Source organism: Pseudomonas sp. BN415 (assembly GCF_029871195.1).
GTDB classification, from domain to species: Bacteria; Pseudomonadota; Gammaproteobacteria; order Pseudomonadales; family Pseudomonadaceae; genus Metapseudomonas; species Metapseudomonas resinovorans.
This window is the reverse complement of the sequence record NZ_SSOK01000010.1, coordinates 115,344-217,214: the sequence shown is the minus strand read 5'-3', so window position 1 is coordinate 217,214 and position 101,871 is coordinate 115,344. Positions and strand designations below refer to the sequence as shown.

The window sequence follows — 101,871 nt, the reverse complement described above, 5'->3', positions numbered from 1 at the left end:
CGTGCCTTCGGCATCCTTGGTCGCGAAGCGAGGAGCCACCAGGCTGGCAAACTTTTCCAGTTCCTCGTTGTTCTGCTCCGGGTCCAGGTGACCCTGACCGAACATCAGGAACAGCTCGTTGAAGCCCAGGCGGTCATGGGCGCGGCCGATCTGATCGGCGATCTCGTCAGCCGAGCCGATCAGCACGTTCGGCATTTTCTGGCCGAACGGGATGAACCACTTGTCCCAGAACCACTTGTGCTCGGCCATCAACTGCTTGGCCTTGTCCTTGTCATCGGTCAGCATCAGGAAACCACCCCAGGCAGCAACATCCTCACGGGCAACCTCCCGCTCGTGCTGGCGTGCGGTATCGGCATAGCGGGTCCACAGGGCATCACAGAAGTCCAGGTCGGAAGCCAGCACGATTGGCTTGCCGCCTTCCCGGGCCCACATGTCGACGGTGCGCATGCTGCCGGCAAAGCCGCCGTAAATTTTCGGGTGGGGACTCTGGTAGCACTTCGGCGCAATGCCGATCTGGCGCACGATGCCATCTGCATCCATGCCCTTGCCCATGCTGGCATAGGCCGGGTGACCGGCAGAGCCGCCATTTGGCGGAAACTCCCAGTGTTTGCCCTTGTGGCTGAACACGTCGTTGGCCCAGGCCTTCTTGATGACCTGCAGCGATTCCTCGAAGACTTCGCGGTTCAGCGCATCTTGCTCGTCGCGGGCCTTGGCGTTGTCCGGCGTAGTGGCGCTGACACCCGGACGCGCAGCATAGGAGTCGACCCAGCGCGCATGGTAGCCACGGGTGAAACCAACCATCAGGCGCCCTTGGAGCATGTGGTCAAGGGTGGCGATTTCTTCAGCGATACGCACCGGGTTATGGGTCGGCAGGGTGTACCCCATGATGCCGGCCTTCATCCGCTTGGAATGCAGGCCCACATAGAGACTGAACATGCCGGGATGGTTGTTGATCTCAAAACCTTCGATCTGCAGGTGATGCTCAGGCTGGCAATAGCCTGCATAACCAAGCTCATCCGCCAGACGAACGTAATCACGCACTTCGGATAGAAAGCGCTGATACAACTCAGGACGCTGCCCAGCCATACCCGCTTCCAGCTCATAACGACGACCGATCACACCTGTTTGCATCAAATGAAACTTCATTGCGTCCCCTCCTGTTCGTTGTGTTATCAAAACTAATCAGCTTCGCTCCGCTTGTCAACACATATGTTGATAGGCTGAACGGAGCAATGAGCGGCAAGCTGAGCCGCCAGCCACGAATCAATAACTCATTGATTTAAATCAAAAAACCCTGGTATCGACGCGACGGACCCGAAGCGGCATAGCGCCCACTTCGAGTCGGCGTGAGCCGCAGGCGCGCGCGGGTCAACCGTTGAAAATAGGATGCGGGATCACTTCAATTTGAGATGGGAGAGCATATGCCCCAACTTGGTTGCCTTGGTTTGCAGGTAATGTGCATTGCAGGGCGTCAGTTCTGACTGCAACTTGACCCTCTCAACAATGTTGATGCCGTCACGCCTCAGGGCCTCCACCTTCCGCGGGTTGTTCGTCATCAGGCGCACAAACTCAATGCCAAAATGACCGAGCATCTGTGCACCAATCAGGTAATTGCGCATGTCAGCTCCGAATCCCAGTTGCTCATTAGCCTCGACAGTGTCTGCCCCCTGATCCTGGAGTTCGTAGGCCCGTAGCTTGTTGATCAAACCAATGCCTCGCCCCTCTTGGCGCAGGTAGAGCAAAATGCCTCGCCCTTCCTCGGCAATCAGTTTCAGCGCGATATTTAACTGCGATCCACAATCGCAGCGCTGACTGAACAGTGCATCTCCGGTCAGACACTCGGAATGCACCCGACACAGGACAGGCTCACCTGAACAGACATCACCCAGTGTAAGGGCAACATGCTCCTTGCCGGTCTCGAGGTCTTCAAACCCGTGAATATCAAAGGTCGCAAAGGGCGTTGGCAGATGCGTGGATACCGCATATTTCAAACTCATATCCTGCTCTCGATCTGTTCAGACATGACCAACGCACAACTTCTTGCACAGCACGACACACATACACCAGCTCGGATTAAATGCTAATTGTTTGAGTCCGGGAACCCAGAACATACGCGAAGAATCAGCGGTAGACGACGTACTCCGAGACCTGCAAGTTGAACCCGGATATCCCGTGATACTTTGCCGGCGACGCCATGAGCCGCATATCCCCCAAGCCGAGATCACGGAGTATCTGCGACCCAACACCAATCATCAGAGGATCACCATCTGCCGATGCTCTAGGCACTTTGGACATGCTACTCAGGGCATCTATCTTGTGTTTCATGTCTGAGGAAGATTCTGCGCCTGCAAGAAGTACCAACACGCCCTTTTTCTCCGCCGCAATTCGCGCAAGGCAGCGCTGGATATTCCAGCCACTACTGCCAGGAATCTGAATGCCGAGCAAATCGCGGAGGCAAACCGACTGCTGCACGCGAACTAGCGTAGCCGAGCCATCCAGTTCGCCCTGGGTCAGAGCCAGGTGGATATCTCCGTTAATACAGTCGCGATAGGAATGCATCATGAATTGACCATGATCGGTCATCACTGACTGCTTATACAGCCGCTCAATGGTCGCTTCATTGACAGCCCGATAATGGATTAGATCGGCAATGGTGCCGATCCTGAGCCCATGCTCCTTGGCAAATTCGATCAATTCAGGCAGGCGCGCCATTGAGCCGTCTTCGTTCATCACTTCACAGATCACCCCGGTTTCATTAAGGCCGGCCAGTCTGGCGAGATCGCAGGAAGCTTCTGTATGCCCAGCGCGAACCAACACACCACCCGGCTCGGCGATCAGTGGGAAAATATGCCCCGGCTGGACAATGTCCTCCGCCCTCGCAGAGTGTGCCGCTGCGGCCTGTACCGTCAGAGCCCGATCCGCGGCGGAGATCCCGGTACTAACCCCCCTTGCCGCCTCAATCGAGGCGGTGAACTTGGTGCCGAACCCTGACCCGTTGTGTTCGACCATCAGCCTCAGCCCCAAGCGTTCGGCCTGGGACTTGCTCATTGGCATGCAAATCAGGCCGCGAGCAAAGCGAGCCATGAAGTTGATGTGCTCAGCCTTCACATGCTGAGCGGCCATGACGAGGTCGCCCTCGTTTTCGCGATCCTCATCGTCAATCAATACGACCATTTTACCGAGGCGGATGTCTTCGATAATGTCTTCAATCTTGTCTAACTGCATAGCTGCACCCTTAATGGCCGTTTGATGGGATTCCCCTTAGCTACAGGTTTTCCCGGCGCGCCGGCAGATCGGCCGCCTGCGGCTCGCCACCCGGCCACCGGACCCGCAGATCTGCGGTGAGTGAGGTCGCAACCTGCTCCCAAGGCCCCATATGTACTGCCAGCATTTCCCTTTTCGAAAAATGCCATTTGCCGTGCAGACGTTGGTATTTGTCGTAATAACGCACGGCCCCAAACAGGCTTTGGCCAGCCATGGCAATTTCGAGATGCGCGCCAACCACTCCCGTTGCGGTGTCATCACCGGTGAAAGTGATCAGGCTATAGTGAGGCGTGTGGATAGTGATGCCCATGTTCGCTCTGGCACTTCGCAGGAAAGCCATGATCGCGGCCCGATCAGTACCGCCGGCGAACCCGCCGGCATGGAATTCTGCTCCAGGCGCAAAGAGCGCCTCCAGGGTAGCGAAGTCATCATCGTCTGTGGCAACGAAGTAGCGGACGGCCAAATCCTGTAGCTCGGCGCGGTCTTCCAGCGCTTTTAGCCTGCGTTCGATATCTGACATATGAATACCCTCTTTCTTGTTTTGAACCATCGTGCGGCCTTTGTCGAAATTAGTCAACACAAGAGTTGATTTGCTCTGTCATCGACCGCCCCCGACTCGATTTCCGGGTAACCGTCCGCGGCCGCCAGCAAGCGACATCGGGGCGAATCATTTCCAGTCTCTGGTTGCAGATCCACGGCAACCAAATCAACAATACAGTTGACTGAAAAGCCTTGCCGGCCCAGATTCGGCGCAGACCATCAACACTAGGAGTGCTTACATGCGGGCAATTATTTGCAGCGAATACGGCCCTGCAGAGGCGCTGACCCAAGGCGAAATGGGCAGCCCGACCATCGGAACCGACGACATTCGCATCAGGGTCTATGGGGCAGCAGTCAATTTCCCAGACAATCTGATCATCCAGGGAAAGTATCAAGCCAAGCCGCCGATGCCCTTTGCCCCAGGCTTTGAGATCGCAGGCGAGGTGATTGAGGTCGGCGCCAATGTCAATGCATTACACCCTGGTGACCGCGTCATGGCTCTGACCCGAGATGGCTACGGCGGATTCGCCGAAGAGGCCGTGGCCCGCGCCGAACTGGCGGTTCCGGTGCCGGAGGGCATGGATTGTGTAACCGCATCAGGCTTTTATTCCTCATACGGCACCAGTTACTACGCTCTGGTTCGCCGCGGCCGGATTCAGGCAAATGAGACTCTCGTTGTGCTCGGCGCCGCGGGCGGCGTGGGCCTTGCCAGTATTGAAATTGCCAAGGCGCTCGGTGCAACAGTCATTGCTGTTGCCAGCTCCAAACACAAGCTGGAAGCTGCCAAGGCACACGGCGCCGACCACCTAATCGATTACAGCAACGAAGACCTGAAGAAGCGGGTACTAGAGCTGACCGACGGCCGAGGGGCGGATATGTGCATGGATACGGTGGGCGGCGAAGCCTTCAATAGCATGTCACGCTGCATGAGCCACGGTGGCAGGCTATTGATTGTCGGCTTCGCCAGCGGACAGATTCCGCAGATACCGGCCAACCTGCTGCTGCTGAAGAACATTCAGGTGGCCGGCATCTTCTGGTGGCCCGCCGTACAACTCGATCCGGCGCAACACCACGCCAGTTTCAGGCACCTGTCGGAGCTTTACAGGGCGGGAAGTCTGAGGCCGCTTATTTCGCGGACGTACCCGCTAGAAAGGACACCGGATGCCCTAAAAATGGCGCTGTCCCGCAATCTGATTGGCAAACTGGTTATCACGCCGACCACCGAACCAGGTAACTAGATCCCCCCAACTCAGCGGGGGGGCTCTGTCGCCATAAGCCTGTATACCGGATCAACCGGGAAGCGATCACCGCGCGTAAATCCATCGAGAGGAATCGGTGCCTCTGCTTCGACCCAGGCTTCCACCTTGTGCCAATCCAACACCACCGTGCGCTCATCAATCTTCCATTCGCCATTGCGCCGGGAGAGACGATCCAGATAACGGGCACCCATTACATCGGCCATCCGTGGACTACCGATTCGCACAAGAGTCGCCATGACCTGCGACTCCGATCGTGCGGAATCTCCATCAACCTCAATCAGCACGTTGGTGATCGAGTGTGTAGTCGCCACGTTAGCGGAGGTTAGGCGTGCGGGTAAAAAACGAGCAAAGTCGCTACCAGCCCCCCGCCAGTAACCATGATCATCGTAGGCGTCGTCATGGTAGACAGAACGGATCAACTCCTCGTCGCAGCGATCCGCACCGCGGCAATAACGGATCAGCACCTCATAGATCGCCTGCTTGTCCAGCAGTACCTGCATGTCTTTGGTCATTACTCTGCCCTTGATGTTGTTATCGCGATCCCGGCCATGGGCCAGGGGTTAAATCGACTCGAACTGGATACAACGGACACGTTCCGTTAGGTCATACAGTGATTCATTCATCGAGCAAATATCAACACATTTGTTGACTTGCAGGGAACAAGAATGCTACTGATGGCCATGGAACAGATGGTGGGGCAAGCCGGGCTGCGCGAGACGCGCTGACAACGATCGGATCCGACAATCCAAGTCACAGGAGTCCAGGATGAACACAGCCAACAACCTACTTGAAGGCAACAAGGAAGTGGTGCGCCATTTCTTGAGCGTTTTCTCCACCGGTGATGTGGCCGGTATTGTCAGCTGCCTGGACGATGACTGTATCTGGTGGATATCCGGCAACGTACCCGGCATTTCTGGCAGCTACAGCAAACTTCAGATGGGAGAACTGCTCGCTGGCGTCGTCAACGTCTACAAGCAAGGCGCTTTGCCGATCACTTCCGGCAGCATGACTGCCGAAGGCAAACGTGTCGCGGTGGAAGCAGAGTCGTGCTCGGAGCTGAAAAACGGACGGGTGTTCAAGAACACCTATCACTTTCTGTTCGAGGTGGATGGTAAGCGCATCACCAATATCCGGGAATACAGTGACACTCTGCACATGTACGAAACCTTCATCGCCGAGTAGATCACACCAGCTTGGCGGGGCGCGGCTGCCCTGCCCAACACAAAACAACAAGAGGACAACAGCGTGGGTCGACTAACAGGCAAAGTGGCGTTGATTACCGGGGCCGCTAGGGGCATGGGCGAGTCCCATGCCAGATGTTTCGTTGCGGAAGGTGCCAAGGTGGTGTTGACCGATCTGTCAGAACAAGCCGGCCAGGCACTGGCTAAGGAGCTTGGCAGTAACGCGTTGTTCTTGAAGCACGACGTCACCTGCGTCAACTCCTGGGCAGAGGTGATGGCCGAGGCCGAATCCGCGTTTGGCCCCCCCACTGTGCTGGTCAACAATGCCGGCATACTTGGCCCGGTAGCCAACACCCTGGCCCTCAGCGAAGCGGATTACCTGAAGGTTTGCAGCATCAACCAGCACTCGGTGTTTCTGGGTATGCGGGCCGTTCTGCCGTCCATGCTCAAGGCCGGCATCGGTTCGATTGTGAACATTTCGTCGATTGCCGGCATGGCCGCAAACTATGGCTTCCCAAACCTGGCCTATGTGGCCAGCAAGTTCGCGGTACGTGGCATGACCAAAGCGACAGCAATTGAATACGGCCCGAAAAACATCCGCGTTAACTCGGTACACCCCGGCTTCATTCAGACGCCGATGATGGTGGAGGCAACCGATGAGAACGGTGGAGATGCGCTGGGCCTGATTCCGTTGGGCCGTATCGCCGACCCCAAAGAGGTCTCCAACCTGGTGCTGTTCCTTGCATCGGACGAGTCCTCCTACATCACAGGCAGTGAACACCTGATTGACGCGGGGATGCTGGCTCAGTAAGTCGCCCGTTATTGCTGAACGAAGATACTTTCACAGCAGCCGTGCTGAGATTTTCTTTGCCAAGCTCGAGACGTCAACAGCCCCTCGCGGGGTACCGACTCGAGCGCGGCGAAGGGTCGTAGCCACGTGACTAGGTCGATGGCTGGCCAGCTGATTGCCCACGCCACCTCCGTCATTGAGCTGCCAGACCTTCGGCTGATTACAAGCGTTGAGACGAAAAATGCGCAAGATGTTATTCAAGGGCGCCGCGGGCATCAGCCTGGCGGCCGATGTCGGCGGCGACCCCGATCGTCAGCCCATCGTGCTGCTGCACGGCGGCGGACAGACTCGTAACTCGTGGAAAAACACGGCGCAGCGCATGGTCGATCGCGGCTATCACACCGTGTCGTTGGACTTGCGCGGCCATGGTGACAGTGGCTGGTCGCACGACCAGGACTACAGCCTGGATGTCTTCGTTGCTGACTTGCATGAGGTTCTGGAGACCCTGCGCCGGCCACCGGTGCTGGTCGGAGCCTCGCTTGGTGGGCTGACTTCACTGCTAGCCATCGGCGAGGCCCGTCAGCCTGCCCAGGGCCTGGTGCTGGTGGACGTGGTGCCGCGGATCGAGGCCGAAGGAGCAGCGGAGATCCTCCAGTTCATGCAGGCTGCCCCGAATGGCTTCACTAGCCTGCAAGAAGCAGCCGATGCGGTTGCAGCCTACCTTCCCCATCGGCAGCGGCCGACCGACTTTGGAGGGCTCAAGCGTAACCTGCGCCTAGGCGCCGATGGCCGCTACCGCTGGCACTACGATCCGGCGTTCACCGCCCCAGACAACCAACGCTCCCGGCACCCCGAGCGTCTAGAAGCTGCTGCATCAAGGGTGGACATACCTACGCTTCTTATCCGTGGCGGTGCCAGCCGGCTGGTCAGTGAAAAAGGGGTAAATCAGCTTCTTGCGCTGATTCCGCACGCTCGGCTGGCCAATGTGGCCGGCGCCGAACATATGGTCGCCGGCGACAGCAACGACGCGTTCAACGATGCCTTGTTCGACTTTCTGAACAGCTCGGTGGAAGCTTAGGGACTATCCGTACTTGATGTTGAAGGTAGGTGCAGCCATTTGAAATCGCGTTGATTTCTACGGCCAAACGGTAGAAGGCAAGGAAGCTATGCTCATGCCTTTCGCAGCGGCTATTGACGCTTCGCATGGGTAGTTAGGGAAACTCACAGACTGAATCATCCCGGGCTGAGTGGGCACTGACTTAAGGTGAATAATGCCCACCACTCGGAGTGTTCATGCCCCAGACCAGACGACGTTTTCCCAACTCTTTCAAACGCGAGGCGATAGACCACGTACTTTGCGGGATGTCGCTTCGTCATGTAGCCCAGGCATTGGGTATTGCTGAAAGCCTGCTAGGCAAATGGAAGAGCCACTACGAACAGCAAGGTGGCGATGCCTTCCTGGGCAACGGCAAGCATCGTGTTGAGAGTGCTGAACTTCTCCGCCTGCGCCAGCAATTGGCCCAGGCCACCATGGTGCGCGAAGTGTTAAAAAACCACCTTCCCGGCACTCCGTAGCCCATTGGATTAGAAGCACGCCCACTACGGTGACTCCACAGGACCGTGGTCGTCTGCTTTCTGGGAGGCTGAGCCCCCGTCAAAATACCTGCCCCAGAGGAAGCTGCAGACCCGCGAGTGGTAGAGCGTTTCGTGACCCCGTTTAGGAAGGTGATCTGATCCGAGCCACCTCCGGAATTTTCGGTGTGGGCGGGTGCACGTGATAAAGCTCATATCAGCGCGCTGCCTGGCGGTCATTCATGATCGCGCAACCGGTACTGATCTTGGCTCGCGGTTTCATGTGGTCGCAAACCTCACTGAACTCACCGAAGTGTCGGTACAAACTATCAGCCCTTCACTGCTGATGTGGACCTGGTTGGCCCAGCTTTGGGACACCACGGTGGCGATGGAGTTGGCCGGCGTATATTGGATTCCGGGCTACGAGATTCTAGCCCGCAGTCGCCACTACCTGCCGATTGCCCCGAATCATCTGGACGCCAGTTCGCCCCGGATCGCACCAACCGGCATTGAGTCTCGAACATGACCTACGTGCGGACAGCCCAAGGAGGCTATATCTGGCGTTGGTCGTGTGCAGTCGTCGATTGGGCGATGCTTCACCGTATGCATCAGCCCCGTACACACTGCGCTGGAGATAGCCCTTGCACGACGCCAGCGACAGGCGGAGGTGCTGCTGCATTCGGCAGCGGCAGCCAATACTGCGCCTACGACTACCAGGCTTTGCCTGGACGACATCGAATCGTGCCCAGCCATTCACACTCGGGGAACTGCCGGCACACTCGGTGAGAGAGCGTTTCTTCCGCTCGCTGAAAGTCGAGGGGAATACTTGATGCGCTATGCCAGCTGCCAGGAGGCAAAGCCCGATCTGTTCTACGACACAATCACCGTCGCCGCAACTCGACACGGGGCTATCTCCGTCTGATGGAGTTTGAGCGGCACTCTGCGAGCAGTAGCTCTCAACTACCTGTCCACTAGCTCCTGGACACACCACATGTCGGGAATAGGCCTACCTATTCATCTTCGATATTGAAGAGTGCCGCCAGAGTGATATCGAGCTTGGCCTTCTGCAAGGCCAAGTCTTGTGCCCCCCCAGCCCCTTCCAGACTGACCGCGTAGGTCAGTGCGCCCAATGCCCCCATCCACAGCAGCTGCGCCGTGTCCTTGGGTGAATACTTTAACTGCCCCTGCGTATGGAAATGGGATAGATCCTCAGCGACCCCTCGCAGGGTATCAGCGACCAGGCTCGGAGGCTCTCCCGCCATGATCTGCTGAATCACAATGCGACACATATTCGGCTCTGAGTAGGCAAACTGCAGGAACGTTGCCCATCCATCGCGTATCCCCTTGAGCGGCCCCTTCTCTTCGATACCGTCGTGATAGGCCTTGGCAACCTGCAGGTAGGTCACGTCAATCGCAGCCTTGTGCAGTCCATGCAGATCACCGTAGTGGTGATACAACGTTGGCGGCGTTACGCCTACCTCCGCACAGATCGCCCGCATGGTTGCACCCTCGCGTCCCTTGGTACTTAACAGGTGCACGGCTGCACGCAGCAAGTCCTGCTTGATATCGCCATTGCTGGAGTCGATACGACCTTTTTTTTCCAGAGGCTGGGCTGTTGTCAATGTAAGTCCTCACTGCCGTGTTCGATCCAGGGCGACCCAAGCCACACGGCTACTCAACGCCCCGGCGGGAAGCCGGTCCGCACAATACCAGCATGATTCACAAGTCAAAACCGTCACCCAACACGCGTGTTGAATATTTTTCACCGCGCATGTTGACCATCAACGCAATCGTCCATATATTCAGTATATCACCGATATACAGCTCAACCTGACCATTTGAGCACAGCGGGAAGGCTTCGCTGGCCCAGCCCCAAAGCACAACAAGAACGAGGTGTAAGAATGCAATATGCAAGAGCAGCTGTGATGGTCGAACAAAATCGGGTCGAGACCTGGAACGTCCCGGTTTTTGATCCTGCACCAGGCGGAGCCCTGGTACGCGTGGTCCTTGGTGGCGTGTGCGGCAGCGATGTGCACATCGTCTCCGGAGAAGCGGGCACTATGCCCTTCCCGATCATTCTCGGCCACGAGGGTGTGGGGCGCATCGAAAAACTCGGGGCCGGCGTCACCACGGACTATGCAGGAGTCCCGGTTAAGCAGGGTGACATGGTGTATTGGGCCCCCATCGCACTGTGCCATCGCTGCCATAGTTGCACCGTTCTGGATGAAACCCCCTGCGACAACTCAACCTTTTTTGAGCATGCGGACAAGCCCAACTGGGGCAGTTATGCAGACTTTGCCTGCCTACCCAACGGCATGGCCTTCTACCGTCTGCCCGATCACGCCCAACCGGAAGCATTGGCCGCACTCGGCTGCGCCTTGCCAACCGTGCTGCGCGGCTATGACCGCTGCGGCCCCGTGGGCCTGGACGATACTGTGGTTGTTCAGGGTGCCGGCCCGGTCGGACTCGCTGCTGTGTTGGTTGCTGCGGCATCTGGTGCCAAGGAAATCATTGCCATCGACCATTCCCCGGTTCGCCTGGAAATGGCACGCAGCCTCGGCGCGACTGAGACCATCTCGCTCAAGGACACCACCCCGGAAGACCGGCTACGCATCGTCGCCGAACGGTTCGGCAAGCGAGGCGCCAGCCTGGTCGTGGAAGCCGCCGGCGCCTTACCGGCCTTCCCTGAAGGCGTGAACCTGACCGGCAACCACGGCCGCTACGTCATTCTCGGCCTGTGGGGCGCGATTGGTACTCAGCCCATCGCTCCCCGCGATCTGACCATCAGGAACATGACGATTGCCGGAGCGACCTTCCCCAAACCCAAGCATTACTACCAGGCCATGCAGCTTGCGGCGCGACTGCAGGACCGCTTCCCGCTGGCCGACCTAATCACGCAGCGCTTTTCCATCAATGATGCCAACAAGGCGCTTGAGCTGGTCAAGACAGGTGCACTGATTAAGCCCGTGATCGATCCGACCCTCTAACCGCCCCTGTTTCTGGAGAACAACAATGAGTACTGAAATCGTACAGAACAATGCCAGTCTTGCGCCCCTGCCACCCCACGTACCTGAGCACCTGGTCTTTGACTTCGACATGTACAACCCGCCGAACATATCGGAAGGCGTGCAGAAAGCCTGGGCAACCCTTCAGGGACCGAATGTACCGGATCTAATTTGGACGCGCTGCAACGGTGGGCACTGGATTGCTACTCGGGGACAATTGATACGCGAAGCCTTTGAAGACTCCGCTAATTTTTCCAGCGAGTGCCCGTTCATTCCCCGCGAAGCGGGCGATGCCTACGATTTCATTCCCACGTCAATGGATCCGCCGCAGCAGCGCCAATTTCGTGCACTGGCCAACCAGGTGGTCGGCATGCCCGTGGTGGATAAGTTGGAAAGCCAGATTCAGGAGCTGGCCTGCTCACTAATCGAAAACATCCGTCTTCAGGGTCACTGCAACTTTACCGAAGATTTTGCCGAACCCTTCCCGATTCGCATCTTCATGCTGCTCGCAGACCTGCCGGACAAGGACATCCCGCACTTGAAATACCTCACGGACCAGATGACCCGCCCGGATGGCAGCATGACCTTCGCAGAGGCCCGGGACGGGCTCTACGAATACCTGATACCGATCATCGAGCAGCGCAGACAGAAGCCGGGAACCGACGCCATCAGCATCGTTGCCAACGGCCAGGTCAATGGGCGGTTGATCACCCCTGACGAGGCCAAGAGAATGTGTGGTCTCCTGCTGGTTGGTGGCTTGGATACCGTAGTCAACTTCCTCAGCTTCAGCATGGAGTTTCTCGCCAAGAGCCCGGAGCACCGCAAAGAGCTGATTGATCATCCAGAGCGCATTCCCGCTGCCACCGAGGAACTGCTCCGCCGCTTTTCGCTGGTTGCTGATGGCCGCATTCTCAAGTCCGACCTTGAGTTCCATGGCGTGCAACTGAAGAAGGGCGACCAGATTCTCTTGCCGCAGATGCTCACCGGCCTGGACGAGCGTGAAAACGCCTGCCCGATGCACGTCGACTTCAGCCGCCAGAAGGTATCGCATACGACCTTTGGTCACGGCAGTCATTTGTGCCTTGGCCAGCATCTTGCCCGCCGCGAAATCGTCACCACCTTAAGGGAATGGCTAGCCCGGATTCCTGACTTTGCCATTGCCCCGGGCGCCCAGGTGCGCCACCAGAGTGGCATTGTCAGCGGCGTGCATGCACTACCGCTGGTCTGGGATCCAGCGACCACTATAGCGGTATAGACACGTGAGGGTGCGTGCAGTGAACGCAAACAAAAATCTGGTCATAGTAGGCGCAGGCCACGCTGGGGTTGAGGTTGCTTTTGGCCTGCGCGCCAACGGCTGGGAAGGCAATATCTTGCTGGTGGGGGATGCAGCAGTTATTCCCCATCATCTACCGCCCTTGTCCAAAGCCTATCTGGCTGGCAAGGCCCCACCGGAAAGCCTGTATCTGAGAGCCCCAGATGCCTACGCGGCGCAGAACATCCAATTGCTCAGTGGCACACAGGTAACAGCAATCAACCGCGACCGACGGCAGGTCAGCCTATCGGATGGCCAAGTACTGGACTACGAGCGGTTGGTGTTGGCTACCGGCGGACGCCCGAGGCTGCTACCGGTCGCAAGTGGCGCAGCTGGCAAGGCGGCCAACTTTCGATACCTGCGCACACTTGAGGATGCCGAGTGCATCCGCCAACAGCTGACTCCCGGCAATCGCCTGGTGGTGATTGGCGGCGGCTATGTCGGCCTTGAGGTGGCTGCGACCGCCGTCAAGGCGAACATGCAAGTCACCCTGCTCGACACGACAGACCGTGTTCTCGCGCGAGTTACCGCTCCACCGGTTTCGGCGTTTTACGAACGCCTGCATCGTGACGCCGGCGTTGACATACGAACCGGCATGCAGGTGTGCGGGTTTGAAATGTCAACCGACCAGCAGAGAGTGACGGCCGTACTGTGTGAGGACGGCACGCGACTGGCAGCAGATCTGGTGGTTGCCGGGATTGGTCTGGTCCCGAACTGTGAGCTGGCCAGTGCGGCCGGGCTCCTGGTAGATAACGGTATCGTGATCAACGAGCAGATGCAGACCTCTGATCCCATGATCATGGCGATCGGCGACTGCGCGCGGTTTCACAGCCAGATCTATGGCCGCTGGGTACGTATCGAGTCGGTGCCCAATGCATTGGAGCAGGCGCGGAAAGTTGCCGCTATTGTCTGCGGCAAGCCAACGCGCAACGAGACTGCCCCGTGGTTCTGGTCCGACCAGTATGAAGTCGGGCTGAAAATGGTTGGGCTGTCCGAGGGATACGATCGGATCATTATCCGGGGCTCTTTGGAGCAGCCCGACTTCAGCGTTTTCTACCTGCAGGGGAACCGAGTGCTGGCGGTTGATACAGTGAACCGTCCGGTGGAATTCAACCTGTCAAAGCAGATCATCACAGATCGACTTCCGGTTGAACCAAACCTACTGAATGACGAAAGCGTGCCGCTGAAAGAAATAATTGCGATAGCCAACGCTGAATTGAATAGTGCCTGAAATTTTCCCGCTATCGGTACCCGCTATAGATCGCTGTTATTGACCAAAAAAGTGAGAATAAAAAATGTCTAAAGTAGTGTATGTGTCACATGATGGAACGCGCCGCGAACTGGATGTTGCCGACGGAGTAAATCTTATGCAGGCTGCAGTCTCCAATGGCATCTACGATATTGTCGGCGATTGCGGCGGCAGTGCCAGTTGCGCAACATGCCATGTGTATGTTGACAATACCTTCATGGACAAGGTGCCGACTCCCACCGAGCGGGAAACAGGAATGCTGAGTTGTGCTGCGGCCGAAGTGAAGCCGAACAGCAGACTTTGCTGCCAGATATTCATGACCTCTGACCTGGACGGTATTGTAGTGAACATACCAGACAAGCAATGGTGATTTGCAGTATTAACGAACAGCGAACAAAGCCTGCCGGACAGACTCTGTCCGGCAGCATTTCCAGATAAGCCCTGATTGCCGCAATTGCAAAGGGTTGCAAGGCCTTGACGTGAACCTTGCGACTGCGGTTCCCCGCCCCCCCACCTGAACACCAGCGCCTGCAAGGCAAAGGCTTTACTCGCTTCAATAAGATCCTATCCATTGTTTGCACGGCAGAGGCCGTCAAGGCGTGCGTTTCATGCTTGAAGGTATTTGCAAGGATGGACCATCAGAAACGTGCAACATAGATGAAAAGTTGCAAACGGGTGGCGCGAGAGTATAGTGCCGACACTGCGCACATAGAAATGTCATAATTTTTCGATGAAATGCTCTCCCTTACTGTCAAAACCACATAACAGTAGATCGAGATACCGACAAAGACATTTCATGAATTTAAGGTTGCCCCGACATCATGACCGGGCTCAGCTCTTGAACCAGGTCTCTTGATGCTGACGTCAGGTCAGGATTTCTGCATTCCAGTAAAAAATATATTGCAAAAAGCATCTGCCACTTCCTTGGCCGAAAACTTGCTTTTTGGGGTGTACCAGCGATACGTCCAGTTCAACATGCCGAAGATAGTGTTGGCTGCCAGGCTAGCGGGAATATCATCCCGGAAGCTACCCTCGGCCACGCCCTGCTTAATCAGAGCTAGCACCGCATGTTCGAAACCCTTGGTTTTTTCGAGCATTTCCTGCGCCCAAGGGGTTTTGGCATCGGCGATCTTGTGCATCTCCTCCTGAATATAGACATACATGTAAGGATAGCTATCGCTGTATGACTGCATCAGCAGTTGTACCAGTTGCCTGAGCTTTTCCCGGGTACCTATATCCTCGCGGGCGAGCATCTGCTCGATATTCTTGGCATTCTGCTCAACACCACCCTTAACCGCATCGCGGAAGAACTCCTCCTTGTTGCCGACGTAATAATAGACGCTGGCCCGATCCATACCAGCATAATTGGCGATGTCGTTGAGAGTAGTTGTCTGATATCCCTTTTCCTTGAAAAGATCAGCAGCAAGACGGATCAACTCATCTCTCTTGGCTTTGTACTTGACTCCCCCGTCATTCAAAGCAGTCTTTCGACGTCGGGATATATTGCTACTAGGAGGTGGCGAATTGGCCATGCTGCAGGTTCTTCCTTAAGTCAAATGTAGTGACCCAGTTTTTGATCACTTTTCAAGCGATGCTAACGGTTATCAACGCGTGCGTAAAGAAGAAGATATTGCGTCCTGACTGCTGCAACCTCACGCTGCGGCACCTGAACAATCTACAGCCGGCACGCACCAGCTTCAAACCTGGCGCGTGCCGGCCTACTTCCAATTCAATGTCGTAGGCAGCCTCAATAGCTGTAAAAGCCTTGGCCGCTCTTGCGCCCCAAATAGCCAGCTTCGACCATCTCACGTAATAGCGGTGCAGGACGGTACTTGGAGTCATTGAAACTGCTGTAAAACACTTCCATCACCGACAACAGGGTATCCAAGCCAATCAGGTCTGCCAGCGCCAGCGGCCCGATGACATGGTTGCAGCCCAGGCGCATGCCCTCATCGATCGCCCTAGCACTGGCGATCCCTTCCTGCAAAACGAATACCGCCTCATTGATCATCGGTACCAGAATCCGATTCACGGCAAAGCCCGCGCTGTTCTTTACCGAGATAGCAGTCTTCCTGATATTTTCTACAAACTGCTCGGCTGCCTGATGGGTGGCATCATCGGTCTGCAGCCCACGAATCAATTCGACCAGCAGCATAACCGGCACTGGGTTGAAAAAGTGCATGCCTATGAAGCGGTTCGGCGCGCTACTTGCCGCCGCCAGTTTGGTGATGGACATGGATGACGTATTGCTGGCAATAATTGCGTCTTTACGTACCGTTTTGTCTAGGGTCTGGATGATGGCCAGCTTGATTTTCTCCACCTCGGAGGCAGCTTCAATCACCAGATCTACATCAGCGAGATCGGCGTAATCGGTAGTGCTCTTGATACGCTGCAGGGCAGATTCGCGATCGGTCGGCGACAGCTTTTCCTTGCGCACTAAGCGCTCAAGGCTACCAGACACAGTATGGAGACCTCGCTCCAGTGACCGCTGATCAATGTCCAGCATGACCACACTCAGCCCCGCAATGGCACACACCTGAGCAATACCGTTACCCATGGTACCGGCTCCGACAACACCAACCTTGTTGATCTGCATAGCTGTCGTCCAACCTCTAAAAAATGCTGTCTATTACACACGCTCAAATATGGCGGCAATACCCTGCCCGCCGCCGATGCACATGGTGACCAGGGCATAACGCCCACCGGTACGTTGCAGCTCATAAATGGCCTTGATGGAAATGATTCCACCGGTAGCACCGACCGGGTGCCCGAGAGAGATACCCGAACCATTGGGGTTCACGATCTCTGGATTCAACCCCAACTCCTTGATCACCGCACAGGCCTGGGCGGCAAAGGCTTCGTTAGCCTCAATCACACTAATCTGGTCGAGCTTGATGCCGGTTTTCTCAAGCACCTGACGAACCGCCGGCACCGGGCCTATCCCCATGTAATCTGGATCGACGCCGGCATGGGCGTAGCCAACTAGACGGGCTAGGGGAGTCAGGCCCAACGTCTCTACTGCCTTGCCCTCCATGAGTACTAATGCTGCGGCACCGTCGTTCAGACTGGAGGCATTTCCTGCGGTAACCGTGCCATTTTCTTTGACAAAAATCGGCTTCATGGCTGACAGTTGCTCGATTGTCACGTCGGCGCGGACATTTTCGTCGCGGCTGAAGTAGCTGGTGCCTTTGCGAGTCTTGAGTTCGACCGGCACAATCTGCTCGTCGAAATAGCCCTTGGAAATTGCACGGGCAGCGCGGCGCTGACTTTCAACCGCGAGTTCATCCTGCGAAGTACGGTCAATGCCATAACGGACAGCCACATTCTCGGCGGTGACCCCCATGTGAATGCGCTTCCAGGGGTCATGCAGAATGCCGTTCATATAATCGATGGCCTCAGCATTGCCGAGCCGCGCCCCCCAGCGCAGATTACCCATGATGAACGGACCGCGGCTCATGCTTTCCGCTCCGGCACCGATGGCAATATCCGTGTCACCTAGCAGAACCGACTGCGCAGCGGATACGATGGCCTGTAGAGCGGAGCCGCACAGACGATTAACGTTGAACGCTGGAGTTTCCTGCGGCACACCGGCATCGATGGCAGCGACTCGGCTCAGGTAGGCGTCCCTGGGCTCGGTGGGAATCACATTCCCCATGACCACGTGCCCGACCTGTCCCGGCTCGATGCCGGCACGCTCAATTGCCGCCTGTACCGCTACGGTAGCCAGAGTGGAAAGCGGAAGATCCTTCAGGGAACCACCAAAGCTGCCAATTGCAGTGCGTGCAGCCCCCACCACAAATACCTGACGCTGTGTCATGTGTAGCCATCCTAATCAGTAAATTGGTAGCGGCCTTGGCGACAGTGCCGCCCCTATACCTTAAAAAAGAAGGGCCTGACTGACATTATCTGCCAGCGGCCCAAAATGGAGCGTTGCCACAAACTAAACCGGAAGCGCGAACTTCAGAGTAATTACCGGAAGTTCGCTTTGCCCCTATATTCAGCCATTCCTGTTCGGTAGCCAGCCGACCTTTCCGCTCTCGGTATTACCGATCCGCGCGTTGAAACTCTCAACCGCCTGCGCCACAACTCCGCCGATATCAAAGCCGGTCATGGAGGTTAAACCTCCGTCAACGGCAATGGACTGGCCGGTGACATGCGCAGAAGCATCGGAGGCAAAGAACAGTACCGCTTCTGCAATATCCTTCGGCTTGCCGGCCCGGCCCAGAGGAATCAGCTTGCCGTAGGGCTCCTCAAGACTTTCAGTGAAGGCCGCGTAATGCTCAGGTGCCACATCGCAAGCGGTACCAATGATTGGCGTGAGAATTAGACCGGGCGCGACCACGTTGGATCTGATTTGCTTGGGCGCCAGTTCATAAGAGGCTGAACGCGCCAGGTGCAGTACTGCGGCCTTAGCTGCATCGTAGGAAACCGATGACCAGCCGGCTTCGATACCGGCAATACTGGAAATTGAAACGATACTACCGCCCTGCCCCTGGGCAATCATCTGACGCGCAGCATACTTGTGACCAAGTGCCGCGGAGCGAAGCAGCAGGGTTACCGTTTTGGTAAAACCGTCCGCATCAAGGTCGATCAGCGCGGTCTGATCGCCAAGGGCACCGGCGTTGTTAATCATGATGTCCAGGCGTCCGAAGCGTTCAACCGCATAGGTAACCAACGCCTCAATCTCAACATCGCTGGTCACATCCGTACGCTTGAAGGCAACCACCTCCGCGCCAAGCTGCGATTCGAGTTCGGCAGCCTGATCATTGATGTCACCGACCACCACCTTCGCACCTTCGGCAACGAAGGTCTCGACAATGCACTTGCCAATACCCCGCGCGCCGCCGGTGACGATAGCTACCTTGCCCTGCAATCTCGACATGCTAACCCCTTCTTATATTTGTGCACTTTAGGAATACTCCTGCATATAACCGTAAAATTTACACAAGAGTTGATTTTCAATTTGAAACTAGCCCTCCAGAGATCGAGCGGATGAACCCAGCCTTAGCGACGCCGCAAGCCTTCCAGCAGCTCTCTAAACTCGCGGGTAGCCATGCAGGCGATGATGGATTGCGCCTCGGCCTCCAGCTGTTGCTCCAGCGGAACTGATGCCGATTGCCAGACCAGACGTTTTGTGCCGGACGCCGCTGTCGGGCTCAGTTCAGCCAGTCGCTCAGCGTATTCACGGGTTTTAGCTTCCAACTCGGCTAGCTCGACCACCCTAGACAACAAGCCGAGTTGACTGGCCCCATCGGCGCTCAACTCCGGCTCGTCCAGAAAAATCTGCAGGGCGCGTCGTGCCCCTAGAGCTTGCACCAGACCGATCGTGCCGCCGCCGTCAGGTGAAACCCCGATCTGCGCATACGCCGGACGAAAACGGGCATTAGAGGCAGCAATGCAGAAGTCCCCCATGAAGGCCATGGAAAAGCCGGCACCGGCGACCGCTCCATGCACACTGGTCAGCACCAGCTTGTCCATGCGCCGCAGCACTAAAAGAAAGCGGTTGAAATGCGCCAGCAACTTACTGATTGGTAGTGCGAGATCGTCGATATGGGAGAGAAACAGATTGACATCACCGCCAGCACAGAACGCCTTACCTGCACCACGAATAACCAGTACCCGGACGCTGTGATTTCGCTCGACAGTCGAGGCCAGCTGCTCAAGGCATACCGCCATATCCACATCTATCGCATTGAATGAGCCAGGACGGTTGAGCGTGATGATGGCGATCGCTCCAGCGATCTCCAAAAGGGCCGGCGCATCAGCTGACTGCGTACTCGTAAGCGTCATATGGCAGCGGAACCTGGGTTGATCAAAGGAAGGCAGGCCCGAGCGCCCGCCCGGCCTGGGGTTAAGTTCAAATCATGGTTACATCACTAACGCCATCAAGTCAACAGCAATGTTGATTTTTTTCGGAAAAATCCAACATGAATGTTGACTGGCACAGTCCTATAGCACCATCCTTGAAAGCGCCGGCGCTGCGCAGCAACCTGGCAGGACAATTTCCGGAACGGTCGGTAGGTTCGGCACGACTCCTTACACAACCTAAGGCTTAGGTACACAGCCCTTCGATCAATAAGACAGAGAACAGGAAGGCAACATGAAACAGCTAGAAGGTAAACGAATCATCGTAACCGGCGGCGCACAGGGCATTGGTGCGTCCGTGGTGCGGGCCTACATTGCCGCGGGTGCAACTGTTGCCTCAATGGATATGAACGACACGCTCGGACAGCAGGTGGTTTCCGAAGCTGGCAAGGCCAATCCCGGCTGCAAATCCCGCTACTACCATTGCAACATTGCCGACCGCCCCGAAGTGGAAAAGGTCTTTGCTGCAGCTGCTGAGGATATGGGCGGCCTGGATGTCATGGTCAATGTGGCTGGGGTGCAACGCCACTCCCCGCCGGACGCCATAGCGGAAGAACTGTACGACATGCTTTTCCGCGTCAATGTACTAGGAACCATCAACACCAATGCCGTTGCCTATCGGCTTATGAAGGGGCAAGGTATCGGCAATATCATCAACTTCGGATCAGAATCGGGACTGACGGGCGAAATTAACAATGCCCTCTATTCTGCCACCAAGGCGGCGGTTCACACTTGGACACGCAATGTCGCCCGCCAATGGGGTCCTGACGGCATCCGCATCAACGCCGTTCTGCCTTATATGGTCACCCCCATGTATGTCGAATTCCGCAATGCACTGTCATCGGAAGATCTAGCTGCCCATGATGCCGCCACCAAGACCGACATACCGCTGGGCGGAAAATTCGGCGATGCCGACAAGGATCTGGCACCGGTAATGGTGTTCCTCGCCAGCGACGCGTCCCACTTCATGACCGGTCAGATGTTCCCGGTGGATGGTGGCCTGATCGCTGTACGCTAGGCGTCCCAAAGGCTCCAGCCATTCGGCTGGAGCCCCCACCTCAGGTTTCAACCACAAACGCGCCCCAGACAGGCTGAAATTTGACAAATCAGAGAGCGGCAGAAAAAGTCAACGCGCGAGTTGACTGTTGTCGATTTACGGCTAATCATTACGACAACGCCAGTCCCCTACACCACCGCTTGTGCTGACTAATGGAGCACACCATGGGAAGTCAACGCGAATCAGCTATACAACGATTTTCCGGAAGCGTCTGCGAGATTGTTGCGGCCGTTCTTTCCCATAAGGGGGAGCTAGCTCTGCTACGTCGCAGCAATCTGGTAACAGGTGATGTCGGGCGCTGGAATTGCATTACCGGGTTTCTCGACCACGATCGCGATCCGCTTTCTCAGGCCCTGACCGAAGTTGAAGAAGAAGCCGGTATCTCAAAGCATCACCTGAAACTGCTCAGTAGCAGCGTGTTGCACCTGCTGGGGCAAGATGGTCGGACGTGGCGCGTTTACGCCTTTCACTTCCACAGCCTGACTCGAACGCTCACGCTTAACTGGGAAAACGACGCCTCAGTCTGGCTGGCGCCGCATGAACTGGGTCAGGTGCCCACCGTCTCCTGGTTCGCACACATCTTGAATGCCTGCGAGCTCAGATCCTCATCAATGACGGCTAACCTAAGCTAAAACTCTCATTTACGTCCCGCCTACTGTCTACCAATCCCCAACAAGGACACTCTGAACATGTTTACTGGGGGACTATTCCTTCGTACATACCGGCTTCCTTGGACTCCCGCTAACTGCTGCTGAAGACAGCGACTCGGCCACCAGCTATGCCGAGGATACCGGCGAAGCCAGCGAGCTTCTGATCAGTACCGCATGGACAGCCTTGCCAACAGCCATATCATCGATAATCGACTATCAATGGCGGCATCCGTTGAGCAGAAAGATCAAAGTCAAGCAGGCATCTACTTAAAAGGTGAACGACTATCTGGCGGTAGTCGGCTACTACTACCCCAAACTGAATACATTGCCCCCCACCGCCGAAAAATCAGCCCTCGCCTGCAACTGCGTGGCAGGCCATGATCTGCGACAACAATATTGCAGGAGATAGGATGGCCCCCTCAGAAAGCTGGCGAAAGAAACCGCAACAGGCGCGCTCAAGGCTGACAGTCGAAGCCATTTTGCACGCTGCAGAAGCACTGTTCGTCACCCATGGTTACGAAGCCACGACGCTGGAGAGAATTGCCGAAAAGGCTGGGGTGGGAATAGGGTCAGTATACGATTACTTTACCAATAAGCATGCCATTGCTCTGACCCTATATGAGCTGACCTCGCAACAAGCTGCACTGGACTCGCGGAAGCTGCTGATTGATCCGGGTATCGAGGATATCGAAACCAATCTGCCCAAGATCATCCGCGGCGTTTATCAATGCTACCGGGATCACCAGTCCATACTGATTGACTTAGTGGATGAGGTCGTTGAGCTGCGGGCGGCAGAAGCCTACTCCTTTGAACGGCTGATTTACCGAGCCAGCTTCATGTACCTGCAGATATACGAGGATCGATTTGCGCAGCATGATCTGCAGTCTGCACATGCTTATCTCATGTTGATGGTCACCAGTACCATAAAGCAGTACATCAAGTCCGCACCGACGCAACTCAGCGAGGAAGACTTTCTCGCACACCTATCCCGAACCATACTAAGCCACCTGCTTGCCGAACCACCTTCTCCTCTCCTATTACGGCACTGAGAATTCGGAGCGCCGATCTCAAGGTACGATATAAACACCTACCAGTATGACTGACGCGGCGGCATATACCCAGCTTCCATACAGCCGCCTCCAGGGTTCGGGAAAATGCCGAGCCTCCATGTAAAACATGATCACCAACTGAGCCTTTACTGCGGCAATCAGTATCACAAGCAATGCCACACCCTTCTGCACGGAACCAATTTCTCCAGAATAGACCGAGACCAAGGTTAGCAGCATTAGACATCCGCACAGAAAAACCGGTGTACGCACCAAACTCGTCACTATGGATTGTCCTTTCATATAAGATACAATAATGGAAAAATAAAAATCCACAACACATCGATAAAATGCCAGAACAACCCAGCATTCTCGATCCCTGATAAATGAACTGCAGGTTGACTATTTTCCTGAAACGCCCGCCGATAGCCATTCAAAAACAACAGGCCTGCCAGAACATGTAGCAGATGCACCATCGTAATGAAAAAATAGAAAGCGATGAACGAGTTATTTATATCAATCGCAACACTCAACTTCTGGTAATACTCAAGCAGTTTGCTCAGGCAGAAAACGCCCCCCAGTGTTATCGCAAATCCAAGCTGCCGTGCAGCTCGTACCGAAAGCGACTGGCGCGCGCTGCAGACAGCCTCGAACACTAGCCATGAACTCAGCAGCAAGATTAGAGTGTTCACCAATCCGAATAGCGGATTCAGTTGTTGCTGTCCCGCGATGTACTGCTCCAGATTGGCCCGCCGCTCCGTCATGAAGGCCAGAAATACCAGCAGAAAAATACCCATGTCCATCAACACGAAAATCCAGATACCTTCAGTACCTGGTGCGGACTTACCTACTTTCATCCGCTCCGGGCTTGCAGCAGTTATTTCTTGCCACTTAGTCATATATAGGCCCACATCGGGTCAGCGAGAGTCCCTCCCACACTGCTTTGCCGCAGAGACGGGGAGGGACAAGACAGTCACACCTCAGTGGGCATAGCTCGAGGCGACTACCGGCATTAGAGTCGAGCCCTTCTTCACTGCCTGGATCATGTAGTAACTAAACGGGGCAAAGAATAGGAACAACCAGGTACCAAAGACGATGTAGAAGTTCCACGTGCCGTTGACGGCAAAGGGGCCAGAGGAGACAAAGGGGATCAGCACCAATGGAATGAAGATGATACCCACCGCGATCGCGCCCCAGCCCGTCCAGCGCGGGAACAGATTCTGGCTCTTGACTAGTACCACGTACAGACCCAGCCCGGTCAGTTGTACCGTCGTGATCATGAAGGTCGTGTCGTAGATGAACCAGGTGAAGACGTGGACGAGCTTAAGCATCTCGGGATTCATTTCGTGTGCGAACATTGCACAAGCCGCCCAGATTGCAGGGCAAAAAGCGAGTACCCAAGCGGTCAGGATGCCACCGCCCAACTCCATATAGCCGAAAAGGCTGAAACTTCCATTTTCATCTCGGAGCATCCAAGCTAGCAAAATGGACCAGGGCAGATAGAGCATACCAAAGACAGCAGACCCGATCATGCCAACTGCGATCATGTTCTGGTACTTTCCGTAATGATTCGCCACCAACTCCTCTCCGGACATACCCATCATATTCGGCGGCGGCAAGTTATTTCCCATGATAGCCCAGAAGACAATGTAGGCAAAAATAAAGAGTGGCCCTATCCATGCAATTGCTAGCTCGACTTTTTTTCTTGTTTCATTATCCACGGCAAAGCACCTCGATTGCGTTTAGTTAAGGTTCTCAAGCCCTAAGCTTGAACTGAAGAGCGCCCCTCAGGATTGACACTAGGGATTGAGTTTTTAACGATCAATACGAATAGGCCTCGGATTCATCTCGGAAATTGCTCGCATTTGGCGCATTACTGGTCACCACGACCGGCATGGTGAAGGAGTCCGGGTGAAGACCGCTTGTGCTGAACCGCTTAGAACAGAGCCCGTTAACCAACTCGGTGGTCAAGCGCTCTCCACAGTTTCACAAGTGATTACATCCTTCAGGCCAGCTAGCTTCAGCCATTCCAGTCACCCCTAATCGGTGGCTATGTATGTGATGCCCCCATCCAGACCTCGTTGGGACGGGTCGGCTCGAAAACCTGCCCCAGCCTGCTCCAGTTAGTTCTCTGCCACCTGTAGCGCGTGTGTCGAATGGATGATTGCCTAGAAGTTGCTCCTTTGCCGGCATCGAAAGCCCAGTTTGCGACGCAGGCGGGTAATACGGTCGTACCCAGCAATAAAGCCGTCTTTCGCCAGCTCCGGCTGTAGGCGACGTGCTTTTTAAGTCTCGCGGGTCTAGGTGTGAGCTACTCGAATCGCCATGCTCAACCGTTCGTTCTCCGGTAACGGCGTTAGCCTGCGTACAAACCGGGTGCAGCCTTCGGGATCGAAGGCTGGCCATTTCACGATCAGCGTTTCTTGCCCGTACGGCCGGTCGTTGGTCACCGTCGCCTGGGGATGGCACTTTGCCCCGACCTTCAATGAAACGAATGCGGGCATGTTGGTGAATGGTTGGTGGCGGTAGAACGATAGCCACTTGCGCACGACATTGGCGTTGATGCCATGGCTCAGGGCAACACTGGCCACCGCGGCACCAGGTTGCAGGCATTCCTTGACGACCTGGGATTTGAACGAAATTAGTTAGGAGTTTCGTTGGCAAATGGCGATCCGCTTGCAGGAGCAAGAATGGTGTCCACTTGAGATAGGTGGGCACCATTACCCTTGACGCAAGGATCAGGAAGGTGTGTTTGCTGCCAGCTTACGTAACTCGCAGCGCAACCATCCCTCATCTATCGAAATCGGTCGAGCGTGACGGTCGCGTCAGGCCACGCTTGACGACGGGAGGGCTTTCGCTCAGCCGTGACCGCCTGCTTCGAAGCAGACTGAAAATCGGTCCCGTTGCTAGCGAAATGACCGGTCACGATGCTTCGAGATTCGCATCCAAAGCTGTAGGTAGCATTGGATCGGATGGCAGAGCGGGAGTGGTTAGCCAAAGCGCCTCTGAAGGTTGTGACAGGTCATGAAGCGCGTATTTCGGGACATTTAATCGCGACAACCAGCAAAAATAGGTATTTACTAAAAACAGTGCGACGCTCTTACTGTTCGCCTAGCAATGTCACCTGCACAACCCAGTGGAGGAATCCGAGAACAACTCTGAACCCGAATCGCCAACTTCATTGAGCAGGAGGCGAGTCATGAATATAAAACGCTGGTCTAAACTTATAACAATCGCAGCTTTCCTAGTTGGCTGTACGACGTCCCAGGACCGCCAGGTGGCCAATATCCCGTTAACTCCCAGCATCCACAATGCTGGACAGATTGGGCAGGCAACCTTGGCATCGGCAGGAAAAGAAACAGCCCTATCAATCTTTATCAGCGGCGTTCCAAGCGACACAACAAGGCCGGTTCACATCTACACTTTTATCTACTCCGGCACTTGTAAGCAACCAGAAAGGACACCAGCATTTGAAATGAACCAGTACGCGCTGGCAGGCAAGGCATACGCCAAACGCGGATGGACCATTTACAGAAGCGCTCCTGTAAAACTAAGCACGCTTCGAACCGGTGGCTATTCGATCGTGCTCCGCGTCGGCCCGGCCGATGGGAATCGGACGATATTCTGTGGAGAAATCACGTAGAGGTCAGTGAGAAGCGGAGGAGATCTCTCCCGGCCGAGTGGTCGCTAGATTAAGGTGGACCTCCGCCTCGCAAGCAGCCTGATGTGGCGCCTCCATCTTGGCGTATTACTTGCTGCGCCTCGACAGTCCTCTCTATCTACGCTGCGCATTCCTTTCTGCTTGGCGGAGTGCAGCCTGCATGGAGCGCAATGATCCAGCCCATGTTCTTGACTCCCTTGTCGCTTCCCTATGCGTCGCTGATGTCCGAGAAAATACCGCAGCAACGTCATATAGCCATCACAACTGAAGCGTCAGACGGCGTGAGAGACTCTCCTGAATCAAAGTCGCCAAATGATGTTGCTCTCGGCGCCACTAACAGACCTGACCCCATTTACAAGCTTCCGAATACTGGCATGCTTACTGACACAAGTCACCACAGTGTGACTTTATTGGACGCCACACTCGCCATATTTCTCGCAGCTAAAATTTACTGCTCAGATAGAGCCATCAAGGAAACCGTCAGGCGCTGCACCAAACGCCGCCCCCGCAGCATCGAGTTTTTACCTTATTGGTCGGAGTGATACCGCCTCATCGATGTGCCTATGCAGGATGAACAGACATGTCAAGGGACCTAATATAAATCCCCCGCTGCATTTACGACTATCTATGGGAATGGTCTGCGCAGGACGCGGCCACGGGCCGACGAAACGGCAGCCCATTTGAACTTTTATTACTTATCTTTTCGCACCAGGTTAGTGCGCGAGAGTTACTTCACGAATGTTAGATATTGCAATCAGCGATCAATATGCGGAGAAACACCACCCATGACAGACATTCCACCGTCGATCGTCTGAGAAGTTCCTGTGGTGAACCACGCTTCGTCGCTGGCGAGATACAGGACCAGATAGGCCACGTCGATAGGCAGACCCATGCGGTCCAGCGGCTGAGCAGCGACCACTTCGGCCATAGCTTGCTTGTCCGGGAATGCGTCATCAACCATATCCGTGTGAATTACCCCGGGATTGACCGAGTTGACGCGGATATTGTCGCCAGCCAACTCAATCGCCGCTGCTCGCGACATTGAATCGAGCGTGCAGCAGAAGCCTGAGGATCTGATCCAGCCTTTTCGCAAGGTCGAACTGGCGCAGGATGGTGGTCTCGTACAGCGCCTCTTCCATCTCCGGATCGCTGTAGCCGAACCAGTTCTGCATCAGATGCACGCGCAACATGGCCATCAACGGGTAGGCCGGACGACCGTCTTCACCCTTCGGGTAAGGCGGCTCGATCAGGGCGATCAAGCCCTTCCACGGCACCGCCTGATCCATCTCGATCAGGAACAGCTCCTTGCGGGTCTGCTTGCGCTTGCCGGCGTACTCGGCGTCAGCGCAGGTCATCTGCTTCATCGGAAAACTCGGGTAACGAGATCGGCGTATTTCACCAGAATCCCTTAAGCTACCTGCTTATCCTTGAGAAACTGGAGAAAGAAATGTCTGTGTTCACTCATGTCACCGTCGGCACCCAAAATGTTGAAAAGGCCCGCGCTTTCTACGACGAGGTGTTGGGGAAAATCGGGCTCAAACGCATCGAAGATTTCGGCGACAAGGGGGCGGGCTGGGGGAAAGAAACGGCGTCGTTCTACGTCCTCAAGCCTATAGATGGCCAACCTGCGTCGGCTGGAAATGGCGCAACCGTGAGTTTTGCGGCCCCGAACCGAGCGGCGGTCAAAGCATTCCATGAAGCCGCACTAGCGCTGGGTGGTAAGGATGAAGGCGCTGTCGGTCGGCGCACCTGGTCACCGACAGCTTTCGCAGGCTATGTGCGTGATCTCGATGGCAACAAGCTAGCCGTATACTCGTTCACTGATGAGTGATAAGGCCGGTGGCTACCGCAACTCGGTAGCCACGTCGCGTATCAATTCCAATGCCTACAAAATAATCACAGCTTCACTAAATATTAAAACTGTAAAACCCACCCTCTTAGCGCAGCCCAACATCGTATCTATCGCACGGAAAATCTATCCACACTAGCCGGCGATTTCGAATCCTCTATTGGGCTGGCCCTGGATGGGAATTTTCCGACTTCGTTGTGCAGCGTCTGATGAACGCTAACTCCGCCACGATGCGTTGCCTGGTCAATGTCTTGATCGACTTTGACCAGGATGGCATCGCTCGGTCGGAAACGTATGTGACCGTCACCTGGTGCGTCGGGATACCAGCCTCGTCACGGTAGATGTAATGGGAGGGCGATTATTGATCGCCTCTCGAAACTGCACTAGTTGCTGCATTCACCACAGCAATCACGTACATTATCTGTAGATTAAGTCATGAGCCCAACCGGGCACCGTCACCTAGGATAATGCGATGAGCAAACTGGCAGAATTCAAGCGTTTGGAAGCCCAACTTGCTGAGCAGCTTGCAGCTTTGGATAGCCTCAAGAACGATGCAGAGCTAAAGCGAGAGATTGAGTTCGAGACCAAACTCAATGCCCTCCTGAAGGAATATGACGTCGGACTAAAGGCTGTAATCAACATCCTTGCCCCGAAGGCTCCTCGCGACTCAGCTTCCCTCCACCAGGACAAACGCCGTCAACGCGTCGTCAAGTCTTACAAGAATCCATACACCAATGAGGTTGTCGAGACGAAAGGCGGCAACCACAAAGTCTTGAATGCCTGGAAGGCAGAATACGGCGCCGACACTGTCAAATCTTGGCTCCAGTGATTCCCGGCCACTGGAGGTCGGTTGCTTCCGAACTCAAGCGGCCCGTCGCTCTCTTCACGGGCACCGGAGTCGGCCTCCTCCACGAAAACATCGCCGGCATTCGGAGTATCTGAGCATCGAGCGCAGCAGCGTCTGCTCGCCGCCGTCCTTACGGGGCGACAAAGCCGAACCGCAGAGGGAGTATCGTGTGCCAAAGACACAAGGGCGCATATGCCCTCTGTGGGGAGGTTCTCGATGAAAATCACCGCGACGCAACCCGTTGAATCGGTCACTGATGTCCTTTGTGACGTTTGTGGCAAAAGCACACGCATTGAAGGGTATGGACTGCAATATGGAACGCTTCTCGCCAGTTGGGGCTATGGTGCGGCCCATGATGGCGAGCGTTATGAGGTCCACCTGTGCGAATCCTGTTTTTTCGGAACGCTTTCAGGCCTCAGACGTGAGCGCATGGTGAACTTCATGTTTAGTGATGAAGACCCAGACCTCAGCAATTTTGGGCGTGTCGCTCGCAATGATTATTTCAATGACGGTGGCGACTCGACCTGATGAAGGGGGTCGCCGCGCGGCGCATTTCGTCCGCGAACCTCGAGCTGTCAGCACTATTGGTCGGCCTGCCCCTCGCCGCTTCCTGGACGTCAGAGTGTGTACCTTAGTACCCTCACATTGGCACGATAAGAATGGCAGTTAATGCCCAATTGGAAGCTCGCCGTAAAAATTATGCTCCGTCTACCAGAACGACCTGCCACGGGCGCACCAACAGCTCCCGACAGGTACTCTCTGCACCGCCGAAGCAAAACCTGACAGGTTGATTAAACGCCGCTGGCGTCGCGTAACCTAGTGCTTGTCCCTGTTCGTTCCAGAGGCCACCAGCCCCCGCCCGCAGTAGCGCGTGACCCGCCACCACATCGTGGGGCGACACCGCGTACAAGGATACTGCAGCGATCCCATCCCCCACCGCCACCCGGGCAAGCCGATAGGCAATGCTCGGCATGGGGTAGAAGGTAGCGGGCGCACAGAGCTCGGCGTTCTGGGTGGGCTGCGCAAGCGCTGCAAAGCTGACGAAGACTTGGCCACCTTCCGCCAGTCCGCCCTTCGCGACATTCGGCGCTATCAACGCGCCATTGCGTAGCAACTGAGGAATCCCCTCAGCCCAAGCAATACAATCCGCCCCGCGCTCCGTCATCGGCGCATAGACGACTCCCAGCACCGGTACACACTCTCGTAGCAAGCCCACGGAAATCGCCGAGCCTAGGTGCCCTTGCAGAAAGTCGCTGGTGCCATCATTGGGATCCACTACCCAGCAATAGTGATGCCCCGTCAGCTGCACACCGGTTTCCTCACCGACAAAGTCGCAGGGGAGCAGCTTGGTCAGTCCCTGGCGCAGCATGACCTCGACCTCGCCATCAATTTCGGCCTTGTCCCCGGCGCCTCTCGGCCCACCAGGTCGCACCACCTCAGCAGCGATCAGGCATCCCGCTTCCCGAACCAGCGCGATTACCGCATCGAGCAGCGCGCGATCGACGCCCTGGCGAGCTAACGCCTCCGGTGACAAAGGGGCAGATCGTGCACGCATACCGGAACCCTCGAAGTGGGTTAGCGAAGGGGCTCGCTGGCAGTCACGCCCGGTCGTTAACGGCGGCCCTAAAACTTAGGATCAGTGATAGACCCCATACTCGATGCGCCCGAGAAAAGTCTCGAGCACTTCCAGGTCCTCTGCATTGGCGAGCATGTCAATTGGACGACGCCGCTCGAGCCCCAGGGCCGGCGTCACCATCCAGCGCTCGGCCTTCTCCCGACTCCCCAGAACCTGCGTAGCGCGCGTCAGTATTTCGGTATACGGCCCATCGAGTATCGATGTCATAGCAAACCTCTCCAATCGGACGATGCCGCGACTCGGTCCCGGCAAGTCAAGCTTAAGCCAGCCTCCCGCCCATGCGCTGGAGCCGCTGCGCATATGCGGCAGTCAGATGTCGAACGGCCTGGAACGAGCCTCCCCTCGCACAGCAAATTCATCCGGCTTCGCCTAGCCGCTCGTGAATGACTCTGCGAGGAGCCGAGAGCATCTCTTAATTGATACCGTTCAACTACCAATTCGCCCGTCTCTGATGCAGGCGCCTAGACGCGACCGTTGGTAGCTCCCGATCCGGCACTCGAGGAAAGAGCGCGTTGGGCGTGCCTAAAGTTCTGGTACCCCGCCTGCTTAGCAGCCTCATCCAGCGCCTGCGCGTGCAGAATTCCCTTGGCTTTCTTGATTGTCTTAGCAAGACGCTTGATCCCGACCAGGGTGGTCGGGTGGATTTGGTCATATGGCAACATTTCGCTTCTCCATCTATCGACAAGGAAAAAGCAATGCCACGCTGAGCCCAGCACATGAGACGAGTCCCGCATTCGCTATTCGCGGCGCAGCTCGCCGAACTGCATCTCCGGCTCAACATAGCGTAACGCGGCCTTGGCATCGCGCCAGCCGACATAACTCATCAGCGCCTTGACGCTCCACTGGTTGCGGCTGGCCCAGGTGGCAAAGCCGCGCCGCAACGAGTGGCTGCTGTAGCGCCCGCCCTCCAAGCCACTGCGGACCATCGCCCGACGGAGGATGCGCGAGATGCTGTAAGCGTGCAGTCCGTTCTCCGCCAAGTTGCCCCAACGGTCCACCGCACGAAACACCGGGCCCTGGTGCAAACTCGATACCGCGAGCCAGTCAAGATAGGCCTCCACCGGACACAGACGTTTCAAGGCCGGCACCGTGAACGACCGTCCAGCATTGTCGCGGTCGCCTTTGCTGCTGGGCAAAAACAAGTCCATCCCCTCCCCTTGTCGCGCCTCAATAAACTCCACGCGCAGCCGGCAGAGGTCATCGCTGCGAAACGCCCGCCAAAACCCCAGCAGGATCAGGGCGCGATCGCGGCGGCAGCTCAGCAGGGCGTGGCGGTCGATCTGTTCCTGCGCCATCAGCCAGTCGATGCAGCGGGCTAACTCGGTCAACTGCAGCGGCTCCGCCTGCCGCTCCAACCGAGGATGCAGGGCCTGAATGCCACGGAGCACCTCGCGCACCTGCGGCGCCTTGGTCGGATCGGGAAAGCCCTAACTGAGGTGCCACTTGGCCAGAGCGGCGAGATTAGCCCGCAAGGTCGAGCTGGCCAGGGTCTCGGCGTAATCCGCCAGGTAGCGGGCAATCGCCTCACTGCTGGCGGGCAAGAAGCCACCCCAGGCTTCCTCGAAATGTGCGAGCGCCTGCTGATAGCGGCGCTCGGTGCTCTCGCGCCGCGCGGCCTGCCGGTAGCGATCGACCTTCTCCGTCACCGCCTCACCCTCCTGCGTACTAGAAAAACTGCCCTTTCCCCCCGCCACCCCCGCTGAGGTTTGAGAATGCCCGCTTCTCAAACGTCAGTTCGTCCGGCCAAATCCCCTAAATTCGAGTGCTGGTACAGCTGTACTTCCATACTCCATGTCACACCACGCAATCGTCGGAGTGACAGCGCCATGGCGCGTAGCGGCATCAACAAGGCGTTAGTGCAGAAGGCCCGAGACGCACTCCTGGCACGCGGGGTGCGTCCCAGCATTGACGCCGTGCGTATCGAACTGGGGAATACGGGGTCGAAAAGCACCATTCAACGCTACCTCAAAGAACTCGATACGCCGCCTGTAGCCAACGGTCCCGGCTTGAGCGAAGAGATCACCAGCTTCATCTCCGGTCTCTCAGACCGACTCCGTCAGGCGGCCGAAACCTCCGTCGCGGCGGAGCGCGAAGCGGTCGCTCGCCAACAGCAGGAATACCGCAGCCATCGGCAGTTCAGTGCCGAGCGGATCGAGCAGTTGCGAGCGGATAACGACCAGTTGCGGCTCCAACTCGACAGCCTGAACACCGACTGCGGCCTCCTGCGCAGCCAGCTCCATAGCAATGAAGTAGATCGCACGCGATTGCTGGAAGCCCAAACCGGCTTGCAGCAGCTTCTGGACGAACGCGCCGCTCAATTGCGCTCGCTGGAAGACAAACATCAGCATGCGCGCGACGCACTGACCCATTTTCGCGAAGCCAGCCAGGTGCAGCGCGCGCAGGAACTGCAGCGCCATGACGGTCAGCTTCAACACTTACAAACTGAAATCCGGACACTTCAGCACACCCTGTCAATTCGATTAGACGAGCTTGCGACGCTGAATCGGGATAACGAGCGGCTGATGGCCGCCAGCAGTGAGCAGGTCAAGCAACAGCGCCTTCTGACCCAGGAACTACAAAAACAACGTGCGACGATCAACACCCTGCAACAAGACTTGATCAACCGGCAGACTGAAAGAGCGGCTTTGGAGGAGCGTCTAATGCAAAAGCAAGCCGAGTTAGCACTAATGCAGCAACACGGTGAACAACAACGTGAACAACTAGTCCAGTTACAAAAGCACGTTCTGAAGCATTCCATTGCGGCGGATAACCCGGCAATCGAAGCCTCTTCAAAATCAACCAAGAGCAGCACCATGGATAGCGGGTGATGCAGGCAACCTCGCAACCATAGTTACCAATGAGTAGCCGCCCTAGACGACTAATATTGAGCTTTCCACAACGCGAAAGTGCTCCAACCTCCAGCGAAGTGACTTTATCTCTTTCTGCCACGCTTCCAGAGCGCATACATGACGACGGATTCGCGCCGCTATCCAATCAGGTTTCTTATGTAGCAGCAGATCGGGAAGCTCTTTGAAGTCATGCGGATGGTTAATTAGCATTGCCATAAATATCGATAGATCCCGCCCTTTATCGTCGAACCACCCTCTACCTGTCAACTCGCCAATGAGTTCTCGGTACTCATTCACACCAGCATGAAAATATTCAAATGAATGCGGCCAGTCCGAATGATTCTTTAGTTCGTAGAGATCTTGCCGCCAAATAAGCGAATCGACTATCTGATAGAGCTCGCCAGCAATATACGACAACGGAGAGGTAACACAGAGCACCTGCAGATACTTAGTAAACAAGAGACTAGCACGCACTCGACTTGCAGTATACCTGGCCGACTTGGTACGAATTATTAGAAAAAGAATACTCAAATAGTTCAACGACACACACCTGGACAACCAGTCAATCCCCTTAGATGTGGCAAGATCCAACTGAAGTTCTTCACCAAGCTCACTAGAGAGCGCTCCCCAAGATTCCCCACCCCGAGCGTTGGCGCACAGAGTCGGCCAAAGAATGTTACTCAACACCTCACGAAGAAGCGGGTAACGGACGGTTAACTCGGCTTGCAAGTGTTCGGAGAGGACTCGTCCTTTGAAAAACAGCCTCCAGTTTTTTTCACTTGGTTCACAGTAGCCCTGCCCACACTGGTGCTCATACCAGCGAGCCAAGGCAGCTCCGCTGTGGTCGACTCCAGCCTGCTCCGCCAAGGTATGGACTAACAGTTTGCCCAGTGTCTGCCGGATCGGCGGATCAAGTTCACGAGGCGTGTAGTAAGGCGCGGTGTACACGGTATGTCCCCCCGGTGCAAAGGATGTAATTCCGTACGTAAGGTTTTAGTACCGTTTGCTGTACACGGTGAGGTCGCCGACGCATGCGCAAACTTTTTACCCCGAGATAGAGCGGTTTCAAGCCCGTAGCAGGGGCTAGCGGGAGTATGAACAGGGGGGGATGCTAGTAGTACGCGGACATCGCTCCGCGGTCCGCAAAGCCGCTTCAGCGGTGATTCTCAGAAAAGGCGACAAATATCTGGGGCCTGCAGAGAGACCCCGCACATAAACCATCTGGATGGCGTAACTCTAGCCAAACACAACCGGTAGATTCGATTCGGAAGGGTGGGTCGCTATGATCTCAATACCGGATGAACTGAAAAGCACACTCTCTTTGTTGCCAGGTCCCAAACTCCGCCGGGGTAAGTACGGCAAGCACGTCACCTTTATTCCTTCACGCAAGAACGGTGGAAACGTCGCCTGTGAGTCGCTTCTCGAAGCCGCGTTTTGCTTGGAGCTTGAGCGCCTCCCGATTATTACCGCCTATCACTCGCAGCCATTTACTCTAGCACTGACCTCCAGCCGGCAACGCTACACACCAGATTTCGTAGCACGGCTTCGTGACAAACGCCTTATCGTTTATGAAATTAAAACTAACTCAGCGCTCAGCGACGCCCCAACGCGCGACCGGCTGAGCTACTTTCAGACCCTCTTTGCCCAATGTGGTTATCCATTGGAGTGCATTGGTGACAGCCAATTTTGGCACCCTGTCAGAACACCTAACTTGCACTTCCTCTATCACAAAAGTTTTGGATCTGATCGGAAATCGGCTTCCCACGTTTCCTCACTCCTTTACGGGTCGCCACACGGAAAATTGACTGTCCATGAACTCCTCGACAACCACGCACCTCCCGAAGACATTGCTTTTGCAGTGTTCTATGGGCTGGTCGTAGCCGACCTTCAGCGCCCTTTTGGCATCCAGACACAGCTTCAGTGCAGAGGCGACAATGCTTAGTGAGAGCGGAGGCGAAAGCAATAGCGACCGCACCAACAGCTTGGAACTCAACGTTGGCGAACGCTACCAGTACCGTATGCAGTTGTTTGAGATCATCGCCATTACCGGAAGACGCATTCAACTCAGAAGCGTCCAGCAACGGAGAAATATTTGCTTCCAAAGCTACGACACACTGGCTTTAGCACACCGGAGAGGATACTTCTTCAAAGTACAAGAAGCGCCCTTATTGGCAGAAGCCAACAAGATCATAGCCGGACTTACAGAAAAAATCAGAGCGCGACTAAATAGACGCTTGGCCTATGTCCGCGGAATTTTGGAAAAACTAACTGGATCTCTACCGAAAGCACGAACCCAAGAACTTGCCTTGGAAATCTGTGCTCAAATCGGTGATACACATCCCCCAAGTTACACCTGCATATACAATTGGATGACAGCCTACCTTCGCTCCGGAGAGAATCCAATAGCGCTGATATCATTGCGGGCGAAGAAAAAGACGTACAGGGTACAAAAACAGCCAGAAGAAATTCAAGACCTCATAAACTACAACATTGAATTACTGTACCACTCCGAGACGCCTTCAACTATCGGCGCAGTAGTTGAAGCGATAACATTCAGTATAGAGGACCTTAACAGTAAACGATCAAGCGCTGACCAGTTAAGGGTACCTAGCGAATCTACGCTTCGCCGAATAATACGTGAACTCGACAAGTACGAAACAGAGTTTTATCAACTTGGTCGTCGCACCGCAATTAAAAACCAAAGTTGGAGTAAGATAATTCGCAGACTGCGCCACTTACTGGAGCGCGTAGAGTGCGACACCCAGGTTCTGGATATTATTGTCGTCAATGCTTATGGGGAAGTCTTGGGAAGGCCTTATTTAACAGTTGCCCTTGACGTCCGTTCGCGCCGCATCATTGGCTGGGACATTTCCCTTAACCCCCCTAGTATCGAGAAAACGATACGCGCAATCAAAATGTCACTTTCTAGCGAGCACGAACGCAATGGCTTGGCTTTGCTCTATGTCACTGACAATGGTCCTGAGTTTGTTGCTAAAAAACTTCGTGATTGCCTGACCTTACTGGGGGCCGAAATCAGGTTCTGCGAACCGGGAGAGCCTAACCAGAAGCCATTCGTCGAGCGGTGGTTTAAGACACTTACGACTGGACTTATCCATCACATGAAGGGAACTACATTCTCTAATATTCAAGAAAGGGGCGAGTATGATTCGGAAGCAGAGGCCATCTTCACCTTGGAACAACTTCGCGCGACCTTCAAAGACTGGCTTGACTCTGTCTACCACAGTGACTTTCATCGTGGCCTGGGCACATCGCCTGATATATTTTGGGAAGCCCATACCGATCCCGCTTTCCCTGCAAAAAGATACTCTAACAAAGATTTAAAAATGCTTTTTCTTAGTAAAAAAGTCGCCACTCCGGTTAATGGCCGCATAGGTTTTGAGAATTTGCAATGGACTGGTCCTGCCGTAGCTTATCTCAGCACATTGAATAGCAAAAAAGACAAACTTACACTTTACTATGACACTAGTGAACTTGGAACCGCCTGGGTGTGCCACCCCGATGCCCCGGACGATATATATAGCATAGATGCTGTAGACCCTGACTACCAGACCGGTTTAACCATGCACATGCACCACTTGGTTATGGCCGAACTCAAAGAGAAGGAACGGACATTTGATTTTAGAGTAGCGAGAGACAATCGTGTACGAATCAATCTCAGGCTAGCTAACTCAAAAGGAAAGCGTGCCCGAAAGAAAAACGCACGTTCAGAAGAATACAATTCATCCAACTCTATCGCTCTCACCTCAGATAATGGATTGGCCAATAAATCAAAAAGCCACTCCAAAATCGATCCCCAGAAACACTTAACCAACAGCCAGGTTCCCGCTGTCGCTCAAGTCATGGAGGTGCACATTGACCATAGACATAGATGAGATAGATAGGAAAGTTGGATTATTTGAGAAGAAGGTTGTCTTCTATCCCAGCTTTCGAACAGCTTACGCGATCCTCGAAAAATCGGTGGAATGTACCCGGCGCCGAGGCACTCCTTCATCCGCCATCCTAATCGGCCCGTCAGGAAGCGGAAAATCAACTCTGCGCGAACTATTTTGCGAGCTATATTCAAAGTCTAAATTAGAAGTGGATCCCGACGGACTATATCAGACACTTCCGGCTCTCCAATGTGAGGTCCCGGCTGAAGCAACCATAAAGTCGTTCGCGAAAGAATTGCTGCTTGGTTTGAATTGTTCTGACCTTCGAGGAGACACCGTAGACTTGGAGTTTCGCATCCTTGAGCTCCTGAAAACCCGCCGAACAGCGTTCATTATTATTGATGAATTTCATTTACTAGCAAGACCAGAGACTATTAAAACAGCTAGCCATGTGACCGACTGGCTTCTCAGCCTGCTCAACAGATCCAAAATCCCCATAATAGTAGTGGGGAAGCCTAACTGTAAGGATGTAATTTACAGAAAGCCTGAACTTGCAAGACGTTACCCATTCGTCGCAGAACTCCAACATCTAAGCTTTGACGAAAATAAAAGCTCTGAATACATAATGACGCTACAGTGTTTGGATCAGGAACTTTACAGCATAGGAGATTTAAGAAAAGGAATCCACTTGACTGACCCAACTATTTCTACGCGCCTCTTTGTAGCAACACAAGGAAATCTTGAGTATTTGAGACTTATACTTTCAAATGCCTTTCAAATATGCCTAGAGCGTGGAGACCGAGCACTTTGCCTTTCTGACTTTATCGATACTTGCGCATTTCTTGATTTAGACCACAGCCTATCAAATGATGATAACCCTTTTGAAGTTAGCCTTACAAAATGTTATTCCATTATTCAAGACAATCTTAAATGAAAGATTTTGCCTTTATTCCACTTCCGTTGCCGGAGGAAAGCCCAACTAGCTTACTGAAGCGTGCGGCAATCAGAAACGGCTATCGCTCCATCGATGAATTTCTTTCATTCTATTTCCAAGATTTGCCTGTCCGAGGCAATTTACTTAGGCAAGACACTATCGTAACTGAACGCCTAACTTATCAAGCAGGAGAGTATGGCGAACTTTTAAAAACCGGCTTCTATAGAGCCACTCACAAGGTCCTAACAAACTCTAATCTACTAATAAATAATATCGAAGTTAAAAAGCGCCTGATCCGATTTAAGGGAGCCGCCATATGTAGCGAATGCTGCGAGGAAGGCTGGGAAAAAAACACAAAAGATTTTTCACTCGCTGAGAATTGCCCTTATCACTCGCGAAAATACCTATTCTCTTGTTCGAAATGCCAACGCAATTTCACATGGCGCAATCAAATAACAACCGAGTGCAAATGCGGCGAACAAATCAAATCACCTCAATGTTCCGAAGCGGAAGTTCGACCGGAAAAACAACTACTTCGATTGCTAAGAAGCAACTCCCAACACGCGTTTGATCTGTTTTCATCCACACTTCAGAGCCTTGGACTAGGAAGCAAAAATAGTAACCCGTTCATAAACAGAAGCATATTTTCCACCGCATTAGCCATAGCTCTGGAGGATATGGACATGATCATTCCTGGTCTTCAGAGGCTATTCAGTAATGAAAGCATCATTGACGAGCGCTTCCTCTCCACTAAGCTAAGCCACCTCACTCCGCCACATATAAAGTCATTCATATTAAACAAACCACCTAGCGCGAGACCAGCCAACCAACATGCTTCAGACCTAACATTCTCGTTAACCACACAACAACTTCTCGCCTATTTAGGTATAAACAACAAACAATGGAATACTATTCGTACTCACAAGCTATTCCCAAAAAAAGAAAAGCGATGCTGCACCTACAGCCAACAAGAAGCAGCAGCAATTAATCAGATTATTGAATTAATCGCCAAGCAGCGCGAATCTGATCGACTGAAGAAAGAAACAAGTATCATCAATCTATCCACCGCCGCTCAACATCTCAAAGTAGACCGACATGTGTTCAGAGAATTGGTAAAATCCGGTTTGCTTGGCAAGAAAATTAGGCAAATTGACGGTTTTTACGCGGTTTCAGCAACTGCCATTGAAAGCTTTAGCTGCAAATACGTCTGCATTCAAACAATTGCTAAAGAAGCATGCTGTTCTCTTAACACTGTTAGAAAAGCAATTAAACAACTCGCCACTCCCACAATTCCGCTGGCGCCCAACTCAAAATTCACCACTGTAATACCTAAAGAGTCCGCCCAACAAGTCATAACCGCAATCCAAGCCCTCCTCCCATCATATAAGCGCGGAGTTCGACATAAGCTTTCCGCTAAGCTCCAAGTCATAGAAAGCGACAAAACAACAAACCACTATAGTACGACTGAAGCCAGCAAATTACTTGATATTGACAGAACAATAATCAGACAACTAGTAAGAAATGGCATACTAAATGCTACTTATAGAACTAAGTTTTCGGAGTACCTGATACCCAAAGATGAAATAGAGAATTTCAATAAGAAATATATGAACGCATCCGAGGTATCTGAAACCCTGCTTCTGCCCCGCAAAAAGACCACAGATATTTTGGCTGCCCACGGGATCACGCCGGTAATTGCCAGATCAGCGGGCAGTTGCGACATAACACTATTTCACAGAAGCGACATACCCATAGAATTAATTAAAAAAACAGAAACCAATACCCAGATTCTCTACAAAGAGCACTCAAGCAACAGACTGATAAAGCTTTCCGAGGCAAGCTCCTTGACAGGAATCACAATTAAAAGCTTGTCTATGATTACGAAAGCCATCGTCCTACCCTTTCGCCCGTTGCACTATCAATCAATAAAAAAACTCTCCTCTATCGAATTTAAAATGGTGCTGGACTACTACAAAAGCACAACTCCAGTATCGGAAATACTGGATAAGTATGGAATACCTCCTCAATCTTTCACCCAGCTTTTTATTCTAAGCAAATATGTTAAGCCTATCAGAATAAATGGAAACTGGTATCTAGATGCTAAAGATAAAGAGAATGTTATTAAGGTCCTAGAAGAATTTTGCACATGCACTCAAGCGGATTTTATGCTGGGTGCCCCTCCAAGATACACAAGAAACCTGATCATAGGCGGAAGGATTCAGCCTGCAACTCCTCCCCGCGGGATTCCAATACATCCCACTCTAATAGAGAGAAATCTGGTAACACACTTTAAAGACAATATTATTAATGAATAAATCTGAAATAAGCGAAATAATTAATTAGAACATCAATACCGATCCCAAACGTACATATTCCACGCGCCATTTCTGGCTACCTCCCCCGTCGCGAACAACCGCTCGACACTATTGCGCTCTATCAGGGCCCGACACAATTATAAGCTTTGATCCCAATCCTCCTGGAAATCTCTGCTTAGTCGCCCCTGATTCAGCTCTAGCTGACAGCAAATTAGGCTCTTTCACTTTTCCTGACAGCTAAATTCAGCCTTGGCTGAAAACCTCCCTCCTAACTCATTGATTTTAATAGCTGTGATTTCACACGCATCTAACAACCTATGGGTCACGTAGTTTTTCAACAAGCACTGAAACTTTTTCACTGCGTGTTGAAATGGCGCACCGAGAAGGTGCGCAGCCGCTGCCTGGGGAGGGCAGCGGCGCAGGCCACCCCGAGGTGGTAGCAGCACGGGCAAGACCATTGAGTCCCAGGGACTCGGGCGTAGGAGTAATCAGAAACTATTGGGGATGGCGCACGGACGCGCCCGCTATCGAGAGATAGCCGGATAAGGAAGGGCGTGAAATACAAGACCCCTCAACCAACCGGTAGCACGGTTGGCGGGGGTCTTTACCGTGCTGGTGGTAGAAGCCTGCCAGTACGGGCCGCGACTGAGATTTGACGTCAATCGCTTTGGCATTTGGGCAAATGCGCCGGGTGATTATGGTCAAGGAACGGGCGGTGTCAACGGCTTCTCGGATGAGAGGTACGCGCCATGAGCGAAACCCCCACTCCACCGTCCGGCTTCAAGGCTGTGTTCTGCATGTCCTTCAAGCACTGGCGGAGCGGTAAAGAGGTGCGTCGTAAAGATGGACGCCCCTTCTGTTTCTTCGTGAAGCAATAGCCCGCTCAGGAGCGGCGCAAGCCGCTCCTGACTCATAGTCACCTGAAAGGACGAATGCATGACTAAGCCAAACTTCGAGAGCGACCAATTACCTAAAGGTATCCAGCGAATCTGGAGCCTGCCCGATTCCACGCTGGGCGCCCATTGGGACTCCATCGTGCTCGACGAAACGCACAAACGCCAACTGTTGTCCCAGGCCGTCGTGAATTTCACGGTCCGGTCCAAAGTGGCTCGAAGTGTTTTGCCCCTGCACGGCGTGATCCTGCTAGTCGGGCCTCCGGGCACAGGCAAGACCACGTTGGCGCGTAGTCTAGCTCACCGGGTCGCTGAGTCTTTTAACTCCAACAAGTTCCGATTGCTGGAGGTCGAGCCACACTCCCTGACCAGCTCGGCTATGGGCAAGACTCAGCGTGCAGTATCCGACTTGTTCGCCCAATCCATTGCCGAGTCGGCGGCCGCTGGTCCAACCATCATCCTGCTCGACGAAGTCGAAACCTTGGCAGCCGACCGCGCCAAGCTCAGCTTAGAAGCGAATCCGGTCGATGTTCACCGGGCGACCGATGCGGTTCTGGTGCAGTTGGACTTGCTGGCAGAGCAGTACCCAAATCTGCTGTTCGTAGCAACCAGTAACTTTCCCCAAGCCGTGGACAGCGCCTTCATGTCCAGGTGCGACCTCATCATGGAAATTCCATTGCCTGGCTCCGAGGCTTGTCGGCAGATTCTGAAAGACTGCCTGAATGGGTTGGCAAAGACCTTCCCAGACGTAGGCAAGCTCATCGAGTCTCCCGAGTTCAACGCCTGCGCCGCCGAGTGCGAAGGCCTTGACGGTCGCGCCATCCGTAAAGTGGTCGCCAACGCGCTGGCGGCAAGTCCTCAGATCGCTATCAATCCGAATGCTGTGTCAATTGGAGACCTACTGCAGGCCATCAAGTACGCCAAGGCACACCGCACTCAAGGAGAGAAGCGCAAATGAGCACCGTCGCCAGCCGTACGTTTCGGAGCTCCCCACATCGCGATGCTAACGCCTCATGGAGCGCCATCGTGGAACTGCTTATCCAGGGCAGGGACGGGGAGGCTCGCCAAGAGTTGCGAGCGGTCAGCGGGATCGCTGCCAGCTTGATAACCGACCAGGCGCCTCGGACCGCCCCCATCATTGTGACCTGCGACGGGCCGCGCACACGCATTTACTGCCTTTATGACGAGGACGCCATTGATGGTGGCGACGCGAATGAGGACACCCTGGGTTTCGACCCTCTGAAAGGCAACTGGGCCATATCACTCCCCTGCCAGAAGGACGATTTGGCATGGGTACAAACAGCGTTGAAGAAGCACAGCAGCCGAATCACTGCCCGAGATCTTTCCCTCGGCATTTCGACTGGCAGCGATACGGACGCCCGGGCGGAGTCGCTCACCTTGGATGTGGGAGGTTTCCTGAAATCATGAGCGCTGTTGCTACCTACTCGTACACCCATTCCGTTACTTATGTGGCTGACAATATCCTCAAGAGCCTGAAAGACATCATCCGGCTCAGCGGGCTTGATCCGTCAAATTTCGTCGAGGGTTGGTCCAGCAACCTGTTAGCTGTCAAAACTTGGCTGGATTCCGGAGACCTGGAGCGGGTTGTTCTCGAAATCTACAACCCGACGACTGACACGCTGATTACCCGTTGGGACATCGACATTGTCTACAGCTGGTCTTCCTCGGGCGATGGCAGTTTCTGGACCGACACGGAGCAGCTGCAGTACGCGATCCGCAAAGCCGGTCTTATGCCGTCCCAAGCCAAGTACCAACTGATGCTCCATACCAAACAGGGGCGTCCGGATGTTCCCGGCTGGAGCAAGGGGAGTTACCGGTCAACTGATGGCATGGTCAAGCAGAGTCTCGGAACGACGGTCGAACACAACGGTTTGGGAGGCCAAGCCGGCTACTGGAGGCAACGCTAATGTTGACCACTGATGAAGCTTTTCGAAAATTCAAATCTCGACTGGAACTGAACGATCGCGAGCAAAAGAACGCCTCCCAACGTCAGAACGAGGTGCGTGACTATCTGGGAACGAAATTCGGTATTGCGCGCAGCTTCCTGACGGGGTCCTACGCGCGCCACACGAAGACTAAACCGCTTAAGGACATTGATATCTTCTTTGTGCTGAAGGAGTCCGAGGAGCACTACCATGGCAAGGCCGCATCGGTAGTGCTGGACGATTTCCATGCTGCCCTAGCCGAGAAGTATGGCAAGGATTCGGTACGCAAGCAGGCTCGTTCGGTCAACGTGGACTTTGGGGTAGTTATCGACGCCGAGGACAACACCGACTACCGGGTTGTCAGCATCGACGCCGTGCCTGCCTTTGATACCGGTAGTGAATACGAAATTCCCGATTCCGCTTCTGGCAAGTGGATCAAGACAGACCCCGAGATACATGCCAGTAAAGCCGTCGCCGCACACCAAGCTTATGGCAGCGAGTGGAAAGGTTTGGTCCGGATGGTCAAGTACTGGAACAACAATCCCAAGCATGGCAGCGACAAGCCCGTGAAACCCTCGTTTCTGATTGAGGTCATGGCGCTGGAGTGCTTATACGGGGGATGGGGCGGTTCGTTTGACCGTGAGATCCAGGCATTTTTCTCGACGCTTGCCGACCGAATCCTTGATACATGGCCTGACCCGGCCGGACTTGGACCGGCCATCAGCAACGACATGGATGACGCGCGCAAGCGGCGTGCGCAAGAGCTTCTGCGCGCAGCGAGCAACGAGGCCTCCATTGCCATCGACCATGCGCGCCGTGGTCGCAACGGTGAGGCCTTGCGCGCCTGGCGCACCCTGTTCGGCCCCAAATTTCCGCTGTCGTAAACGCGCCAGAATCCTGGGAGAACCACATGGCCACGAAGAAAGAGCAAGCTGCCGATACCGCCTGGATGAAGGAGGCGTTTGTCGATGTCCAGGCCGAACTGGCCTTAAAAATCAAGCGAGCCACACAATCCATTGAGCATGCTGGCACTAAGGGTGCAGTTTACGAAGACCATTGGATAGAGGTATTCCGGGCATATTTACCAGACCGCTACGAAGTGGCTACGGGCTTTGTCATCGATAGCCTCGGTAATCGCAGCGAACAGATGGATGTCGTGGTTTTCGATCGGCATTTCACGCCCACGTTGCTTGACCAACAGAAGCACCGCTACATTCCCGCCGAAGCGGTCTATGCAGTGTTTGAATCTAAGCCCCACTTCGACAAGAGCTATCTTGAGTACGCTGGCAACAAGGCGGCCTCCGTACGCAAACTACATCGGACCTCGGTGGCCATAGCGCACGCCGGCGGCACCTACCAACCCAAGGCACTGTTCCCAATTCTGGCGGGGATAGTTGCGCCTAAATCCAGTTGGGTTGACGGTTTGGGCGAATCGTTCCAGAAACACCTGCCAACCAGCGAACTGGAAAGGCTCGATTGCGGATGCGCCTTGGATGACGGTGCATTTGACTTATTCGGGGGGGACTTGAAGACCGTGCCATCGGAAGGGGCCCTAATTTACTTTCTCTTTCGGCTGTTATCCAAACTGCAATCTCTTGGGACGGTACCGGCCATTGATTGGGCCGCCTATGCCACGGTAATAAATAGATAGAAATTTCAGCAATTCAGCGGCTGGCTTCTGCTATCTAGCAATTGACGCACTTTCTTGTTCGTGAGCGCGCCGCGCGAAGGCACAGATATTTTGCTTTGGGCTCCATCAGGTCGCAGTAGCTTTCGCCAATACAGAAACCGGGCCTGCTTGTCGCTAGCGGTAGGGAGATTAGCGACTTCGTGGCGACCATGCGATTGGTAGCCAACACCGAACCAACGCGGAGTGTCAAGTGAGGCGCCATTATGACTGCTATGGATTTCTTTGCGTTCGTAGGCTCAACGATAGCCGCCAGCGCGCTAAGCATTCTCGCGCTTTCCTACCTGTCGAAACGGCTGGTAGATCATCGATTGGCGAAGGACCTGAAAGACTACGATGCCGAGGTCGGCGAGCGCCTCGCTTTGCACAAGGCCGAGTTGGACCGAATTGTTAATGAGGCCAAGGCCGAGAGCGATGCCCGACTCAAGAAAGAGCTAGAGGTGTACCTCGGTGATCAGTCAGCCGAGCGGAACTATCGAGCCGAGGCACGGAAGCGGTTGTATCTCGCAGTGGGTCCACTGCGCTTCCAACTACTGCTAGCAGCAACTGAACTTGCCAATCGAGTCACGCGGATCAGCGATAGTGGTACACACTATGACATGTCTATCCACAGGTACTTTGGGCAAAGCACGGCGTACCGAATACTTCGAGTGCTTGCGATCAGCGAGCTTGTGGAACGACAGATTGCCTTCGCCGACTTCACCGTCGACCCTGCCATGAGGGCCCTGCTCAAGTTTAAACGCCAAGCATTCATGAGCTTATCTAGCGATCGAGTTTCCTTAGGACACCCTCAAGAAGACTGGACCCGCCAACAACAGCATGTGTTCTACGACGTACTGGGTACGATCGCATCAAGGTTGATTACGCACGACAGTCGAGGCGGACCAGACAGGATCCTGACACTCGATGAGTTCTCTGAGATGTTAGAGAAGCCAGATGAAGCCCGTCGACTGGAGCCCATCCCTCGCCTCATTGATGGTTTCTCGGTAACCGAAAGGCCGATACTTTGGCTGCGGCTACTTGCCTTGTCGCAGCTTTGCATGGGCCTGTTGGAAACCCAAGGTGCTGAAATGGGACTCGAGTTTGAGAAACTGGACGTTGACGCGCTGCTGAAAGGAATCAGTGATGATCACATCCGAGACAACTGCGCAGCGTACAGCACAGTCCTACAAGGCTTCCGTACCTCACTGACTTGGCAGCCACCGAATACACCAGTCGCCTGAAACGACCCGCCGATAGTAAAGCTCCTGGCCGAGACAAGCCCCGGCCAGGAATAGAAGTCACGCGCAAGCTAAGTGAAATACTGCTGCCTGGGTCCGGGCCAATCTGCAGCCGAAAAGAAACCGCCTAAATCGCGCTCAGTCATCCGCCTTACTGCTGAAGCTGCAATAAACTGAGCTCCGAGGGCCAACTCGATAATTCCACCAGATCGCTGCCGCGGGCAAAGTGCTCATGATCATTTTTCGAGCGTAGTTGCTTCACTCTTGGTCGACCGTGTCGTAGTCCTCGCGTTCGCAGGAGATCTTGCCGTTGAGTACGTCTCCGTTGGCGGCACACTGTGCCAACTTAACGCTGGGCCGGGCTGTCTGGCATCCCATAATGCGGAAAAGCTGAGCCCGAGCCCGGGATGGATATAGTAGGGAGCAAGCTCCGCAAGCGGGCACAACACAAAGGCATGACGAGAGATATCCGGATGAGGTAATACGAGACGCTCAAATCGGCCAACCAGGTCGCCATAGGTCAGTAGGTCTATATCAAGGCTTATCTGCTCAGTGCTCCTTCCACAGCTCGCCTCGATGTTCTTCAGCCAGTCCACCAAATCCTGCAACCCTAGCGTTGTCACGGCCGAAACCACCAGATTCAGGAATGGTGTCGTGGATGACGCCCCAACAGCAGCGCTTTCATAGATACCTGAGCACCTGATATCGCGCAGCCTCTGGGCCAATAACTGCAGCCCATCACTCAAGTTACGCTCGCGCTGGTGGTTGCTGCCTAGTCCAAGAAAAATGAGAGTGCCTGGCATTGCTAACGCTTCTTGCCGGTCAATTCGCGATCTGAAAGGAGCAGCCCGGCCATGGGCCGCTCCTCTGGCATTGCCATCACAGCACGCCCTGAGCTTCCACACGCCTCCGTGCTGCACTCAGCGTATTGGCCAGCAAGCAAGCTATGGTCATCGGCCCCACGCCACCGGGCACAGGCGTGATTGCCCCGGCACGCTCAACTGCGCTTTCGAAGTGAACGTCGCCCACCAGCCTGGTAGTTCCGTTCTCCTGCTTGATGCGGCTGATACCGACATCGATAACCGTAGCCCCGGGCTTTACCCAATCGCCGGGAATCATCTGGGGAACGCCGGTTGCCACGACCAGAATGTCGGCCTGCCGGCACCTTGCCTCAAGATCTACAGTCTTGCTGTGAGCGATGGTCACGGTGCAGCGTTCCTGCAGCAGCAGCCGTGCCATGGGCTTGCCAACGATATTGGATGCGCCAATCACCAGCGCATTCAGGCCAACTAAAGTGCGATGCACATTCCTCAGCAGGAACATCACACCCGTCGGCGTGCAGGGCACTAGGGCATCCAGCCCGGTTGCCAGGCGACCGGCATTGGTGATGGTGAAGCCATCGACATCCTTCGCCGGGTCAATGCGCTCGATGACCCGGGTGACATCGATGCCCGCGGGCAGGGGCAGCTGCACCAGGATGCCGTCAACGCGGTCATCAAGATTGAGGGTGTCGATCTGTGCGAGTAGACGCTCCTCCGTTGTGTCGGCGGGCATGCGGTACTCGAGCGAGTGCATACCTACCTCTTCCGTCTGCAGCACCTTGTTGCGTACATACACCTCGCTGGCGGGATCGGTCCCCACGAGGATGACTGCCAGGCCGGGCGCGCGGCCGTGTCGAGTAGCGAATGCGCTCACGTCCTGTGCAAGGCGTTCACGCAGTTGCCGGGCTTCGGCTTTTCCGTCGATCAGGAATGCGGACATTGTTTCTCCGGGTCTTACAGATGAAGCAGGCCCTGAGACCCAGGGCCTTGCCGACTCAGCTGCGGCGGTTGTCGGTTTTGTACGGTGCGGGCTGGACAGTGGCGCGGATGGGCAGTTGCGGCTCGCCCGGATTGCCCCAGATAACCGTGACTTCAGTACCTACTTCTGCCTGGGCGATGTCCAGGGTGCATAGCGAGAGCATCTCGCGGAAGAAGTAGCTGTAGCCACGAGAGGTGGAAACGCCGACCGCACGGCCGTTCACCAGCACCTTGTCGGCATACATGAAACCGCGCTGATCCCGGGGCATCTCCATGAAGGCGTAGTGCTCACCCTTCTGGAACAGGGATGCGAATACCTTGAGCACATCATCGGGATTCCACACCAGGGTGCGAATCACCCGGCGTGGGTTGGCCACTTCCTTTTCCAGTGCCTCGCGGCCGATGAAGTCGTGATCGAACTTGATGTTGCGCCCCCAACCGAGCTCCACAGGGCTGCGGTACCAGGCGCTGACATCATCAGCCTCGAAGCTGCCGGCAACGTTGAAGGTCGAGGCGAACGCCGGCAGAGACGCTTCGAATTCGGCGCGATACTCAGCCATGTCCTCGCTGAAGATCGCCGGCAGGTAGTCGGTCACGATAGTGGGGAAACAGGCTTCCAGGTGGTTGATGAAGGCAGCCCGACCACCCAGCTTGCGAATCCCGAACGCTTCGCCGGCTCGCACCACTGCCTCATACACCTCGGCAGCATGTTCGGCAGGTCCTTGCAGCTCCACACCAGGCTCCCCGGACATGCCCTGCCGCAGCGCGTAGACCTCATGCCCGGCAATCTTCACCACTTGCGAGTGCATGAACTTGATGTCCGCCAGGGCCACGCCCGTCAGCTTCTCGATCAACGCGGCAGCCTTGGGCCCAGCGACCTGGAATTTGAACCCTTCGACAACCTCCGAGCTGACGTTGTAATCGCCCTTGCGCAGGTGGAAGTCCATGAGGAAGCCGCCGCGACCGAAGAGCATGAAGTCATCCTCACCCCAGCGACTGAGGATGCCCTCATGGATCACCTTGCCATCGCTATTGCAGTGGGTGACATGCTTGGACTGCATGATGTCGAACTTGGCGAAGCTGTTGATCGAGGTATCGGCGAAGAGCTTCAACACGTCCGGTCCACGGTAACGCCGCTGCCAAAGGAACGACCAATCACCGATGTAGCAGTGGTCCTTCCAGGACATGCTCTCGTCGAGCCAGTCCGTGTACTCGGGCTGCCCCCAGCGGGACGTGAAATAGCCCTCTGGAGTCTTTCTGAAATTCTTGGGGAGCATGTCTTTACCTCGGTTACTTCAACGAATTGTTGTTATGCGTGGCCAGGCGTCAGCCTTCGAACACGATGGTTTTGCGCCCGTTCGGAATGACGCGGTCTTCCAAATAGGCGCGCACTGCCCTGGCCAGGACGCGTCGTTCGATGTCACGCCCCTTACGTACGAGATCTTCCGCGCTATCGCGGTGGGAAATGCGCTCGACGTCCTGCTCGATGATCGGGCCCTCGTCCAGGTCGGCGGTGACGAAGTGCGAGGTCGCGCCAATCAGTTTCACGCCACGCTCATGGGCCTGGTGATAGGGACGCGCGCCCTTGAATCCCGGCAGGAAGCTGTGATGGATGTTGATGCAGCGCCCATCCAGCTTGCGCGAGAGGTCATCTGAGAGGATCTGCATGTAGCGAGCGAGCACCACTAGGTCGGTCCTGGTGGACTCGATCAAGGCAAGCAGTTTCTCCTCCTGCTGGGACTTGTTTTCCCGGGTCACTGGCAGGTAGTGAAACGCTATGCCCTGCAGATCAACCGCGGCGTATCGCTCCTGGGGATGGTTGGCGACAACGGCCGATATCTCCATCGGCAGCTCGCCGATTCGGCTGCGGTAAAGCAGGTCGCGTAGGCAATGGTCATAGCCGGACACGAGCAGCATCACGCGCTTGCGCTGGTCCTGCGGACGCAGCGACCACTCCATGCCGTACCGATGGGCGACATCGGCGAATCCAGCCTTGATGTCCTCGAGTACCAGTTGCGTCGCGCTGTCTATCGCGTCGAACACCACCCGCATGAAGAACTGCTGAGTATCCAGATCATCGAATTGCTGCGCATCGAGGATGTTGCATCCCTGCTCAAAGAGGTAGCTGGAAACATCCTTCACGATTCCGGCGGTATTGCGGCACGACAACAGCAGAATGAATTTGGGGTTGGACACGGCGGTCTCCAATCATCGTTTTTATTGAAGTGAGCTTCAGCGCCGTGGCGCTGAAGTGCGGGCCACTATAAAAACGTGACAAAATGAAAGCCACGAATGGCATCGATTAATCGCATGAACAATATGCATAACTATGAAGTGACCGACTCAGCGTCCCCTCTCATCTGCGGAGAGCGCAGCGCACGCAGCAGAATCGCCGCCAGCAGCACAGGCAGGGCCAACACGAGGAAGTACTGTTCGCGGCTCCATCCCATGTCGATCAGGACGCCCGCCAGGTAGGGGCCAAACACTGCCCCCAAGCGCCCTACTCCCATGGCGATACCCGTGCCACTACCGCGCAGGGTTGCCGGGAATGCCACCGGTACCACCACGTAGAGAGTGGTGACCGCCGAGTAGAGGAAGAAGCCGAGAGTCACAGCGACCACCACCAACAGAGTCAGGTGGTAACCCATGTTGCTGAACAGCAGCATCATGGCGAACAGGGCGACCATGGTGATGGCAGTGAGTCGATGAGCCCCGACTTTCGCCGCTAGCAGGCCGAAGCTCATGCAGCCGAGCATGCCGCCGAAGCTGAGCAGCATTGCACCGGAGATCCCCCCTGAAACGCTCAACCCCGCGTCGGTGAGGATCTTCGGTGTCCAGCTGGAAACGAAGTAGAACGTCATCATGATGCAGAAGTACATGATGCAACTGGCAACGAACGGTCCCTTCAGCGACGCGCTCAGTAAGTCCTTGAGGCGACCATCAGTGATGTTCGGATCACGTGCAGCAGGCAGTGCTGACAGTTCCTGCAGACCAAGGCGCGGCAGTATTCGATTTACCCGGTCCAGCGCGCGGGAAGGACGTTTCTCGATGAGAAAGTCCAGAGACTCAGGGAACAGCCACCAGGCGAAAGGCATCAGGACGATAGCCGCCACACCGCCAAACACGAAGGGCGCCTGCCAACCGTAATGGTTGATCAGTAGCACCGACACCAGGCCACCCAGGGTCGCCCCGAGCGGAACGCCTACCGACATCCCTGCATTGCACAGACTGCGACGACGATCATTGGCGTATTCAGTTATCACGATGTTGATGGTTGCCAACATGGCACCGACACCAATTCCGGTGAACAGCCGGGCGGCAAACATCTCGCTGAAATTGCGCGTGGCAGCCGACATCAGCATCGACATTGCCAGGAGCATGAGACATCCCAATGCGATAGGGCGCCGGCCGATCCGATCGCCCAGGGGCGCCAGGAAGAACGCGCCAATCGCGGTTCCAATCATCCCGGCACTGAACAGCGCGCCTAGCATCGATCCGTTCAGCCCCCAACTCGCTGATAGCGTGGGAGCGACGAAGGCCATGACCAGAACGTCGAAACCGTCGAGAGCCGCCAGGACGACGCAGAAGATGACAAGGCTGATCCTGAATCCGTTCATGTGACCATGCTTGACATGGTCACGTGGGTCTTTGACCGACATATTCGTTACCTTTGTAGTTGTTGTTGGAGGGCTCACCAAAGCTTCCAGCTGTAATCGATGTTCAGCCGGAGGTGGTTCTCATCACGCATCGAAGCGGCATCCGCAAAATCATTGCGGTACATGGAATACCTCGCCCTCAGGTACAGGCCGGCAAGCTGTCCGGACTGGACGACGTAGGAGAGCTCAGCGTGCTTCTCGCTTTCTGTGAGCCCATTGCCGCCGAGGCGCTCGGGCAAGTTGATGTCATGGCCACGCATGTAGCGCAGGGTGGTCTTCAGGCCGGGAATGCCGGATGCGGCGAAGTCGTAGACATACTTGGCCTGCCAGGCCTTCTCGTTGGCGCCGACGAAATCGGAGCTCATCAGGAACTCGCTCAGCACAAGAATCTCGGTGCCTGAGAGATAAGGCATGGCGGTGTCGCCAGTGGCGTGCTGATAGCCGAGGTTGAACAGGTGGGCGCCGGTCTGGTAGCTGAAAGTCGCCGTCATGTTCTTGTAGTCGACCTCTCCCGCCCGGGCGCTGCCATCTTCGGTGCCATAAAATCCACGCAAGTCGGCGGTGAATGTGTCGTTGCCGATGGGCCAACTGCGTTTGAAGTCCAGGTACTCCATGCGATAGAGATCCTTGACGTCGCCGTGATAGGCCCGTGCCAGATAACGGTTCTGCGGGTGATATTCGGCTGCCAGGAAGGTGGCCTGGTTGCTCTGCGCACCACCGTTAAAACGCTGGTTTGGCGCCGCCAGGGATAGCGGCTCGAAATCAGTGGAGTTGCGCTTGGTGGTCTGATCAAACCAGGTACCTCGCAGTGTCAGGTCGTCGAACTCGTTCGAGACCACCGATGCACCCCGGAAGGTCTGTGGGAACAACCTCGATTGGCTGGCATAGACGAAGGGGATGAACACGTCATCCAGACTTCCTGCCTTCAGTTCGGTGCGGGAGTACTTGGCCTTCGCCGTCAATCCGAGCTTGGAGTACTCATCAGCGGCACGACGGTCACTGGTCGATACCGGTAGCAAGTCGGTACCGGTCCTGGAAGGTGAGGAGTCGAGCTTGAAACCGGCCATACCCAACGCGTCCAGGCCCAGTCCCTGGTCACCGTGGGTGAGTCCCGACTTGAATCTGAGAATGAATCCCTGCGCCCACTCCTCAGCCTTGTCTGGATCCCGGGAGCCTTGGTAGTCACGTTCGAGGTAATAGTTTCGGGCAGTCAATGTGGCCTGGCTGTCATCGATCAGGCCGGCGGCGAGGAGGCTTTGGCTGCACAGAGCTGATAGCGCGAATGCGCTGCACGTTTTGGGGTTCATAGGATGACTCTTGTTCTTGTTATCTACTGCGGGAATCGGCGCCGCCGATTCCCATGCGGTGTTTCAAGAATCGATCCTATTGAAATATCCTACTGCACCATAATCACGACAGCGATCACCTCTATGCACAGCATTCATAATGAAAAGAAGCTCGACCTAAATCTGCTGACTGTTTTCGATGCCCTGCTTCGCGAAGGTAGTGTCACTCGGGCCGCCGATAGCCTGGATCTCTCGCAGAGTGCGGTCAGTCATGCGCTCAAGCGATTGCGGGACTTCTTTAGCGATCCGTTGTTCGTGAAAGTCGGCGACGGCATGAAGCCGACGCCCAAAGCCGAACAGCTGGCTGTGTCGATCCTCGGGATCATCAGCACAGTGCAAGACTCGCTGCTCACCCAGACACGCTTCGATCCGAGCACAGCAGTCCGCACGTTCAAGTTCTGCATGACCGATATGGGCGAACTGGTGTTTCTGCCCAGGATGATCCAGGAGTTCAAACGCAGGGCCCCCCACTGCACCATCCAGACCCTGCAAGTCCGCCCCGAAGACATTGCGGCCACCTTGGAGTCAGGCGAGGCCGACCTGGCGATGGGCTCGCAGCTCGCGGTCAACGATGAGTTGTTTCAGCAGAATCTGTTCGTCCATAAGTTCGTGACGATTGTCAGCAGAGAGAACAGCCAGGTCGGGGACTCGATCAGCCTTGAGCAGTTCACGCGCATGAAGCACATCGTGATCAATCTGGGCGGCAAGACCACTCACTACGATAGGGCGTTGGACGAACACGGAATCAAGCGTGACGTGTTCCTGTTGACCCCCCACTATCTGGTCATTCCCATGCTGATCAGAAATGATCCGGAGCTGATTGCGACTGTACCTGGAGAGATCGGCCGCATCTTCGATGATTACGGTTGGGTTCGACGGTTGAAACCACCGGTGGATCTGGCGCCATTCCCCATCTGCCAGTACTGGCACCCGCGCTTTCATCACGACGAAGCGAATCGCTGGCTCAGGCAATTGATGAAGGAAATCTACGATGATTTCCTCCCGGAGTCTGGAAATGCCTGGTGAGTGAACTGCCGGACGGACTCAACCGACGGAGGCCAACCTGCTAGCAAAATAATAACGTGCCGCCTCAGGCCAGCCAGGCATGAGCCAGGTTCACCGGTCAAAGCGGGAATAGTCCCAAAGAGTTACTGAGTGGACACTGATTAAAGACGGATTAGCCGATTCTGTTGACGCCTAGGACTGAATCGCGCAGTGCTTCGTACAAGAGACGTCTAGCCTGACGTGGAGGTACTTACTTATTTCTCTGCCAAACTGATGCAAGCAACCAATCGTTAAACTCTTCAATAGGCATCGGCGCACTTACAAAGTAGCCTTGAATTACATCACACCCTAGCATCGTCAAGTAGTCTTTTTCCGCCTCATTTTCCACCCCTTCCGCGACCACCTCCAAGTTCAAGTGATGAGCCATTTCAATCGTAGATCCGACAATAGCTGCGACCTCAGGCTCATCCAACATACCCCTTACAAAAGACTGATCAATCTTAATTTCATCAACCGGAAGATTCCTCAGGTAACTCAAGCTAGAATAACCAACCCCAAAATCATCAATAGAAAAACCAACTCCCATAGATTTAATTTTATTAATAGCCTCGAGCGCCACCAGAGGGTCTTTCATCATCCCACTTTCAGTCACTTCAAACTTAATCCAACCCCCCTCCCCTCCCCATGTAGCCATCAGGCCCTCTATTTTCCCGACCAAATGTGGATCATATAGATCCTGAGCGGACAAATTAACGGAAAGCGGAAGGTCTATACCTGCTTCGTGCCAAGCGAAACGCTGTCTAAATGCAGTTTCAAGCACCCAATGTGTAAGCGGAGTGATTAAACCAGAAAACTCCGCAAGCGGAACAAATTCACTAGGGGGAACCATTTCCCCCTCTTGGCACCGCCACCGAACAAGAGCTTCTGCTCCGCAAAGCGTCGAGTTTTTCAGCCTAAGCTTCGGTTGACAATAAAGTAACAACTGCCCTTTATTAATAGAATCTCTGAGCTTCGCGGTCAGTCCTAGTCGGCGACTGCATCCTTCATCAAGTCTGCTCGAAAAAACTGCGTAATCTCGCCCAGTGCGTCTAGCTTCACTCATAGCAGAGCGAGCGCGCCTGATCAGCAACTCTGGCTCCGAACCATGCCCAGGATATACTGCGATACCTATAGAAAAACTAGCATACTGTTCATGCGCCGGAATTCCGCCTTGATCCTTAAACAAGGAAACCACTCGCTGAGATTGCCGAGTAGCAACTTCCAAGTCCGCAGAAGGCAAAAGAATAGCAAACTCCGCATCCCCCACCTTAAATACGTCCCCAGACGATCCGAAAGACTCACACAAATGCCGCGCCGCTGCGACAAGCACCTTATCACCCTGCTGAAACCCGAACGTTTCATTGACCTCATTAAGCTGAATAACCTTTATAATTAGCAAAGCAAAAGATTGATACCTCCCCTTGAGACCATCAATTAGTGTCCGTACCGTTTTAAACAATAGTTGCCGATTGGGTAGCTCTGTCAGAGGGTCGTAGAATGCCATGCGCTGAATTATCTCTTCAGCTTCACGTCTGCGAGCCCTCTCGCGGATATGCTCTACACCATAAGCAAGGTCCTCCGCCAATTCCCCCAGCAGAGCAACCTCGGAATCGTTGAACGCATCAGGCTCAGTAGCAGCGATGCTCAAGGCCCCGATCACTGCTGAATCAACACGAATGGGAAAAGAAGTGAGCGAGCCATATCCAAGCCGAATCGCATCCTCCCTCCACGCCCTATGGTCAGGATCGCTCAACAGATTGCGACCAATGCAAGGTGTACCAGTCAGCACAGCAATCGCTGTGGCCCCTCCTTGCTCAGGGAAAGCCCATGACAACCGTAGCGATTCAAAGAACGCTACTTCGTTTTTCTCGTGTGGGAGACCAAGAGAGTAAGCCTGGTTCACGAGCGGCTGGCCTTCGTCATTGCTGGCGTACCAGACACTGGCGTAGCGATATCCGCCTTGCGTTACCACTACGTCACACATTCCTTTCAGAAGCTGCAGCTCATCACTAGAGCGCAAAAGCATACGGTTACCAGCGCTGAGGGTCCTCAGAACGCGATAGAGGCGCTCCAATTCAGTCAGCTTATCGCCCGTTATCTTCAGAGCGGAGCGCTTCACCGCATGTCGGTGTTTCGATGTCTGCGTCATCGCCTTCGCCCGGAGTGGTAGCTCTGTAAGCGTAGTCCCAAGGCTGGATTTATCTGGCCGTCGTACTCGATCTCTACTCGTGGCCGTCATCGCTCGGGCGATTCATCACCGCCTGCACCAGACCCCGGTCCAGGCGATGCGGTTATGGTCCTTGCGCGTCGGCTGCCAGCGCCCCCAACAGGCGCACAGGCACCACGTAGGTTCTCGCCCGGAGTCGCAAATTCTCCCCGGGTGCCATCACCCACTAGACTGGGAAGGGTATCTACCAACTATGTAGAGTAATCAGCGGCAGGGTACGTACCTTGGCCATTCCGCCATTTACCGGTGGTGCTCGCCGAATAGAACGATAACGATCAAGCGAGAACAATCTTATGAACGCCAAGGCAGCTCTTCGTTTTGCACAATGCCTGCCAATGATCGCCATATGCCATACAGCAAATGCAACTGATGTGATGCGCCTTGAGGGCTTCGGACCCATTTCCCGATCCATGGGAGGGACAGCCATGGCGTTTGATATCGGAACAGCAGGCATGATGAGCAACCCAGCCACTCTCTCCTTGGGCGAGGCAGGCAGCCGATTGAGCATTGGCGTCGACCTGCTCCAGCCGGATATCAGCACTCGCAATCTCGATACTGGTGAAACTGCGGAAAGCAAAAATAAGTCAAAGAATCGTGGTCCTTATTATGCGCCGCAGATTGCATACACCTATCGTGGAGACCGTTGGGCGCTTGGTATCGGTACCTTTGCTCAAGGGGGGGTCGGCACCGAGTATGGCAATGATAGTTTCCTGTCAGACGATGGAAATAGTCAGCCCACAGGGCTAGATAGTAGTAGTCGACTGCTTGTCCTCAATATTCCATTAGCTTTCAGCTTCGATGTAACCGACGAGTTGACTGTAGGCGCCAGTCTGGATGCCATGTGGATGGGCATGAACTTGAACATAATGTTTGCGAGGAACCAAGTTGGCGCCCTCATCGGAGACGGTCGCGTTAGCGGTACATTACTTCCAGTTTTAGGTGCATTGCCAGCGCTTGATGGTGCTCATATTAGCTTCAGCCGAGCTGAACCCATCGCCAGCGGTGCCGACGCGTGGGGATACGGTGGGCGTATTGGCCTACTGTGGAGAGCTACCACCTCCACTAATGTCGGACTTGCTTATAACTTCGCCAGCGAAATGGGCGACTTGAAAGGTGACGCGACGGTCACTGCGGTCGATAGTGTCGTAGGGAAAATTTCCCTCCCCGGAAAGATCAAGATTAGAGACTTTCAGATTCCTGCATCATTGAGCCTTGGAGTCGCACACGAAGTGAACGACAGGTGGTTAATCGCCGTCGACGTTTCTCGCGCGTTCTGGAAAGACGTAATGAAAGACATTAACGTCACCTTCAACAGCGATAGTGGTGGCGACCTAAACCTAAAGTTTCCGCAGAACTATCATAACCAGACCATTGTTGCCCTGGGGACAAGCTACCGAATCGACAACTGGACTCTACGATTAGGGTATAGGCATGCAACAGAAGCTGCCCCTAGCAACCTACTGTTTGCAAGCTTACCGGTAACTCCTACCAGACATGCATCGGCAGGTATTTCGTATGACCTGGGATACGGCTCCATTGACCTCGCGTACTCTCATGCATTCACAGAAACTACTACCAATCGTTCCCTACCCAATGCCCCAGTGCCGATTCGTAATAGCCACGCCCAAGATAATTTAGTTCTTTCGTATACCCATCGCTTCTGAAGCATACGGTTGTTCGGCTTCTTGTTGTAGCGCCAAAAACCGATAGTTCGCTGAAGCACATCGTGATCAATCTGGGCGGCAAGACCACTCACGACGATGGAGCGCTGGACGAACACTGAATCAAGCGTGACGGGCGAATGCACCAAGCCTCGGAAGAATTTCGGCTATGTGGGCAGAACGTCAAAGTCGGAGGACACACGGCCAATCGACTTGATTCTGTCCACGAGTGCCTCTGCAGAATGGACTGCCGAGCTCGCCATGATCTCTTCGTGTGCGAAACCGACGGGCAAAGCACTCTCACCCTCACTGCTTGAAATACCAAAAGTAATCAGGTTTCCGTCGAAATATGGGCCACTGATCAGACTGTACCCCGGCACATACCGCCGCACCTTTCCGATCATGCGCTGTACCGAGTCAACAATATCGTCTCGCCTCGGTTCGCTTTCGACGATGCAGCTGATGACAGCGCTAGATCCCAGATTGGGTTTGACTATCGCGTGCACCTTCCCGTGTTTGGCACCGCCCACACGAATCAAGGCCCCGATGGTTGCTTGAGCAAGTGCTTCCGTGTTTTCGCATGTCATGGATGCCGGGGCGACGTTTATGACGACCTCCGCGTAATCCACATCCTGTACCTGGGAGATCGCACTGACGATGGGAACAGCTGCCTGGCCGGTGGCCGTGGCCAATTGAAGGTGCTGCACTCCGTTCGCGATCAACTTCGGGAGATTCAATGCTGGAACGCAATGTACTCCATCGCCGGTAGACGCCAGACCAACCGTGATCACCCCCAAGGCATTGAGGCTACGGGAGGCCTCATCCTGCCCAACACCTTGGGCAGCGTTGAATGCGATCTGCACACCATCTTCGACGACATGAGGCAGAAAACCGCGCACGCCTTGATGGGTGACCTTGAGCCCCAAGCCTTTAGCTTCGGTGAGGTACTGGGATTGAGGATCCACCCCCACCAACCAGACGGGCTCCAGCAGGGGGCTGCGCCGCAGTCTGTAGATCAGATCCATTCCAATGCTGCTAAAACCGATCACCGCGCACTTCACTTTCTCATTCATGATCCAAGTCCCACTTGAGTAGCTACCTGGCCAATTGCTTGGCTATAGCATTGGTGCCGGCAAGCCTGCGAAGGGTCAGAAGTTGGCAGGGAATCGATTAAGTCGTTCGACCTGCTTCGCGCGCTCAACGTCGTTTGTGATCACTTCGTTTGTGATCCCCCTAGGCTCACCCGCACTCCGTGCTCCCGTGACAGTTGGAAAAGTGGTCTCTCGTTCACGCGCGCGGACCACTGCTTTTCTGATTTTCCCCAATACGGTGAGGCGTAGATCGCTCTCCGCCACGATGCAACACGCCAGGGCAACTCCGTCGAGCTGTTCCGCAGCGCTGACATGTTGTCGGCTCATCTGTCGGGTATGGTAGTGGCCTTGAAGGACCCGCACTTTGCACACACCACAACCACCGCCACGACAGCCTGCGGGAATTCCCTTGCGGCCCAGGCGCGTCATTCCGCAGAGAACGCTTTCCCGATCGGTGCAGGAAAAGCGGTCTCCCGTATCCACGATCAAGACTTCATGCCCCATGAGCAAGCTCCCCGGCCGCGCGAATGGCTAATTCGTCAGCTCTCAACAGACTTGCCGGAACACCTGCAATCGACCAATCCTCGGGGGCAATACGTTGGCATCGACCCCGCACGACATCCCGTCGTACCGCCAGGTGTTTGACCAACAGCTCAGTGAAGCCTTCCGCCAACTGATGGCGCTGCTCGACAGGGCGGCCATCGAGAACGAAGAAGTCAAAGAATGGTGCGTGCATACCAGTTGCCGCGCATAGAGACCCGGCCACGGCAAAATGGCGCGAGTCGTGCCATGTGATGAATGCACGTACACGCTCGACGGGAGACTGCAGAACCTTGGCGTAGAGCTGAGAGGCTTCAACGAGCAAGAGCTCGCATTGTTCGCCGGTAATTTCGCCGGCTAGCAGATGGAAATTCACGATGGGCATGACTTTTCTCCTTGTTGTTATCTATGCCAGGCGGCGCAACCGATGTGGAAAAGGAAACTAGGGCAGTCCTCGTCGGCGACCTGAGTCAAGCATCAAGGCAGAGCCCGACATTGCAGTGGCTTCTGGAGCCAGCAGCATGCTGATAGCCCAGGCCACCTGCTCGGGCGTGGTCAAAGCGCCAAGGGACGATTCCGCGCGTATTTCCTCCAGCACAGCATCAACGCTCACGCCTCGCTGGGCCGCACGGTCTGCCGCGACGCGATACAGCCGCTCTGTATTCGCTGGTCCTGGGGCAACCAGATGGGAGGTAATGCCGCGCGGGCCATAAGCCAGGCTGAGTTGCCGGTTGAGATTGGCAAGGGCTGCATTGGCGACGCCTGCCGCCGCCGCATAGGCACTGGGCTCGAAGCCATAGTGCCCACCAATGGCGACCAGGCGTGAACCTGGTTGCAGAAAGTCGTCCACTGCTCGCACCAGGCGCAACATGCCACCAACCTTGATGTTAACGGCGGAGTTCAACGCGCTTATGGAGGCATCCAGCACTCCGCCGGCAACTGCCACGCCAGGGCCATGGACGATCATGCGGACGGGGCGGTTCAGGGTAGTTCGAATGAATTCGATTGCAGTGTCGTCTCCGATATCAGCTTCACAAGGTCTGACCTGTGGATATCGATCCGCTAGCGAATTGAGGCTTTCGCTGCTGCGAGCCACGGCGATGATATCGAGGCCACTGGCACATAGCCTTGAGACGATGGCTTGTCCGAAAGCACCTGTGGCGCCGACGATTACCGCGACTTCATTGGTCGAATTCATGAGCACTCCGCTACTCGAGAAAACGCCGAGCAGATACTTCTGCTCGGCGGACGCATCAGGCGCTCTTGAGCAAGCCACGCTCCTTGGCCATCGTCATCGCAGTATCGAGGATCATGTCTTCCTGACCACCGATCATCTTCTTGCGGCCAAGCTCAACCAGAATGTCGCGCGCCGAAACGCCGAAGCGTTCTGCCGCTCGTTTCGCATGCAGCAGGAAGGTCGAATACACGCCGGCGTAACCCAGCGTCAGAGACTCGCGATCAACACGCACCAGGTGATCCATCATGGGAACGATGATGTCCTCGGCCACATCCATCAGCTTGAACAGGTCCACGCCGGTGTCGATGCCCATGCGCTCGCAAACAGCGGCGAATACCTCAAGAGGAGTGTTGCCAGCCCCTGCTCCCAGCCCAGCTACCGAACCGTCGATCCGGGTGGCGCCAGCTTCGATGGCTGCAATGGAATTCGCGACGCCCATGCCCAGGTTGTGGTGCCCGTGGAACCCGATCTCGGTTTCGGGATTGAGCACATCACGAAGAGCCTCGACCCGTGCCTTGACGTCCTCCGGCAGCATGTATCCGGCCGAGTCGGTGACGTAAACGGTCTGCGCCCCATAGGACTCCATCAATTTCCCCTGCTGGGCGATGCCTGCAGGATCGTTGAGGTGGGCCATCATCAGGAATCCGGTAGTGTCCATTCCCAGCTTTCGAGCGAAGGCGATGTGCTGCGGAGAGGTGTCTGCCTCGGTGCAATGAGTGGCCACGTGAACGCTGCGTGCGCCGCAATCATAGGCGGACTCGAGTTCCTTCATCGTGCCAAGGCCAGGGATCAGCAGTACCGAGACTTTCGCCTGGGTCATTCGAGATGCGACAGCGCTGATGTATTCCTCATTGCTGTGCAGGGCGAAGCCATGCTGCAGGGAGTTTCCTCCCAGACCTCCGCCGTGGGTCACCTGGATGTACGGAACGCCGGCGTCATCCATTGCAGTGGCGACCTTGATCATCTGGTCGACGCTGATCTGCTCGCGCTTGGCATGCATGCCGTCACGCAGGCACATGTCGTGGAGAATGACCTTGCGGCCTTTGAGGCTGATGGGCTGACTCATTATGCGACCTCCACAGTGGGCAACTGGAGCTTTCCGGCAAGGATTTCTTCGGCGAACATTTCCGCTGTGCGTGTCGCAGCTGCGGTCATGATGTCGAGGTTTCCAGCGTAAGTCGGCAGGTAGTCACCAAGCCCTGCAACCTCAAGGAACACTGAGACCTTGTTGCCATCGAAGAGCGGGCCGTTGACCAGCCGGTATCCCGGAACATACTTCTGCACCTCGCCGATCATCTGCAGAATCGACGCGGTCACACGCTCCTGGTCAGGCTCATCGTCGGTCAGGCAGTAGATCGTGTTGCGCATGATCAACGGCGGCTCAGCCGGGTTGATGATGGCCAGGGCCTTGCCCTTGCGCGCACCACCGACTGCCTCGATGGCGCTGGAGGTGGTGTAGGTGAACTCATCCAGGTTCGCGCGGGTACCTGGCCCCACAGATTTGGACGACAGGCTAGCGACGATCTCCGCATAACCCACGCTCTGGATACGTGAAACGGCATTGACGATAGGAATGGTTGCCTGGCCGGCACACGAAATCATGTTGACGTTCGTTACCTGTTTCTCGGTGTGCTCGCTCAGGTTCACCGGGGGCACGCACAGCGGACCGATAGCAGCCGGCGTCAGGTCGATCATCAGAACACCCAGCGCATTGAGCTTGCGGCTGTTCTCGGCGTGCACATAGGCACTGGTAGCGTCGAAGGCGATCTGGATATTGTCCTCCAGAACGTGGGGCAGCAGACCGTCGACACCTTCCGAGGTAGTCTTCAAACCCATGTCTCGAGCTCGTTTCAGACCTTCCGACTCCGGGTCGATACCTACCATCCAGACCGGCTCAAGCACCGGGCTGCGCATGATCTTGTAGATCAAATCGGTGCCGATGTTGCCCGAGCCGATCAGAGCACAACGGATCTTCTTCATTTCGCCTGCCCCTGCAGCGCATCGCGCTGCATCTTGTTCAAACCAGCGACATAGAACTCGTCGTGGCGGTGTTCAGTAATCAGGATCCGGACCGTGTCCGGGCTGCATGGAAGGCTCTCGCTAACAGCCTTGGTCACGGCTGCAGCGACGCGGCTTTTCTGCTCGGCGGTGCGCCCCTCGACGAGGTGCATTTCGATAATGGGCATGACTTCTCCTGGAGGCCTTACTCGATAAAACGCATGGAAACGCTGCCCAGTTCCTGGAAGCGTGCAATGACGCTGTCGCCGGGCTTCACTGCAACGGCTTCGGTGATTCCGCCACTCATCACAAAGCTGCCGGCTGGCAGCCTCTCTCCCAGCTCGGAAAGAATGTTGACCAGCATCGCCACCGCCTCAGCCGGATGCCCAAGCACTGCTGCACTGGCTCCCATGCCGACGATTTCGCCGTTCTTCTCCATCACCACGCCCAGCGTGCGCAGGTCCAGGTCATCGACCTTGCGGGCACGACCGCCGCCGACAAAACGGGCGGAAGAACCGTTGTCAGCGATCACACTGGGAAGATCGAATTTGAAGCCGGAGAAGCGTGAATCAATGATTTCCACAGCAGGCAGCACATAGTCAGTGGCAGCCAGCACATCGGCGACAGTGCAGTTCGGGCCTTCAAGTTCTTCCTTGAGGACAAAGGCCACCTCGCACTCCACACGGGGATGGACCAGGTCGGATGTCTTGATCTGCGAGTTCTCCGGACGCGCCATGCGGTCGGTCAGAAAACCAATGGAGGGCACGTTAACGCCCATCTGCCGCATCTTGGCCCTGGAGGTCAGTCCTGCCTTCCAGCCTACGAGACGATGCCCCTTTGCCTTGAACCGGCGCAGCAACTCCAACTGAACGGCGTAGCCGTCAGCAATCGACATCTGGGGGTATTCATCAGTCAATTTGCGAATCGAATAGGCGTGCGTCTGCGCCCCCTCGACGCGTTCACAAAGACGCACGATGTCCTCGCGGGACAAAGTCAGTTGTGCGCTCATACTGCACTCCTCCCGGTAAACTTCGCCCTGCAGCTGCCGAGACCACCAACGGTACATACCAGCTCGTCACCGTCGGCGATGGGTACCAGGGCAGATTGCGAGCCCGAAAGAATCACCTCTCCCGCTTTGAACGGAATCCCCAGCTCTCCCAAGGTGTTGGCCAACCAGGCGACCGCATTGGCTGGAGACCCTTGCACGGCAGCACCAACGCCGGTGGAGAACAGCTCGCCGTTCTTCTCCAGCACCATGCCGGCCAATGTCAGGTCGATCTCACGCGGATCGCCTCTGTCACTCCCCAGCACGTACACGCCACAGGAAGCGTTGTCCGCGACGGTGTCCTGGATCTTGATCTGCCAATCCGTGATGCGCGAATCGACAATCTCGAAGCACGGCACAACGTAATCAGTCGCACGGATCACATCCATTGCGGTGATCCCCGGCCCAACCAGGTCATGCTTAAGAACGAAAGCGAGTTCGGCCTCGGCCTTCGGTTGGATAAGGGTACCGAGGTCAATCTCATCACCCTCCTGGTACACCATGCCGGAGGTGAGGATGCCGAAGTCCGGTTGAAACACACCGAGGAAGTCTTGAACGGGCTTGCTGGTGACCCCGATTTTCTTGCCCACCACGGTCTCGCCAGCGGCAAGTCGGCGCGCAACGTAACGCTGCTGAATGCGGTAAGCATCCTCGATGGTTATCTCGGGCTCACGCTGCAGTAGTGGTGGAACAGTGCGACGAGAGACGAACGCTTCGTAGAGCTCGTCGCCGTATTGCTCAATCTTGTTGTTATTCATGGCTCTCTCACATGACAGCGGGATGCGGACGCCGCATAAAGCGGCGCCGGAAAGGGCGACTTAAAGCTTCACGCAGACGTTGCGTGTCTCGGTGTAAAACTCCAGGGAGTGGACGCCGCCTTCGCGACCGATTCCCGACTGCTTGGAACCGCCGAATGCAGTGCGCAGATCGCGGAGGAACCAGCTGTTGATCCAGGTGATCCCCACATCGATGCGCGCAGCCATGCGATGGGCGCGGGATAGGTCGCTCGTCCAGATGGTGGTAGACAGGCCGTATTCATTGTCATTGGCCAGCGACACCACCTCGTTCTCACTGTCGAACGGGCGAATGTGGCAGCAGGGGCCGAAGATCTCCTCGCGCACTACCGCGGCGTTGTCCGGCAGCCCCGTCCAGATAGTGGGCTGTACCCACGAGCCCGCGGCCAACTCACCGGGCATATCAGGCACGCCACCGCCAGTTACCACCGTGGCCCCCTCCTCCACCGCCTTGCGGTAGTAGGAAAGCACCTTGCTGCGGTGCTCCTGGCTGATCAACGGACCATAGGTCGTGGTGTGATCTTCAGGCCGACCGTATTTCACGCCCTCTGCCTTAACCTTCAGTGCCTGAACGAAGCGCTCAAAAATCGGACGCTCGACGTAAACACGTTCGGTACCCAGGCAGACCTGCCCGGAATTGAGGAAGGACGAGCGAAAAATCCCATCCACCGCCGCATCGAAATCGGCATCGGCGAATACGATTCCTGCGTTCTTCCCACCCAACTCGAATGACACATCTCGCATGCCTTCGGCAGCCGCCTTCATGATTGCCGTGCCTGTGCGCGTTTCACCGGTAAAGGTGATGGCGTCGATGCCTGGATGCTGAGTAATGAACTCTCCCGCGGAATCCGGACCGAAGCCGTGCAATACGTTGTACACCCCCTTGGGGATGCCTACGGTGTTCATCACTTCACCGAGAAGAGTTGCTGTGAGCGGAGATTCTTCGGAAGGCTTGACCAGCACGGTATTACCGCATGCCAGCGCCGGGCCGACCTTCCAGGTCATCAGCAGGAAGGGCGCGTTCCATGGGCAAATCACACCAATTACCCCCTTCGGAACACGCATGGAGTAGTTGAGCGCGCCGCGACCATCCGGGGTATCCATCCGGAAAGACTCACTGGCGACATTCTTGATTACATCGGCGAAAACCTTGAAGTTGGCTGCACCGCGAGGAATGAAAGCATGCCGCATGACATGTGCCGGCTGCCCGGTGTCAGCCATTTCAGCCTCGACAAAGTCATCGAAGCGGCGGGTGATCTCGTTAGCCACGGCGTGCAGCATGTCGACACGCTGCTCGGTAGTCAGGCCGCCCCATTCGCCATGCAAGGCACTGCGTGCAGACCTTACGGCGCTATCCACTTCCGCACGCCCCGCTTCGGAAATCGAAGCGATCACACGGTTGTCTACCGGCGAACGCTTGTCGAAGCGTTTGCCGCTGGCAGCGGCGACGTATTCGCCCGCGATGAAGTTGTCGATATTGCGCATGATCGCTCCGCACTCTTGTTCTTAGGTGGTCAGCCGGAAGGGCGAACCAGACTGTTTACTGAGTCTAGGGAGCAGATTCGATACCGACTAATACTTTATTCGTTCCTCGCCAATACCAATCTGGTATCCCTCTGGACAGCCAACAACCTTGCGGCAAGGCGCCTTCAAGCAGCAAAAGGAATGGGTCAGAGATGGTGTGCGTATTTCTGGAAGAGAATCGCAGCGGAGTCGGTTGTCCTGGGCTCCTCGCCACGCGGATCCCGCATGCAAGACATCGCAGAGCGCAATTCTCCGCGACGGTTCACGCTTAGTTGAGTACTGGCCGCCCCTCACTCCAAGACACTTCGTTCAGAGCTCAAACAACGGAGTATCTAGACGGCCAGTAGTGAGAAAAAACGCTGCGCTAGGCAGCGAGCGGTATCGCCCTCCCGCTCGATACCCGAGAGGTCAGACGCGCTCGAATATCACCGCGATGCCCTGCCCCCCCCCGATACACATGGTCGCCAAGCCATAGCGCCCCTGAGTACGGTGCAATTCATGAATCAACTTCGTGGCTATGATCGCCCCGGTCGCCCCTATGGGATGACCAAGCGCGATTCCAGAGCCGTTGGGATTCACCTTGGCGGGATCCAGCTGCAGCTCATTCATCACCGCACAGGCCTGGGATGCAAAGGCCACGTTGGCTTCGATCACGTCCAGATCATCAATATCGAGACCAGCACGCTTGAGCGCTAGGCGCGTTGCCGGAACAGGCCCGAGCCCCATAAGCTCAGGCTCCACACCGGCGTGAGCGTACGCGACGATACGAGCCAGCGGCTTAAGCCCCTGATCGCCGACAGCTTGAACGCTAGCCAACAACAATGCCGCAGCGCCGTCATTGAGCCCCGACGCATTACCGGCGGTGACGGTACCGTCAGACTTGAACGCGGCTTTCATTTTCGCCAGTTGCTCCACAGTGGATGCACGCGGGTGTTCATCCACGCTGAAAAGCTCCACACCTTTGCGAGTACGCAATTCAACCGGGATGATCTGGCTTACAAATCGCCCTTCCATAATGGCCAGCGAAGCACGGCGCTGTTCTTCCACCGCGAACTCATCCTGAGTCTCGCGACTGATACCGCTGTGTGCAGCAACGTTCTCCGCAGTGATGCCCATATGAATACTGTGGAAGGGGTCATGCAGAACGCCGAGCACGCAGTCCAGGGCCTGCATATTGCCCATTCGCCCGCCCCATCTGGCCGCCGGCATCATGTATGGCCCCCTGCTCATGGATTCTGCGCCAGCGCCAATGGCCATCTCCACATCCCCCAGCATCACAGCCTGTGCGGCAGAGACAATGGCCTGCAGGCCCGAGCCGCAAAGGCGATTGACGTTGAAGGCCGAAGCCTCCTTGGGAATTCCAGCATTCATCGCAGCAACTCGGGACAGGTAGGCGTCGCGCGGCAGCGTAGGGATGACGTTTCCCATAACCACATGACCGATAGCTGCCGGATCAACCCCGGAACGCTCGATCACTCCTTTGATGGGTGTAGTAGCCAAGTCGGCCAGCTCCACATCCTTGAGGGCGCCACCGAAGGTACCAATAGCTGTACGTGCCGCTTCGATGACGAAGACATCCTGGGAACTCATGGGAACTCCTGCTGAGCAAATAGTAGGGAGGGTTTCGGCCTCGCTCGCGCTAGCGAACACGCCGTTCAAAATTCGTGTCGTATTCGTCGGTGAAGGGCATCGGCATCACCGGTCGCTGATCGATTTCACCCAGAAGCTCGCACCACTGGGAGAGAATTTCTCCGCGCGCGGCGTCATCCAGATAGGGCACGTGATAGGCAAAGAATGGATCGAGCACTTCGAAGCCGGTATAGCCCAGTGTCCCTTTCAGCAGCGGCCGAAACAGAGCATGCAGGTCGTCGTGTATGCCTTCAGCGGAGAACATGCCCTCGCGCCCTCCGAGGGTCGCGCAAACCAACGCACGCTTTCCGCGCATACCTCCTAGGTCGAAGATGCGTCGACCACCGTAGAACACCCCGGAGACAAACACCCGGTCGATCCAACCTTTGAGGATGGCTGGCATCGCATACCAGTAGACGGGGAAGCAGAGAACCAACAAGTCGCAATGCTTGATCTTGTCGATTTCCCTCTGGATATCATCACGAAGGGTTTCGCTCTTGACTCCGTTGCGTTGCTCCAGGGCGTACACCAGGTAGTCAGGATTGGCGCGCTCGTTAAAGTCCGCACCGCTGGCAACAGGATCGAACCCCATCGCGTAAAGGTCAGAAACTTCGACCGCTGCTCCGAGGTTTCGGAAATGCTCGACTGCGGCCTGGAAGAGCGCTGAGGTAAAGGAGGCAGGCTCCGGATGGGCATGCACGATCAAGACATTCATGGAGGCACCTCACTTGGCAGGGCGCCAGAGTAAGGGTGCGCATTTTGCTCGCACAGTGGCAAAAATGACTCCAACTATGCGAGTTCCGACAAGCGAGCAATTTAGCCGCCCAGCCTGAATTTCCGCCGATAGGCTGCCGGGGTGAGTCCAATGCGCTCGCGAAACAGCCTGACGAACGAGCTGCTGTCCAGATACCCGACCGCCTGCGCAATGCCCTCGATGCGCTGATTACCGGTCTCCAACATGGTTCGCGCTGCCTCGATGCGCAAGTTCTGTAGGTAGGCCAGAGGAGTCTGCTCAAGCGCCAGATGGAATCTACGGATAAGCGTGCGCTCGCTTACCGCCAGACGCTTCGCAAGATCTGTCAGGCGAATGGGGTCGGCGAGGTGGCGCTCGAGATAATCCTGCGCCTGCTGCACCACGGCATCGCTGTGCGAACGATGCGCCAACAACGGAAGGTAAGGCGTTTGAAGCGTCTGGCTGACATCGATCAGCAAGCTCTTGGCGCACTGCGCTGCCAGTGCTGCACCTGAATGGCGCTCGATGGTCTGGATCGACTGCAAGTGATAGGAAGACAGTGCTCCGGCGCAGAACAGTCGGTCCGACTGAGTCAGTATCGGCGCCATCTGGAGATCCACAGCGGGAAACCAGGCGCGGAACTGCTCCTCCAGCCACCAGGTGGTTGTTGCGACGCGACCATCAAGCAGTCCGGTATTGGCCAGGACGAATGTTCCAGTGCAGGTGGCAATGAGCTCAGCCCCCACCTCCCACTGCCGGCAGAGCCATTCGCAATGCAGCGACTGTTGATCAAGGAATTGCCTGAAGGAGTGATAGCCCAGATAGTGACAGGCAGGAATGTAGACAATATCGAAGTGTTCACCCGGCTCAGGCTGCCGAGCCTGGAGCGGTAATCCGTTACTCGTCGTGATACCACCAGCCTTCGGCGCGAGGAATGACCAGGTGTAACGCTGCGCTGAGTTCTGAGCGGCAAGATGCGCGTTGGCGACTTGCAACACATCGGCAAAGCCGCCCACGCTGGAGGCGTAGCAGTTGTCGTATAGGAAAATCGCCGCGACAGGCATACCGTCGGTTTCCGCATATAAAGTGGCTTTTTTTACACTACAGCCATTCAGTCGGGCTTCATAGACTGCGCCTTTGTCCGACAAAACGGATCCACAACCAGAGGTGCGCACCATGCAACACGTCCCCCTTACCGACCTCAAGTCCCTGCTGGCAGGTCAGCTCGGCTGCATCGAGCATGAGGCAGGGTTGCAGCCAGTTCGCTTCGATCCGGCTACTGGCTTCATGCTCGACCCGCTCAACGGCTTTACCGCAGCGATGACTTCGGGAGTGCGCCTTCGCCTTAACACCAATAGCCGCAATGTGCGACTGAGGACCTTGCAGACCCAGGCTTACTTGAGCGAACCGGAACAGTGGAAACGCAACTTCGAGGTTCGCGTCAACAACGAGGTGTTTGCGCAAGCGGCAGCTGCAGGTGGTGCGTTTCTCACACCAGGCCAGGCCCCGCAGGGTGATCCGCATGCCGTGCTGAGCGTTGACGATCTGCCCGCAGGCGAGAAAACGGTGGAAATCTGGTTCCCACAATCCACCGTGCAAATCATCCAATCGCTTGAGGTGGATGCCGGCGCAAGCTGGAGCGCAGCGCCTGACGGCCGCCCGCAGGTACTGTTCCATGGCAGCTCAATTACCCATGGCATGGAAGCAGACAGCGGCACTGGCAGTTGGCCATCAGTCGCCTCGGCCTTCGCCGATGTGAGCATGCTCAACATGGGCTGGGCGGGATCCTGCCTGATCAGCAGCCTGGCAGCTCTGACCATCGCCAAGCAGGACATCAATGCCCTGGTCTTGGAACTAGGTATCAACATCTGGGACGGCGGCGCCATGAATCCGCGCACCCTGGCAGACTCCACCCATTCCATGCTGGCCTTGATTCGTGACGCGAAGCCCGAACTCCCAATCGTTCTCGTATCTCCCATCGCATCACCTTCCCGCGAAGCAGCTGGCGAGAACGGAGGCATGACTCTGGAGGAAATTCGCCAGGTCCTGGAAGGCGTAGTCGAATCTCATCGCAACCAGAACGACCAGCAGCTGCACTACATCAACGGATTGGACCTGTTTAGCACAGCCGATAGCGCACTGCTGGTAGACGGCCTGCACCCGAGTGCAGATGGCTACCGCCTGATTGGCGAGCGCTTCAATCGTTTGGCAATGGGCTTTCTGCTGAAACGCTGAATCGTGAAAACCGGCCTGAGGTAACGCCTCGGGCTGGTTACTGCCCCCCCAAGCTGCCCCACTCCCCACGCCACGATGCCTCGCCCCACCATCCCAAAAGGTTGGTGCGTCACCATTCCCACGCTCGCTACCTTGGCCACAGGTGCTCTTACGACACCACAAGCCAGACCAAACAAAAACAACGCTGCTCTACAGCGCCCTGGTAGGAGATAGCCATGTTTCTCAAAAACTGCTGGTACTGCGCAGGCTGGGATTACCAGATATCGCAAGGGAAGACTTCCATCGTCGCCCGGAAAATCGCCGGAGAGCGCGTCGTTCTGTACCGCAAGCTAAATGGCGATGTCGTTGCTCTCGAAGACCGCTGCCCACATCGCCAGGCGGCCCTTTCGATGGGCGCCAAAGAAGGTGACGACCTGCGGTGCATGTACCACGGCATCAAGTTCGGCGCCGATGGCAAGTGCAACGAAATCCCCGGCCAGGACAACATCCCCGAACGCGCCTGCGTGCGAGCCTTCCCTGTAGTGGAGAAGGACAACTGGATCTGGGTATGGATGGGTGACCCGGAAAAGGCTGATCCCGCATTGATCTGCAACTCCGTCGGCCCAGGCAACCCAGACTACATAGTACGCCCGAGCTACATCCAGGTTGATGCGGACTATCGCATGGAGAACGCCAACCTGGCGGACCTGTCGCATAGCTCATTCACGCACGACAATACCATTGCCATGGGTTGGGCACAGGCTCTTGCCAGACCCGAGCACAAAATCCTGCCTCGCGGGATCAAGACCGACTATTGGGTACGTAACGTACCGGTTCCAAAGTTCGTCGCTCACCTGTTCCCGCCGGGATTCACATGCGATGCGCACTTCGACATCACTCAGACCGTCCCGTGCAACTGGATCCTGCACTTCCGCGTATTTACTGCAGGCACCGCCACTGAAGGCGAGTCCAATGGCGAGCTGGTACTGGACTCCTGGAGCTGCCAAGCCATTACGCCTCGTGACGCAGACTCGGTGGATTACTACTTCTCCTGGGGTGTGAGCAAGGCCACCGAACGCCCGGGGTTAGCCGATCTACTCAAGGAAGGCATCGACGCCGCCTTCTTTGAAGACAAGGTGATGCTCGAAGGCCAGCGTATTCGCATGCAGGAAAAGCCTGACTTCAAGACCTTCGACATCGCGGCCGATGCTGGCCCCGGCAAAATGCTCTGGGTGCTGGACAAGCTGATCAGGGAAGAACGCATGCAAGAAGAAGCACTTATTGCATCGTCCCTCTGACGTCCGTGGCCGCGAGCGCTGTGCCCGCGACGACACCTTACGGAAAGGCTGCCGAAATGAGCGAAAAAATCTCCCTGAAAGTCACCGACGTACGCTGCGAAGCACGTGACGTCATGCTCCTGGAACTACGTAATCCCGCTGGCAAGGATCTGCCCCCCTTCGAGGCTGGTTCGCACCTTGAGGTCTATCTGCCGGGCAACCTGATTCGCCACTACTCACTCTGCAATGATCCAACTGAGCGGGATCGCTACTGCATTGGCGTAGGTTTGGCCAAAGACAGCCGCGGCGGCTCCCGACTGATCCACCAGTCGATCCGCGTTGGTGTAACGCTGCAGACCAGCGCGCCTCGAAACAACTTCCCCTTCAAGGAAGAGGCAGACGAGTTTGTCTTCATTGCTGGCGGTATTGGTATTACGCCAATCATGGCGATGATCCATACCTGTATTCGCCTGGGCAAGAAATGGCAGCTGTTCTACTGCGCGAGGAATCGCCAGCGCATGGCGTTCTATGAAGACCTTATGACGCTGGCACCGGAGCGATGCCACCTGCATTTTGATGACGAACAGCAAGACTTCTTCAATCCATCACAGGCGCTGGTCGGCATCAGTCCAACAGCCCACATCTACTGCTGCGGCCCTGACCCACTTATGAAATCAGTCGAGGCCTCGGCGACCGGACGCGAGCCAGCAACCCTGCACTTCGAGTGGTTTACGGCAGCAGAGATCGATACCACCGGGGACAAGCCATTCACCGTTGTATTGCGCTCGGGGAAATCTCTCGAAGTACCAGCCGGACGCAGCATTCTCGAAGAGCTCGAGGCATGTGGTGAAGGCGTGCCTTATTCGTGCCGCGAGGGCCTGTGCGCCACATGCAAGACGGGCCTGCTGGATGGTATTCCCGAGCACCGTGACAACGTGCTCTCAGCTGCCGAACGCGCGGCGAACAAGCACATCATCATCTGTGTATCCCGCGCAATGTCAGACACGTTGTACCTCGATCTTTGAACACGCTGTGCCGCATGCGGAAAAGGCCGCGGCACAAGGAAAACCGCCAAGAGCAGCCCCTTGGGGCGACTAAAGAGGGCGAGCCCCAGACATACCAAATAGGTATGAGGCAGACGAAAACAAGGTATTAGACGGTATTTACAACGGTAGTTAGGGTATCCACTGACTGCCAAATGGAGCTAGCCGACATACAGACTGGAGCAGCATCGCCGCGCTCCATGACCTGTGTAAGTGGTACCTCCAGTACATGACCCAGACGTGTTTAGCCACCGTCGGGTCGAACAGCTAGGCCAGAAGACGGGCCCAGGCCCGGGGGCAACAGCCAGCCCTCTCTAGAACAAACACAATCAGGAGCGAAACATGGCAATGACAGGCGTTCTGCGCCCCGGGCACGTTCAACTACGTGTCATGGACCTTGAGGCGGGCGTACACCACTACCGCGATGTTCTCGGCATGCTAGAGACCGGGCGGGATTCCCAGGGTCGCATCTATCTCAAATGCCGCGACGAGTTTGATCATCACAGCGTGATACTGCGTGAGGCCGATCGCGCAGGCATGGATTTCGTCGGCTTCAAGGTGCTGAATGTCGCTACCCTGAATGACCTTGAAGGCAAGCTGCAGGCCTACGGGGTAGACACGCATCGCATCGCCGCCGGCGACCTGCTAGAGACCGGTGAACGCGTACGCTTCACCACCCCCAGTGGTCACGAAGTCGAGTTGTATGCCGAGAAGACTTTCGTCGGCAATGGGTGCGGTGAGCTCAATCCGACTCCGTGGGACCCTACGGCTACTCACGGCATCTCACCACTGCGGATGGACCATCTGCTGCTGTACGGACCGAACGTACCAGAGACGCTCAAGCTGTTCATCGAGGTGCTCGGGTTCACGCTGGTCGAGCGCGTACTTGGCCCAGATGGCAAGACCAACATCATTGGGTTCCTCAGCTGCTCGATCAAATCCCATGACATCGCCTTCGGTCATTACGAGGAGCCGGGGAAGCTCCACCATGTGTCTTTCCTGATGGAAAGCTGGGAACAGGTATTGCGCGCCGGCGACATCATGGCGATGAACAACGTGCCTGTGGACATCGGACCAACCCGACATGGCGTGACTCGTGGCAGGACCATTTATGCATGGGATCCGTCCGGCAATCGCTTCGAGACTTTCAAGGAAGATCGCCAGCCCTATCCGGACCATCCACCGCTGACCTGGACTTTCGACGGTATCGGTGATGGCGGCGGTCTCGACTACGTACAGCGCAAGCTTCACGAAACCTTTCTCACCGTGGTGACCTGATTGTTGCCTCTCCATGACCACCAACAAGGTCTCGGAGAGCAAACCAGCAGTGCTCCTTTCACGGGCGTCTACCTTATCGAGCGTGAAAAACCGAGACGCCCTTTTTTATCAGCGTGGCCGGTGGGCGGAGTGCCGATCAGCCAGTTCCATCAATGCTCTGGGGCATTGAGCCTTACATGCTTACAGGCACCGAGCCCCTGACTAACTCCGTTGGTACACATCACCCCGAGCGCAACAAAGCAGGACCAATTTAGATCGGTCTCGGAGTCAACGATGGTCGTCAATCCCAAGCCCAATGATCCCTTGTACGTCTCGCAAGCCCTCATCTCCCATCAGGGTGCCCTCAAAGCCATTGAGGCCGCGGTCCACCACGCAGAACTACTGGCCATAAAGATAGTGGTCGCCGTGGTCGATTCCCAAGGCGCACTCACCGGCTTCGCCAGGATGCCAGGGGCGTTTCTGATCTCCCATGAAATGGCCATCAAGAAAGCCCGCAGCGTAGCAGGCTGCGGCATTACAGCGGCTGAGCTCGAGCAAGTCCTGGAAGCCTCCGGCCAGCGCGTACGTGATGGTCTGCTATCGCACTGCGACCTGACCTTGGTGAGAGGTGGTCTGCCGATACGTATCGACGGTCAATTGATTGGTGCTGTCGCAGTATCCGGTGGCAGTGAATCCGAAGACGAAGCCTGCGCCCGGGCCGCACTCGTCGCCCTGGGCGTGTGTTGAGTTTGTTCAGGTCTGACCAGGGCGGATATCCGGACAAAGTCACCCCCCATCCCGACCAACAAGAGAACTTGCCAGAAATGACAATGACAAACGAGACTCATCCACCTCGCCAGGAACCGCGCCTGTACCACGACCTGATGAGCCCAGCGGAAGTACTTGCCATCCGGGCAGAAGTGCGCGCGTTCTGCGAAAAGCATGTGGCACCTGTTGCCTGGCAAATCGGCCACCGCGAAGAAGCTGTCGAGGCTTTCCCTTTCGACCTCTTCGAGACAATGGCTGTAGCCGGCCTTTTTCGCATTCCCTTCTCTGCTGAAATCGGCGGACGCGGCCTGGCAAGTCCGGCCGCAGCAACCGCTGTTGTTATCGAGGAGCTGAGTTATTTCAGCAATAGCGTCGCGGCGATCTACGATGTGCACTGCATTCTCGCCGGCCACGCGCTCGAATGGGCCAACCCCGCACTCCAAAAGCGCTACCTGACCCCGTTACTGGAAGGTCGAAAGATCGGCAGCTTTGCCACCAGCGAACCGGAGGCTAGCACTGACTTGTCGGTAGAGGCCTTGGTGACCCATGCGACCTTCCACGACGACCACATTGAGATCAATGGACACAAGCGCTGGATCACGAACTCGCCAGTAGCCAGCTTCGTCGTGCTGTTGTGCCGCGATGGCGAGCGAATGACCGAAGTGGTTGTCGACCTCGACCTGCCAGGCGTCACTGTCGGTGCGCCTGACAAAAAACTCGGAAACCATGGGCAACTGACCGCCGATATCCAGTTCGACAAGGTCCGAGTCCCGCTAGACAACGTTGTGGGCAAGCGTGGCGACGGACTGAAGATCGCGCTGCAAGTGCTGACTTACGGACGCATTGGCATCGCCGCCAGTGGTGTAGGCATGGCGCAGAGCGTTTTCGACCATAGCGTTGCCCGCCTGCAGAAAAGACGAGCCTTCGGCAAGGCTTTGGCCCAGTTCCAGCACTGGCAATTCCGCCTGGCCGAACGAGCTACCGAAATCGAAAACGCACGCAACCTGTACCTCAAAGCCGCGTTGCGAATGGATGGGGGGGAGCAGTTCCCCGAGCCGGAAGCAGCCATGGCCAAATGGTACGGGACCAACCTGGCCAGCGAATTCGCCCGCGAAGGTGTTCAGATTTTCGGCGGCTACGGTTTCACCAAGGAGCTGGCCTTCGATGGGTCGCACTACCATGTGGAAGAGGTGTATCGCGACAGCAAGATCGCGGAGATCTACGAAGGCACTAACGAGGTACAGAAGTGGGTGATCGCTCGGAATATCTTCGGCAAAGATTTCACCGGTTGATACCTGACTCGAATAGCTAAGGGACTACCGGCTGAGCACTGCGCCGTGTATTGGCCGGTATTCTCATTCCAGCAGCAACGCCCCCACCCTCCCTGTCGGGCATAACCATTGTTCGTCGCTCAGGGGCCGCACGCTCAAGGGCCTTGAGCATCGCGGGCGGCTATGTGATAAACGACGCACTCGCTGCCGATTTCGGCAGTTTCTAACAACAATGGTTTCCGTGATGGGTATTCCACTCAACGCCGGAGCCTGAGCAGCGTTCAGTTCGATCATGCCCAGTGGACAGTCGATGAACGGCCCAACCCCGTGGCCGATTCTGCCAACAAAATTCACGCCGCCAACGCAAGCCGGTGGGCTGATCGAGCGAGAGGTCTTGCTGGATCAGATTGAACGAAGTCTCGACAAATCACTGTTGTTAATCTGCGCGCCCGCAGGATATGGCAAGAGCAGTCTGATGACTGCGCTGTTCCGTCGCCTGCAGCAAAGGCACCTGCTAGCGACCTGGCTGGGCCTCGACGGCTACGACAACGATGTTGTGCGCTTCTCGTCCCTGCTCCTATCCGCGCTTGACGGCCACAGTGCAATCAACGCCTCCGGTTCGCACCATGGCCTTGGATCCGGTCCAAGCACTCCCTACCTGGCAGCAGAAATCCTCGAACGTGTCATGCAGTTACCAGACCGTGTGTATCTGTTCCTGGATGACTTCCATCTGATCACCGACACTCGAGTGCTGGAGTTGATCAGCCTGCTTCTAACCAGCTCAGTGCATAACCTGCATCTGGTGGTTTCCTCGCGCGAGTTGCCGCGGTTGCCCCTACCCCGGCTACGCGCCCTCGGTCAATTGCATGAGATCGATAGCGCGGCGATTTCATTTTCCGAGAAAGAAGCTCGCCAGTTCATGGCCGGGTTCCATATCCCGGAGCTGTCCGAAACGCAGCTAATTACGTTACTGGGGAAAACAGAAGGCTGGCCGGCAAGCCTGCGCATGGCCTCGATTGCCTTGGAGTCCGGAGTAGATGTCGACACTTTTCTCCAGCGGTTCTCCGGCGCAGATAGAGACATCGCAGCCTTCCTGGTGGAAGAGGTACTTGCCGAGCAATCTCAAGAGATCGAGCAATTTCTCCTTGCGACCTCGTTACTCAAATCATTCAACGCCGAGCTTGCAAACGAGGTTCTCGGTATTAGCAGCGCAAGAGACTTGATCGATCAGATAGAGGTGAAGCATCTATTCCTTCTTGGGCTTGATCGGGAGCGCAACTGGTACCGTTATCACCATCTGTTCGCCGACCTGTTGCGCCGCATTCTGATGGACCGATCTCCGCGCTTGGCGCAGCAATACCACCGTCGTGCAGGTCAATGGCTGGCTGGCCACGGGCGGGAGCTTGAAGCCATCGAGCATGCGTTCATCCTGGACGATCAGGAATGGGCCGGCACGTTGCTGGACCGTATAAGTCCAGCGCTTTTCAGCAGCGGACAAACCACCACGCTGCAGGCGTTGGCCGACCAGCTCGATCCCAATGTGATGCAGCGCCTTCCTCGCCTGCAACTGGAGCTGGTATGGGACAACATCATTCGCTGGCGATTCTTCGAGGCCCGCCGCCTGCTCTTCGAGACCCAGCAACTTCTCGACCCAGATATTGTTGAGGGCAGCAGCGCCGCTCAGGAGCAAGAGCTGCTCCGTGTGACCCTGGAGCATCGCGACTGCATGCTCCAAACCTTTACCGACCAACTACACCCGGCCGAGCGCGCCATCACTAATTGGCTGCAGGCCTATCAGCACAGCGACGGTTTCATGCTGGCCTCAGCAAGAGTTGCCTGGATGATGTGCCGTCGTGATAGCTATCAGAGTCTCGTGTCCGAGCTGGAGGTGGATGAGCTACGTCGGCAATTCCTCAAGGTAGGTGCCGGCTACGGCACAGTCTTCCTGGACGTTGTCGCCGGCTGCGTCTTCGCATCGCGCGGCCAGGTTGCCATCGCGGAGCGCCTGCTCCTTTCCGCCCACGCGACGGCAATCCGTATCCAGGGACGGGACTCCTCGCTTGCGTCCATGGCCGCAGCGCCATTGGTTCAGCTCTGGTATGAAACGGATCGCCTTGGCGAAGCCCGCAGGCTATTGACCGAGATTTCCAACAGTAGCTTGGACTTCGGCATCGTCGACTCCATCATTTCCCGAGTGATTACCGGCGCGCTTCTGACAAGGCTGGACGCAGGTTACACGGTGGCACACGAGCAACTCGATGCAGCCCATCAATTTGCCATGCGTTTCCGGCTGCCGCGTTTACGCGCTCGGGTGCTGGCGGCCCAAGTGCAGCTTTACGTTGAACAGGGTCAGGTGGTGCAGGCCGAGCGGTTGCTTGAACGCGACCCGGATTTCACCGCTCTCAAATCCTTATTCCCTGAGAAGGGGGCAGACAGCAGCCGAGAGAACTTCGCGATGGCATTCGCCCGCGTAAGCCTTGAAAACGGCCATTATGCCAATGCGATACGCGTGCTGCGGCGCTGGGCGAACCTGCTGCAGGAGCGCCAGTACTATCGACACTTCGTGCGCGTCTCCCTGCTGCTGGCTCGTCTGCTGTTCCGCTCTGGCGATAACCTGGCTGCCCGTCGCGCCTTGATCGAGGCTCTGAGCCGTTCCGAAGGACAGTTTGTTCGTATTTTTGTCGACGAGGGCGAAGAGCTACGTGGGCTACTGCTTCAGCTGAAACAATCAACAGCAGCTGATATCCCTCTGGCATGGACCGGCTATCTAGACAAACTGCTTGCGGCCTTCGGCCAACGCCCTGAAGTACCCCGTGTAACTGAGCTGGTCTCCACCGATGCCAGCGCCGAGCTCCTGTCCGAGCGCGAATTGGCGATCATTCGTCTAACGGCCCAAAACCTCGCCGCCAAGGAAGTAGCTCAAGCGTTGGGGCTGACGGAGAACACTATTAAATGGTACTGGCAGCGCATCTTTGAAAAGCTTGGAGTACGAAAGCGAAAACTGGCGGTACGTGCCGCCAGAGAGCGCGGATTGATTCATTAATAAACGAGGGTCACCCCACGTGGCTGTAATGCGGAGCTAGGTGCTGGTGCAATTCGCTCAAGTCTAGGGACTGATCGATGCCGGGGCACAGGTGATTGGCCGGGACGTGATCGTCCAATTGAACGTGTAGAGCAAGGGGGCCTGAGCGGCCTACTGCTGGTATCGCCGCAAGCCACCCATCAGCCACTGACTCAGTCGTCAGTCAGCGCTCAGAATCGGTTGAAGATATCACCCACGTTGACCGGCACCGTCACATGAGCTGCGGCATCAGCCTTCCGTGCCTGCTGGCTCCCATTGACGACCGCGCAGGCCGCACCGACTACCGCAGCAATGAACAGGCAAGCCAATAGACGCATAGTCATCTCTCACATTCTGCACACGGCCGGCTGCAGTGTTCTTGTTTGCCTCAAGTATTGGAGAGACAGCGCCTGACTTGTTGGCTTTTACTGTCATGTTTTTATCGATTCCCGCCTGAGAAGCCTTATGTGCGATCCCCGCAGATCCACAGCTGCCTTGACTTTGCTTTGCGCGAACAGCGGTGGTACGCCCGCGAAGAGAGAGGCTGGTGGCCGAGTCATTCGAAAACTAGCCCCCACCAGTGAGTGCGGGCAGGTCAGGCCGGGTTGGCCAGCCCTCTTCTACTCGGACAAAGGACATAGGTTCACCACAGCAGGGTGAACCATCGTCGACTCAGGGTGAGGGCAGATCAAACTGAATCGACACGGCTTTCCTGGCCACACTCCGATCACTGGATCGACCTCGATCGTTCCCTAGACATCAGTCCAAGTTAGGCTTCCCCATTCGCTTCGCACGGATGGCCTCCTGATAGTCCTTTGCAAGCGCTTCGCGCTCGGCTGCCATGCATGAAGACATGGAGGTAGTGCTGGAATGGGCATCCACCGCCTCGCCGCAAGTCTTGCAGACAAACCCAAGCTCCAAACGGTGGTCATGGTCTTTGTGATGAAGCACCAGTGGCGGCTCATCGTCTTCCCAAGGGCCATTCCACTTATCCCCCCACTGCTTCAGAGCAACCAGAACTGGCCACAGCTCTCGGCCTTTGCCGGTTGGTCGATATTCGTAGCGGGCCGGTGATTGCTGATATGCAACGCGCTTAAGCACCCCCACCTCGACCAGATCGCCCAGCCTTAGCGTCAAGGACCGGGGCGACATTCCAGTTTGAGCCTGCAGGCCGTCAAACCGCGTGTTCGCCAGGAACACCTCTCGCAAAATTACGAACGACCATGCATCCGTGAGCTCGGCGCTGGACCGGGCAATGGAGCAGTACCTATCCGCCAGCGTGCTTCTCTTCATGCGTTTTCCTGAGGGGTGCCGTTTACTTTTAATACTATAAAAAATATAGTCACGAAAATCAATCAGCTTCGGCTCTCGTAATGCCTGGACTCCCAGGACACCAACGTGAGTGGAGATTGACCGGCAGCAACGGTCCAGTGCCGCTTGGCACTACATCGCTGCAGGACCAGAGAGGGGATGTAATCGGCATTGCGAGCGCAAGAGCGAGAAGCAGTTGCCGGCCGTGTCCAGTGATCAGCGGAAATTGGAGTCCGTGAAATGAATGTCACAGAGAGCAAGTCCGTACCGTCTTCAAGAATCCTGATCGAAGCGGAAGACTTCGATAACTACGGCGGCTGGGTCCTCGACTCCCAGTTTGAAACGGTAATGGGATCCCCATACCTTCTCGCCCACGGCTTGGGACGCCCCGTCGCCGATGCGACGACGGTGATCGACGTCGCCCACGCTGGCGATTACGACGTATGGGTTCGTGCGAAGGACTGGGTGCCTTCACACCATCCTGGCCGCTTCACCCTGTCGATCAACGGCAGGACGCTCGAAACGGAGTTCGGTGCAAACGGGCAGGACTGGTCGTGGCAATGTGCAGGTAAGGTCTCGCTACCTCAGGGCCGGACAACGCTGGCCCTACATGACCTCACGGGTTTCGACGGACGATGCGATGCGATTTACCTCTGCACGGACAGCGAAGCGCCCCCCAACCAGGTGAACGAAGCCAGCGCTGCGTGGCGGAAAGAGTTGCGCGGGTTGCCTGTTCAGCCGGTTGATGCAGGACGCTACGATGTTGTGGTCGTTGGAGGCGGCATCTCTGGTTGCGCAGCCGCGCTGACCGCAGCCCGTCTGGGCCAGAAGGTCGCCCTGATCCATGACCGCCCTGTTCTCGGCGGCAACGCGAGCAATGAAATCGGTTTGATGCCGAGGGGCTCGCAAGGTGCACTGCTCAAGGAGCTGGCACAACGTTCCTCGAATGGCGATTTGGCAGCCTTGTCGTTGCTTGAGGCAGAGCCAACGGCGACCGTTTTCCTTGAGAATCGGATCGTCAGCGCAACGAAGGAAGGCTCCAGAGTTGTAGCGGTACAAACCGTCCAGGCTCGCGGCGGAGTCGAGCGTGAAATCAAGGGCTCCGTATTCATAGACACCACTGGCACGGCAATTCTCGGCGTCTTCGTGGGAGCCGAGACACTGTTCGGTCGAGAAGCCCGCTCCGAGTTCGATGAGTCCTACGCTCCCGATGTCGGCGATGACATGCACCACGGGAATACGGTGTTCTTCCGCACTCGGATGGCTGACCACCCGATCTCGTTTCCCGAGGTGCCTTGGGCGACCGAAGTCTCGAAGGATTACGCCAACTTGAGCGGGCAGTTGCTTGAGCCTGGCGTGGAGAACGGTGCCGGCCCGCAGGCTGGAGGCAACCCGAGCACGCCCGAATTCAGATTCGGCAGTAAAGCCGATGTGTTCCCCGCGACTCATTTCTGGGAATACGGTCAGTGGCACGATCCCTATACCGAAGGCGAGCTCATTCGTGACTACCTGATGCGGGCGCTCTACGGAACATTCTCCAACGTCAAGCGCCTTGAGCCGGAAAACTACGCAAACCTCGAGCTTGAATGGATGGCTTATGTGGCTGCCCAGGGCGAGTTTCGCCGATACCGCGGTGACTACATCCTCACGGAGAATGACCTGCGGAACCATACGAAATTCTCTGACGCGCTGGTTCCCAACGATGGCGCATTCTGCATCCACTGCGCGTGGGGACCTGGAGAGGGGAAATACGATTTCCGTCTCAAGGATTGGATCTGGGATATGCGCGACCGGCAGGCCTACGAAATTCCTTTCCGAAGCCTCTACTCCGCCAACATCGACAACCTGATGATGGCCGGCAAGCACATCAGCGTCACTCACGTGGCGGGCTCCTCCACGAAGACGATGGGTAACGGCTCGCAACACGGTATAGCCGTCGCAGCTGCCGCATTCCTGTGCAACAAGTACAGCTCATCACCTCGCGGCCTCTACGAGAATCATCTCGGTGAGCTGAAGGGTCTTGTTGCAGAACTCACGGCCTGCGATCACGAACATCCCTCCAAGTGATTTTCAGCAGCCTGCGACCGCAGTGCCTCCCGGCATTGCGGTCGCAGAGTGGACACAGCGTTCAACCTGCCAATCAGAAATGGTGTGGGTTGGAGAAGGTAACCCTCCGTAAAATTTGAGAGGACGTAACTCATGTCTCAAGACACCTATTCAAAGAACAACACAGCTCTACTGCTGATCGATCCGTACAACGACTTTCTAGCGGAGGGAGGAAAGGTTTGGCCTCTTATTCGCGAGGTGGCTGAAGAGGTCGGCCTTCTCAACAACCTTCGCCTGCTGGACAAGGCCGCTCGCGACGCAGGTTTGCAAGTCGTGATCGTGCCTCATCGCCGCTGGCAAGCTGGCGACTATGAGTGCTGGTGCCACCCGAATCCGACTCAACAGATGATGATGAAACGCCCCATATTTGCGAAAGGCGAATGGGGTGGTGATTGGCATCCCGATTTTGCGCCCAAGGATGGAGACATCGTTGTGCAGGAGCACTGGGCGCAGAGCGGCTTCGCCAATACCGATCTCGACTTCCAACTCAAGCAGCGCGGCATCACGAAAGTGATAGTCGTCGGCCTTCTCGCCAACACCTGCGTCGAGTCGACTGCGCGGTTCGCAATGGAGTTGGGCTATCACGTGACGCTCGTCCGGGATGCCACTGCCGCATTCAAACGCGAAATGATGTTTGCCGCACATGAACTGAACGGGCCGACTTATGTGCACGCGATTCTGAAAACCAGCGAAGTAGTGGAAGCGATTTCACGAGCCTGAGCACTAGCCCCACCAGTCGCTGAATCAGCTTGTCTTGGGCTTTGACCCGGTTCGCCGGGTCTTTTTTTGGGGGAAACGAACACAGTCCGTCGAAGCCCCCGAGCCCGAGCCCGAGCCCGAGCACATGAGTCAACGCCGCGCTTTCCCATGGTCAATACCCGCGCTCGGATCACCATTGAAAATACTGGCAACAACCTGCGATTTCATATGAGGGGGGCCAGTGAGCGCGACCAAAGAACAACTCGTCTGGATGTACCGCCAAATGGTACTGATCCGGCACTACGAAGACGCCATCGCAATGGTGTATTTCGAAGGCAAGCTGCCGCCCAAGATCCAGAAGGGCCTGGCCTTTGATATCGGCGCCGGCACGCTACCCGGCGAGATGCATTTGTCTGCTGGACAGGAAGCCGCCGCCGTAGGGATATGCGCACATCTGCGGCAGAACGATTCGGTGTGGGGCACCCACCGCTCGCATCATTTCGCCATTGCCAAAGGCGTTCCACTCGATCGCATGACCGCCGAAATCTTCGGCAAAGTTGAAGGTCTGTGCCGTGGCAAGGGTGGGCACATGCACCTCTATGACCCGGAGAATCACTTTGCCAGCAACGGAATTGTCGGCGCGGGAATCCCTCATGCTTGCGGTGCGGCATGGGCTGCGCAGTACCGACAGACTGGCGCAGTGGCGATTGCCGAATTCGGCGAAGGAGCAACCAACCAAGGCGCTTTCCACGAGGCACTGAACTTGGCCAGCCTGTGGAAGCTGCCGGTCATCTTCGTTTGCCAGGACAACAACTACGGCATCTCGGTCAGCAAGAAAGCATCGACGTCGGTGGCCAACATCGCCGACCGGGCCGCTGCCTACAACATGCCCGGAACAACGGTGGAGGAGAATGATGCATCCCACATGTTCGCTGCCGCTGGCCCAGCGATTGATCGTGCCCGTGCAGGTGATGGCCCCTCACTGATCGAGGTGAAAGTCGACCGTTACTACGGACATTTCCAGGGTGACCCGGAAACCTACCGGCCGAAGGGTGAAGTCAAAGCACTGAAGGCCAACGATCCGATCCTCCGGCTAGAACGCCAGCTGCTCGATAGCCAGCAGCTCAGTGGTGACGACGTCACCGCCATCCGTACAGACGCCAAGGCTCAGGTGGATGCCGCGATCGCCTTTGCCCGTGCTGGCAACTACCCCGATCCCACCGAAGTAGCACGACACGTATTCGCCGTGTGAGTCCCAAGTCCAAGGAATGATCAACCATGCAAGCAAGCGACACTCGGCACCTGCCCTTCTACAAGGCCATGGTCGAAGCGATTCAAGGAGAGATGGCCCGTGATTCCTCGGTCGTCTGCCTCGGTGAAGACGTAGGCGCCATGGGCGGCGTATTCCAGGCAACCGTCGGCCTGCACAAGGAATTCGGCGGCACCCGCGTTCGCGACACGCCCATATCCGAGACAGCCATCATGGGCATGGCACTCGGTGCTGCAGCCGAAGGATTACGCCCCATCGCCGAGCTGATGTTCGTCGACTTCATGGGGGTCTGCTTTGACCAGATCCTGAACAACATCGCCAAGACCCACTACATGTCCGGTGGTGCAGTAAAGCTGCCGTTGGTGATCACCGCATCTACCGGTGGTGGCATCTGTGATGCGGCACAGCATGCACAAACGCTTCACGGCTTCTTCGCTCATACCCCGGGCCTGAAGGTGGTGATTCCTTCCAACCCATACGATGCGAAGGGCCTGATGATCAGCGCCATTCGTGACGACAACCCGGTGGTCTACCTGTTTCACCGCGGCCTCCTGGGGTTGCCCGTAATGAACTTCGTGGATGCCTCATTCGCCACCGATGTACCAGCGGAGGATTACTGCATTCCCCTTGGCCAGGCGCGTGTGGTACTTGAAGGCAGTAGCGTGACGATCGTCGCCCTCGCGCAGATGGTGCCCAAGGCGTTGCTCGCCGCGCGCACCCTCGCCTCCCGGGGCATTGATGTGGAGATCATCGATCCGCGCACCCTGGTTCCGTTCGACACCGAGGCCGTGCTGCGATCAGTGGCCAAGACCGGGCGTCTGCTGGTCCTGGACGAGGACTATCTCAGCTTCGGCGTTACCGGCGAGATCATTACCCGCGTGGTCGAGCAGATGCCGCGCATCCGCCTGAAAGCGCCACCCCGTCGGTTGGCGGTGGCTGACATGCCCATCCCGTTCAGCAAGACCCTGGAGCCCGTGGCAATCCCTCAAGTGGATGCGATTGTCGAGGCCGTAGGCGCCCTGATGGAACTTTCATTGTAAGGACTGACGAATGATCACGATTGAACTGCAGGAAGAGGCTTGGGACGACGTCGAAGACGGCACCGAAGCGCTGCTGGATGAATGGCTGGTACAACCTGGCAGCAGGGTGCGGGCGGGGGATGTGATCGCCATAGTGGTCGTCGCCAAGACCAGCTTTGAACTGGTGGCTCCTGTTGATGGCGTGGTATGCAATCTATTGGTCGAGTTCCAGGACACTATCGCCCGCGGTCAGGCGCTGGCCGAACTCGAACCAGAGGCATGAGCGCGATGGCCCAACAGCAAGACGCACCCGACCGCCGCATCGTTCCGCTGAGCGGTTTGCGAGGCATCATCGCCCGCGCCATGAGCCGAGCGTGGCAAGCGCCACAAGTCACCCTGGGACTCGAGTTCGAAGTGGGGCCGTTGCTCGCACGAGTCAGACAATTGGGTGGGCAGGGTGGAAAAGTCACGCCTACGGCCCTGGTTCTGACGGCACTAGCGCGAACACTCCCCAAACACCCTCGCATGAATGCGCTGCTTACCGAACAGGGAATCGAAGAGGTAAGGGACGTGCACCTTGCGGTCGCGGTGGACACAGCCAACGGACTGCTGACTCCGGTAATCCGTGACGCCCACGACAAGGGAGCACTGGAAATCGCTGCCGAGCTTTCGATCCTCGCTGTCCAGGCACGAGCGGGCAAACTGCCACCCGCGGCGTACCAGCGCGGCACCTTTACGTTCAGCAATCTGGGTGGGGCGGGTATCGATTGGGTCACGCCGGTGCTCAATCCTCCCCAGGTAGGAATTCTTGGCATGGGCCGCTGCCGCGAGGCGGTGGTAGTACGTGACGGCACCCCGGTCGCAGCCCAGGTCAGTACCCTGACCCTGGTGTTTGACCATCGCGCCATTGATGGCATGCCGGCAAGTCTGTTTCTTCGGGATCTGGCAGCATGCTTGACCGCTGCCGACTTCTAATTCCCAGCGTTGCCGAATCCGCCCACGAGGAGCTGCGCTGGATCGAGGCTGGCATCCGCGGCGGTATCAGCACCCCGCAATGGCAACTGGTTCGCTATCGTGCGCCTGCACTGATCTACGGTCGCAGCAGTCCAGTGATGGCCGATGTCGAGAGACGCGCGCGGTTGATTGGCTGCGAAGTGATTCAGCGCCGCACCGGCGGCGGCGCGGTGTTCGCCGGCCCTTGGATGCTCGGCTGCAACATACTGCTGCCCGCCACCCACCCCTGGAGCCAGGGCAGCCACATCGTTGCCTTTCGCGAGTTCGGTGAGTTGTGGATGCGCAGCTTGGCTGCCCTTGGCGTGTCATCCTCGATGGCCGAGAGCAGGCATTTCCAGGAGCGGGATGTAGCCGTGCGCAGTGCCCTCCTGCAGTGGTCCTGCTTCGCCGGTTTGTCACATGGTGAAGGGCTCGATAACCAAGGTAGGAAACTGTTGGGCCTAGCTCAGGCCAGAAGCCGCTGGGGAAGCCTGCTGAGCGCCGGTCTGCTGCTTTCCTCGGCGCCTTGGGAGGCTATGGAGTTTCTCCACCATGGCCAGGTAATTGAACGATCGCGCATGCACGCCATGGCGTCGGATGGAATAGGTCCGCAGGCCAATGCCGCCGATGTCGAGCAGCAGTTGTCTCAGCGCATACCCAGTGCTCTAGTGGGCTGAGCGCACACAGCTATTGGCTTTGGGCCTGAAACTGCGGATCGCCTGCCAATGCAGGCGTCACTGACTGCTGCTGACGACGGCGATAGTTACCAGGCGTATAGCCGGTCCAACGCTTGAAGGCGCGCTGAAAGGCGCTTTGCTCAGAGAAGCCCAGCAGAAAAGCGATTTCCACCAAGTCCAGTGTATGGTTATCGAGGTAGGCCAGCGCCATATCCCGACGCAATTGATCCACCAGGCCCTGAAACCCAATCTCGTGCTTGGCAAGGCGCGTGCGTAACGCACCGCGCGTCATGCCCAACTCCTGAGCGATTTCATCCAAACCTGGGACTCCGCTCCGTAAATTAGCGACCACCGCCCGGCGACAAGCGCTCAGCCAATCCGGATCGCGTGAGCTCTCCAGCCGCTGCAGCAACTGCTCGCACAGAACCTTGATGGTGGCATGCACTCGCGGGTCGCCTTGGGGTAATTGTCGCTGCCAGATCTCCGAGCTGAACACCACGGTCAGCACCGGCGCATCGAACACCGGCGGACAACCAAACACCTCTTCATATCCGCGAAGATCCTGAGGTGCCGGGTGTGGCAACTCCACTCGCAGTGGGTGCACATCTGGCTGCGCGGTGAGCAAACGGGTCATTGCCACCCAACTGGCGGCAACCAGGTCATCGAGAAAACGCTGAGCAGGATTGCCCGACTCCAGGTGACAGCGCCAGTACATGACGTTCTGATCGTCGTGATTGACCATCTCGTTGTGCCCAAGGTCCATGGCCAGGGACGAGAATCGCTTGAATGCCGCCAGCGCCTCGGCAGCTGTCTTGCAACTGGTTAGCACGAAACCGTAGGGGCCGAGGTAACCGGGCTTCATCGATAACCCCAGCCTGAGGCCGAGGTCTGGTTGAGCGAAGTGCTCCGAGGCGTATGTGCACATCGCCAGGAAGTCGTCCCCGGCAATGCGTGCATCGGGTTGCTCCAGCAACTCCTCCGACAATCCACGAAGGGCGAGCAATTGCTCCACCGGCAGGCCGTGTGCCTCGCAGAAATCACCGAGTAGGCGCAGGTATGAACTCGCAACTGTGCACCGCGCGGCATCGATGCTCATGTCTAAAGCGTTCATGGCGCTCACCGATGACCTCCTACTTTTTTGTAGGTATCTAACACCACACGCAGGGTGAAAGCGACTATCGAAGATGATTCCAAGGATGAATGGAAAGCGCTCTCGCCCACCTGTGGCGACGGCCACAGCGCCTGGGTCAATCGCAAGTAGATTCACTGTCAATACGAGGTCGCGGGCCTGGGAAAAGAATGCCCCCTCAGGCTCATCCAATGGCCTGTGAACGGCGAGCCACGCTGAGATCAGCAGGCCAGTGCTCACTGACCAGCCTGTGCTCGAAGACCCGGACCCGCGATCAAGGCGTACTCATGGATATTCGAAACAGCCTGCCCGATGGCAACTGGCAACTGACTGAACAACGCACCACCCTGAACGAACCCGAACACTACTCCGCCAAGCTGCAAGCTATTCTCGCCGGGCTTCGCAAGACCTCCAATGCCGAGCGCAACCTCAATGTGTTCCTTCTCTTCGCCAAGCTCGGCGATGTGCTCGGCCATTACCTGCCGTTTTTCACCACCCTGTTGTTCGCCGGCAGGATTTCCCGCGTAGACAAGGAGAAGATCATTCTGCGAGTCGCTTGGCGAGTGGGTTGTGCGTACGAATGGATCCACCACACCAAGCTTGCACAACTACTGCGCATCGACGTCGACGAGGTCAGCTCATTGGCCGTCGAACATTCGGAGAGCTGGTCTCCGCGAGTCGCGGCCTATGTTCGCGCTACCGACGAGTTGCTCACCAGCAAAACGCTGACCACCGAGGCCTGGAACGACTTGCGCGTGCACCTGAGCGATGAACAGATCATCGAATTCTGCTTCCTGGTCGGGCACTACGTGATGGTGGCGATGACCATCAATGCCAGCGGCATCCCCGTAGAGCCGCAATATCTGCAAAGCCACTGAACGACCCAGGCCCCTCGCAACACGACGGTCAATGACCATGTGTTGGCGGTCAATACACCCTGAGCATCACAAACAAGAATGCGAACCTGCTCGGGCGCTCTGAATGCCCGTCCGTGACCATTCAACGAGGATCTCTGCTTGAACACCAGCGACTGGAAAACCTGCCAACTGGACATCTCCGACCTCGATTTCGAGGGAGACAACCTGCGTGAGCGCTGGGCAGATCTGCACAGCGGCAACCATGAGCCCTGGCCTGAAGACCAACAACTACAGAATGCATGGCGCCTCTATCACTACGGGCGTTTCGCTGAGGCTGTGGATGCAGCTCTCGGTCTTGGCGACGCCGGCGTGGTGGTCGCCAGCTTCGCCGCCACCATGCAAGCCCAATACGTTGAGCAGGATCCGACGCGACGCGCCGAATTGTTCAAGCAAGTCATGGCATGGAGTTACGAAGCTCTGTGCCGCGGCAATGTTTCAGCCAACCTGCACTACATGTATGCCGTAGCACTGGGTCGCTACAGCCAGCTGATCTCAGTGATGGAAGCCTTGGCCCAAGGCTACGCCAGCGTCATCAAGACACAGGTAGAGAAGGCCCTGGAACTCGACCCACAACACGCCGAAGCCTTGGCCACCTTCGCCGGCTGGCACGCCTCTGTGAGCGAGCAGGCCGGCGAGTTGATGGCGAAGATGCTTTACGGCGCCTCGCAAGAGGCGGCTGAAGAGCTGTACCAGAAGGCATTGCATTCAGCACCGCAGTCCGTGATCCCGCTCATCGAGATGGCCTGGGGCCTTGAAACCATGTTCGGCAAGTCGAGCAACGAGGACGCTCTGCAATGCCTGGATAAGGCGTTGAGCCTGCCCACCCTGGATGCAATGCAGCGCCTCGACCAACAACGAGCACGCACACAGCAAGCTCGCCTCAATGCGTTAACCCAGGACCAATAGGGAGCAAGCAACATGTACTCACTCGAGGGACAACATGTGGTGATCATCGGTGGTGGTTCCGGCATGGGCCTTGCCACCGCGATTCATGCCCATAAATTGGGGGCGAAGGTGACCATCGCGTCGCGCAACATCACCAAGCTCGAGGCCGCACGTGCACAGGTGGGCGACCGCTGTGTAGCCGTGCAGGTCGACGGGAGCGATGAGGCCTCAATGAAGCAGCTGTTCGAGGTGGTCGGCCCTATTGACCATATTTTCCTGACCGCTGGCGCCCATCCGCGTGTGCCAGTTCGTGATGCGGTGTTCGAGGACGTACGGCCCGGTATCGACACACGCTTCTGGTCGTGCTTCTTCGCCTGCAAGTATGGCCAGCTGCAGTTGCGTCGCGATGGTTCGATCACCTTCATTTCCGGGGTAGGCGTTTTCAAACCGGGAATTTCCGGCGAGAGCATTGCGGTAGCAGGCGCCGGCGCGGTGGATGCCTTCGCTCGCTCCATGGCACTGGAGCTACGCCCAATCAGAGTCAATGCCCTGTCCCCGGGCGCTACCGATACCGAGTTCTCACGCAAGCTCGTGGGTGAGCACTTTGCGGCAGTTGCCGAGCAATGGGCGGCAAAACTGCCCGTTGGACGCGTGGGCAGGACCGATGACATGGCTCACGCCGCCATCTTCCTTATGACCAACGGGTACGTCACCGGCACCACCCTGCACGTAGAGGGCGGTTACCGGCTGGTCTGATCCGCGTACCAGACTGACCAGCGAAGCGTCTCTCTGGTCAGTCTGTTTCTCTTAAATCACAAGGAGGCAGGGCATGTCGTCATTCACTATTTCCGGCACTCACCATACAAGCTTCACGGTCTCCAACCTGGAGCGCACCTTGACGTTCTTTCGCGAAGGACTGGGATTGAGCCATTCGCAGCCATCGCCTCGTTGCCTCGTGCACATTGCCGGGATTACCGGTGTGGAAGGCGCGGATGTGCGTGTGGCCTTCGTGAAATGTCCGGGTGGGCACGAAATCGAACTGTTTGAATACGTTGGCCCCAGCGAACGCTCAGCAGTCTTGCCAAGACCTTGTGATGTCGGCTTTGCACATATCTGCTTTCTGGTCGACAACGTCGACGCTGCGGTGAAGAGAGCGGCGCAGTTTGGTGTGAAGCCAGCAGGGATAATCTCTAACCCACAAAGCGGCCCCGCCCCCGGAGCTCGTAGTGTTTATCTACGAGATCCGGACGGCATCACCTTAGAACTAGTGCAGCTACCGGAGAACTTCGTCAGCCGAATGGATTGATCGTCAGCGGTAGAATACCGCCGCTCCCGCAGCAGACGGGCGCCAGCGGTATGTCCCTACGGGAACCACAGACATCCTCGCCCATCAGTGCTCCTGGGTGGAGCGCAGTTGTATCCGATAGCGACTGGGAGTGGTTCCAGACCACTCCCTGAACGCTTTGACAAAATTGGACGCCTCCGTAAAACCCGACCGCTGTGCTACCAATCCGATTGGCAGATCAGTGCTGCGCAGTAACTGGCTGGCCATATCGAACTTGACCTCCTTGAGCAACTGACGGTAGTGCACGTCCAAATCCTCGAGGCGACGATTGAGGGTACGAGTGGACATGTTGAAATGACTGGCCACCTCGTCAGCCGTCGGAGGCGCATCCAAAAGATTGCGCAAATGGCTACGGATACGCTCCGGCAAGGAAGTAGGTGTGAGACTGCGCTGACAGGCTCGCTCGCACTCTTCGAGCGCAAGCTTCAGGTAGGTTGGGCATGCACCCTTTAGCGGAATTAGGGTTACCTCGCGGGCTACCAGAATCTGGCTGTATTTTTGGGAAAAGCGAACCTTGTCGCCGAACAGCTCATAGAAGGCGCTGCTGTCGTCAGGTTCCGGGTAATCGAACTCCACCTGAAAATCGACCTCGGACAAGGGCATTTCCAGGCTACGCGCTAGATTGCAAGCCAGTGAGGCCAACCAGGACTCTTGATTGAAATGGTAATTGCCCCCTAGCGGGATCAGCTTGTTGGCGATCATAGCTACGTGAGTAGCATGGTCAACCTTGCGGATATTGAAGGCACTTCCCAGGATTTTCTGGTAGCGCTTTGTGATCTGATAGGCCGTCTCCATGTTGGGAGCACAGGACAATGCAACTCCCAGTTCGGCCATATGGGCGAATCGTATACGCTGCCCGAACAGCAGTCCCAATCTCGGGTTTCCAGTCAAGCGCAAGCCCCGGGAAATGATGGTCGCCAGTTGCTGATAGCTGAACAGATGCTGGGGTTGGGAGAAGTGTTCCAAAACGACACCGGTATCCTCGAACAGCTCATGAGCATTCAAGCCATGCTCAAGCAGTAACTGCACCAACAGCGCTGGCAAATGAGGCGTCACCATTGGCGTAGTCATGGAGATATGAGCTTCAGACTTGGTGCTGTTCGGATCCATGGCGAGGCCCTTTTTTCCATACGTTAACCATTGCCCCTGTATCCAGCAACGCTGGAGCATGACTGCATAGGTAAGTGTGATACGACAACGTAGGTAGGCTTGAATCTGCTCAGGGAAGACGGCTGGAGGGCTAGGACTGCATTCATCTCGCGAGCTCACATAGCCGCCGATTTATCAGCGCCTGGCTCGCCGACTTGTAGCTCTCATGAGTCGGCGGACAGGCATTTAGCAGGAGCCTGGAGCTCTAAAAACGCCTCAGCGCAACAGGTGGGAACCGCCGTCGACCATGAACTCGGAGCCGGTAATGTAACCCGCTTCATCTGAGGCAAGGAAAACGATGAGTGCTGCCGCATCATCCGGAGTACCAGCCTGGCCAAGTGGAATGCTGGAGGCATAGCGTTGAATGGAAGAGGTACTGACCACATCCGCCGTCTCCTGAAGCTGCCGGGCGATGTTGGCGATCATTTGCGTGGCAATGACGCCAGGATGCACAGAGTTGCAACGTACCTTCGCCCCTTGGCTTCCAGCCAGAGCGACAGACTTGGTCAATTGCGTTACCGCCCCCTTGCTCGCCCCGTAGGCAACGCTGTACAGCGTTGGGTAATACGACGCCAACGAGGAGATGTTGACGATCGAACCGCTGCCTTGCTGCTTCATCACGGGCATTACTTCACGACAACCAAGGAAGGTGCCATCTAGGTTGATATGCATCACTCGCCGCCAGTCCTCCAGCGAAGTGGTCTCCAGCCCCCCTGCGGTCACCTTCCCCTCAATCCCAGCCGCGTTCACCAATACATCCAACCTGCCATGGCGTTGAGCGATTGACGCCACCACCTGTTGCCACTGGCTTTCACTTGATACGTCCAGCTGCATGTACTCGATGTCACTCTGCAGCACCGTCCCTGGTGTCGTGTTGATATCGGTTGCGATCACCGTTGCGCCACGCTTCGCCAGCATGTTCGCCGTCGCTGCACCAATCCCACCGGCACCTCCGGTAATCAACGCGACCTTACCGCCAAATGAGCTCATTGCTGTTTCCTTTTCCTGCTTGGACCAACCAGCAGCGACCTCTTCGATCGCTGCCTGGCAATGGCTAGCCGAGTTGCAACACGATCTTGCCGAAGTGTTGATTACGATCCATTCGCTCCAGCGCTTGCTTGAAATCATCGAAGGCGAAGGCTGTATCGACGGGTACCTGCAATGCCTTGGAGGCGATGGCCTTGCCGAGCGAGGCCTTGGCTGCCTGGATGACCTGGACGATTTCGATTGGGTTGCGCGTACGGAACGAAGCACCGATGTAGGTCAGACGCTTCATGTTGTGCAGATCGAAATCGAAGTGTCCGGACTCGCCTGCCAGACGCCCAATATTGACAATGCGCCCCGCCACCCTGGTTGCTCGCATGGTGTCGTTGATCACGTCGCCGGCGACATGGTCGATCACCAAATCGACCCCCTTTCCATCGGTGGCGTCCAGCACTGCCTGAACCCAGCCGGTATCACGAGAGTTGAGTGCCAGGTCCGCACCAAACTCGGTAAGACGTGCACAGCGCTCATCATTGGTGGAGGTGCCGATTACCAGGCCGGCACCCAACTGCTTGGCCACCTGCATCCCCATCAAGCCAACTGCTGTGCTGGCTCCCTGGATCAGCACGCTTTGACCCTCTTTGAGCTGTCCATTGGTGGCAAGAGCGTCGTGCATGGTCTGTATCGCCACGGGCAAGGTGGTGGCTTCGGTATAGGTCATTCCTTCCGGAATCGGATACATGACCCATTCGAAACCCAGGGTGTATTCGGCGAAGGCTCCCATACCTGCCGACATTACCCGGTCACCGACCTTCCACTGCTTAACACCAGCACCCAGCTCCACCACCTCGCCGGCCCACTCCATGCCCATCGGCTGGTTGGCTTGGGCGCTCTGGAAGCCATGGGTTGCCCCCTTGAGCATCAGTAGATCGGCGCGATTCAAGGAACACGCATGAACTTTGACCAGGACCTGGTTCGCGCCAGGTTTGGGAGTGGTTGCCTCGATAATCTCCGGACCATTGGAGCCATTGACCAGTGCACGCATAGCGAGTTTTCCTTCATAAGCGATAAGGGGATATCGGGCGGCCATTTGGGGCCACCCGAATGACTGGCAAACGAACTAGCCGACCTTGCGGATCGGATCCTTGCCATCCCAGTTCAGGGCAGCCTCCTTGATCATTTCGAAGTACTTGCCCTTCTGCCCGCTGATATCGCTCAGCTCCACTACAGTGCCCTGGTGCAGCTCGGTGTCGAAGTAAGAGAAACGTCCCTGAGGCCCGCCGATCTGGCCTTCGTGGCCGACCTTGAGGCCAGCGGCCAGCGCATTGTTGTAAACCTCGTCGTAGTTGGTCACCCAGTAGGCCACGTGCTGCATGCCTTCGTTGCCAGCATCGAGGAATTCCTTGTACATCGAAGGCTCATCGTTGAGCTGCTGAATCAGCTCGATTTGCAGATCCCCCGAGTTGGCCAGCGCGGCGCTGAACTTCATGCCCGAATCAACACCACGGTGGCGGAAGTAATCGGTGGGCACTTCCTCTATGTAGAACCAGGGACCGACACCCAGCACATTGATCCAATGATCCATGGCAGCTTTGATGTCTTTGACCACGTAGCCGTTCTGGGCAATCTTGCCGAAAATCTTGCTCATTTTTTTGCTCCGTTTTTCAGGGGATTAAAGCACTTACTTGTCCAGCATCTGCTGCAACAACGGGTGATAACGGTCACCGTGGACCTTGCCTGGCTGGAACAACTCGCTGATCACCAGATTGGTGGCGTCGTCCAACTCGACAGCCAGGGCACCCAGGTTGTCCTCCAGGAAGGGCAAGGTGTCGCTGCCACAGATGGTGATGACTCTGGGGTTCTGACGGAAAAGCCAGGCAAGGGCCAACTGCGCGCTGCTGCAATTGAAACCCTTGGCAATCTCGCCAAGCTGATCGACCAAGGCGAGGTTCTTGGGGAAGTTTTCCGGGTAAAAGCGCGGCGAATAGCGACGCACATCGGATGCCTCCAGCTGCTCCAGGCTGCGCAGTTGGCCGGTCAGCATGCCCCGTGCCAGTGGCGAAAAGGCCATCACGGATACACCTAACACATCGAAGAGCATGCGCTGCTCCTCCACTTCGCGGGTCCACAACGAGTACTCCACCTGCATCGCAGTAATCGGGTGCACACCGTGGGCACGACGCAGGGTCTTCTCCGATACCTCGCACAGCCCCAGGAAGCGCACTTTGCCCTCACTCACCAACTCCGCCATGGAACCGACGGTTTCCTCGATAGGTACCTGTGGGTCCAAGCGGTGCTGGAAGAGCAAGTCGATGCAGTCGGTGCCCAATCGCTTGAGCGATTCCTCACACGCCCGCTTGACGTGTTCCGGACGGCTATCCAGGCCGAACGGCAGATTGTCCTTGGGGACGTAGCCGAACTTGGTAGACAGCAGCACATTGTTACGACGCCCGGCGATGGCCTTGGCAATCAACTCCTCATTGTGGCCCCAGCCGTAGTAGTCGGCTGTGTCCAGCATGTTGATGCCCTCATCGAGGGCCTTATGAATTACCCGCAACGACTCGTTGTCGTCGCGCTGGCCATAGGCATTGCTCATCGAGAAGCAGCCGAGGGACATCACCGGCGTCTTCACGCCGGTGCTACCCAATACCCGCAAATGTTTGTTGGCGATCACGCTTTGCATCTCCCCAAAACTGGCGCGCCCGACGTCAAGCATCGGGCTGCTTCCTACTACCTGGTCAACTGGCCATTGCTGTCACTATGGAGCTTCTTCAGATCAGCATCGAGCTCAACCCGGGTGGACTCGAGGAAGCGGCTGACCATGTTGAAGTACGAACAGCAGAGGATCAGCTCAGTGGCTTGGCGGCGGCCGTAACGCTCCAGCAACAAACCCAGCGCCTCGTCGCTCAGGCGCACATTCAGCGAGATTTCTTCGGCCACGCGGCAGAGGAAACGCCCTTCTTCATCCAGGCCGGTAACCGGTCCATCGACGCCGATCTGCGCGATTTCCTCAGCAGTCACGCCGGCGCGTTGGGCGATCAGTACGTGTTGCTCCCACTCGTAGCTCGACGCTGTCACCTTTCCAATCCGCAGGACGGCAATCTCGCGCTTGCGGGCATCAAACTCACTGTTCATCAGAATGGAGCTGGCCAGCTGAATGAAGCCCTGCAGACTGGTGGGTGCGTTGGCCATCATTCGAAAGATGTTCGCCGGCGGCAATTGCTTGAGCAGGGCTGCAATTTCTTTAGGCAATTCGTGATCTTCAGGCAAAGCGATGCTGACGCTCATGACAAGCTTCCTAATGGAGGTTGAACAACTTGAGTGGTGGGCTATAGCCCGGTGATTCCAGAATCCACAGCGAGGTATTGGCCGGTCACGTACACGCTCTCCGTCGATATGAAGAACAGTGACGCATAGGCGATTTCCCAGGCGGTGCATTGCCGCTTGAACGGCAGGATCTCTCCGGTGCCGCGAGACTCCCGCCCTGCGCCCGCACTACGACCATTGGGCGTATCCACCAGACCCGGCACCACCATGTTGCAGCGCATGTGGCGACCCGCGCCGGCTCCCGCAAAGAAACGCAACAGGCCCATAAGGCTGGCTTTGGTGGTGTCGTAGGCGATCATTTGCGAACCGAACTTGAACCCAGCGACCGAGGAGGTGAGAACAAGCGACCCTCCCGCATCCATGCGTTTGATGGCCTCTCGGCCACAAAGCATGGCGCCGGTCTGATTGATCGCGATCAGTCGGTTCCACTCCTCCAAGGGAATGTCCATTCCTACCCGGCCGAAGGTTCCAACGTTGAACACCACACCATCCAGCCCACCCAACTGAGCGCGCGCGGACTCGAACATGGCGATCACTTGATCTTCCTGCTGGACGTCCACGGCCATCGCATATCCCTTGCCCCCCTTGGCCAGGATCAACTTGACGGTGTCTTGTGCGCTCTGCAGATTGATGTCGGCCACCGCGACCGTCGCGCCCTCTCGGGCAAACAGCAGGCACATGGCACGGCCATTACCAATCGGATCGGTAGCCGGGTCGAACTCTCGCTGACCTCCGCCAATGACCAGCACCTTTCTTCCCTCCAAGCGCCCACGGCCAGGCGCTTCGCCGCGTGACTCAGCCGACAGCGGCAAGGCTTGAACTTGCGACATGGTGACTCTCCTTATCATTGAGGTGGGGAGCCCCGCCCTCAGCTCATTACCAGACCACCGTCGACGTTGTAGCTCTGTCCGGTGATGTTGCGTGCCTCGTCCGAGGCCAAGAAAACGGCCATGGCGCCCATGTCCTCCGGGTCGTTAGCGCGCCCTAGGGGAAACATCTTGGCGGCCTGAGCGACGTACTCCTCACTGCTTATGCCGGCCTCCTTGGCACTCATCGCTACGGTCTGCATGGCCAGTGGCGTCATGGTCACGCCCGGGCAGATGGCATTGACAGTAATGTCGTGCTTGGCTAACTGATGTGCAGCCAGACGGGTCATGCCCAGCACCGCGCCCTTGCTCGCCGCGTAGGCCACGCTGGAGGCATTGGCGAAGCCACGCGCGCCGATGGAGGCAATGTTGATGATGCGACCGCCGCCGCCTTGGGCGATGAACTGTTTGGCCGCTGCCTGGAGGCCAAAGAACACACCCTTGGAGTTGACCGCGTTGACGAAGTCCCACTCCGCCTCGTCGGTTTCCGTGACGTAGTTGGGGCAATTGACCCCGGCGTTGTTGACGATGACATCGAGGCGGCCGAAGTGCTCGACCGTCTGCCGGACCATCGCGTAGATGCTCTCGACCTTGCTGCAGTCGGCCACGATCGGCAGGGTGCTGACACCAAGCTCAGACGCGCTTGCACACACCTGGTGCAATTGCGCGTCGTTGCGGTCGGCCAGCGCCAGCGTCGCGCCGGCCTTGGCCATGCTCAGGGCGATGGCTTCGCCGATACCGGCACCGGCACCGGTCACCAGCACCACCTTTTCTTTCAGACTAAACATAGGACTACCTTTCTACTCGCCAGACGAAGCCGAGGCCGGACCGGGACGCACGAACGCGTCCCTTCAGTTTCACTGGGGCCTGCGGCACGGTTTCCCAGAACTTCGGAGCGTGGCCGTATATGCGAGGTGAGGAACCCCACCTCGCCTTTTCAGGGGTTAGCGCACGCCACTGGTACGCAGTGAGTTCGGGCTGAATTCGGAGAAAGCGGCAGTCCAGTTGTATTCCGCCTTGGTCGACTCTTCGTTGCGCAGACCAGCGGTGAAATAGCGACCGTTGACGACGTCGTAGCAACTCTCGATGGGCATCGCCATGACCTTGATGTCGTACAGCTGGGTCAGGTACGCCTCCGACAAGCGCCAGAAGTTGCCGCGACTGTCGTAATGGTCGACCAGGGAAATGGCCCAGCTGTCTTCGTCGATGTATATCTCGCGCTTGGCATACATATGGCGTTGCCCCTCACGCAAGGTGGCTTCGAGCACCCACACTCGATGGCGCTCGTAGCGCACGTACTCGGGGTTCAGATGGCCAGGCTTCACGATGTCGTCGTACTTGAGCTTTGGGTCTTCCAGCGCGTAGTTGTTGTACGGGATGTACATCTCGCGCTTGCCGACGATCTTCCAGTCGTAACGGTCGATCGCCCCGTTGAACATGGTGAAGTTATCCGCCGTGTGCTGCGAACCACCGGTGGACGAAGGCCCGTCATAGGCGATCTGCGGAGCCCTGCGCACGCGACGTTGACCTGCGTTGTAGCTCCAGGCGGAACGCGGCGCCGCAACTGGATTGAACGAGTCGTGGGTCACGAAAACGTTGCCCGCATAGATCGCCGGGGAGATGTTTCGCAATTTGTAGAAGCCCGACAGGTTCTTGTTTTCCAACTTGCCGTAGTCGGTCAGATAGGACGCGATCTGAAGCTCCTGGAGCATCGCATTCGGCGTGTATCTACCGTTGGCTTCGGGTACTGCCGTGATGGTCTGTCGACGATAACCCGAGCCCATGGGCCGGGCGAGATGGTTCCAGATGAGCTCTGCACCGCTCTGCGGAATGGGGAAGGCCACGCCGCGGAAGTAGTTCTGGATGCCGAACCCATCGGCAGTCAGCTGCGTGGCGGTGGCGTTCTTCTTCGTTTCCGCATAGATGTCGTCGGTAAGCGCCAGCGTTCGATGGGTGGGGTAGACGTTCATCTTGAAGGTCTGCGGATAGCGATTGAACATCGCTTGTTGGCCCACCGATAGCTTGTCCTTGTACTGCGCGTAGTTGGACGCATCGATGGTGAACAGGGGCTTCTCGTCCTTGAAGATGTTCTCGCGGAAACCGCGCTCATCCACACCGCCGATATTGGTCGGCAAACCGCCTGTCCACTCGGGGATGGTGCCGTCGGCATTGCCGGCGCGCTCGGCCCCCATCGGAGTCAGCTCCTTGCCCAACCGGGCAGCAGCATCGGGCGACACTGCGGCCATTGCACTGGCGTTGAGCAACATCAGGGCGACACCGGCCCCCTGCAGCAGATGCATGTAGTTCTTCATTTGAATGTGTCCTCAGAAGTTGACGCCAAAGCTCAACGCGACAAAGTCACGATCAACCTGGGTGTTGTACTTGCCATCGAAGTAGTTGGTGTACGAAAGGCTCATGGTGTAGAGACTGCGGAAGTCACCATCCACGCCCAGACTGATGGCCTTGCTGTCCTCCAGGAACGGCGAGATGGAGGGGCCATAACCCTTCACGTCATGCGAGAAAGCCAGCGAAGGGCGCAGGTTCAACTGCGGAAGCACATCGCGGTAATCGAGGATGCCGCGCACGCGATAGCCCCAGGCCGTGGAAGTTGTGAACCCTTCGTCGTTGCAGTACTGCGGGTTGGACGTGTTGGTGGAGCTCGTGCACAAGGCGTTGTTTGCCAGCGTCCCCTGACCGAAGGCGCCGTCACGACCAAAGCGGATACCGAACTTGTTGTCCAGACCACCGGTATGGACCACCGCCGCCTCGCCGATCAGCGTCAGGCGATCGGCTCCAGCCACACGGTTGAAGATGTGCGTGGCCCCCAACTGCAGCTGTGTCATTTCCTTGCGTTGATAGCCGCGAATGGTCTGGTTGTTCGCAATGTCATAGAGACCGGTGCTGTAGACAGGCGTGATCGCGGCAGTGCCCAGCGCCGTCAACGTCATATCGGTACCGTTGATCTGCAGAGGAGCATTCGGGCGATAGGACAATTCGCCTTGAATGGCAGTACCGGTATTCAGCGTGGTCGCGAAGCTCAGACCGTAAAGACGGATGTCTTCCGGGTAGTCGACGAAGTACTGGGACGTCCCCAGGCGATAGGCTGCCCCCAGGCCGTTGGCAAGAGCGGCACAGGCAGCCCCCGTAACGCCGGCGTTGGCGCAAAGCGAGCCGGCAAAACCGCTATCGGCAGTATGGGGACCGGTAATCATGCTGTAGTACGGCGTACGGCTGTGGTAGTTCATGAAGTACGCCGCAAACTCGGTGTCCAGCGCCAACGAGTTCCAGCGCAGCGCAGCCCCCCACTGACCGCCGTTGCGAGCATCGTTGTCCCCAGCTCGGGGAATCTGGATTCCCTCACTGGTCAGGATCACGCCTTCAGGCGAAAGAGCAGCGACCGCCGCCGGATTGCGAGTCAGGTTGGCGCTGACCGTGTTGGCCAGGCAGCCATCGGCCATGTTG

At 56.5% G+C, this 101,871-nt stretch carries 101 protein-coding genes and 4 pseudogenes (1 of these 105 cut by a window edge); 50 read left to right on the top strand and 55 right to left on the bottom strand.

Going from position 1 to position 101,871, the window contains the following annotated elements; translation table 11 throughout:
- From E8F20_RS03005 to E8F20_RS02990, 4 genes are all read right to left on the bottom strand, one after another.
- On the bottom strand, positions 1-1,146 hold a 1,146-nt coding region (locus E8F20_RS03005; RefSeq protein ID WP_179057997.1), incomplete at its 3' end, for an LLM class flavin-dependent oxidoreductase.
- 248 nt (positions 1,147-1,394) lie between these two features.
- A complete protein-coding gene (ribA, locus tag E8F20_RS03000) occupies positions 1,395-1,997 on the bottom strand; it encodes a GTP cyclohydrolase II (RefSeq protein ID WP_280282373.1) in 603 nt (200 codons plus the stop codon).
- 124 nt (positions 1,998-2,121) lie between these two features.
- On the bottom strand, positions 2,122-3,225 hold the full coding sequence (gene ribBA / locus E8F20_RS02995) for a bifunctional 3,4-dihydroxy-2-butanone-4-phosphate synthase/GTP cyclohydrolase II (protein WP_280282372.1): 1,104 nt from the start codon (positions 3,223-3,225) through the stop codon (positions 2,122-2,124).
- A 40-nt stretch (positions 3,226-3,265) separates the two neighbouring features.
- Positions 3,266-3,841: a nuclear transport factor 2 family protein gene (locus E8F20_RS02990; protein WP_280282371.1), complete on the bottom strand. Its 576-nt coding sequence runs from the start codon at positions 3,839-3,841 to the stop codon at positions 3,266-3,268.
- 202 nt (positions 3,842-4,043) lie between these two features.
- Between E8F20_RS02990 and E8F20_RS02985 the strand changes: the two genes are divergently transcribed.
- Positions 4,044-5,042: an NADPH:quinone oxidoreductase family protein gene (locus E8F20_RS02985; protein WP_280282370.1), complete on the top strand. Its 999-nt coding sequence runs from the start codon at positions 4,044-4,046 to the stop codon at positions 5,040-5,042.
- Positions 5,043-5,053: 11 nt separating this feature from the next.
- Here the strand turns inward: E8F20_RS02985 and E8F20_RS02980 are convergent, their stop codons facing one another.
- On the bottom strand, positions 5,054-5,575 hold the full coding sequence (locus tag E8F20_RS02980) for a nuclear transport factor 2 family protein (protein ID WP_280282369.1): 522 nt from the start codon (positions 5,573-5,575) through the stop codon (positions 5,054-5,056).
- Positions 5,576-5,828: 253 nt separating this feature from the next.
- On the opposite strand from E8F20_RS02980, the gene E8F20_RS02975 reads away from it, so the two are divergent.
- From E8F20_RS02975 to E8F20_RS02955, 5 genes are all read left to right on the top strand, one after another.
- Positions 5,829-6,245 (top strand): nuclear transport factor 2 family protein, encoded by a 417-nt coding sequence (locus E8F20_RS02975; RefSeq protein WP_280282368.1) that lies wholly within the window; start codon positions 5,829-5,831, stop codon positions 6,243-6,245.
- 63 nt (positions 6,246-6,308) lie between these two features.
- A complete protein-coding gene (locus E8F20_RS02970) occupies positions 6,309-7,055 on the top strand; it encodes a glucose 1-dehydrogenase (RefSeq protein WP_280282367.1) in 747 nt (248 codons plus the stop codon).
- A 220-nt stretch (positions 7,056-7,275) separates the two neighbouring features.
- Positions 7,276-8,112 (top strand): alpha/beta hydrolase, encoded by an 837-nt coding sequence (locus E8F20_RS02965; protein WP_280282366.1) that lies wholly within the window; start codon positions 7,276-7,278, stop codon positions 8,110-8,112.
- Between the two features lie 215 nt (positions 8,113-8,327).
- Positions 8,328-8,609: a transposase gene (locus tag E8F20_RS02960; protein WP_280282365.1), complete on the top strand. Its 282-nt coding sequence runs from the start codon at positions 8,328-8,330 to the stop codon at positions 8,607-8,609.
- A gap of 193 nt (positions 8,610-8,802) precedes the next feature.
- Positions 8,803-9,132, top strand: a complete 330-nt coding sequence (locus tag E8F20_RS02955) for a hypothetical protein (RefSeq protein WP_280282364.1) — start codon at positions 8,803-8,805, stop codon at positions 9,130-9,132.
- 484 nt (positions 9,133-9,616) lie between these two features.
- On the opposite strand, the gene E8F20_RS02950 is transcribed toward E8F20_RS02955, so the two are convergent.
- The gene (locus E8F20_RS02950) at positions 9,617-10,228 is read right to left on the bottom strand and encodes a TetR/AcrR family transcriptional regulator (RefSeq protein ID WP_280282363.1); all 612 of its coding nucleotides are present in this window, start codon (positions 10,226-10,228) and stop codon (positions 9,617-9,619) included.
- 279 nt (positions 10,229-10,507) lie between these two features.
- On the opposite strand from E8F20_RS02950, the gene camD reads away from it, so the two are divergent.
- The 4 genes from camD to E8F20_RS02930 all read left to right on the top strand — a co-directional run bounded on the left by camD (position 10,508) and on the right by E8F20_RS02930 (position 14,542).
- Positions 10,508-11,593: a 5-exo-hydroxycamphor dehydrogenase gene (gene camD, locus E8F20_RS02945; RefSeq protein WP_280282362.1), complete on the top strand. Its 1,086-nt coding sequence runs from the start codon at positions 10,508-10,510 to the stop codon at positions 11,591-11,593.
- A 109-nt stretch (positions 11,594-11,702) separates the two neighbouring features.
- Complete coding sequence (locus E8F20_RS02940) at positions 11,703-12,866, top strand: cytochrome P450 (protein ID WP_280282361.1); 1,164 nt, start codon at positions 11,703-11,705, stop codon at positions 12,864-12,866.
- Between the two features lie 19 nt (positions 12,867-12,885).
- Positions 12,886-14,154 (top strand): FAD-dependent oxidoreductase, encoded by a 1,269-nt coding sequence (locus E8F20_RS02935; RefSeq protein WP_280282360.1) that lies wholly within the window; start codon positions 12,886-12,888, stop codon positions 14,152-14,154.
- A gap of 64 nt (positions 14,155-14,218) precedes the next feature.
- Positions 14,219-14,542, top strand: coding sequence for a 2Fe-2S iron-sulfur cluster-binding protein (locus E8F20_RS02930; RefSeq protein ID WP_280282359.1), 324 nt, complete (start codon positions 14,219-14,221; stop codon positions 14,540-14,542).
- Positions 14,543-15,041: 499 nt separating this feature from the next.
- Here the strand turns inward: E8F20_RS02930 and E8F20_RS02925 are convergent, their stop codons facing one another.
- From E8F20_RS02925 to E8F20_RS02905, 5 genes are all read right to left on the bottom strand, one after another.
- Positions 15,042-15,608, bottom strand: a complete 567-nt coding sequence (locus tag E8F20_RS02925; protein ID WP_280282358.1) for a TetR/AcrR family transcriptional regulator — start codon at positions 15,606-15,608, stop codon at positions 15,042-15,044.
- 311 nt (positions 15,609-15,919) lie between these two features.
- Positions 15,920-16,768, bottom strand: coding sequence for a 3-hydroxybutyryl-CoA dehydrogenase (locus tag E8F20_RS02920; protein ID WP_280282357.1), 849 nt, complete (start codon positions 16,766-16,768; stop codon positions 15,920-15,922).
- Between the two features lie 33 nt (positions 16,769-16,801).
- Positions 16,802-17,989 carry an acetyl-CoA C-acyltransferase family protein gene (locus E8F20_RS02915; RefSeq protein WP_280282356.1) on the bottom strand — a complete coding sequence of 396 codons (1,188 nt, stop codon included), beginning with the start codon at positions 17,987-17,989 and terminating at the stop codon, positions 16,802-16,804.
- 180 nt (positions 17,990-18,169) lie between these two features.
- Positions 18,170-19,054, bottom strand: coding sequence for an SDR family oxidoreductase (locus E8F20_RS02910; protein ID WP_280282355.1), 885 nt, complete (start codon positions 19,052-19,054; stop codon positions 18,170-18,172).
- Positions 19,055-19,176: 122 nt separating this feature from the next.
- Positions 19,177-19,962: an enoyl-CoA hydratase-related protein gene (locus tag E8F20_RS02905; protein WP_280282354.1), complete on the bottom strand. Its 786-nt coding sequence runs from the start codon at positions 19,960-19,962 to the stop codon at positions 19,177-19,179.
- A gap of 310 nt (positions 19,963-20,272) precedes the next feature.
- Between E8F20_RS02905 and E8F20_RS02900 the strand changes: the two genes are divergently transcribed.
- The 3 genes from E8F20_RS02900 (at position 20,273) to E8F20_RS02890 (ending at position 22,793) form a co-directional block, all read left to right on the top strand.
- Positions 20,273-21,055: an SDR family oxidoreductase gene (locus E8F20_RS02900; protein ID WP_280282353.1), complete on the top strand. Its 783-nt coding sequence runs from the start codon at positions 20,273-20,275 to the stop codon at positions 21,053-21,055.
- A 203-nt stretch (positions 21,056-21,258) separates the two neighbouring features.
- Entirely contained in the window at positions 21,259-21,726 is a 468-nt protein-coding gene (locus E8F20_RS02895; RefSeq protein WP_069084982.1) for an NUDIX domain-containing protein, read from the top strand.
- Positions 21,727-22,154: 428 nt separating this feature from the next.
- Positions 22,155-22,793 (top strand): TetR/AcrR family transcriptional regulator, encoded by a 639-nt coding sequence (locus tag E8F20_RS02890; RefSeq protein WP_280282352.1) that lies wholly within the window; start codon positions 22,155-22,157, stop codon positions 22,791-22,793.
- 296 nt (positions 22,794-23,089) lie between these two features.
- Here the strand turns inward: E8F20_RS02890 and E8F20_RS02885 are convergent, their stop codons facing one another.
- From E8F20_RS02885 to E8F20_RS02870, 4 genes and pseudogenes are all read right to left on the bottom strand, one after another.
- Positions 23,090-23,689, bottom strand: a complete 600-nt coding sequence (locus tag E8F20_RS02885; protein ID WP_280282351.1) for a cytochrome c oxidase subunit 3 — start codon at positions 23,687-23,689, stop codon at positions 23,090-23,092.
- An 81-nt stretch (positions 23,690-23,770) separates the two neighbouring features.
- Positions 23,771-24,511, bottom strand: a complete 741-nt coding sequence (locus tag E8F20_RS02880) for a hypothetical protein (protein ID WP_280282350.1) — start codon at positions 24,509-24,511, stop codon at positions 23,771-23,773.
- A gap of 155 nt (positions 24,512-24,666) precedes the next feature.
- A pseudogene (locus E8F20_RS02875) lies at positions 24,667-25,135 on the bottom strand (IS3 family transposase); the annotation flags it as partial.
- Between the two features lie 189 nt (positions 25,136-25,324).
- A pseudogene (locus tag E8F20_RS02870) lies at positions 25,325-25,432 on the bottom strand (transposase); the annotation flags it as partial.
- A gap of 557 nt (positions 25,433-25,989) precedes the next feature.
- Here E8F20_RS02870 and E8F20_RS02865 point away from each other — a divergent pair.
- Together E8F20_RS02865 and E8F20_RS02860 are read left to right on the top strand one after the other, a co-directional pair.
- Positions 25,990-26,433: a hypothetical protein gene (locus E8F20_RS02865; protein ID WP_280282349.1), complete on the top strand. Its 444-nt coding sequence runs from the start codon at positions 25,990-25,992 to the stop codon at positions 26,431-26,433.
- A 188-nt stretch (positions 26,434-26,621) separates the two neighbouring features.
- Positions 26,622-26,993, top strand: a complete 372-nt coding sequence (locus E8F20_RS02860; protein WP_280282348.1) for a hypothetical protein — start codon at positions 26,622-26,624, stop codon at positions 26,991-26,993.
- Positions 26,994-27,205: 212 nt separating this feature from the next.
- Here the strand turns inward: E8F20_RS02860 and E8F20_RS02855 are convergent, their stop codons facing one another.
- Together E8F20_RS02855 and E8F20_RS02850 are read right to left on the bottom strand one after the other, a co-directional pair.
- The gene (locus tag E8F20_RS02855; RefSeq protein ID WP_280282347.1) at positions 27,206-27,469 is read right to left on the bottom strand and encodes an SDR family oxidoreductase; all 264 of its coding nucleotides are present in this window, start codon (positions 27,467-27,469) and stop codon (positions 27,206-27,208) included.
- Positions 27,470-27,548: 79 nt separating this feature from the next.
- Positions 27,549-27,815 (bottom strand): annotated as a pseudogene (locus tag E8F20_RS02850) (transposase); the annotation flags it as partial.
- A gap of 83 nt (positions 27,816-27,898) precedes the next feature.
- Here E8F20_RS02850 and E8F20_RS02845 point away from each other — a divergent pair.
- From E8F20_RS02845 to E8F20_RS02835, 3 genes are all read left to right on the top strand, one after another.
- A complete protein-coding gene (locus tag E8F20_RS02845) occupies positions 27,899-28,282 on the top strand; it encodes a VOC family protein (protein WP_280282346.1) in 384 nt (127 codons plus the stop codon).
- A 490-nt stretch (positions 28,283-28,772) separates the two neighbouring features.
- Positions 28,773-29,129: a histone-like nucleoid-structuring protein, MvaT/MvaU family gene (locus E8F20_RS02840; protein ID WP_280282345.1), complete on the top strand. Its 357-nt coding sequence runs from the start codon at positions 28,773-28,775 to the stop codon at positions 29,127-29,129.
- A 234-nt stretch (positions 29,130-29,363) separates the two neighbouring features.
- The gene (locus E8F20_RS02835) at positions 29,364-29,675 is read left to right on the top strand and encodes a hypothetical protein (RefSeq protein ID WP_280282344.1); all 312 of its coding nucleotides are present in this window, start codon (positions 29,364-29,366) and stop codon (positions 29,673-29,675) included.
- Between the two features lie 169 nt (positions 29,676-29,844).
- Here E8F20_RS02835 and E8F20_RS02830 read toward each other — a convergent pair whose 3' ends face one another.
- A complete protein-coding gene (locus tag E8F20_RS02830) occupies positions 29,845-30,702 on the bottom strand; it encodes an inositol monophosphatase family protein (protein WP_280282343.1) in 858 nt (285 codons plus the stop codon).
- 81 nt (positions 30,703-30,783) lie between these two features.
- The gene (locus E8F20_RS02825) at positions 30,784-30,990 is read right to left on the bottom strand and encodes an antitoxin Xre/MbcA/ParS toxin-binding domain-containing protein (protein ID WP_280282342.1); all 207 of its coding nucleotides are present in this window, start codon (positions 30,988-30,990) and stop codon (positions 30,784-30,786) included.
- A gap of 311 nt (positions 30,991-31,301) precedes the next feature.
- Here E8F20_RS02825 and E8F20_RS02820 point away from each other — a divergent pair, with 311 nt between their 5' ends.
- Positions 31,302-31,490: a hypothetical protein gene (locus tag E8F20_RS02820; protein ID WP_280282341.1), complete on the top strand. Its 189-nt coding sequence runs from the start codon at positions 31,302-31,304 to the stop codon at positions 31,488-31,490.
- 30 nt (positions 31,491-31,520) lie between these two features.
- Here E8F20_RS02820 and E8F20_RS02815 read toward each other — a convergent pair whose 3' ends face one another.
- Complete coding sequence (locus E8F20_RS02815; protein WP_280282340.1) at positions 31,521-32,180, bottom strand: site-specific integrase; 660 nt, start codon at positions 32,178-32,180, stop codon at positions 31,521-31,523.
- A 30-nt stretch (positions 32,181-32,210) separates the two neighbouring features.
- The gene (locus E8F20_RS02810; protein ID WP_280282339.1) at positions 32,211-32,429 is read right to left on the bottom strand and encodes a hypothetical protein; all 219 of its coding nucleotides are present in this window, start codon (positions 32,427-32,429) and stop codon (positions 32,211-32,213) included.
- 180 nt (positions 32,430-32,609) lie between these two features.
- Here E8F20_RS02810 and E8F20_RS02805 point away from each other — a divergent pair, with 180 nt between their 5' ends.
- Positions 32,610-33,611, top strand: a complete 1,002-nt coding sequence (locus E8F20_RS02805) for a DNA-binding protein (protein WP_280282338.1) — start codon at positions 32,610-32,612, stop codon at positions 33,609-33,611.
- A 42-nt stretch (positions 33,612-33,653) separates the two neighbouring features.
- Here the strand turns inward: E8F20_RS02805 and E8F20_RS02800 are convergent, their stop codons facing one another.
- Complete coding sequence (locus E8F20_RS02800) at positions 33,654-34,580, bottom strand: hypothetical protein (RefSeq protein WP_179060111.1); 927 nt, start codon at positions 34,578-34,580, stop codon at positions 33,654-33,656.
- 334 nt (positions 34,581-34,914) lie between these two features.
- Here E8F20_RS02800 and E8F20_RS02795 point away from each other — a divergent pair, with 334 nt between their 5' ends.
- The 10 genes from E8F20_RS02795 (at position 34,915) to E8F20_RS02750 (ending at position 46,520) form a co-directional block, all read left to right on the top strand.
- Positions 34,915-35,574, top strand: a complete 660-nt coding sequence (locus E8F20_RS02795; RefSeq protein WP_280282337.1) for a hypothetical protein — start codon at positions 34,915-34,917, stop codon at positions 35,572-35,574.
- Positions 35,567-37,525: a DDE-type integrase/transposase/recombinase gene (locus tag E8F20_RS02790; protein ID WP_280282336.1), complete on the top strand. Its 1,959-nt coding sequence runs from the start codon at positions 35,567-35,569 to the stop codon at positions 37,523-37,525. Before E8F20_RS02795 ends, E8F20_RS02790 begins: the two co-directional genes overlap by 8 nt.
- Positions 37,506-38,456 (top strand): TniB family NTP-binding protein, encoded by a 951-nt coding sequence (locus E8F20_RS02785; protein ID WP_179060114.1) that lies wholly within the window; start codon positions 37,506-37,508, stop codon positions 38,454-38,456. Before E8F20_RS02790 ends, E8F20_RS02785 begins: the two co-directional genes overlap by 20 nt.
- Entirely contained in the window at positions 38,453-40,771 is a 2,319-nt protein-coding gene (locus tag E8F20_RS02780) for a hypothetical protein (protein ID WP_280282335.1), read from the top strand. Before E8F20_RS02785 ends, E8F20_RS02780 begins: the two co-directional genes overlap by 4 nt.
- A 936-nt stretch (positions 40,772-41,707) precedes the next feature.
- Positions 41,708-42,622 carry an AAA family ATPase gene (locus tag E8F20_RS02775; protein ID WP_280282334.1) on the top strand — a complete coding sequence of 305 codons (915 nt, stop codon included), beginning with the start codon at positions 41,708-41,710 and terminating at the stop codon, positions 42,620-42,622.
- A gap of 68 nt (positions 42,623-42,690) precedes the next feature.
- Positions 42,691-43,092: a hypothetical protein gene (locus tag E8F20_RS02770; protein ID WP_280282333.1), complete on the top strand. Its 402-nt coding sequence runs from the start codon at positions 42,691-42,693 to the stop codon at positions 43,090-43,092.
- A complete protein-coding gene (locus E8F20_RS02765) occupies positions 43,089-43,592 on the top strand; it encodes an HORMA domain containing protein (protein ID WP_280282332.1) in 504 nt (167 codons plus the stop codon). The genes E8F20_RS02770 and E8F20_RS02765 overlap by 4 nt, the downstream gene beginning before the upstream one ends.
- Positions 43,592-44,494, top strand: a complete 903-nt coding sequence (locus E8F20_RS02760) for a CBASS oligonucleotide cyclase (protein ID WP_280282331.1) — start codon at positions 43,592-43,594, stop codon at positions 44,492-44,494. The genes E8F20_RS02765 and E8F20_RS02760 overlap by 1 nt, the downstream gene beginning before the upstream one ends.
- A 26-nt stretch (positions 44,495-44,520) precedes the next feature.
- Positions 44,521-45,261 carry a DUF6602 domain-containing protein gene (locus E8F20_RS02755; RefSeq protein WP_280282330.1) on the top strand — a complete coding sequence of 247 codons (741 nt, stop codon included), beginning with the start codon at positions 44,521-44,523 and terminating at the stop codon, positions 45,259-45,261.
- Positions 45,262-45,503: 242 nt separating this feature from the next.
- Positions 45,504-46,520 (top strand): hypothetical protein, encoded by a 1,017-nt coding sequence (locus E8F20_RS02750; protein ID WP_280282329.1) that lies wholly within the window; start codon positions 45,504-45,506, stop codon positions 46,518-46,520.
- 876 nt (positions 46,521-47,396) lie between these two features.
- On the opposite strand, the gene folD is transcribed toward E8F20_RS02750, so the two are convergent.
- From folD to E8F20_RS02725, 5 genes are all read right to left on the bottom strand, one after another.
- Positions 47,397-48,278, bottom strand: a complete 882-nt coding sequence (folD, locus tag E8F20_RS02745) for a bifunctional methylenetetrahydrofolate dehydrogenase/methenyltetrahydrofolate cyclohydrolase FolD (protein ID WP_280282328.1) — start codon at positions 48,276-48,278, stop codon at positions 47,397-47,399.
- Positions 48,279-48,333: 55 nt separating this feature from the next.
- Entirely contained in the window at positions 48,334-49,593 is a 1,260-nt protein-coding gene (locus E8F20_RS02740; protein ID WP_280282327.1) for an aminomethyl transferase family protein, read from the bottom strand.
- A gap of 49 nt (positions 49,594-49,642) precedes the next feature.
- Positions 49,643-50,512 (bottom strand): formyltetrahydrofolate deformylase, encoded by an 870-nt coding sequence (purU, locus tag E8F20_RS02735; protein WP_280282326.1) that lies wholly within the window; start codon positions 50,510-50,512, stop codon positions 49,643-49,645.
- Positions 50,513-50,643: 131 nt separating this feature from the next.
- A complete protein-coding gene (locus E8F20_RS02730) occupies positions 50,644-51,975 on the bottom strand; it encodes an MFS transporter (protein ID WP_280282325.1) in 1,332 nt (443 codons plus the stop codon).
- Positions 51,976-52,007: 32 nt separating this feature from the next.
- The gene (locus tag E8F20_RS02725) at positions 52,008-53,279 is read right to left on the bottom strand and encodes an OprD family outer membrane porin (protein WP_280282324.1); all 1,272 of its coding nucleotides are present in this window, start codon (positions 53,277-53,279) and stop codon (positions 52,008-52,010) included.
- A gap of 123 nt (positions 53,280-53,402) precedes the next feature.
- Here E8F20_RS02725 and E8F20_RS02720 point away from each other — a divergent pair, with 123 nt between their 5' ends.
- Positions 53,403-54,344: a LysR family transcriptional regulator gene (locus E8F20_RS02720; RefSeq protein WP_280282323.1), complete on the top strand. Its 942-nt coding sequence runs from the start codon at positions 53,403-53,405 to the stop codon at positions 54,342-54,344.
- A 229-nt stretch (positions 54,345-54,573) separates the two neighbouring features.
- Here the strand turns inward: E8F20_RS02720 and E8F20_RS02715 are convergent, their stop codons facing one another.
- On the bottom strand, positions 54,574-56,511 hold the full coding sequence (locus E8F20_RS02715; RefSeq protein WP_280282322.1) for a GGDEF domain-containing protein: 1,938 nt from the start codon (positions 56,509-56,511) through the stop codon (positions 54,574-54,576).
- A gap of 371 nt (positions 56,512-56,882) precedes the next feature.
- Between E8F20_RS02715 and styE the strand changes: the two genes are divergently transcribed.
- Positions 56,883-58,253 (top strand): styrene transporter StyE, encoded by a 1,371-nt coding sequence (gene styE / locus E8F20_RS02710; RefSeq protein WP_280282320.1) that lies wholly within the window; start codon positions 56,883-56,885, stop codon positions 58,251-58,253.
- 164 nt (positions 58,254-58,417) lie between these two features.
- On the opposite strand, the gene E8F20_RS02705 is transcribed toward styE, so the two are convergent.
- From E8F20_RS02705 to E8F20_RS02645, 13 genes are all read right to left on the bottom strand, one after another.
- Positions 58,418-59,323, bottom strand: a complete 906-nt coding sequence (locus E8F20_RS02705; protein ID WP_280282318.1) for an acetaldehyde dehydrogenase (acetylating) — start codon at positions 59,321-59,323, stop codon at positions 58,418-58,420.
- Between the two features lie 75 nt (positions 59,324-59,398).
- A complete protein-coding gene (locus E8F20_RS02700; RefSeq protein WP_280282317.1) occupies positions 59,399-59,845 on the bottom strand; it encodes a 2Fe-2S iron-sulfur cluster-binding protein in 447 nt (148 codons plus the stop codon).
- Entirely contained in the window at positions 59,835-60,266 is a 432-nt protein-coding gene (locus E8F20_RS02695; protein ID WP_280282316.1) for a tautomerase family protein, read from the bottom strand. Before E8F20_RS02695 ends, E8F20_RS02700 begins: the two co-directional genes overlap by 11 nt.
- A 57-nt stretch (positions 60,267-60,323) precedes the next feature.
- Positions 60,324-61,079, bottom strand: coding sequence for an SDR family oxidoreductase (locus E8F20_RS02690; protein ID WP_280282315.1), 756 nt, complete (start codon positions 61,077-61,079; stop codon positions 60,324-60,326).
- A 55-nt stretch (positions 61,080-61,134) separates the two neighbouring features.
- A complete protein-coding gene (gene dmpG, locus E8F20_RS02685; protein WP_280282379.1) occupies positions 61,135-62,187 on the bottom strand; it encodes a 4-hydroxy-2-oxovalerate aldolase in 1,053 nt (350 codons plus the stop codon).
- On the bottom strand, positions 62,184-63,098 hold the full coding sequence (locus E8F20_RS02680) for an acetaldehyde dehydrogenase (acetylating) (protein ID WP_280282314.1): 915 nt from the start codon (positions 63,096-63,098) through the stop codon (positions 62,184-62,186). Before E8F20_RS02680 ends, dmpG begins: the two co-directional genes overlap by 4 nt.
- Positions 63,095-63,304, bottom strand: a complete 210-nt coding sequence (locus E8F20_RS02675; protein ID WP_280282313.1) for a tautomerase family protein — start codon at positions 63,302-63,304, stop codon at positions 63,095-63,097. The genes E8F20_RS02680 and E8F20_RS02675 overlap by 4 nt, the downstream gene beginning before the upstream one ends.
- A 17-nt stretch (positions 63,305-63,321) precedes the next feature.
- Positions 63,322-64,125 (bottom strand): 2-oxo-3-hexenedioate decarboxylase, encoded by an 804-nt coding sequence (gene dmpH, locus E8F20_RS02670; protein ID WP_280282312.1) that lies wholly within the window; start codon positions 64,123-64,125, stop codon positions 63,322-63,324.
- Entirely contained in the window at positions 64,122-64,919 is a 798-nt protein-coding gene (gene dmpE / locus E8F20_RS02665; protein WP_280282311.1) for a 2-oxopent-4-enoate hydratase, read from the bottom strand. Before dmpE ends, dmpH begins: the two co-directional genes overlap by 4 nt.
- Positions 64,920-64,979: 60 nt before the next feature.
- Positions 64,980-66,440, bottom strand: coding sequence for a 2-hydroxymuconic semialdehyde dehydrogenase (locus E8F20_RS02660; RefSeq protein WP_280282310.1), 1,461 nt, complete (start codon positions 66,438-66,440; stop codon positions 64,980-64,982).
- 447 nt (positions 66,441-66,887) lie between these two features.
- Positions 66,888-68,069: an acetyl-CoA C-acyltransferase family protein gene (locus tag E8F20_RS02655; protein WP_280282309.1), complete on the bottom strand. Its 1,182-nt coding sequence runs from the start codon at positions 68,067-68,069 to the stop codon at positions 66,888-66,890.
- A 49-nt stretch (positions 68,070-68,118) separates the two neighbouring features.
- Complete coding sequence (locus E8F20_RS02650; protein ID WP_280282308.1) at positions 68,119-68,823, bottom strand: NAD(P)H-dependent oxidoreductase; 705 nt, start codon at positions 68,821-68,823, stop codon at positions 68,119-68,121.
- A 101-nt stretch (positions 68,824-68,924) separates the two neighbouring features.
- Entirely contained in the window at positions 68,925-70,019 is a 1,095-nt protein-coding gene (locus tag E8F20_RS02645) for a helix-turn-helix domain-containing protein (RefSeq protein WP_280282307.1), read from the bottom strand.
- A 109-nt stretch (positions 70,020-70,128) separates the two neighbouring features.
- On the opposite strand from E8F20_RS02645, the gene E8F20_RS02640 reads away from it, so the two are divergent.
- From E8F20_RS02640 to E8F20_RS02610, 7 genes are all read left to right on the top strand, one after another.
- Positions 70,129-71,076, top strand: a complete 948-nt coding sequence (locus E8F20_RS02640) for an SGNH/GDSL hydrolase family protein (RefSeq protein WP_280282306.1) — start codon at positions 70,129-70,131, stop codon at positions 71,074-71,076.
- A gap of 215 nt (positions 71,077-71,291) precedes the next feature.
- Entirely contained in the window at positions 71,292-72,353 is a 1,062-nt protein-coding gene (locus tag E8F20_RS02635; protein WP_280282305.1) for an aromatic ring-hydroxylating dioxygenase subunit alpha, read from the top strand.
- Between the two features lie 56 nt (positions 72,354-72,409).
- A complete protein-coding gene (locus tag E8F20_RS02630; protein ID WP_280282304.1) occupies positions 72,410-73,357 on the top strand; it encodes a PDR/VanB family oxidoreductase in 948 nt (315 codons plus the stop codon).
- Between the two features lie 360 nt (positions 73,358-73,717).
- Positions 73,718-74,653, top strand: a complete 936-nt coding sequence (locus E8F20_RS02625; protein ID WP_280282303.1) for a catechol 2,3-dioxygenase — start codon at positions 73,718-73,720, stop codon at positions 74,651-74,653.
- Between the two features lie 273 nt (positions 74,654-74,926).
- Positions 74,927-75,379 (top strand): heme-binding protein, encoded by a 453-nt coding sequence (locus tag E8F20_RS02620; protein WP_280282302.1) that lies wholly within the window; start codon positions 74,927-74,929, stop codon positions 75,377-75,379.
- Between the two features lie 137 nt (positions 75,380-75,516).
- On the top strand, positions 75,517-76,692 hold the full coding sequence (locus E8F20_RS02615; protein ID WP_280282301.1) for an acyl-CoA dehydrogenase family protein: 1,176 nt from the start codon (positions 75,517-75,519) through the stop codon (positions 76,690-76,692).
- Between the two features lie 289 nt (positions 76,693-76,981).
- Positions 76,982-79,714: a LuxR C-terminal-related transcriptional regulator gene (locus E8F20_RS02610; RefSeq protein ID WP_280282300.1), complete on the top strand. Its 2,733-nt coding sequence runs from the start codon at positions 76,982-76,984 to the stop codon at positions 79,712-79,714.
- A 13-nt stretch (positions 79,715-79,727) separates the two neighbouring features.
- On the opposite strand, the pseudogene E8F20_RS02605 reads toward E8F20_RS02610, so the two are convergent.
- The 3 genes and pseudogenes from E8F20_RS02605 to E8F20_RS02595 all read right to left on the bottom strand — a co-directional run.
- Positions 79,728-79,877: pseudogene (locus E8F20_RS02605) on the bottom strand (IS5/IS1182 family transposase); the annotation flags it as partial.
- 46 nt (positions 79,878-79,923) lie between these two features.
- A complete protein-coding gene (locus E8F20_RS02600) occupies positions 79,924-80,076 on the bottom strand; it encodes a hypothetical protein (RefSeq protein WP_280282299.1) in 153 nt (50 codons plus the stop codon).
- A gap of 415 nt (positions 80,077-80,491) precedes the next feature.
- Positions 80,492-81,025, bottom strand: a complete 534-nt coding sequence (locus E8F20_RS02595; RefSeq protein WP_280282298.1) for a helix-turn-helix domain-containing protein — start codon at positions 81,023-81,025, stop codon at positions 80,492-80,494.
- A 258-nt stretch (positions 81,026-81,283) separates the two neighbouring features.
- Between E8F20_RS02595 and E8F20_RS02590 the strand changes: the two genes are divergently transcribed.
- The 7 genes from E8F20_RS02590 (at position 81,284) to E8F20_RS02560 (ending at position 87,807) form a co-directional block, all read left to right on the top strand.
- The gene (locus E8F20_RS02590) at positions 81,284-83,110 is read left to right on the top strand and encodes an FAD-dependent oxidoreductase (RefSeq protein ID WP_280282297.1); all 1,827 of its coding nucleotides are present in this window, start codon (positions 81,284-81,286) and stop codon (positions 83,108-83,110) included.
- A gap of 132 nt (positions 83,111-83,242) precedes the next feature.
- Positions 83,243-83,869, top strand: coding sequence for an isochorismatase family cysteine hydrolase (locus tag E8F20_RS02585; RefSeq protein ID WP_280282296.1), 627 nt, complete (start codon positions 83,243-83,245; stop codon positions 83,867-83,869).
- Between the two features lie 220 nt (positions 83,870-84,089).
- Complete coding sequence (locus E8F20_RS02580; protein ID WP_280282295.1) at positions 84,090-85,100, top strand: thiamine pyrophosphate-dependent dehydrogenase E1 component subunit alpha; 1,011 nt, start codon at positions 84,090-84,092, stop codon at positions 85,098-85,100.
- Between the two features lie 26 nt (positions 85,101-85,126).
- Positions 85,127-86,158 carry an alpha-ketoacid dehydrogenase subunit beta gene (locus tag E8F20_RS02575; RefSeq protein WP_280282294.1) on the top strand — a complete coding sequence of 344 codons (1,032 nt, stop codon included), beginning with the start codon at positions 85,127-85,129 and terminating at the stop codon, positions 86,156-86,158.
- A 10-nt stretch (positions 86,159-86,168) separates the two neighbouring features.
- A complete protein-coding gene (locus E8F20_RS02570; protein WP_280282293.1) occupies positions 86,169-86,420 on the top strand; it encodes a lipoyl domain-containing protein in 252 nt (83 codons plus the stop codon).
- On the top strand, positions 86,345-87,112 hold the full coding sequence (locus E8F20_RS02565) for a dihydrolipoamide acetyltransferase family protein (RefSeq protein ID WP_348529607.1): 768 nt from the start codon (positions 86,345-86,347) through the stop codon (positions 87,110-87,112). Before E8F20_RS02570 ends, E8F20_RS02565 begins: the two co-directional genes overlap by 76 nt.
- Positions 87,088-87,807 carry a hypothetical protein gene (locus tag E8F20_RS02560; RefSeq protein WP_280282292.1) on the top strand — a complete coding sequence of 240 codons (720 nt, stop codon included), beginning with the start codon at positions 87,088-87,090 and terminating at the stop codon, positions 87,805-87,807. Before E8F20_RS02565 ends, E8F20_RS02560 begins: the two co-directional genes overlap by 25 nt.
- A gap of 10 nt (positions 87,808-87,817) precedes the next feature.
- Here the strand turns inward: E8F20_RS02560 and E8F20_RS02555 are convergent, their stop codons facing one another.
- Positions 87,818-88,918 carry an AraC family transcriptional regulator gene (locus E8F20_RS02555; protein WP_280282377.1) on the bottom strand — a complete coding sequence of 367 codons (1,101 nt, stop codon included), beginning with the start codon at positions 88,916-88,918 and terminating at the stop codon, positions 87,818-87,820.
- Positions 88,919-89,223: 305 nt separating this feature from the next.
- Here E8F20_RS02555 and E8F20_RS02550 point away from each other — a divergent pair, with 305 nt between their 5' ends.
- The 4 genes from E8F20_RS02550 to E8F20_RS02535 all read left to right on the top strand — a co-directional run bounded on the left by E8F20_RS02550 (position 89,224) and on the right by E8F20_RS02535 (position 92,044).
- Positions 89,224-89,814 (top strand): carboxymuconolactone decarboxylase family protein, encoded by a 591-nt coding sequence (locus E8F20_RS02550; RefSeq protein WP_280282291.1) that lies wholly within the window; start codon positions 89,224-89,226, stop codon positions 89,812-89,814.
- 138 nt (positions 89,815-89,952) lie between these two features.
- Positions 89,953-90,759: a hypothetical protein gene (locus E8F20_RS02545; RefSeq protein WP_280282290.1), complete on the top strand. Its 807-nt coding sequence runs from the start codon at positions 89,953-89,955 to the stop codon at positions 90,757-90,759.
- A gap of 12 nt (positions 90,760-90,771) precedes the next feature.
- Positions 90,772-91,494: an SDR family oxidoreductase gene (locus tag E8F20_RS02540; protein ID WP_280282289.1), complete on the top strand. Its 723-nt coding sequence runs from the start codon at positions 90,772-90,774 to the stop codon at positions 91,492-91,494.
- A 73-nt stretch (positions 91,495-91,567) separates the two neighbouring features.
- A complete protein-coding gene (locus E8F20_RS02535) occupies positions 91,568-92,044 on the top strand; it encodes a VOC family protein (RefSeq protein WP_280282288.1) in 477 nt (158 codons plus the stop codon).
- A gap of 84 nt (positions 92,045-92,128) precedes the next feature.
- Here the strand turns inward: E8F20_RS02535 and E8F20_RS02530 are convergent, their stop codons facing one another.
- The 10 genes from E8F20_RS02530 to E8F20_RS02485 form a co-directional block, all read right to left on the bottom strand.
- A complete protein-coding gene (locus E8F20_RS02530; RefSeq protein WP_280282287.1) occupies positions 92,129-93,193 on the bottom strand; it encodes an AraC family transcriptional regulator in 1,065 nt (354 codons plus the stop codon).
- Between the two features lie 255 nt (positions 93,194-93,448).
- A complete protein-coding gene (locus E8F20_RS02525; RefSeq protein ID WP_280282286.1) occupies positions 93,449-94,222 on the bottom strand; it encodes an SDR family oxidoreductase in 774 nt (257 codons plus the stop codon).
- A 64-nt stretch (positions 94,223-94,286) separates the two neighbouring features.
- Positions 94,287-95,261 carry a zinc-binding dehydrogenase gene (locus E8F20_RS02520; protein WP_280282285.1) on the bottom strand — a complete coding sequence of 325 codons (975 nt, stop codon included), beginning with the start codon at positions 95,259-95,261 and terminating at the stop codon, positions 94,287-94,289.
- Between the two features lie 75 nt (positions 95,262-95,336).
- Positions 95,337-95,864: a VOC family protein gene (locus E8F20_RS02515; protein WP_280282284.1), complete on the bottom strand. Its 528-nt coding sequence runs from the start codon at positions 95,862-95,864 to the stop codon at positions 95,337-95,339.
- Positions 95,865-95,897: 33 nt separating this feature from the next.
- Complete coding sequence (locus E8F20_RS02510) at positions 95,898-96,890, bottom strand: aldo/keto reductase (RefSeq protein ID WP_280282283.1); 993 nt, start codon at positions 96,888-96,890, stop codon at positions 95,898-95,900.
- A 56-nt stretch (positions 96,891-96,946) separates the two neighbouring features.
- Positions 96,947-97,504, bottom strand: a complete 558-nt coding sequence (locus tag E8F20_RS02505; protein ID WP_280282282.1) for a carboxymuconolactone decarboxylase family protein — start codon at positions 97,502-97,504, stop codon at positions 96,947-96,949.
- Positions 97,505-97,545: 41 nt separating this feature from the next.
- On the bottom strand, positions 97,546-98,373 hold the full coding sequence (locus tag E8F20_RS02500) for an SDR family oxidoreductase (protein ID WP_280282281.1): 828 nt from the start codon (positions 98,371-98,373) through the stop codon (positions 97,546-97,548).
- Between the two features lie 38 nt (positions 98,374-98,411).
- A complete protein-coding gene (locus E8F20_RS02495) occupies positions 98,412-99,197 on the bottom strand; it encodes an SDR family oxidoreductase (RefSeq protein WP_280282280.1) in 786 nt (261 codons plus the stop codon).
- A 156-nt stretch (positions 99,198-99,353) separates the two neighbouring features.
- Positions 99,354-100,721, bottom strand: a complete 1,368-nt coding sequence (locus E8F20_RS02490) for a DUF1329 domain-containing protein (RefSeq protein ID WP_280282279.1) — start codon at positions 100,719-100,721, stop codon at positions 99,354-99,356.
- A gap of 12 nt (positions 100,722-100,733) precedes the next feature.
- Positions 100,734-101,871: the 3' portion of a DUF1302 domain-containing protein gene (locus tag E8F20_RS02485; protein ID WP_348529606.1), read on the bottom strand. It continues 731 nt past the right edge of the window; the window shows 1,138 of its 1,869 coding nt (coding positions 732-1,869); the start codon falls outside the window, past its right edge; its stop codon occupies positions 100,734-100,736.

Coding starts and splice junctions, on each gene's coding strand:
- ribA (WP_280282373.1), bottom strand. CDS start 1,997: ATGAGTTTGAAATATGCGGTATCCACGCATCTGCCAACGCCCTTTGCG.
- ribBA (WP_280282372.1), bottom strand. CDS start 3,225: ATGCAGTTAGACAAGATTGAAGACATTATCGAAGACATCCGCCTCGGT.
- E8F20_RS02985 (WP_280282370.1), top strand. CDS start 4,044: ATGCGGGCAATTATTTGCAGCGAATACGGCCCTGCAGAGGCGCTGACC.
- E8F20_RS02980 (WP_280282369.1), bottom strand. CDS start 5,575: ATGACCAAAGACATGCAGGTACTGCTGGACAAGCAGGCGATCTATGAG.
- E8F20_RS02975 (WP_280282368.1), top strand. CDS start 5,829: ATGAACACAGCCAACAACCTACTTGAAGGCAACAAGGAAGTGGTGCGC.
- E8F20_RS02965 (WP_280282366.1), top strand. CDS start 7,276: ATGCGCAAGATGTTATTCAAGGGCGCCGCGGGCATCAGCCTGGCGGCC.
- E8F20_RS02960 (WP_280282365.1), top strand. CDS start 8,328: ATGCCCCAGACCAGACGACGTTTTCCCAACTCTTTCAAACGCGAGGCG.
- camD (WP_280282362.1), top strand. CDS start 10,508: ATGCAATATGCAAGAGCAGCTGTGATGGTCGAACAAAATCGGGTCGAG.
- E8F20_RS02940 (WP_280282361.1), top strand. CDS start 11,703: ATGTACAACCCGCCGAACATATCGGAAGGCGTGCAGAAAGCCTGGGCA.
- E8F20_RS02930 (WP_280282359.1), top strand. CDS start 14,219: ATGTCTAAAGTAGTGTATGTGTCACATGATGGAACGCGCCGCGAACTG.
- E8F20_RS02920 (WP_280282357.1), bottom strand. CDS start 16,768: ATGCAGATCAACAAGGTTGGTGTTGTCGGAGCCGGTACCATGGGTAAC.
- E8F20_RS02915 (WP_280282356.1), bottom strand. CDS start 17,989: ATGACACAGCGTCAGGTATTTGTGGTGGGGGCTGCACGCACTGCAATT.
- E8F20_RS02910 (WP_280282355.1), bottom strand. CDS start 19,054: ATGTCGAGATTGCAGGGCAAGGTAGCTATCGTCACCGGCGGCGCGCGG.
- E8F20_RS02905 (WP_280282354.1), bottom strand. CDS start 19,962: ATGACGCTTACGAGTACGCAGTCAGCTGATGCGCCGGCCCTTTTGGAG.
- E8F20_RS02900 (WP_280282353.1), top strand. CDS start 20,273: ATGAAACAGCTAGAAGGTAAACGAATCATCGTAACCGGCGGCGCACAG.
- E8F20_RS02895 (WP_069084982.1), top strand. CDS start 21,259: ATGGGAAGTCAACGCGAATCAGCTATACAACGATTTTCCGGAAGCGTC.
- E8F20_RS02890 (WP_280282352.1), top strand. CDS start 22,155: ATGGCCCCCTCAGAAAGCTGGCGAAAGAAACCGCAACAGGCGCGCTCA.
- E8F20_RS02885 (WP_280282351.1), bottom strand. CDS start 23,689: ATGACTAAGTGGCAAGAAATAACTGCTGCAAGCCCGGAGCGGATGAAA.
- E8F20_RS02865 (WP_280282349.1), top strand. CDS start 25,990: ATGAATATAAAACGCTGGTCTAAACTTATAACAATCGCAGCTTTCCTA.
- E8F20_RS02860 (WP_280282348.1), top strand. CDS start 26,622: ATGATCCAGCCCATGTTCTTGACTCCCTTGTCGCTTCCCTATGCGTCG.
- E8F20_RS02845 (WP_280282346.1), top strand. CDS start 27,899: ATGTCTGTGTTCACTCATGTCACCGTCGGCACCCAAAATGTTGAAAAG.
- E8F20_RS02840 (WP_280282345.1), top strand. CDS start 28,773: ATGAGCAAACTGGCAGAATTCAAGCGTTTGGAAGCCCAACTTGCTGAG.
- E8F20_RS02835 (WP_280282344.1), top strand. CDS start 29,364: ATGAAAATCACCGCGACGCAACCCGTTGAATCGGTCACTGATGTCCTT.
- E8F20_RS02830 (WP_280282343.1), bottom strand. CDS start 30,702: ATGCGTGCACGATCTGCCCCTTTGTCACCGGAGGCGTTAGCTCGCCAG.
- E8F20_RS02825 (WP_280282342.1), bottom strand. CDS start 30,990: ATGACATCGATACTCGATGGGCCGTATACCGAAATACTGACGCGCGCT.
- E8F20_RS02805 (WP_280282338.1), top strand. CDS start 32,610: ATGGCGCGTAGCGGCATCAACAAGGCGTTAGTGCAGAAGGCCCGAGAC.
- E8F20_RS02795 (WP_280282337.1), top strand. CDS start 34,915: ATGATCTCAATACCGGATGAACTGAAAAGCACACTCTCTTTGTTGCCA.
- E8F20_RS02790 (WP_280282336.1), top strand. CDS start 35,567: ATGCTTAGTGAGAGCGGAGGCGAAAGCAATAGCGACCGCACCAACAGC.
- E8F20_RS02780 (WP_280282335.1), top strand. CDS start 38,453: ATGAAAGATTTTGCCTTTATTCCACTTCCGTTGCCGGAGGAAAGCCCA.
- E8F20_RS02775 (WP_280282334.1), top strand. CDS start 41,708: ATGACTAAGCCAAACTTCGAGAGCGACCAATTACCTAAAGGTATCCAG.
- E8F20_RS02765 (WP_280282332.1), top strand. CDS start 43,089: ATGAGCGCTGTTGCTACCTACTCGTACACCCATTCCGTTACTTATGTG.
- E8F20_RS02760 (WP_280282331.1), top strand. CDS start 43,592: ATGTTGACCACTGATGAAGCTTTTCGAAAATTCAAATCTCGACTGGAA.
- E8F20_RS02755 (WP_280282330.1), top strand. CDS start 44,521: ATGGCCACGAAGAAAGAGCAAGCTGCCGATACCGCCTGGATGAAGGAG.
- E8F20_RS02750 (WP_280282329.1), top strand. CDS start 45,504: ATGACTGCTATGGATTTCTTTGCGTTCGTAGGCTCAACGATAGCCGCC.
- folD (WP_280282328.1), bottom strand. CDS start 48,278: ATGTCCGCATTCCTGATCGACGGAAAAGCCGAAGCCCGGCAACTGCGT.
- E8F20_RS02740 (WP_280282327.1), bottom strand. CDS start 49,593: ATGCTCCCCAAGAATTTCAGAAAGACTCCAGAGGGCTATTTCACGTCC.
- E8F20_RS02730 (WP_280282325.1), bottom strand. CDS start 51,975: ATGTCGGTCAAAGACCCACGTGACCATGTCAAGCATGGTCACATGAAC.
- E8F20_RS02725 (WP_280282324.1), bottom strand. CDS start 53,279: ATGAACCCCAAAACGTGCAGCGCATTCGCGCTATCAGCTCTGTGCAGC.
- E8F20_RS02720 (WP_280282323.1), top strand. CDS start 53,403: ATGCACAGCATTCATAATGAAAAGAAGCTCGACCTAAATCTGCTGACT.
- E8F20_RS02715 (WP_280282322.1), bottom strand. CDS start 56,511: ATGACGCAGACATCGAAACACCGACATGCGGTGAAGCGCTCCGCTCTG.
- styE (WP_280282320.1), top strand. CDS start 56,883: ATGAACGCCAAGGCAGCTCTTCGTTTTGCACAATGCCTGCCAATGATC.
- E8F20_RS02705 (WP_280282318.1), bottom strand. CDS start 59,323: ATGAATGAGAAAGTGAAGTGCGCGGTGATCGGTTTTAGCAGCATTGGA.
- E8F20_RS02700 (WP_280282317.1), bottom strand. CDS start 59,845: ATGGGGCATGAAGTCTTGATCGTGGATACGGGAGACCGCTTTTCCTGC.
- E8F20_RS02695 (WP_280282316.1), bottom strand. CDS start 60,266: ATGCCCATCGTGAATTTCCATCTGCTAGCCGGCGAAATTACCGGCGAA.
- E8F20_RS02690 (WP_280282315.1), bottom strand. CDS start 61,079: ATGAATTCGACCAATGAAGTCGCGGTAATCGTCGGCGCCACAGGTGCT.
- E8F20_RS02680 (WP_280282314.1), bottom strand. CDS start 63,098: ATGAAGAAGATCCGTTGTGCTCTGATCGGCTCGGGCAACATCGGCACC.
- E8F20_RS02675 (WP_280282313.1), bottom strand. CDS start 63,304: ATGCCCATTATCGAAATGCACCTCGTCGAGGGGCGCACCGCCGAGCAG.
- dmpH (WP_280282312.1), bottom strand. CDS start 64,125: ATGAGCGCACAACTGACTTTGTCCCGCGAGGACATCGTGCGTCTTTGT.
- dmpE (WP_280282311.1), bottom strand. CDS start 64,919: ATGAATAACAACAAGATTGAGCAATACGGCGACGAGCTCTACGAAGCG.
- E8F20_RS02660 (WP_280282310.1), bottom strand. CDS start 66,440: ATGCGCAATATCGACAACTTCATCGCGGGCGAATACGTCGCCGCTGCC.
- E8F20_RS02655 (WP_280282309.1), bottom strand. CDS start 68,069: ATGAGTTCCCAGGATGTCTTCGTCATCGAAGCGGCACGTACAGCTATT.
- E8F20_RS02650 (WP_280282308.1), bottom strand. CDS start 68,823: ATGAATGTCTTGATCGTGCATGCCCATCCGGAGCCTGCCTCCTTTACC.
- E8F20_RS02645 (WP_280282307.1), bottom strand. CDS start 70,019: ATGGTGCGCACCTCTGGTTGTGGATCCGTTTTGTCGGACAAAGGCGCA.
- E8F20_RS02640 (WP_280282306.1), top strand. CDS start 70,129: ATGCTCGACCCGCTCAACGGCTTTACCGCAGCGATGACTTCGGGAGTG.
- E8F20_RS02635 (WP_280282305.1), top strand. CDS start 71,292: ATGTTTCTCAAAAACTGCTGGTACTGCGCAGGCTGGGATTACCAGATA.
- E8F20_RS02630 (WP_280282304.1), top strand. CDS start 72,410: ATGAGCGAAAAAATCTCCCTGAAAGTCACCGACGTACGCTGCGAAGCA.
- E8F20_RS02625 (WP_280282303.1), top strand. CDS start 73,718: ATGGCAATGACAGGCGTTCTGCGCCCCGGGCACGTTCAACTACGTGTC.
- E8F20_RS02620 (WP_280282302.1), top strand. CDS start 74,927: ATGGTCGTCAATCCCAAGCCCAATGATCCCTTGTACGTCTCGCAAGCC.
- E8F20_RS02615 (WP_280282301.1), top strand. CDS start 75,517: ATGAGCCCAGCGGAAGTACTTGCCATCCGGGCAGAAGTGCGCGCGTTC.
- E8F20_RS02610 (WP_280282300.1), top strand. CDS start 76,982: ATGAACGGCCCAACCCCGTGGCCGATTCTGCCAACAAAATTCACGCCG.
- E8F20_RS02600 (WP_280282299.1), bottom strand. CDS start 80,076: ATGACTATGCGTCTATTGGCTTGCCTGTTCATTGCTGCGGTAGTCGGT.
- E8F20_RS02595 (WP_280282298.1), bottom strand. CDS start 81,025: ATGAAGAGAAGCACGCTGGCGGATAGGTACTGCTCCATTGCCCGGTCC.
- E8F20_RS02590 (WP_280282297.1), top strand. CDS start 81,284: ATGAATGTCACAGAGAGCAAGTCCGTACCGTCTTCAAGAATCCTGATC.
- E8F20_RS02585 (WP_280282296.1), top strand. CDS start 83,243: ATGTCTCAAGACACCTATTCAAAGAACAACACAGCTCTACTGCTGATC.
- E8F20_RS02575 (WP_280282294.1), top strand. CDS start 85,127: ATGCAAGCAAGCGACACTCGGCACCTGCCCTTCTACAAGGCCATGGTC.
- E8F20_RS02570 (WP_280282293.1), top strand. CDS start 86,169: ATGATCACGATTGAACTGCAGGAAGAGGCTTGGGACGACGTCGAAGAC.
- E8F20_RS02565 (WP_348529607.1), top strand. CDS start 86,345: ATGCAATCTATTGGTCGAGTTCCAGGACACTATCGCCCGCGGTCAGGC.
- E8F20_RS02560 (WP_280282292.1), top strand. CDS start 87,088: ATGCTTGACCGCTGCCGACTTCTAATTCCCAGCGTTGCCGAATCCGCC.
- E8F20_RS02555 (WP_280282377.1), bottom strand. CDS start 88,918: ATGAACGCTTTAGACATGAGCATCGATGCCGCGCGGTGCACAGTTGCG.
- E8F20_RS02550 (WP_280282291.1), top strand. CDS start 89,224: ATGGATATTCGAAACAGCCTGCCCGATGGCAACTGGCAACTGACTGAA.
- E8F20_RS02540 (WP_280282289.1), top strand. CDS start 90,772: ATGTACTCACTCGAGGGACAACATGTGGTGATCATCGGTGGTGGTTCC.
- E8F20_RS02535 (WP_280282288.1), top strand. CDS start 91,568: ATGTCGTCATTCACTATTTCCGGCACTCACCATACAAGCTTCACGGTC.
- E8F20_RS02530 (WP_280282287.1), bottom strand. CDS start 93,193: ATGGATCCGAACAGCACCAAGTCTGAAGCTCATATCTCCATGACTACG.
- E8F20_RS02525 (WP_280282286.1), bottom strand. CDS start 94,222: ATGAGCTCATTTGGCGGTAAGGTCGCGTTGATTACCGGAGGTGCCGGT.
- E8F20_RS02520 (WP_280282285.1), bottom strand. CDS start 95,261: ATGCGTGCACTGGTCAATGGCTCCAATGGTCCGGAGATTATCGAGGCA.
- E8F20_RS02515 (WP_280282284.1), bottom strand. CDS start 95,864: ATGAGCAAGATTTTCGGCAAGATTGCCCAGAACGGCTACGTGGTCAAA.
- E8F20_RS02505 (WP_280282282.1), bottom strand. CDS start 97,504: ATGAGCGTCAGCATCGCTTTGCCTGAAGATCACGAATTGCCTAAAGAA.
- E8F20_RS02500 (WP_280282281.1), bottom strand. CDS start 98,373: ATGTCGCAAGTTCAAGCCTTGCCGCTGTCGGCTGAGTCACGCGGCGAA.
- E8F20_RS02495 (WP_280282280.1), bottom strand. CDS start 99,197: ATGTTTAGTCTGAAAGAAAAGGTGGTGCTGGTGACCGGTGCCGGTGCC.
- E8F20_RS02490 (WP_280282279.1), bottom strand. CDS start 100,721: ATGAAGAACTACATGCATCTGCTGCAGGGGGCCGGTGTCGCCCTGATG.